The organism is Rhodococcus sp. SBT000017, from assembly GCF_003688915.1.
Lineage (GTDB): Bacteria > Actinomycetota > Actinomycetes > Mycobacteriales > Mycobacteriaceae > Rhodococcoides.
Genome location: NZ_REFU01000001.1, coordinates 4336595 through 4449003, shown reverse-complemented (window position 1 = coordinate 4449003; position 112409 = coordinate 4336595). Strand labels below are relative to the sequence as shown.

121 protein-coding genes, 2 pseudogenes and 1 riboswitch (2 of these 124 running past the window's edge) are annotated in these 112409 nt (G+C 65.2%); of the genes and pseudogenes, 50 read left to right on the top strand and 73 right to left on the bottom strand.

What is annotated here, in order from left to right; genetic code table 11:
• Both AYK61_RS21135 and aspA read right to left on the bottom strand, forming a co-directional pair.
• Nucleotides 1-1077 carry the 5' portion of an amino acid permease gene (locus AYK61_RS21135; RefSeq protein ID WP_121872274.1) on the bottom strand. 363 nt of this gene lie to the left of the window's left edge, so only the first 1077 of its 1440 coding nucleotides appear in the window; it begins with the start codon at nt 1075-1077; its stop codon lies beyond the left edge, outside the window.
• 4 nt (nt 1078-1081) lie between these two features.
• Nucleotides 1082-2521, bottom strand: a complete 1440-nt coding sequence (gene aspA / locus AYK61_RS21130) for an aspartate ammonia-lyase (protein ID WP_121872273.1) — start codon at nt 2519-2521, stop codon at nt 1082-1084.
• Nucleotides 2522-2621: 100 nt separating this feature from the next.
• On the opposite strand from aspA, the gene AYK61_RS21125 reads away from it, so the two are divergent.
• Both AYK61_RS21125 and argG read left to right on the top strand, forming a co-directional pair.
• The gene (locus AYK61_RS21125) at nt 2622-3326 is read left to right on the top strand and encodes a FadR/GntR family transcriptional regulator (protein WP_121872272.1); all 705 of its coding nucleotides are present in this window, start codon (nt 2622-2624) and stop codon (nt 3324-3326) included.
• A gap of 126 nt (nt 3327-3452) precedes the next feature.
• Nucleotides 3453-4868, top strand: coding sequence for an argininosuccinate synthase (gene argG / locus AYK61_RS21120; protein ID WP_121872271.1), 1416 nt, complete (start codon nt 3453-3455; stop codon nt 4866-4868).
• Between the two features lie 63 nt (nt 4869-4931).
• On the opposite strand, the gene ligD is transcribed toward argG, so the two are convergent.
• Nucleotides 4932-5885: a non-homologous end-joining DNA ligase gene (ligD, locus tag AYK61_RS21115; RefSeq protein ID WP_121872270.1), complete on the bottom strand. Its 954-nt coding sequence runs from the start codon at nt 5883-5885 to the stop codon at nt 4932-4934.
• Nucleotides 5886-5976: 91 nt separating this feature from the next.
• On the opposite strand from ligD, the gene AYK61_RS21110 reads away from it, so the two are divergent.
• A complete protein-coding gene (locus tag AYK61_RS21110; RefSeq protein ID WP_121872269.1) occupies nt 5977-6300 on the top strand; it encodes a putative quinol monooxygenase in 324 nt (107 codons plus the stop codon).
• Here the strand turns inward: AYK61_RS21110 and AYK61_RS21105 are convergent.
• Together AYK61_RS21105 and AYK61_RS21100 are read right to left on the bottom strand one after the other, a co-directional pair.
• The gene (locus AYK61_RS21105; RefSeq protein WP_121872268.1) at nt 6297-7199 is read right to left on the bottom strand and encodes an alpha/beta fold hydrolase; all 903 of its coding nucleotides are present in this window, start codon (nt 7197-7199) and stop codon (nt 6297-6299) included. The two genes, AYK61_RS21110 and AYK61_RS21105, sit on opposite strands and share 4 nt — an antisense overlap.
• Before the next feature lie 33 nt (nt 7200-7232).
• Nucleotides 7233-8003, bottom strand: a complete 771-nt coding sequence (locus tag AYK61_RS21100) for an RsiV family protein (RefSeq protein WP_259468143.1) — start codon at nt 8001-8003, stop codon at nt 7233-7235.
• Nucleotides 8004-8134: 131 nt separating this feature from the next.
• Here AYK61_RS21100 and AYK61_RS21095 point away from each other — a divergent pair, with 131 nt between their 5' ends.
• Nucleotides 8135-8488, top strand: a complete 354-nt coding sequence (locus AYK61_RS21095; RefSeq protein ID WP_121872266.1) for a VOC family protein — start codon at nt 8135-8137, stop codon at nt 8486-8488.
• A gap of 77 nt (nt 8489-8565) precedes the next feature.
• Here the strand turns inward: AYK61_RS21095 and groL are convergent, their stop codons facing one another.
• Nucleotides 8566-10191 carry a chaperonin GroEL gene (gene groL, locus AYK61_RS21090; protein ID WP_008713461.1) on the bottom strand — a complete coding sequence of 542 codons (1626 nt, stop codon included), beginning with the start codon at nt 10189-10191 and terminating at the stop codon, nt 8566-8568.
• 267 nt (nt 10192-10458) lie between these two features.
• Here groL and AYK61_RS21085 point away from each other — a divergent pair.
• Nucleotides 10459-11151: pseudogene (locus AYK61_RS21085) on the top strand (amino acid permease); the annotation flags it as partial.
• Nucleotides 11152-11316: 165 nt separating this feature from the next.
• On the opposite strand, the gene AYK61_RS21080 reads toward AYK61_RS21085, so the two are convergent.
• The 3 genes and pseudogenes from AYK61_RS21080 to AYK61_RS21070 all read right to left on the bottom strand — a co-directional run bounded on the left by AYK61_RS21080 (nt 11317) and on the right by AYK61_RS21070 (nt 13002).
• Nucleotides 11317-11670 carry a hypothetical protein gene (locus AYK61_RS21080; RefSeq protein ID WP_121872265.1) on the bottom strand — a complete coding sequence of 118 codons (354 nt, stop codon included), beginning with the start codon at nt 11668-11670 and terminating at the stop codon, nt 11317-11319.
• Complete coding sequence (locus AYK61_RS21075; RefSeq protein WP_121872264.1) at nt 11667-12041, bottom strand: TetR/AcrR family transcriptional regulator; 375 nt, start codon at nt 12039-12041, stop codon at nt 11667-11669. The genes AYK61_RS21080 and AYK61_RS21075 overlap by 4 nt, the downstream gene beginning before the upstream one ends.
• A gap of 46 nt (nt 12042-12087) precedes the next feature.
• Nucleotides 12088-13002: pseudogene (locus tag AYK61_RS21070) on the bottom strand (serine/threonine-protein kinase).
• Nucleotides 13003-13290: 288 nt separating this feature from the next.
• Here AYK61_RS21070 and AYK61_RS21065 point away from each other — a divergent pair.
• A complete protein-coding gene (locus AYK61_RS21065; RefSeq protein WP_183130380.1) occupies nt 13291-15159 on the top strand; it encodes a BCCT family transporter in 1869 nt (622 codons plus the stop codon).
• A 43-nt stretch (nt 15160-15202) separates the two neighbouring features.
• On the opposite strand, the gene AYK61_RS21060 is transcribed toward AYK61_RS21065, so the two are convergent.
• On the bottom strand, nt 15203-15532 hold the full coding sequence (locus tag AYK61_RS21060) for a helix-turn-helix domain-containing protein (protein WP_121872263.1): 330 nt from the start codon (nt 15530-15532) through the stop codon (nt 15203-15205).
• 80 nt (nt 15533-15612) lie between these two features.
• Here AYK61_RS21060 and AYK61_RS21055 point away from each other — a divergent pair, with 80 nt between their 5' ends.
• On the top strand, nt 15613-15960 hold the full coding sequence (locus tag AYK61_RS21055) for a DoxX family protein (RefSeq protein WP_121872970.1): 348 nt from the start codon (nt 15613-15615) through the stop codon (nt 15958-15960).
• Here AYK61_RS21055 and AYK61_RS21050 read toward each other — a convergent pair.
• From AYK61_RS21050 to AYK61_RS27405, 6 genes are all read right to left on the bottom strand, one after another.
• Complete coding sequence (locus tag AYK61_RS21050) at nt 15940-16545, bottom strand: DJ-1/PfpI family protein (RefSeq protein WP_121872262.1); 606 nt, start codon at nt 16543-16545, stop codon at nt 15940-15942. The genes AYK61_RS21055 and AYK61_RS21050 overlap by 21 nt on opposite strands.
• A 6-nt stretch (nt 16546-16551) precedes the next feature.
• Nucleotides 16552-17229 (bottom strand): GPP34 family phosphoprotein, encoded by a 678-nt coding sequence (locus tag AYK61_RS21045; protein ID WP_121872261.1) that lies wholly within the window; start codon nt 17227-17229, stop codon nt 16552-16554.
• 82 nt (nt 17230-17311) lie between these two features.
• Nucleotides 17312-17656 carry a UBP-type zinc finger domain-containing protein gene (locus AYK61_RS21040; RefSeq protein WP_121872260.1) on the bottom strand — a complete coding sequence of 115 codons (345 nt, stop codon included), beginning with the start codon at nt 17654-17656 and terminating at the stop codon, nt 17312-17314.
• A complete protein-coding gene (locus AYK61_RS21035) occupies nt 17653-19074 on the bottom strand; it encodes an ATP-binding protein (RefSeq protein WP_259468141.1) in 1422 nt (473 codons plus the stop codon). Before AYK61_RS21035 ends, AYK61_RS21040 begins: the two co-directional genes overlap by 4 nt.
• Nucleotides 19075-19175: 101 nt before the next feature.
• Entirely contained in the window at nt 19176-20831 is a 1656-nt protein-coding gene (locus tag AYK61_RS21025; protein ID WP_121872259.1) for an FAD-dependent oxidoreductase, read from the bottom strand.
• A gap of 97 nt (nt 20832-20928) precedes the next feature.
• A complete protein-coding gene (locus tag AYK61_RS27405) occupies nt 20929-21066 on the bottom strand; it encodes a hypothetical protein (protein WP_155288428.1) in 138 nt (45 codons plus the stop codon).
• Between the two features lie 198 nt (nt 21067-21264).
• On the opposite strand from AYK61_RS27405, the gene AYK61_RS21020 reads away from it, so the two are divergent.
• The 6 genes from AYK61_RS21020 (at nt 21265) to AYK61_RS20995 (ending at nt 26942) form a co-directional block, all read left to right on the top strand.
• A complete protein-coding gene (locus AYK61_RS21020; protein ID WP_121872258.1) occupies nt 21265-22062 on the top strand; it encodes a DUF1206 domain-containing protein in 798 nt (265 codons plus the stop codon).
• Between the two features lie 129 nt (nt 22063-22191).
• The gene (locus AYK61_RS21015) at nt 22192-22650 is read left to right on the top strand and encodes an SRPBCC family protein (RefSeq protein WP_121872257.1); all 459 of its coding nucleotides are present in this window, start codon (nt 22192-22194) and stop codon (nt 22648-22650) included.
• Nucleotides 22651-22745: 95 nt separating this feature from the next.
• Nucleotides 22746-23006: a GlsB/YeaQ/YmgE family stress response membrane protein gene (locus AYK61_RS21010; RefSeq protein WP_121872256.1), complete on the top strand. Its 261-nt coding sequence runs from the start codon at nt 22746-22748 to the stop codon at nt 23004-23006.
• Between the two features lie 151 nt (nt 23007-23157).
• On the top strand, nt 23158-23874 hold the full coding sequence (locus AYK61_RS21005) for a phosphatidylserine decarboxylase (protein ID WP_121872968.1): 717 nt from the start codon (nt 23158-23160) through the stop codon (nt 23872-23874).
• Nucleotides 23875-23882: 8 nt separating this feature from the next.
• Nucleotides 23883-24737, top strand: a complete 855-nt coding sequence (locus AYK61_RS21000; protein WP_121872255.1) for a phosphatidylcholine/phosphatidylserine synthase — start codon at nt 23883-23885, stop codon at nt 24735-24737.
• 24 nt (nt 24738-24761) lie between these two features.
• Nucleotides 24762-26942, top strand: a complete 2181-nt coding sequence (locus AYK61_RS20995; protein ID WP_121872254.1) for an AAA family ATPase — start codon at nt 24762-24764, stop codon at nt 26940-26942.
• 57 nt (nt 26943-26999) lie between these two features.
• Here the strand turns inward: AYK61_RS20995 and AYK61_RS20990 are convergent, their stop codons facing one another.
• Together AYK61_RS20990 and AYK61_RS20985 are read right to left on the bottom strand one after the other, a co-directional pair.
• Nucleotides 27000-27752: an isocitrate lyase/phosphoenolpyruvate mutase family protein gene (locus tag AYK61_RS20990; protein ID WP_121872253.1), complete on the bottom strand. Its 753-nt coding sequence runs from the start codon at nt 27750-27752 to the stop codon at nt 27000-27002.
• Nucleotides 27753-27814: 62 nt separating this feature from the next.
• A complete protein-coding gene (locus AYK61_RS20985; protein WP_366243109.1) occupies nt 27815-28225 on the bottom strand; it encodes an NUDIX domain-containing protein in 411 nt (136 codons plus the stop codon).
• A gap of 260 nt (nt 28226-28485) precedes the next feature.
• Between AYK61_RS20985 and AYK61_RS20980 the strand changes: the two genes are divergently transcribed.
• Genes AYK61_RS20980 through mnhG form a run of 6 tightly spaced genes read left to right on the top strand, consistent with a single transcriptional unit; the run spans nt 28486 to nt 34851 of the window.
• The gene (locus AYK61_RS20980) at nt 28486-31335 is read left to right on the top strand and encodes a Na+/H+ antiporter subunit A (RefSeq protein WP_121872252.1); all 2850 of its coding nucleotides are present in this window, start codon (nt 28486-28488) and stop codon (nt 31333-31335) included.
• Nucleotides 31332-31952, top strand: coding sequence for a Na(+)/H(+) antiporter subunit C (locus AYK61_RS20975; protein WP_121872251.1), 621 nt, complete (start codon nt 31332-31334; stop codon nt 31950-31952). The genes AYK61_RS20980 and AYK61_RS20975 overlap by 4 nt, the downstream gene beginning before the upstream one ends.
• Nucleotides 31949-33592, top strand: coding sequence for a Na+/H+ antiporter subunit D (locus AYK61_RS20970; protein ID WP_121872250.1), 1644 nt, complete (start codon nt 31949-31951; stop codon nt 33590-33592). Before AYK61_RS20975 ends, AYK61_RS20970 begins: the two co-directional genes overlap by 4 nt.
• Nucleotides 33593-33594: 2 nt before the next feature.
• On the top strand, nt 33595-34236 hold the full coding sequence (locus AYK61_RS20965; protein ID WP_397485505.1) for a Na+/H+ antiporter subunit E: 642 nt from the start codon (nt 33595-33597) through the stop codon (nt 34234-34236).
• Nucleotides 34233-34490, top strand: a complete 258-nt coding sequence (locus AYK61_RS20960; protein ID WP_121872248.1) for a monovalent cation/H+ antiporter complex subunit F — start codon at nt 34233-34235, stop codon at nt 34488-34490. The genes AYK61_RS20965 and AYK61_RS20960 overlap by 4 nt, the downstream gene beginning before the upstream one ends.
• 22 nt (nt 34491-34512) lie before the next feature.
• The gene (mnhG, locus tag AYK61_RS20955; protein ID WP_094613935.1) at nt 34513-34851 is read left to right on the top strand and encodes a monovalent cation/H(+) antiporter subunit G; all 339 of its coding nucleotides are present in this window, start codon (nt 34513-34515) and stop codon (nt 34849-34851) included.
• A 10-nt stretch (nt 34852-34861) separates the two neighbouring features.
• Here the strand turns inward: mnhG and AYK61_RS20950 are convergent, their stop codons facing one another.
• The 4 genes from AYK61_RS20950 to AYK61_RS20935 all read right to left on the bottom strand — a co-directional run bounded on the left by AYK61_RS20950 (nt 34862) and on the right by AYK61_RS20935 (nt 37733).
• Nucleotides 34862-36031 carry a glutamate--cysteine ligase gene (locus AYK61_RS20950; RefSeq protein WP_121872247.1) on the bottom strand — a complete coding sequence of 390 codons (1170 nt, stop codon included), beginning with the start codon at nt 36029-36031 and terminating at the stop codon, nt 34862-34864.
• Nucleotides 35994-36704, bottom strand: coding sequence for a superoxide dismutase[Cu-Zn] (sodC, locus tag AYK61_RS20945; protein WP_121872246.1), 711 nt, complete (start codon nt 36702-36704; stop codon nt 35994-35996). The genes AYK61_RS20950 and sodC overlap by 38 nt, the downstream gene beginning before the upstream one ends.
• Before the next feature lie 113 nt (nt 36705-36817).
• Complete coding sequence (locus AYK61_RS20940) at nt 36818-37336, bottom strand: LytR C-terminal domain-containing protein (protein ID WP_259468139.1); 519 nt, start codon at nt 37334-37336, stop codon at nt 36818-36820.
• A gap of 58 nt (nt 37337-37394) precedes the next feature.
• Nucleotides 37395-37733, bottom strand: coding sequence for a DUF3263 domain-containing protein (locus AYK61_RS20935; RefSeq protein WP_032393769.1), 339 nt, complete (start codon nt 37731-37733; stop codon nt 37395-37397).
• A 262-nt stretch (nt 37734-37995) separates the two neighbouring features.
• Here AYK61_RS20935 and AYK61_RS20930 point away from each other — a divergent pair, with 262 nt between their 5' ends.
• The 3 genes from AYK61_RS20930 to AYK61_RS20920 are packed head-to-tail and all read left to right on the top strand — an operon-like array spanning nt 37996 to nt 40381.
• Complete coding sequence (locus AYK61_RS20930; protein ID WP_121872965.1) at nt 37996-38601, top strand: peptide deformylase; 606 nt, start codon at nt 37996-37998, stop codon at nt 38599-38601.
• A gap of 23 nt (nt 38602-38624) precedes the next feature.
• Nucleotides 38625-39569: a GNAT family N-acetyltransferase gene (locus AYK61_RS20925; protein ID WP_183130474.1), complete on the top strand. Its 945-nt coding sequence runs from the start codon at nt 38625-38627 to the stop codon at nt 39567-39569.
• Nucleotides 39570-39580: 11 nt separating this feature from the next.
• Nucleotides 39581-40381, top strand: coding sequence for an exodeoxyribonuclease III (locus AYK61_RS20920; RefSeq protein WP_121872244.1), 801 nt, complete (start codon nt 39581-39583; stop codon nt 40379-40381).
• On the opposite strand, the gene AYK61_RS20915 is transcribed toward AYK61_RS20920, so the two are convergent.
• The 3 genes from AYK61_RS20915 to AYK61_RS20905 form a co-directional block, all read right to left on the bottom strand.
• On the bottom strand, nt 40351-40947 hold the full coding sequence (locus AYK61_RS20915; RefSeq protein ID WP_121872243.1) for a hypothetical protein: 597 nt from the start codon (nt 40945-40947) through the stop codon (nt 40351-40353). The two genes, AYK61_RS20920 and AYK61_RS20915, sit on opposite strands and share 31 nt — an antisense overlap.
• Before the next feature lie 85 nt (nt 40948-41032).
• Entirely contained in the window at nt 41033-41386 is a 354-nt protein-coding gene (locus AYK61_RS20910) for a GNAT family N-acetyltransferase (RefSeq protein ID WP_121872964.1), read from the bottom strand.
• A 112-nt stretch (nt 41387-41498) separates the two neighbouring features.
• Nucleotides 41499-41825: a GNAT family N-acetyltransferase gene (locus AYK61_RS20905; RefSeq protein WP_037186711.1), complete on the bottom strand. Its 327-nt coding sequence runs from the start codon at nt 41823-41825 to the stop codon at nt 41499-41501.
• Nucleotides 41826-42117: 292 nt separating this feature from the next.
• Between AYK61_RS20905 and thiD the strand changes: the two genes are divergently transcribed.
• Nucleotides 42118-42972, top strand: coding sequence for a bifunctional hydroxymethylpyrimidine kinase/phosphomethylpyrimidine kinase (gene thiD / locus AYK61_RS20900; protein WP_032393765.1), 855 nt, complete (start codon nt 42118-42120; stop codon nt 42970-42972).
• On the opposite strand, the gene AYK61_RS20895 is transcribed toward thiD, so the two are convergent.
• The 7 genes from AYK61_RS20895 to thiO form a co-directional block, all read right to left on the bottom strand.
• On the bottom strand, nt 42934-43755 hold the full coding sequence (locus AYK61_RS20895) for an adenylate/guanylate cyclase domain-containing protein (RefSeq protein WP_121872242.1): 822 nt from the start codon (nt 43753-43755) through the stop codon (nt 42934-42936). The two genes, thiD and AYK61_RS20895, sit on opposite strands and share 39 nt — an antisense overlap.
• A 37-nt stretch (nt 43756-43792) precedes the next feature.
• Nucleotides 43793-45250 carry a M28 family peptidase gene (locus AYK61_RS20890; protein ID WP_121872241.1) on the bottom strand — a complete coding sequence of 486 codons (1458 nt, stop codon included), beginning with the start codon at nt 45248-45250 and terminating at the stop codon, nt 43793-43795.
• Nucleotides 45251-45276: 26 nt separating this feature from the next.
• On the bottom strand, nt 45277-46047 hold the full coding sequence (locus AYK61_RS20885) for an ABC transporter permease (RefSeq protein WP_121872240.1): 771 nt from the start codon (nt 46045-46047) through the stop codon (nt 45277-45279).
• Nucleotides 46047-47009: an ABC transporter ATP-binding protein gene (locus tag AYK61_RS20880; protein ID WP_121872239.1), complete on the bottom strand. Its 963-nt coding sequence runs from the start codon at nt 47007-47009 to the stop codon at nt 46047-46049. The genes AYK61_RS20885 and AYK61_RS20880 overlap by 1 nt, the downstream gene beginning before the upstream one ends.
• A gap of 438 nt (nt 47010-47447) precedes the next feature.
• Nucleotides 47448-48197, bottom strand: coding sequence for a thiazole synthase (locus tag AYK61_RS20875; protein WP_094613925.1), 750 nt, complete (start codon nt 48195-48197; stop codon nt 47448-47450).
• Nucleotides 48198-48201: 4 nt separating this feature from the next.
• Nucleotides 48202-48417 carry a sulfur carrier protein ThiS gene (gene thiS, locus AYK61_RS20870; RefSeq protein WP_121872238.1) on the bottom strand — a complete coding sequence of 72 codons (216 nt, stop codon included), beginning with the start codon at nt 48415-48417 and terminating at the stop codon, nt 48202-48204.
• On the bottom strand, nt 48414-49466 hold the full coding sequence (gene thiO, locus AYK61_RS20865; protein WP_121872963.1) for a glycine oxidase ThiO: 1053 nt from the start codon (nt 49464-49466) through the stop codon (nt 48414-48416). The genes thiS and thiO overlap by 4 nt, the downstream gene beginning before the upstream one ends.
• Nucleotides 49465-49578, bottom strand: a riboswitch (TPP riboswitch). It overlaps the preceding gene by 2 nt.
• Before the next feature lie 35 nt (nt 49579-49613).
• Here thiO and thiE point away from each other — a divergent pair.
• Nucleotides 49614-50306, top strand: coding sequence for a thiamine phosphate synthase (thiE, locus tag AYK61_RS20860; RefSeq protein ID WP_121872237.1), 693 nt, complete (start codon nt 49614-49616; stop codon nt 50304-50306).
• Here the strand turns inward: thiE and AYK61_RS20855 are convergent.
• Both AYK61_RS20855 and AYK61_RS20850 read right to left on the bottom strand, forming a co-directional pair.
• On the bottom strand, nt 50303-51139 hold the full coding sequence (locus AYK61_RS20855) for an NUDIX hydrolase (protein ID WP_121872962.1): 837 nt from the start codon (nt 51137-51139) through the stop codon (nt 50303-50305). The genes thiE and AYK61_RS20855 overlap by 4 nt on opposite strands.
• Nucleotides 51140-51174: 35 nt before the next feature.
• A complete protein-coding gene (locus AYK61_RS20850; protein ID WP_121869940.1) occupies nt 51175-52395 on the bottom strand; it encodes an IS110 family transposase in 1221 nt (406 codons plus the stop codon).
• A 320-nt stretch (nt 52396-52715) separates the two neighbouring features.
• Between AYK61_RS20850 and AYK61_RS20845 the strand changes: the two genes are divergently transcribed.
• Genes AYK61_RS20845 through AYK61_RS20835 form a run of 3 tightly spaced genes read left to right on the top strand, consistent with a single transcriptional unit; the run spans nt 52716 to nt 57408 of the window.
• The gene (locus AYK61_RS20845; RefSeq protein ID WP_259468137.1) at nt 52716-54020 is read left to right on the top strand and encodes a hypothetical protein; all 1305 of its coding nucleotides are present in this window, start codon (nt 52716-52718) and stop codon (nt 54018-54020) included.
• Complete coding sequence (locus AYK61_RS20840; protein ID WP_121872235.1) at nt 54017-54988, top strand: glutamate ABC transporter substrate-binding protein; 972 nt, start codon at nt 54017-54019, stop codon at nt 54986-54988. Before AYK61_RS20845 ends, AYK61_RS20840 begins: the two co-directional genes overlap by 4 nt.
• 11 nt (nt 54989-54999) lie before the next feature.
• Nucleotides 55000-57408, top strand: coding sequence for a serine/threonine-protein kinase (locus AYK61_RS20835; RefSeq protein ID WP_121872234.1), 2409 nt, complete (start codon nt 55000-55002; stop codon nt 57406-57408).
• A 13-nt stretch (nt 57409-57421) separates the two neighbouring features.
• On the opposite strand, the gene AYK61_RS20830 is transcribed toward AYK61_RS20835, so the two are convergent.
• Nucleotides 57422-58609, bottom strand: coding sequence for an acetate kinase (locus tag AYK61_RS20830; RefSeq protein ID WP_121872233.1), 1188 nt, complete (start codon nt 58607-58609; stop codon nt 57422-57424).
• Nucleotides 58606-60729 carry a phosphate acetyltransferase gene (gene pta / locus AYK61_RS20825; protein ID WP_183130379.1) on the bottom strand — a complete coding sequence of 708 codons (2124 nt, stop codon included), beginning with the start codon at nt 60727-60729 and terminating at the stop codon, nt 58606-58608. The genes AYK61_RS20830 and pta overlap by 4 nt, the downstream gene beginning before the upstream one ends.
• Before the next feature lie 130 nt (nt 60730-60859).
• Here pta and AYK61_RS20820 point away from each other — a divergent pair, with 130 nt between their 5' ends.
• Complete coding sequence (locus AYK61_RS20820; protein ID WP_121872232.1) at nt 60860-61372, top strand: nitroreductase/quinone reductase family protein; 513 nt, start codon at nt 60860-60862, stop codon at nt 61370-61372.
• A gap of 12 nt (nt 61373-61384) precedes the next feature.
• On the opposite strand, the gene fgd is transcribed toward AYK61_RS20820, so the two are convergent.
• The 4 genes from fgd to AYK61_RS20800 all read right to left on the bottom strand — a co-directional run bounded on the left by fgd (nt 61385) and on the right by AYK61_RS20800 (nt 63972).
• On the bottom strand, nt 61385-62398 hold the full coding sequence (fgd, locus tag AYK61_RS20815; RefSeq protein WP_121872231.1) for a glucose-6-phosphate dehydrogenase (coenzyme-F420): 1014 nt from the start codon (nt 62396-62398) through the stop codon (nt 61385-61387).
• Between the two features lie 162 nt (nt 62399-62560).
• Nucleotides 62561-62893 (bottom strand): YidH family protein, encoded by a 333-nt coding sequence (locus AYK61_RS20810; RefSeq protein WP_121872230.1) that lies wholly within the window; start codon nt 62891-62893, stop codon nt 62561-62563.
• Nucleotides 62890-63210: a hypothetical protein gene (locus tag AYK61_RS20805; RefSeq protein ID WP_121872229.1), complete on the bottom strand. Its 321-nt coding sequence runs from the start codon at nt 63208-63210 to the stop codon at nt 62890-62892. The genes AYK61_RS20810 and AYK61_RS20805 overlap by 4 nt, the downstream gene beginning before the upstream one ends.
• A 69-nt stretch (nt 63211-63279) precedes the next feature.
• The gene (locus AYK61_RS20800) at nt 63280-63972 is read right to left on the bottom strand and encodes a GNAT family N-acetyltransferase (protein WP_259468136.1); all 693 of its coding nucleotides are present in this window, start codon (nt 63970-63972) and stop codon (nt 63280-63282) included.
• Between the two features lie 104 nt (nt 63973-64076).
• On the opposite strand from AYK61_RS20800, the gene map reads away from it, so the two are divergent.
• A complete protein-coding gene (gene map, locus AYK61_RS20795) occupies nt 64077-64850 on the top strand; it encodes a type I methionyl aminopeptidase (RefSeq protein ID WP_121872227.1) in 774 nt (257 codons plus the stop codon).
• A 159-nt stretch (nt 64851-65009) separates the two neighbouring features.
• Entirely contained in the window at nt 65010-65489 is a 480-nt protein-coding gene (locus AYK61_RS20790) for a winged helix-turn-helix domain-containing protein (RefSeq protein ID WP_121872226.1), read from the top strand.
• Nucleotides 65490-65492: 3 nt separating this feature from the next.
• On the opposite strand, the gene AYK61_RS20785 is transcribed toward AYK61_RS20790, so the two are convergent.
• From AYK61_RS20785 to AYK61_RS20775, 4 genes are all read right to left on the bottom strand, one after another.
• Nucleotides 65493-66017, bottom strand: a complete 525-nt coding sequence (locus tag AYK61_RS20785) for a hypothetical protein (protein ID WP_032393749.1) — start codon at nt 66015-66017, stop codon at nt 65493-65495.
• Nucleotides 66018-66101: 84 nt separating this feature from the next.
• A complete protein-coding gene (locus AYK61_RS27995; RefSeq protein WP_259468135.1) occupies nt 66102-66224 on the bottom strand; it encodes a hypothetical protein in 123 nt (40 codons plus the stop codon).
• A gap of 136 nt (nt 66225-66360) precedes the next feature.
• Entirely contained in the window at nt 66361-67296 is a 936-nt protein-coding gene (locus AYK61_RS20780) for an NADP-dependent oxidoreductase (RefSeq protein WP_121872225.1), read from the bottom strand.
• A gap of 62 nt (nt 67297-67358) precedes the next feature.
• Entirely contained in the window at nt 67359-67913 is a 555-nt protein-coding gene (locus AYK61_RS20775) for a hypothetical protein (protein WP_128645865.1), read from the bottom strand.
• A gap of 325 nt (nt 67914-68238) precedes the next feature.
• On the opposite strand from AYK61_RS20775, the gene AYK61_RS20770 reads away from it, so the two are divergent.
• From AYK61_RS20770 to AYK61_RS20750, 4 genes are all read left to right on the top strand, one after another.
• Complete coding sequence (locus AYK61_RS20770; protein WP_121872223.1) at nt 68239-69909, top strand: HNH endonuclease signature motif containing protein; 1671 nt, start codon at nt 68239-68241, stop codon at nt 69907-69909.
• A gap of 177 nt (nt 69910-70086) precedes the next feature.
• A complete protein-coding gene (locus AYK61_RS20760; protein WP_310886838.1) occupies nt 70087-70407 on the top strand; it encodes a WhiB family transcriptional regulator in 321 nt (106 codons plus the stop codon).
• A 122-nt stretch (nt 70408-70529) separates the two neighbouring features.
• Nucleotides 70530-71288, top strand: a complete 759-nt coding sequence (locus AYK61_RS20755) for an HAD-IIA family hydrolase (RefSeq protein ID WP_068053998.1) — start codon at nt 70530-70532, stop codon at nt 71286-71288.
• The gene (locus AYK61_RS20750; RefSeq protein ID WP_121872220.1) at nt 71288-72361 is read left to right on the top strand and encodes an isochorismate synthase MenF; all 1074 of its coding nucleotides are present in this window, start codon (nt 71288-71290) and stop codon (nt 72359-72361) included. The genes AYK61_RS20755 and AYK61_RS20750 overlap by 1 nt, the downstream gene beginning before the upstream one ends.
• Nucleotides 72362-72466: 105 nt before the next feature.
• Here the strand turns inward: AYK61_RS20750 and AYK61_RS20745 are convergent, their stop codons facing one another.
• The 4 genes from AYK61_RS20745 to AYK61_RS20730 are packed head-to-tail and all read right to left on the bottom strand — an operon-like array spanning nt 72467 to nt 75559.
• Complete coding sequence (locus AYK61_RS20745; protein ID WP_121872960.1) at nt 72467-73690, bottom strand: O-succinylhomoserine sulfhydrylase; 1224 nt, start codon at nt 73688-73690, stop codon at nt 72467-72469.
• On the bottom strand, nt 73687-74100 hold the full coding sequence (locus tag AYK61_RS20740) for a rhodanese-like domain-containing protein (RefSeq protein WP_037190430.1): 414 nt from the start codon (nt 74098-74100) through the stop codon (nt 73687-73689). Before AYK61_RS20740 ends, AYK61_RS20745 begins: the two co-directional genes overlap by 4 nt.
• Nucleotides 74101-74136: 36 nt before the next feature.
• Nucleotides 74137-74664 carry a hypothetical protein gene (locus AYK61_RS20735; protein ID WP_121872219.1) on the bottom strand — a complete coding sequence of 176 codons (528 nt, stop codon included), beginning with the start codon at nt 74662-74664 and terminating at the stop codon, nt 74137-74139.
• A 34-nt stretch (nt 74665-74698) separates the two neighbouring features.
• Nucleotides 74699-75559 carry a TauD/TfdA family dioxygenase gene (locus AYK61_RS20730; protein ID WP_121872218.1) on the bottom strand — a complete coding sequence of 287 codons (861 nt, stop codon included), beginning with the start codon at nt 75557-75559 and terminating at the stop codon, nt 74699-74701.
• A gap of 295 nt (nt 75560-75854) precedes the next feature.
• Between AYK61_RS20730 and AYK61_RS20725 the strand changes: the two genes are divergently transcribed.
• Nucleotides 75855-77240 carry an FAD-dependent oxidoreductase gene (locus AYK61_RS20725; protein ID WP_121872217.1) on the top strand — a complete coding sequence of 462 codons (1386 nt, stop codon included), beginning with the start codon at nt 75855-75857 and terminating at the stop codon, nt 77238-77240.
• Nucleotides 77241-77307: 67 nt separating this feature from the next.
• On the opposite strand, the gene AYK61_RS20720 is transcribed toward AYK61_RS20725, so the two are convergent.
• On the bottom strand, nt 77308-78177 hold the full coding sequence (locus AYK61_RS20720; RefSeq protein WP_183130378.1) for an SMP-30/gluconolactonase/LRE family protein: 870 nt from the start codon (nt 78175-78177) through the stop codon (nt 77308-77310).
• Between the two features lie 67 nt (nt 78178-78244).
• Here AYK61_RS20720 and AYK61_RS20715 point away from each other — a divergent pair, with 67 nt between their 5' ends.
• On the top strand, nt 78245-78979 hold the full coding sequence (locus AYK61_RS20715) for an amidohydrolase (protein ID WP_187298632.1): 735 nt from the start codon (nt 78245-78247) through the stop codon (nt 78977-78979).
• 20 nt (nt 78980-78999) lie between these two features.
• On the opposite strand, the gene AYK61_RS20710 is transcribed toward AYK61_RS20715, so the two are convergent.
• Nucleotides 79000-79482 (bottom strand): DUF456 domain-containing protein, encoded by a 483-nt coding sequence (locus AYK61_RS20710; protein WP_121872214.1) that lies wholly within the window; start codon nt 79480-79482, stop codon nt 79000-79002.
• 24 nt (nt 79483-79506) lie between these two features.
• A complete protein-coding gene (gene purT, locus AYK61_RS20705; RefSeq protein WP_121872213.1) occupies nt 79507-80703 on the bottom strand; it encodes a formate-dependent phosphoribosylglycinamide formyltransferase in 1197 nt (398 codons plus the stop codon).
• A 94-nt stretch (nt 80704-80797) separates the two neighbouring features.
• Between purT and AYK61_RS20700 the strand changes: the two genes are divergently transcribed.
• Nucleotides 80798-81874: a CaiB/BaiF CoA-transferase family protein gene (locus AYK61_RS20700; RefSeq protein WP_121872212.1), complete on the top strand. Its 1077-nt coding sequence runs from the start codon at nt 80798-80800 to the stop codon at nt 81872-81874.
• An 81-nt stretch (nt 81875-81955) separates the two neighbouring features.
• Here the strand turns inward: AYK61_RS20700 and AYK61_RS20695 are convergent, their stop codons facing one another.
• Nucleotides 81956-83437: a PLP-dependent aminotransferase family protein gene (locus AYK61_RS20695; protein WP_121872211.1), complete on the bottom strand. Its 1482-nt coding sequence runs from the start codon at nt 83435-83437 to the stop codon at nt 81956-81958.
• Nucleotides 83438-83528: 91 nt separating this feature from the next.
• Here AYK61_RS20695 and AYK61_RS20690 point away from each other — a divergent pair, with 91 nt between their 5' ends.
• A complete protein-coding gene (locus AYK61_RS20690) occupies nt 83529-84053 on the top strand; it encodes a methylated-DNA--[protein]-cysteine S-methyltransferase (protein ID WP_121872210.1) in 525 nt (174 codons plus the stop codon).
• A 68-nt stretch (nt 84054-84121) separates the two neighbouring features.
• On the opposite strand, the gene AYK61_RS20685 is transcribed toward AYK61_RS20690, so the two are convergent.
• The 8 genes from AYK61_RS20685 to AYK61_RS20650 all read right to left on the bottom strand — a co-directional run bounded on the left by AYK61_RS20685 (nt 84122) and on the right by AYK61_RS20650 (nt 90886).
• Entirely contained in the window at nt 84122-84562 is a 441-nt protein-coding gene (locus tag AYK61_RS20685) for an LGFP repeat-containing protein (protein ID WP_121872209.1), read from the bottom strand.
• Nucleotides 84563-84650: 88 nt separating this feature from the next.
• Nucleotides 84651-86315 carry a signal peptidase I gene (locus AYK61_RS20680; RefSeq protein ID WP_259468134.1) on the bottom strand — a complete coding sequence of 555 codons (1665 nt, stop codon included), beginning with the start codon at nt 86313-86315 and terminating at the stop codon, nt 84651-84653.
• 3 nt (nt 86316-86318) lie between these two features.
• Complete coding sequence (locus AYK61_RS20675) at nt 86319-86951, bottom strand: SipW-dependent-type signal peptide-containing protein (RefSeq protein ID WP_121872207.1); 633 nt, start codon at nt 86949-86951, stop codon at nt 86319-86321.
• Nucleotides 86951-87460, bottom strand: a complete 510-nt coding sequence (locus tag AYK61_RS20670) for a hypothetical protein (RefSeq protein WP_121872206.1) — start codon at nt 87458-87460, stop codon at nt 86951-86953. The genes AYK61_RS20675 and AYK61_RS20670 overlap by 1 nt, the downstream gene beginning before the upstream one ends.
• Nucleotides 87457-88056: a signal peptidase I gene (locus AYK61_RS20665; protein ID WP_121872205.1), complete on the bottom strand. Its 600-nt coding sequence runs from the start codon at nt 88054-88056 to the stop codon at nt 87457-87459. The genes AYK61_RS20670 and AYK61_RS20665 overlap by 4 nt, the downstream gene beginning before the upstream one ends.
• Nucleotides 88053-88613 carry a hypothetical protein gene (locus AYK61_RS20660; RefSeq protein WP_121872204.1) on the bottom strand — a complete coding sequence of 187 codons (561 nt, stop codon included), beginning with the start codon at nt 88611-88613 and terminating at the stop codon, nt 88053-88055. The genes AYK61_RS20665 and AYK61_RS20660 overlap by 4 nt, the downstream gene beginning before the upstream one ends.
• A gap of 9 nt (nt 88614-88622) precedes the next feature.
• Complete coding sequence (locus tag AYK61_RS20655; protein ID WP_121872203.1) at nt 88623-89171, bottom strand: alternate-type signal peptide domain-containing protein; 549 nt, start codon at nt 89169-89171, stop codon at nt 88623-88625.
• A 425-nt stretch (nt 89172-89596) separates the two neighbouring features.
• A complete protein-coding gene (locus AYK61_RS20650) occupies nt 89597-90886 on the bottom strand; it encodes an adenylosuccinate synthase (RefSeq protein WP_032380192.1) in 1290 nt (429 codons plus the stop codon).
• A 202-nt stretch (nt 90887-91088) separates the two neighbouring features.
• Here AYK61_RS20650 and AYK61_RS20645 point away from each other — a divergent pair, with 202 nt between their 5' ends.
• Together AYK61_RS20645 and AYK61_RS20640 are read left to right on the top strand one after the other, a co-directional pair.
• Nucleotides 91089-91751, top strand: a complete 663-nt coding sequence (locus tag AYK61_RS20645) for a hypothetical protein (protein ID WP_121872202.1) — start codon at nt 91089-91091, stop codon at nt 91749-91751.
• Nucleotides 91748-92521, top strand: a complete 774-nt coding sequence (locus AYK61_RS20640) for a site-2 protease family protein (protein WP_121872959.1) — start codon at nt 91748-91750, stop codon at nt 92519-92521. Before AYK61_RS20645 ends, AYK61_RS20640 begins: the two co-directional genes overlap by 4 nt.
• 1 nt (nt 92522) lies before the next feature.
• Here the strand turns inward: AYK61_RS20640 and AYK61_RS20635 are convergent, their stop codons facing one another.
• On the bottom strand, nt 92523-93494 hold the full coding sequence (locus AYK61_RS20635; protein ID WP_121872201.1) for a YafY family protein: 972 nt from the start codon (nt 93492-93494) through the stop codon (nt 92523-92525).
• 53 nt (nt 93495-93547) lie between these two features.
• On the opposite strand from AYK61_RS20635, the gene AYK61_RS20630 reads away from it, so the two are divergent.
• Nucleotides 93548-94015, top strand: coding sequence for a pyridoxamine 5'-phosphate oxidase family protein (locus AYK61_RS20630; RefSeq protein WP_183130377.1), 468 nt, complete (start codon nt 93548-93550; stop codon nt 94013-94015).
• Here AYK61_RS20630 and AYK61_RS20625 read toward each other — a convergent pair.
• From AYK61_RS20625 to AYK61_RS20615, 3 genes are all read right to left on the bottom strand, one after another.
• Entirely contained in the window at nt 94005-94934 is a 930-nt protein-coding gene (locus AYK61_RS20625) for a cation diffusion facilitator family transporter (RefSeq protein WP_121872200.1), read from the bottom strand. The two genes, AYK61_RS20630 and AYK61_RS20625, sit on opposite strands and share 11 nt — an antisense overlap.
• Before the next feature lie 79 nt (nt 94935-95013).
• Nucleotides 95014-96081, bottom strand: a complete 1068-nt coding sequence (locus AYK61_RS20620) for an FUSC family protein (protein WP_183130471.1) — start codon at nt 96079-96081, stop codon at nt 95014-95016.
• 64 nt (nt 96082-96145) lie between these two features.
• Complete coding sequence (locus tag AYK61_RS20615; protein WP_032397398.1) at nt 96146-96562, bottom strand: DUF3151 domain-containing protein; 417 nt, start codon at nt 96560-96562, stop codon at nt 96146-96148.
• Nucleotides 96563-96711: 149 nt separating this feature from the next.
• Between AYK61_RS20615 and AYK61_RS20610 the strand changes: the two genes are divergently transcribed.
• Nucleotides 96712-97503 (top strand): hypothetical protein, encoded by a 792-nt coding sequence (locus AYK61_RS20610; RefSeq protein WP_147458365.1) that lies wholly within the window; start codon nt 96712-96714, stop codon nt 97501-97503.
• 99 nt (nt 97504-97602) lie between these two features.
• On the opposite strand, the gene fbaA is transcribed toward AYK61_RS20610, so the two are convergent.
• Nucleotides 97603-98643: a class II fructose-bisphosphate aldolase gene (gene fbaA / locus AYK61_RS20605; RefSeq protein ID WP_121872198.1), complete on the bottom strand. Its 1041-nt coding sequence runs from the start codon at nt 98641-98643 to the stop codon at nt 97603-97605.
• Nucleotides 98644-98965: 322 nt separating this feature from the next.
• On the opposite strand from fbaA, the gene AYK61_RS20600 reads away from it, so the two are divergent.
• Both AYK61_RS20600 and AYK61_RS20595 read left to right on the top strand, forming a co-directional pair.
• Complete coding sequence (locus AYK61_RS20600) at nt 98966-99670, top strand: VTT domain-containing protein (RefSeq protein ID WP_121872197.1); 705 nt, start codon at nt 98966-98968, stop codon at nt 99668-99670.
• A gap of 28 nt (nt 99671-99698) precedes the next feature.
• Nucleotides 99699-100394 (top strand): DedA family protein, encoded by a 696-nt coding sequence (locus AYK61_RS20595; RefSeq protein ID WP_121872956.1) that lies wholly within the window; start codon nt 99699-99701, stop codon nt 100392-100394.
• A 37-nt stretch (nt 100395-100431) separates the two neighbouring features.
• Here AYK61_RS20595 and AYK61_RS20590 read toward each other — a convergent pair whose 3' ends face one another.
• The 4 genes from AYK61_RS20590 to AYK61_RS20575 form a co-directional block, all read right to left on the bottom strand.
• A complete protein-coding gene (locus AYK61_RS20590) occupies nt 100432-101568 on the bottom strand; it encodes a glycoside hydrolase family 76 protein (RefSeq protein WP_121872196.1) in 1137 nt (378 codons plus the stop codon).
• A gap of 75 nt (nt 101569-101643) precedes the next feature.
• On the bottom strand, nt 101644-102333 hold the full coding sequence (locus AYK61_RS20585) for a TrmH family RNA methyltransferase (protein WP_183130376.1): 690 nt from the start codon (nt 102331-102333) through the stop codon (nt 101644-101646).
• A complete protein-coding gene (locus AYK61_RS20580) occupies nt 102330-102938 on the bottom strand; it encodes a DUF6636 domain-containing protein (protein WP_183130375.1) in 609 nt (202 codons plus the stop codon). The genes AYK61_RS20585 and AYK61_RS20580 overlap by 4 nt, the downstream gene beginning before the upstream one ends.
• Before the next feature lie 122 nt (nt 102939-103060).
• A complete protein-coding gene (locus AYK61_RS20575; RefSeq protein WP_121872953.1) occupies nt 103061-103849 on the bottom strand; it encodes an SDR family oxidoreductase in 789 nt (262 codons plus the stop codon).
• A gap of 89 nt (nt 103850-103938) precedes the next feature.
• Between AYK61_RS20575 and AYK61_RS20570 the strand changes: the two genes are divergently transcribed.
• Nucleotides 103939-104391, top strand: coding sequence for a DUF3592 domain-containing protein (locus AYK61_RS20570; protein WP_121872195.1), 453 nt, complete (start codon nt 103939-103941; stop codon nt 104389-104391).
• Here AYK61_RS20570 and AYK61_RS20565 read toward each other — a convergent pair.
• Nucleotides 104362-104997 carry a lysoplasmalogenase family protein gene (locus AYK61_RS20565; RefSeq protein WP_121872194.1) on the bottom strand — a complete coding sequence of 212 codons (636 nt, stop codon included), beginning with the start codon at nt 104995-104997 and terminating at the stop codon, nt 104362-104364. The two genes, AYK61_RS20570 and AYK61_RS20565, sit on opposite strands and share 30 nt — an antisense overlap.
• 132 nt (nt 104998-105129) lie before the next feature.
• Here AYK61_RS20565 and AYK61_RS20560 point away from each other — a divergent pair, with 132 nt between their 5' ends.
• The 5 genes from AYK61_RS20560 (at nt 105130) to AYK61_RS20540 (ending at nt 110201) form a co-directional block, all read left to right on the top strand.
• The gene (locus tag AYK61_RS20560) at nt 105130-105726 is read left to right on the top strand and encodes a hypothetical protein (RefSeq protein WP_128646251.1); all 597 of its coding nucleotides are present in this window, start codon (nt 105130-105132) and stop codon (nt 105724-105726) included.
• Between the two features lie 75 nt (nt 105727-105801).
• A complete protein-coding gene (locus AYK61_RS20555; RefSeq protein ID WP_121872192.1) occupies nt 105802-106263 on the top strand; it encodes a MarR family winged helix-turn-helix transcriptional regulator in 462 nt (153 codons plus the stop codon).
• Complete coding sequence (locus tag AYK61_RS20550) at nt 106260-107486, top strand: MFS transporter (RefSeq protein WP_121872191.1); 1227 nt, start codon at nt 106260-106262, stop codon at nt 107484-107486. Before AYK61_RS20555 ends, AYK61_RS20550 begins: the two co-directional genes overlap by 4 nt.
• A gap of 275 nt (nt 107487-107761) precedes the next feature.
• Nucleotides 107762-109606 (top strand): hypothetical protein, encoded by a 1845-nt coding sequence (locus tag AYK61_RS20545; RefSeq protein ID WP_121872190.1) that lies wholly within the window; start codon nt 107762-107764, stop codon nt 109604-109606.
• On the top strand, nt 109593-110201 hold the full coding sequence (locus AYK61_RS20540) for a class F sortase (RefSeq protein ID WP_121872189.1): 609 nt from the start codon (nt 109593-109595) through the stop codon (nt 110199-110201). Before AYK61_RS20545 ends, AYK61_RS20540 begins: the two co-directional genes overlap by 14 nt.
• Before the next feature lie 21 nt (nt 110202-110222).
• On the opposite strand, the gene pyrE is transcribed toward AYK61_RS20540, so the two are convergent.
• The 3 genes from pyrE to AYK61_RS20525 all read right to left on the bottom strand — a co-directional run.
• A complete protein-coding gene (pyrE, locus tag AYK61_RS20535; protein WP_121872188.1) occupies nt 110223-110771 on the bottom strand; it encodes an orotate phosphoribosyltransferase in 549 nt (182 codons plus the stop codon).
• Nucleotides 110772-110874: 103 nt separating this feature from the next.
• The gene (locus tag AYK61_RS20530; RefSeq protein WP_259468133.1) at nt 110875-111459 is read right to left on the bottom strand and encodes a LemA family protein; all 585 of its coding nucleotides are present in this window, start codon (nt 111457-111459) and stop codon (nt 110875-110877) included.
• Between the two features lie 58 nt (nt 111460-111517).
• Nucleotides 111518-112409, bottom strand: partial view of a hypothetical protein gene (locus AYK61_RS20525; protein WP_121872186.1) — the 3' portion only. The gene runs 158 nt beyond the window's last position; 892 of the gene's 1050 nt are visible here — the last part of the coding sequence; its start codon lies off the right edge, out of view; it ends in the stop codon at nt 111518-111520.

Below are 112409 nucleotides of genomic sequence, written 5' to 3'. Positions count from 1 at the left end.
CGACGTCAGTGCGATGCCGCCGTAGGGCACACCCGACTTGTTCATCCGCGCAGCGAATGCGGGTGCCGAGCCGGCGACCGCCATCGAGTGCAGGATGCGTCCGGTGGAATACAGACCGGCGTTGAGCGAGGACAGTGCCGCGGTGAGGACGACGAGATTCATGATGGCGTCCGCACCCTCGACGTCGATGGCTCCGAAGAACGTCACGAACGGACTCTCGCCTGCCTGATAACTGGTGTACGGCAACAGCAACGAGAGCAGCAGCACCGAGCCGACGTAGAACACCACGATCCGGATGATGACGGTGTTGATCGCCTTCGGTATCACCTTCTCGGGGTTCTGCGTCTCCCCGGCAGCAGTGCCGACCAGCTCGATCGAGGCGTAGGCGAACACCACACCCTGGATCACGACGATCGCTGGCAACAGCCCGTTGGGGATCAGTCCGCCGTTGTCGGTCAGCACGCTCAGCCCCGGCTCCTGGCCGTCGATGGGCGTTCCGAAGATGACGAAGTAGGTACCGATCAACAGAAACGTCACCAGAGCAACAACTTTGATGAGCGCGAACCAGAACTCCAACTCACCGAACACCTTCACCGACACCAGGTTCAGACCGAGGACGAGCAGCAGGCCCGCGAGTGCGAACACCCACTGGTCGATGTCGCCGAGCGGGGCCCAGTACTTCTTGAAGAAGTTCATGTACAACGCCACGGCCGTCACGTCGACCACCGCCGTCATCGCCCAGTTCATCCAGTACAGCCAACCGGCGGCGAAAGCGACCTTTTCCCCGAAGAATTCGCGCGAGTACGAGACGAACGATCCGGACGTCGGCCGGTGCATCACCAGTTCGCCCAATGCGCGCAGGATCAGGAAGGCGAAGAATCCGCACAGTGCGTACACCAGCACGAGGGCAGGCCCGGCGTCACGCAGTCGCCCGCCCGCACCCATGAACAGCCCGGTGCCGATCGCGCCGCCGATGGCGATCATCTGGATCTGGCGTGGAGCCAACTCTTTTCGATAGCCGGGGTCTTCCTCGGTGAAGGCCTTGCGGGTATCGACACTCCGATTCTCTGTGGTCATCGCATTACCTCGTCGACGTTTCGGGGGCATCTGCATGCTCGACGGGGGCCACCCGCAGGTTCGCGAGATGCTCGGGGCTCAGGAGTCGATCCAACTCGTCCCGGGCCAGCAGCCCCTTCTCGAGGACGAGGTCGACGACATTGCGGCCACTGACCAACGCTTCCTGTGCAATCGCAGTGGATTCCACGTATCCGAGATACGGGCTCAGCGCGGTGATCAGGCCGATGGAGTTCTCGACGCGCTCGCGCAGCAGGTCCACGTTTGCGGTGATGCCGTCGACACACCGATGTGCGACGGTACGGCACGCGGCACTCAGATGCGCCATGCCGTCGGACAGGGATTTGACGATGATCGGCTCGAATGCGTTGAGCTGCAACTGCCCTGCCTCGGCTGCCATCGTGATCGTGACGTCGTGTCCGATCACCTCGTAGGCAACCTGGTTGAGCACCTCGGGGATGACGGGGTTGACCTTGCCGGGCATGATCGACGAACCGGCCTGCATCGGAGGCAGATTGATCTCGTTGAAGCCCGCCCGCGGCCCGGAAGACAGCAGCCGGAGGTCGTTGCAGATCTTCGACAGTTTCACCGCGACACGCTTGAGTACACCGGACAGGTGCACGAACTGACCGACGTCCTGCGTTGCCTCGATCAGGTCCGTCGCAGTCACCAGCGGCAGACCGGTGATGGTCCGCAGATGCGCGACGGCCGATTCTGTGTAGCCGGCGGGAGCGTTGAGCCCGGTACCGATGGCGGTGGCTCCGAGGTTGATCTCGTGCACCAGCAGCGCTGCTTCTTCGAGCCGCGAGCAGTCCTCGTCGATCATGATCGCGTAGGTGCCGAACTCCTGACCGAGGGTCATCGGCACTGCGTCCTGCAGCTGCGTGCGGCCCATCTTGACGACCGTGGCGAATTCGCTTGCTTTGCGGCCGAACGAATCTCGCAACACCTTCATCGAGGCGATCAGCTCGTGGACGGCGAAGATGGTCGCGATGTTGACCGACGTCGGGTACACGTCGTTGGTGGACTGCGACGCATTCACGTGCTCGTTGGGGTGCAGCATGCTGTAGTCGCCGTGCGGGTGGCCGAGGATTTCCAGCGCGCGATTCGCGATGACCTCGTTGGCGTTCATGTTGGTCGAGGTGCCGGCACCGCCCTGGATGACGTCGACGACGAACTCCTCGTGCCACTGGCCGTCGAGAATTTCCTGGCACGCGGTGCGGATCGCTTCCCCGCGGGTGGCGTCGAGAATTCCGAGATCCTGATTGGCCGACGCAGCTGCCCACTTCACCGCCGCGAGTCCGCGAACGAGGTGCGCATTGGTGGAGATCGGACGCCCGGTGATGGGGAAGTTCTCGAGGGCGCGGAGGGTATGGATTCCCCAATACACGCTCGACGGGATTTCACGTTCCCCGAGAAGATCCTTCTCGATGCGGGTATCGGCCACGGTGCGCTCCTAGGTGAGGGTGTCCAGCTGTCCGGCTGTCTGACAGGTAGAGTGTGGCGGAGAACACCTCATCGGTCAACCCCACGCTAGGATCACGTTCATGAACCTGTCGGACAGCTGGGCAGTCAGTGCGCCCACGAATGCCCGAATGAGCGCAGCCGAGGCGGTGTTCGCGGACCTCCGCGCAGCGATCGCGTCGGGCGATCTACCCGTCGGGCAGAAGTTGCCGTCCGAGGCCGCGCTCGCCACCAGGCACAGCGTCAGCCGCTCGGTCATTCGCGAGGCGCTGCGCTCCTGCCACGCCCTCGGCCTGACCGAAACCAAGACGGGCCTCGGCACTTTCGTCATTCGTGACCGCGTCGGAAACGACCTCGACATCGGCAACTACGCGGCCCGCGAACTCATGGAGGCCCGCCCTCACGTGGAGATTCCCGCCGCAGGCTGGGCCGCAGAGCGTCGCACCGACGAGGAGTTGACGGTGCTCGCCGGCCTGGCCGACGAGATGCGTTCGGAGGACGACCACGAGGCCTGGGTAGTGCTGGACGCGCAATTCCACACCGCGATCGCGCGGGCGAGCAAGAACCGCGTGTTCGAGTCGATCATCGTCGACATACGCGACGCGTTGACGCGGCAATCGGAAACCCTCAACCTCGTTGCGCACCGGCAGGAGCAATCCAACGTCGAGCACGACGCGATCGTCGACGGCATCCGATCCGGCGAGTACGACGCGGCAGCACGCGCCATGACCGCGCATCTCGATGCGGTGCGCAATGCCGTGGAGTCGCTCGCCGATCGACCCAGCTGACCGTACGACTAGGCCGGGAGTGGAGCCTGCGGAACGACCCCCGTTAGGCCGGGAGTGGAGCCTGCGGAACGACCCCCGTTAGGCCGGGAGTGGAGCCTGCGAAACGACCCCTACTAGGCTGCTGCCGTGACGAAGGTACTGAACTCTCTCCCGGTCGGCGAACGAATCGGCATCGCATTCTCCGGTGGTCTCGACACCTCGGTGGCTGTCGCCTGGATGCGCGAGCACGGCGCGATCCCGTATGCCTACACCGCCGACATCGGCCAGTACGACGAGCCGGATCTGTCCGATGTGCCCGAGCGCGGTCTCGCCTATGGGGCCGAGCAGGCGCGGCTCATCGACTGCCGTGAACCGCTCGTCGAAGAAGGTTTGGCCGCGCTGACCTGCGGCGCATTCCACATCCGCTCGTCACTGCAGACCTACTTCAACACCACCCCGCTCGGCCGCGCGGTCACCGGCACCATGCTGGTGCGCGCCATGGCCGAGGACGGCGTCTCGATCTGGGGCGACGGATCGACGTACAAGGGCAACGACATCGAGCGGTTCTACCGCTACGGCCTGCTCGCCAACCCGCAGCTGCGGATCTACAAGCCGTGGCTGGACGAGGCGTTCGTCGCCGAGCTCGGCGGCCGACACGAGATGTCGCAGTGGCTCACCCAGCGCACCCTCCCCTACCGTGACTCCGCCGAGAAGGCCTACTCCACCGACGCCAACATCTGGGGCGCAACGCACGAGGCGAAGAAGCTCGAATACCTCGACACCTCCCTCGAGATCGTCAGCCCCATCATGGGCGTGCGGTTCTGGGACCCCGAGGTGGAGATTGCGCCCGAGGAAGTCACCGTCGAGTTCGAGCGCGGCCGCCCCGTCCGCATCAACGGCAAGAGCTTCGACAGCGCCGTCGACCTCGTCATGGAAGCCAACGCCATCGGTGGACGCCACGGCCTCGGCATGAGCGATCAGATCGAGAACCGCATCATCGAAGCCAAGAGCCGCGGCATCTACGAGGCTCCCGGCATGGCACTGCTGCACATCACCTACGAGCGCCTCGTCAACGCCATCCACAACGAGGACACCGTCGCCTCGTACCACAACGAGGGCCGTCGACTCGGCCGTCTGCTGTACGAGGGACGCTGGTTCGATCCGCAGGCGCTGATGCTGCGCGAGGGCCTGCAGCGCTGGGTCGGCAACGTCGTCAGCGGCAGCGTGACGCTGCGACTGCGCCGCGGCCAGGACTTCACGATCGTCGACACCCAGGGCAGCAACTTCAGCTACCACCCCGAGAAGCTGTCCATGGAACGCAGCCAGGGCCAGGCGTTCTTCCCCGGCGACCGCATCGGTCAGCTCACGATGCGCAACCTCGACATCGCCGATTCGCGCAGCAAGCTCGAGCAGTACGCCGCCCAGAATCAACTCACGGCCTGGGGCGAACTGATCGGCGAACTCCCCGCAGGCGGAGCCGACGCCATCGCCGCCAGCGGTCCCGACGGTTCCGTGGACTCCTCGGCACTCGACCACGCCGCCATCGAGTCCGGTACCGACTGACGCTGCCCAACTCGCAGTTATGTACGGATTTCCGCTGATTTCTGTACATAACTGCGAGTTCGGCTACTCCTCGGGCTCCGTCAAACCCTCGTGCTCGTCCCGCTCCGCCCATTCGAGTAGCTCGTCGATCGCGAACACCGCATCGTCGATGCCCGAGTGGAGATCGCCCAACTCGGCAAACCTGGCCGGCACCGTGAACATCGTGAACTCGCGCGGGTCGACGCTCGCAACCTCGTCCCAGGAGATCGGCGTCGACACCGTCGCCTGTTGATTTCCACGCACCGAATACGCGCTGGCGATCGTGTGGTCGCGGGCGTTCTGGTTGTAGTCGACGAACACTTTCGACGGATCGCGGTCCTTGCGCCACCACGTCGTCGTCACGTCGTCCGGGGCTCGTCGCTCGATCTCGCGCGCGAAAGCCAGTGCAGCCCTTCGCAAGTCCTTGAATCCGTGGGCCGGGTCGATGCGTACGTAGATGTGCAGCCCGTGTCCGCCGGAGGTCTTGGGCCAGCCGACGGCACCGAGGTCGTCCAACACTTCCTGGACCACCCCGGCCACGCGTCGTACTCGGTCGAAGGAACAGTCGGGCATCGGGTCGAGGTCGATGCGCCACTCGTCGGGCATCTCTACATCGGCGCGACGGCTGTTCCACGGATGGAATTCGACGGTCGACATCTGGACCGCCCAGGCCACGTGCGCCAACTCCGTCACGCACAGCTCGTCCGCGGTGCGGTTGTAGCGGGGAAACGTCACCTGCACCGTTTCGAGCCACGGCGGCGCTCCGTTGGGCACGCGTTTCTGATGCACCTTGTCGCCGGCGAGGCCCTTCGGGAAGCGGTGCATCATGCACGGTCGTTCCCGCAGCGCCCGCACGATGCCGTCGCCCACGCTCAGGTAGTAGTTCACCAAATCCAGCTTGGTGGCTCCGCTTTCGGGGAAATAGACCCGATCGGGGTTGGAAATGCGGACGCTGCGCTCGCCCACCGGTATCTCGATCGACGGTGAGCTACTGGCCATGAGTCCGAGCGTAGGCGATTCCCCCGACGGCAGGCATGCTCTCCATGCAATCCGGGTACAGCAACAAGGCCATCGACAACAAGGAGCAACGTTGATCTTCATCACCGCCAAGTTCAAGGTCAAGCCCGAGCACGCGGACAACTGGCCCGAGATCTCACGCGACTTCACGCAGGCCTGCCAGGCCGAGGAAGGGTGCCTCTGGTACTTCTGGTCGCGCACGCTCGACGATCCCACCGAGTACGTCCTGGTGGAAGCGTTCAAGGACCCCGATGCCGGTGCGGCTCATGTGAACTCGGATCACTTCAAGCAGGCCCAGAAGGATCTCCCGCCGTACCTGCAGGAGACGCCGAAGATCATCAGCCAAGAGGTCGACGGCACCGACTGGAACGAACTGGGAGAGCTCGCCGTCGACTAGTTCGATTCTCGATCCCGGACCGCCTCGCCCAGCGTGACGACGGCGTCGGCGAACTGGCCGGGCAACTCCTGCGGCGGGTTGTGGCCGCAGTCGATCTGGCGAACGTCGATCAGATCGGTGAAGTGCGCCGGGTGGTCCGGGCGGCCGTACAACGAGGCGACGGTGTCCTCGGTCGGATCGATCACGACCGTGGGCACCGTGATTCTCGGTTGCCGAGTCAGCAACTCCTGCGTCGCTGCGTAGGTAGCATCCCCCGGCTCGATGCCGTATCGGTGCCGGTAGGAATGCACGGACACGTCCACGAAGTCGGGGTTGTCGAACGAGGGTGCCGTAGCCGCGAATTCGGAGTCGCCGAACCGCCAGGTCGGCGACCAATCCGTCCACAGTGTTTGTGCGATCTCCGCGCGGTGGGCCGCGAGCCCGGCCCGGCCTCGCTCGGAATGCAGGTAGTACTGATACCAGTACCGCTTCTCGAGGTGCGGTAGCACTGGTGTGGACACTGCCGCGGTGATGTCCTGGATCAGGTATCCGGACACGCTCACCAGTCCGGATATCAACTCCGGCCACATCGCGGCGACGACGCACGCCGCTCGCCCACCCCAGTCGTAGCCGGCGACGATGGGCTCGTTCAGTTCCAGCGCGATGATCAGCTCGCGAAGATCGTAGCCGATCGCGGCCTGCTCCCCGGAGCGCATCGTGTCGGCGTCGACGAACCGGGTAGGTCCGAAACCTCGCAGGTACGGCACCACCACGTCGTAGCCGGATTCGGCGAGCAGCCTGGCGACGTCGTCGTAACCGCGCGGGTCGTACGGAAACCCGTGCAGCAGTACCACCGAACGACCGGACGGATCACCGAAACGGTCGAACGCCACATCCAGCACGCCTGCGCGAATCATCATCGGTCCATGCTCGCATTGTGCTGCCGCGCCGGCTCAGCTGCTCAGCACATCCTCCATGCCGGGAGCGAGAACATCGGACAGTTCCGTCCACGGCACGGTGATCGTGACGAGGCCGATGCCGTAGGCCCCCACCTGGTAGTCCCCGAAGTGAATGTTCATCCCCTCCGGAGATGCCGTCCAGTTCGCGAAGTTGGCCACCGTCGGCTCGATGCCCGAGCGCTCGAAGCTCTCGCCCGCGCGTGTGGTCGGCAGAATCTCCGCTGCTCGTTCGGACAGCCGCGACAGGCCCGAATCCAGGTCGGTGAAGGCATCGCCGAGAGAGATCGGCTGCGCGGTGTCGGCATCGATCGTCACAGTCGCAATCAGCGAATTGCCGTGCGCTCCGGGCGGCACGGCGATCCAATCCGTGATCTGTTCCGCGCTGATCACTCGCCGCCCGACGTAGGTCGCACCTGTCGAGTAGCCGTCACTGAGGGCGAAGTCGTATCCGTAGTCGCGGTCGATCTGATCTTGGAGCGCAGCACGCATCGACTCGTTGAACTCTGCCGTCACCGCGGGATTTCCACCACTGAGCTGCGGAATTGCGACGTTGAAGGTGGCATGCTCCGTGGATCCGGTGATCCGAGTGCTGCCTACGACGTACGGCTCGGCGGCACTCGAGGTGGTGGTAGGCGTTGTGGTGGTCGGCTCGGCGCTCTCGGTGGTGACCGTGACTTCGGTGGTCGTCGGTGCCGACGCGGGCGTGGCGGTCCCCGAGGTGGAGCAGCCCGCTAGGGCCGCTGCTACGGCAAGTGCGACCGTCATCGAGCGAATTCGAGCCATTACCCACACTAACCACAACGCGACCGCTCACTCAACCACCGAACAGCCGGCAACTGCGCTGTTACCGTCGAACGTCCAGGCTTCCGGCCGTCCACGAATCGGAGGAGAATTCGATGAGAACGAGAAGCATCATCACCAATCTGCGCGTACCGAACGTGGACGCGGCCAAGTCGTTCTACTCCGAGTTTCTCGGGCTGCGTTCGGAGGAGTTCGACATGGGCTGGGTTGCGCGGCTGACGTCACCCGACCGGCCGGTCAGCGTTCAGCTGGTCACCCGCGACGAGAGCGCACCGGAGGATTCTGTGATGTCGGTGCTCACCGACGATGTCGACGGTGCGTACGCCGAAGCGCAAAAGTTGGGCTACGAGATCGTCTACCCGTTGACCACCGAGCCGTGGGGTGTGCGCCGCTTCTTCGTGCGGGCTCCCGACGGCAACGTGGTCAACATCGCGTATCACCGGGACTGAATACTGCGAATCCCCGAAGCACGAAAAAGCCCGACCCCCTCGAAAGGGAGTCGGGCTTTTTCAGTGCAACAAGGGACTCAGAAGTCCATGCCGCCCATGCCACCGGTCGGATCGCCAGCGGGCGCTCCGGCCTTCTCGGGCTTGTCGGCGACGACGGCCTCGGTGGTGAGGAACAGAGCCGCGATGGACGCTGCGTTCTGCAGTGCCGAGCGGGTGACCTTGACCGGGTCGTTGATGCCTGCAGCGAGCAGGTCCTCGTACTCGTTGGTCGCGGCGTTGAGGCCGTGACCGGCGGGCAGGTTGGAGACCTTGTCCGCAACGACGCCGGGCTCGAGGCCTGCGTTGAATGCGATCTGCTTGAGCGGAGCGGACAGTGCGACGCGAACGATGTTCACGCCGGTTGCCTCGTCACCGTCGAGCTTGAGGTTGTCGAGTGCGGGCGCTGCCTGGAGCAGTGCCACGCCGCCACCGGCGACGATGCCTTCTTCGACGGCTGCCTTGGCGTTACGCACGGCATCTTCGATGCGGTGCTTGCGCTCCTTGAGCTCGACCTCGGTTGCCGCTCCGGCCTTGATGACTGCAACGCCACCGGCCAGCTTGGCCAGGCGCTCCTGCAGCTTCTCGCGGTCGTAGTCGGAATCGGAGTTCTCGATCTCGGCGCGGATCTGGTTGACGCGACCGGCGATGGCGTCGGAATCTCCCGAGCCCTCGACGATGGTGGTCTCGTCCTTGGTGATGACGACCTTGCGTGCCTGACCGAGCAGCTCGAGTCCGGCGGTCTCCAGGGAGAGGCCGACCTCTTCGCTGATGACCTCGCCACCGGTGAGGATGGCGATGTCGGCGAGCTGCGCCTTGCGACGGTCACCGAATCCGGGAGCCTTGACGGCGACGGACTTGAAGGTGCCACGGATCTTGTTCACCACGAGGGTGGAGAGAGCTTCGCCCTCGACGTCCTCGGCGATGATGACGAGCGGCTTGCCGGACTGGATGACCTTCTCCAGCAGCGGCAGCAGGTCCTTGACGGTGCTGATCTTGGAGCTGACGAGCAGGATGTACGCGTCTTCGAGGACGGCTTCCTGGCGCTCTGCATCGGTGGCGAAGTACGCCGAGATGTAGCCCTTGTCGAAGCGCATGCCCTCGGTGAGCTCGAGCTGCAGGCCGAAGGTGTTGGACTCCTCGACCGTGATGACGCCTTCCTTGCCGACCTTGTCCATTGCCTCGGCGATGAGCTCGCCGATGGACGGGTCGCCTGCGGAGATACCGGCGGTAGCAGCGATCTGCTCCTTGGTGTCGATCTCCTTGGCGGACGCGAGCAGCGACTCGGTGACGGCTGCAACAGCCTTCTCGATGCCGCGCTTGAGGCCGAGCGGGTTCGCGCCGGCTGCGACGTTGCGCAGGCCTTCACGGACGAGTGCCTGAGCGAGAACGGTAGCGGTGGTGGTGCCGTCGCCTGCGACGTCGTCGGTCTTCTTGGCGACCTCCTTGACGAGCTCGGCACCGATCTTCTCGTAGGGATCTTCGAGCTCGATCTCCTTGGCGATGGAAACACCATCGTTGGTGATCGTGGGAGCTCCCCACTTCTTCTCGAGTACGACGTTGCGACCCTTGGGGCCCAACGTCACCTTTACTGCGTCGGCGAGGGCATTGAGGCCTCGCTCGAGGCCACGGCGTGCCTCTTCGTCGAACGCGATGATCTTGGCCATTGCGAAGTGATCCTCCGGATTGGGGGTGACACATTGCTGGCCGAGCTCGGTGCCCGCGACGGACGACCAGGGGTGTCGTTGATTCCCCGGCCTCACCGTGTCCCGACCTGGCACTCACGTGTCGAGAGTGCCAACTGCATTTCTAGCACTCGACCATGGCGAGTGCAAGGTCGTCCGCCGCGGGCAAACCACCGACACCCCCATGCCCGACGCCACCGCGCGGCGAAAGTCGCGAGCAGATGATCACCTTCGCGAGGGTTCTTCACGCACTCTTCACATCCGGAGCCATTGTTGACATTCGGCATCTTCCTCGCCTACGCCCTGTGCGGCATCTTCGTGTTCTTCATCCTGCGCGCCCTCGGCGAGCTGGTCCTGCACCGCCCGTCCCCGGGCAGCTTCGTCTCCTACGAGCGCGAGTTCTTCGGCGAGAAGGCAGCCTTCGTCGCGGGCTGGATGTACTTCCTCAACTGGGCGATGACGGCCATCGTCGACGTCACGGCCATCGCGACGTACATGCACTACTGGGGCAGCTTCGAGGTGATCCCGCAGTGGGTCATCGCATTGATCGCCGTCGTCATCGTCATGTCCATCAACCTCGTCTCGGTCCGCTGGTTCGGTGAGATGGAGTTCTGGGCGGCGATGATCAAGGTCGTCGCGCTGGTGACCTTCCTGATCGTGGGCATCGTGTTCCTCGCCGGCCGCATTCCGGTGGGCACACAGGTGCCGGGCATCAGCCTGATCACCGACAACGGCGGACTCTTCCCGTCCGGGGCATGGCCACTGGTGATCGTGATCTCGGGCGTCGTGTTCGCTTATACCGCAGTGAAACTGGTGGGTACGGCCGCGGGTGAGACCGAGAACCCGGGGAAGATCATGCCGCGCGCGATCAACTCGGTCATCGCGCGTATCGCACTGTTCTACGTCGGCTCGCTGGTGTTGCTGGCCGTGCTGATGCCGCATCATCCCCGCTCTGATCGGTGGCTGGTTCCTGGTGCGCACCAAGGTGCTCGCCGTCGCCGAGGAACGCCTCGGCGACACCGGCCAGTACCCGGTGGTCGCCAACCGTCCGACCGACCCGGAGGATGTAGCCCTCTCGCGTGACGGGTCTCCTGCACCGGAGGCCCGTCACGCAGCGGCCGCCGCGTTGTTGACCGACTGCACCACCGCTCGCGGATCCGCCACCGTCAGGACGAGGCGCTGGTATTCCTGCTGTTCGAGCTCGATGACGATCGTGTCGGCGCTGCCGGTGACGTTGTAGAACGTCCTCACGCCGTCACGATGAAAGGTGCCCGCGGTCTTTCCGGGCAGCCCGAGACCGGGCGCGCGAATTCCCTTGGGCTCCTTACTCGCTCCCGGGTCGTGGGTGGCACCGCGCACGTGCACGAGAGGGATTTCGAGACGGCGGGTGAACGACCACAGCTTGTCCAGTCCCCTCGGTTCGACGATCAGGGTGGCGTCGACGATGGTCACGGAGTTCATGCGTGTTCTCCTTCGATAGCAAGGTTCGGATCGATGAGTGCCCGCACCAGCAGACGTTCACCGAGCACGTGGGCAATGTTCTCGACGCCACTGTCGAGCAGTGTGGCGGAGCAGATTTCGCGGACGTGGTCGTCGAACGGTGCAAGTTCGAGCAATGCCACCAGCAGTAGATCCACATCCCACTCGGTCCTGGTCAACGCAGCGAGAAACAATCCTCGCTTGCTGCCGAACGCCTGGTAGAGACTGCCGCGATGCAGTCCTGTGGCGCGCAGCAGATCATCCAGGGAGGTTCCTTCGTAGCCGCCCGATCGAAACTGTTCGGCGGCCGACGCGACGACGACGACCTCGTCGAAGCTTCTCGTTCGTCCCATGCATCGAGCATCGCAGATTGATGACCGATCAGTCAAGAACGATCGGTCAAGAAGATTTCAGCCAACGCGATCGCGTGAACGGCGATCGTCGCGGCGGCGGTTCCGGAACTCCGGCTTTCACTGCTACCGCCACCGCGTCGCTGAGCTCGGCGCAGGTTCGGAAGCGATCCGATGGATCCTTCGCCAACGCCCTCGCGACCACCGCGTCGAGCCCCCGCGGCAACGCGCGTCGACGACGCGTCACCGACGGCGGCTCGGCCGTGAGATGTGCGGCGGTGATGGCCAACGGCGTGGCCAGCGGATACGGCGGCCGGCCGGTGGCCAGTTCGACGAGAGTCGCCCCCAGACCGTAGACGTCGGTCTGCGCACTCAGCACTCCCCCGCGAAGCAGTTCCGGTGCCGCGTACGGGATGGATGCCAGCACCGTCCCACCCGCAGCGAGCGGAGTCGAATCCCCCAGTAGGCGAGCAATTCCCCAGTCGGACAACAACACCTGCTCGTAGCCGTCGATTCGCTCGGTGGAGATGAGAATGTTCGCCGGCTTGACGTCCCGATGCACGACGCCCTGCGAGTGGGCGTGGTCGAGTCACTTGGCCACCTCGGCGACGATGCGCGCCACCCGGGACACGTCGAGTGCGATCTGTCCGCGGGCGACCAGCCGCGCGGCGGTGTAGTCGTCCACGTAGTGCATCGACATCCACAGCTGGTGCTCGAACTCCCCGTGCTCGTGCACCGACACGATGTTCGGGTGCACCAGTTGTGCGGCGACGGCCGCTTCCATCCGAAACTTGTTGCGCAACCTCGGCGATCGCGACGCGTCCCGGTCCAGGATCTCGAGAGCCTCGAGCCGGTCGTGGCCGTGCCCGAGAACCAGATACACCTCGCTCATACCGCCCACTCCGAGGCGACGCTGGACCCGAAAGCCCGCGAACTCCGAACCCGGCTGCAATCGACCTGTCACGAAATTGCCTGTCGCACAGGATCACTCGCGACGCAGAAGTCGACGGGCGACACGACCGGACACGTCCGCAGCATCGGCAGAACTGTAGTCCGTTCGACTGTTCGGGGCGACTCGAAAGAAGGCGCATGCGCGCCTGTTCACCAGTTCGGCGGCCCTCGCGAGTTTCGCCACCAGCGCCGATGTCGTTTATGGTGATAGCCGGTACTTGACCGAAACAAGAGAAGAAGAACGGCAAACCGATTGCGGTCAGCCGATTACGGTGACTCGAGTTGTAAGGAAGTCAAGTAAGTGAATGCAATAAAAGAAGCTTGGGGAGGCCTGCTCAAGCCGGTCTTCGTTCCGGCCTCGGTGGTGATCATCGGGATGATCGCCTTTTCGGTCATCTACGCGTCGACCGCTGCCGATGCCTTCGACACGCTCAACGGCATCATCGCCGACGGCGTCGGCTGGTGGTACATCCTCGCTGCCACCGGCTTCGTACTGTTCGCGCTGTACTGCGGCCTCAGCCGCGTCGGCAACATCCGCCTCGGTCGTGACGACGAGAAGCCCGAGTTCGGCGTTCTGTCCTGGTTCGCCATGCTGTTCAGCGCCGGCATGGGCATCGGCCTGGTGTTCTACGGCGTCGCCGAGCCGCTCTCGCACTACGTGACTCCGCCGGAGGCAGGCGGAATTCCCGGGTCCACCGACGCGGCTGCACGTCAAGCGATGGAACTGACGCTGTTCCACTGGGGTCTGCACGCGTGGGCCATCTACGTCGTCGTCGGCCTCGGCATGGCCTACATGACCTACCGCAAGGGTCGCCCACTGACCGTCCGCTGGCTGCTCGAACCTCTGCTCGGCCGCAAGCGCATCGAGGGCGGCATCGGGCACACCATCGACGCCGTCGCGATCGTCGGCACCCTGTTCGGTGTCGCGACCTCGCTCGGATTCGGCGTCCAGCAGATCTCCGCGGGCCTCGAGTACCTGGGCTGGGTGGAGACCAGCAACTGGTTCGTGGTGCTCCTGATCGCGATCATCACCGGCATCGCCACGTTCTCGGTGGTGACCGGAGTGTCCAAGGGTCTCAAGTGGCTCTCGAACATCAACATGGCCATGGCCGGGGCGCTGGCTTTGTTCGTCCTGATTCTGGGACCGACTCTGTTCCTGATGCAGTCCTGGGTACAGAACCTCGGCGGCTACGTGCAGGCCCTGCCCGAGTTGGCGCTGCGCACGTCACCGTTCGCGGACGACGGCTGGGCTGCCGGTTGGACCATCTTCTACTGGGGCTGGTGGATGAGCTGGGCACCCTTCGTGGGCATGTTCATCGCTCGCATCTCCCGCGGCCGCACCATCCGCGAGTTCGTCTTCGGCGTGCTGCTGGCACCGACCATCGTCGGCTCGTTGTGGTTCACCATCTTCGGTGACACCGGCATCCTTCGCCAGCGCAACGACGGGGACCTGCTGGACGCCGAGGGCGCGGTGAACAACAACACCAGCCTCTTCCAGATGCTCGACGGCCTGCCGCTGGCCACGATCACCAGCGTCATCGCCATCGCAGTCATCGTGTTCTTCTTCGTCACGTCCTCGGACTCCGGGTCACTGGTGGTCGACATCCTCTCCACCGGTGGAGAACTGGAAACACCGAAGATCACTCGGGTCTACTGGGCAGTCCTCGAAGGGACGGCCGCAGCCGTACTGCTCCTGGTCGGTGGAACGAGTTCCCTGACTGCGTTGCAGACGATGTCGATAGCCACGGCGGTTCCGTTCTCGGTGGTCTTGGTGCTCGCATGTGTGTCTATGCTCAAGGCGTTCCGCTACGACGTCGCCACCACGCCGCGGTACGTCCGTGTCACCGCTACCCCTGAGACCGAGACCGGGACGGTGCCGGCCGGCAAGGGCGGGGAATCCGAGGCGAAGCGCAAGCGATCGTCCGGAATCTCCTCGACGTTCTCCGGACTGGCCCCCTCACGCGAGGGGCTGTCCACACCTCGCGGCGGCGGCACGGTCGTGCTGGCCGTGCACGAGGTGTCCAACGAGCAACTCGAGGTCCATCCCGAGACGGGGGCCGTCGAGTACTCCAGCGACAACGCTCCGGTCGACCCACTCGGCGGCGAAGTCTTCGACACCCAGGAGTTCGCCGACTCGGCTGAGGGACAGAAGGACAGCAACCCCAGCTGATCGTTATCGACCGACTCTGACCCTCGCGAGCCTCTCGCGGGGGTCAGAGGTTTTTCGAAGCCCAGTCGGTGAGAGCCTCCAACGACGGCAGCAGCGCCTCGCCGGAGGACGTCAGGCTGTACCCCACGGAGATGGGTGGCCCGTCGTCGACGGTGCGCGCCACCAGACCTGCTTTGGCGAGTTCGCCGAGTCGCTCGGACAACACCGAATCACTGATACCACCGACGGCACGGCGAAGGTCCGAGAATCCCATCGGCCCGTTCATCAGCGTCGCAAGAAGAATTCCGTTCCACCTCTTGCCGAGGAAGCCGAAGGCTTTCGTCAGCGCTCCGTCGCAGGCACGCGGATCATCGATCTCTCCATTCGTTGCCATGGCTCCACCCTACCGAGGGTGCTACAGTCCGACTTGCTGCTTCTGAATTACTAGTGCCCTCAGAAATGAAAGCAGGACTCATGTTCATCGCAACCGTCATCGTCTCGGTAATGCTCGCCGTGGCACTCACGTTCTCCGCCATCGGGAAGCTGACGAAGAACCCCTCCGTCATCCCGATGCTCGAGCAGGTCGGCGTTCCCGCCGACAAGATTCCCTGGCTCGCCTACGCGGAACTACTCGGAGCCGTCGGCCTGCTGGTGGGATTGGCCGTCTGGCCCATCGGCGTCGCTGCCGCCGTCGGCGTAATCCTCTACTTCGCCGGAGCCGTTGCCGCACACCTGCGCGCCAAGGACAAGGACTTCGCACCCGCCGCCGGACTGGCCGTGTTCGCCGTCGTTGCACTGGTTCTACGGGTGCTCAGCGCCTGACCAGTCGTAGTCCATCTGGCCCGCGGTGGCGAGAGCGTGATCCGCTCCCGCCCACCGCGCCACCAGATGCAACGCCAGATCGAGACCGGCACTGATACCGGCCGACGTGGCCAGGTCTCCGTGGTCGATGTATCGAACGCCCTCGTGCACGACGAGCGCAGGCCATCGATCGCCCAGTAGCTCCAGATCTTCCCAGTGCGTGGTGACCGGCCGCTCGTCGAGCAGTCCCGCCGCCGCGAGCACGAACACTCCGGTGCACACCGACGCGACGGTTTCAGCGGTGGGCCGAATTCGCTGCAGCCACTGTAGAACCCGGCTGTCCGCCTCCACGGCATCGACGACGCCACCCGGAACCAGGACTACATCGAAACCGCGCGGGTCGTCGATCGTGGTGTCGACGCCGATCCTCATCCCACCTCGCGCGCGCACGGCTCCGTCGTCGATCCCGACGAGTGTCACGTCGAAAAGCGCTGCGGTACCGGCCCGTTCGGCTACCCGATTTGCAACCGAGAACACCTCGAACGGCCCGCACGCGTCGAGCACCTCGACATCGTCGAACAACAGAATCGCAATGCTTCTCCTCATGCCGCCTCAGCTGCTCGTGGTCGAGACGACGATCGGCACCATGACCGCAGCCATCACCGCAGCGTTGACGTCGGAGACTGCCTTGCGCACGGCCGCCCCTGCCCACTCCCCCTCGGCGATCTGCTTCGCGCGCTGCTTCAGGAGCTTCTTGTCCGCGTCCTCGATGACCTTGTGCGTCAGATCGATCGCAGAAACAAGCGAAATCAATGCCGCCGAATGCGGCTCCGGCGTCGTACCGTCGACGAGAGCGCTGCGCAGTGCATCTCGCAGCACCTTCTCGTGCGCGATGTCACGAGCGGGCCACGTCGTTCTCGGGAACAACCCCCACACCTTGTCGTGCTGTTCGGTGACGAAGCCTTGCTCCACCAGACGCGCGGCCAGTTCCTTCGCCAGGTTCTTCTGCGACTTCTCGATCACCTTCTGCGGTTTCATCGGTCGCGATGCCGTCGCGACGAGATCGAACACCCGCCGCAGCAGCACATCTACAGGCGGGTCCCCGGCTACGAGAACGTGATCTTTCTTGACCTGCTCACCGGGGCCCGTGACGCGAAGAGCTCCACCCATCGCCAGCTCGACCACCAGCGCACCTGCCAGTACTCGAGGCAACTTCGTACTGTCGGCCAGCGGCTTGCCCGAGTGGTCGTCGAGCAACAACAGCAGCAGGTCCTCCGCAATCAGGGTCATGTCACGAGATTACCCACAGTGCAGCCTCGAATCGGTGTGTTCATCTCCGCGAAGCCAAGTGTTCCACCGACCTCGGGTGGTGTCAGTTGATCAGACTCTGCCAGTTCGACGGCACCCGCTCACGCGGGCCGGGAACCGTCTGATCGAGTGGATGATGCTGCGGCGGAGCCAGTTCCGGTCCGTCGTACATCTGCTCGTCCGCGTAATCGTAAAACCAGTCCTCGCCGGGCTCGTAGCTCCGGACGAGCTGATGCCGGGTGGACTCGGCATGCTTGCTGGCGTGCTGCGACGGCGAGGAGTCGCAACACCCGATATGACCGCACTGCGCACACCGTCGCAGATGCACCCACCACCCCTGAGTCTGTGTGCACTCCACACACCCGGGACCCGACGGCGGAACCTGTGGGTCGATTCCTTCGATGGTCATGATGTCTCCTCGGTTGCAGGTTGGACGGGCAGGCGCACGACGAAGCGCGTATCCCCGGGTTCGGACACCACCCGCAGATCGCCCTGATGCTTCTTCACCACGATCCGCCACGAGATGTCCAGGCCGAGACCCGTGCCCTCGCCGACGGCCTTGGTGGTGAAGAACGGCTCGAAAATGCGCGATCGAATCTCCTGCGGCACACCGGGCCCGGTGTCACAGATCTCGATCTGGACCTGGTCCTCGTCGAGGCGCGTGCGGACGGTGAGCGTGCCGCGACCGGCCATCGCCTGAACGGCGTTGTCGATCAGATTGGTCCACACCTGATTGAGCTCGGCGGCATATGCCGGAATAGGCGGAACCGCCGGGTCGTATTCCTTGACGACCTTGATGTCGTCACCGATTTTGCGGCCCAACATGATCAGTGTGCTGTCGAGCAACTCCCGCACATCCACGGTCTGGTACGGCGCTCGATCCATTTGCGAATACTGCTTCGCGGCACCGACCAGCGTGGAGATTCGCGTGGTCGAATCCGCGATCTCGTTCATCAACAACTCGGTTTCGACGGTGTAGTTGAGCCACCGAATCGCGCCCTCGAGCATCGCCGGATCATCGACGGTCGCCGAGACTCGATCGAGCCACGGCACATCGAGACCGGCCGAGACGAATGTGGGAGCCAGATCCCAGCCGTCTCGAATATCCTTGTCCTCGAACCATTCTCCGAGCTCGTCCTCGCGGTCCGACGCCTCCATCGCCGTCAACTTCGGGGCCTTGGACACCAGCTCCACGGCCTCGTTCTGCAGTTCGACCAGATGCGCCAGGCTCGAGCGGTCGAGGGTGCCGCCGGCGATCATCGCCAGCTTCTGCCGCATGTGTGCCACGCGATTGCGCAATGCGGACGTCGCCCGCACCGCGGCCGCCGCCGGATTGTTCAGCTCGTGCGTCAACCCGGCCGACAGAGAACCCAACGCCAACAGCCGTTCTCGCTGCTCCACTATCTGCTTGGTGTTCTGATTGCCGAAGAACAGACCCTCGAGCAGGTGCAGCGCCATCGGGAACCACTCCCGCACGATGGACGCGAAGCACTCGGCGTCGAGCACGAAGAACCGGGAACGCTCGGTCACCCGCATCGAACCCTGGTACGTCTGCGGCACCCGATCACCCAGGTACGCCTGCCACGCTCCGGCGTACACCCCGCGCTGCGAGGTCCGGTTGACCACCAGGTCCTCCCCGCCCGAGAGCTTCGAGAGCACCACGGCTCCGTCCATCAGCACGTAGAAGCACGTCGCCGGATCACCCTCGGCATACACCGGACCCGGGTCGATCGTTTCGATACGTCCGTCCCGACACAGCTCCGCCAACTGCGAGTCGGCGAGGTGCTCGAACAGAAACAGCGTCCGCAGTTCCTCCGGATCACACACGAGCCCACTCTGGTCACTCCGCAGGCTCCGCTCCTGCGCATTCTGGTCACTGCCCCGCTCCTGCGTATTCTGGTCACTCCGCAGGCTCCGCTCCTGCGCGCTCACGGGTTCGCCAGATATCTGTGCACCAACATCACGGCCATTGCTCCCTCTCCCACTGCCGACGCGACGCGTTTGGCCGAGTCGGATCGCACGTCACCGGCCGCGAACACGCCGGGCACGCTCGTCTCGAGGTGATGCGGGAGGCGGGCGGGCGTCCACCCGGCAGGCCCACGTCCGTCGACGACGAGATCCGGCCCGGTGACGACGAATCCATGGTCGTCCCTCACGAGCACCCCGTCGAGCCACTCGGTGCGCGGCGCCGCACCGATGAACAGGAACAGATACTGCGCGTCGACCGTCGTCGTCTCGTCGGTGGCTCTGTTGCGCAGCATGATCGACTCGAGGTGACCGTCGCCCGACACTCCCACGACCTCGGTGCACGGCCGAACGCTGATCTTCGGATTCTCTTCGATCTGTTTGATGAGGTAGTACGACATCGACGCTTCGAGGGAAGAGGCCCTGATCAGAATGGTCACCGACTTGGCCCCGCGTGAGAGGTACACCGCCGCCTGACCCGCCGAGTTCGCACCGCCCACGATGTAGACGTCCTGCTCGGCACACCGCGCCGCCTCGGTCATCGCCGATCCGTAGAACACGCCTCGGCCGGTGAAGTCGTCGACCCCTGGTGCGTCCAGCCGGCGATAGGCGACACCGGTGGACAAGATGATCGTCTGCGCACTGATGCTGCGCCCGTCCGCGAACCGCACGGTGCGCGCGGCACCGTTGGTTTCCAGGCCGACGACGTCCTGGGTGGTGACCACCTCGGCACCGAACTTCAACGCCTGCCGCCGCGCCCGCTCGGCGAGCTGCGCACCCGACACACCGTCGGGAAAGCCCAGGTAGTTCTCGATTCGCGAACTCTGACCGGCCTGACCGCCGGTGGCGGTCCTCTCGATCAGGGTGGTTCGCAGGCCCTCCGACGCACCGTAGAGCGCAGCTCCGAGCCCCGCCGGTCCGCCGCCGATGACGACCAGGTCGTAGAACTCCTCCGACGGCGACACCGTCAACCCGAGCCGATCGCCCAGCTCGGCATCCGACGGTTCGATCAACGCATCGCCCTCGGTGGTGATGACCACCGGCAAGCGGCCGCCGTCCACGCCTGCGGCGGCCAGCAGCCGCGCACCCTCGGCCTCGTCGGACATGTACCAGCGATACGGCAGCTGATTGCGAGCGAGGAACTCGCGGATCTCCGACGAGCGCGCAGACCAACGATGGCCGATGATCTTGGTGTCCTCCACGGCCCGGTGGTCGTACGCACACCAGGCCTCGAGCTGGGCGTCGAGCACGGGGTAGAGCTTTTCCTCGGGCGGATCCCACGGCTTGAGCAGGTAGTAGTCGAGATCGATGACGTTGATCGCGTCGATCGCAGCGTCGGTGTCCGCGTACGCGGTCAGAAGAATGCGACGGGCCGTCGGAAAGATGTCCATGGCCTGCTCGAGAAATTCCATGCCGCTCATCTGCGGCATGCGGTAGTCGGCCAACAGAATGGCGACCGGAGTGCCGCGCAGCGCGAGTTCCTTCAGGGCGTCGAGCGCCCCGGCACCGGACTCCGCGCGCACGATGCGGTACTGCTCCCCGTAGCGACGACGCAGATCGCGGGCGACCGATCTCGATACTCCGGGATCGTCGTCGACGCTGAGAATGACCGGTTTCATGACCCTCCAGGACTGGTGCTCGTCAACCTCATGAGCATGCCACCGCCGGGCCCGATATGGGAGGCCAGTGGTGGCGTCGAGCCTGGGAACTGCAGGGTCAGATTCGGCCGCGTCGAATCAGATCGATTTCCTGCGGGGTGAGCAGCCGCTCGAGCTTCTCGGCCGGCCAGGTACGCGGGCTGCCACTCATCCTGGCGGTCTTCAACAGGGGCAGATCACTGCTGGTACGACGCATTATCGACTGTAATTTCACGGTGGATCACTCCGAACAATTTCTTCGTTGGTCCCGACACTCCGCTTGCTACATCGATCAGTGTCCGCCCGGTGTTAACGCCGCGGTGGGATCTCGTGCGGCGTTTCGCAGCTCGAGACAGTTTCCTCCGCCCCCGGTCGGGGTAAACAGCCGCCCAAATCTACTGATCGGGGAACGATAGTGAACACGTCGGGTAAGTCGGTGGCCGATTCGGTACAGGACAACAGCGCATTCGAGAGGGCGGCGCGAGCCGGCCACTTCGTCAGCGGAGTGCTGCACATCCTCATCGGATACATCGCGGTTCGGTTGGCGTTCGGCAAGGCAGGCAACGCCGACCAGTCCGGTGCACTCGCCGAATTGGCCGAGAAGCCCGGCGGAAAGATCGCGCTCTGGGTGGCGGTGGTCGCTTTCGTGGCGCTGGCGCTGTGGCGCATCGTCGAAGCGATCGTCGGCAAGAAGTCCGACGCCGACGCCGGTAGTGCGATGGACCGTCTCAAAGCGGCAGCACTGGCCGTCGTCTACATTGCGTTCGCCTTCTCGACCTACGGCTTCGCTACCGGATCGGGCAAGTCGAGCGGACAGCAGAACGCCGGCTGGTCCGCGCGACTGATGGAATCGGGCGGCGGCAAGCTTGTGCTCATCGCCGTCGCGCTGGTCGTCATCGGAGTCGGCGGCTACCACGTCTACAAGGGCGTCTCGAAGAACTTCCTCGACGATCTCGAAGGGCACCAGAGCGGGGCCGTCGTCAAACTCGGCATCGCCGGATACGCCGCCAAGGGCACCGCCCTCGTCGGAGCCGGACTCCTCGTCGTGGTGGCCGTTCTGCAATCCGATCCGTCGAAGGCCACCGGCATCGACGGCGCGCTCAAGACCCTCGGCTCGCAGCCCTACGGACAGGTTCTGCTGATCCTCGCCGGAGTGGGTATCGCGCTCTACGGGCTCTATGCCTTCGTCTTGGCTCGCTTCGCTCGCATGTGAGCGAAAGTTCGACCCCTGTGCTACGAAGTACTGCTCACCTGCGTAGCCAGCTGTGGCCGCCGACACATAGGATGCTCACGATTGAGTGTGACAGTCAGTTGCATTTACCTCACTACCTGGAGGCCCACGTTGAGCAAGACTCTCGAAGCCACGATCGACATCGCCGCGAGCCCCGAGACCGTCTGGTCGATCGTCTCGGACCTGCAGCGCATGGGTGAGTGGAGCCCGCAGTGCAAGAAGATGAAGGTCTTCGGCGGACCGGTCGGCAAGGGCACCAAGACGCTCAACATCAACCGAAAGGGCTTGCTCGTCTGGCCGACCACGGCCAAAGTCGTCACGTTCGAGCCCAACCGTGAACTCGCTTTCCGCGTCGTCGAGAACAAGACGATCTGGTCCTACACCCTCACTCCCACGGCCACCGGAACCACTGTCGTCGAGAAGCGGCAGGCACCGACCGGCACCACGGCCGTGTCGTCGTTGCTGGTCAGCCGCATCCTCGGAGGCATCGACGAGTTCGACGTCGAACTCGTCGAGGGTATGAACAGCACCCTGCGACGCATCAAAACCGAAAGTGAGAAGTCGAGCTAAAAGAATTTCTCTCAGGAATGTTTCAGGTTTGTTTCTCTCGGGCATCCGTCGTCTCGACAAGCAATAGACACGAACGGAAAGTGGGGGCAACGTAAATGTGGGCATTCCTCGTATACATCGTTATCGGCGGGCTCGCCGGCTGGATCGCTAGCAAGATCATGAAGACCGATGCTCAGATGGGCATCATCCTGAACATTGTCGTCGGCGTTATCGGCGGCCTCTTGGGAGGTTGGATTCTTCGCCTGTTCACCGATGTTGACGGCAGTGGCCTGTGGGCAACGTTCTTCATCTGCCTTCTCGGCGCAGTCATCCTGCTGTTCCTGGTCAAGCTCGTGACGGGTCGCAGTCGCGTCTGATCGCACTTGCACTTCTCGACTGCCGGGGCACCTCACGTACTCTGTGAGTGCCTCGGCAGTCGTGCGTCTGCGCACGATTCGCGTAGAGCACCATGACCTGCCAGCATTCGTTCTTGCCGACAATTACTGTCGCCGACAGTTAGAGGAGACCGTGGCACGCCGTCCCGCCCCGATTGGTCAACCGCCCCGCACCGGAGTGGCTCACATTGTCGATTTGGTTCGTGAAACGGTTCCACCGCTACACCCCGCAGGACTGCCGTTCGTCGGCGGTCCGCTCGCCGTATCAGTTCTCGGCCGCCGGTCCAAGTGGGTCCGAAATGCCGGCCTCGTCGCCGCCGGTGCCTGCGCTACCTTCTTCCGACACCCGTCCCGGGTGCCGCCCAACCGCCCCGGCGTCGTCGTCGCTCCGGCCGACGGACTCGTGACACTCGTCGACACTGCCGTTCCCCCTGGCGAACTCGACCTCGGCTCCGAGCCGGTCCCCCGCGTCAGCATCTTCCTGTCGGTTCTCGACGTGCACGTGCAGCGCGTTCCCGTCGGTGGCCGAGTGATCGAGGTCGTTCATCGCCGCGGCCAGTTCAAGTCCGCCGATCTCGCCGAGGCCAGCAAGGTCAACGAGCGCAACAGCATGCACATCAGGACCGGCTCCGGTCAGGATGTCGCCGTGGTACAGATCGCCGGTCTCATTGCGCGACGCATCATCAACAACGCCAAGGTGGGCGACACCCTCTCGATCGGCGACACGTACGGTCTGATCCGATTCGGCTCGCGCGTGGATACCTACTTCCCAGCGGGCACCACCCTGCTGGTCGAACGCGGCCAACGCGCCGTCGGCGCCGAGACAGTGCTCGCCGAGCTTCCGCAGTAGAAACCGACATGATCACCAGACGCGCCAAGCCGCCTGCTGCCATCCGTCTGCTCCCGTCCGTCGTCACGATTCTCGCGCTGTGCTCCGGCCTGTCCGCGGTCAAGTTCGCCCTCGACGGCCAGCTCGGCACGGCGCTCGCCATGATCGGTGCCGCGGCGATCCTCGACGCACTGGACGGTCGCATCGCCCGATTGCTCGACGCCACCAGCAAGATCGGTGCCGAACTGGATTCGCTGTCCGACGCCATCTCGTTCGGTGTGGCCCCGGCGCTGGTGCTGTACGTGACCCTGCTCGAGGGCAGCAGCGGCGGCTGGATCGTGGCGCTGGTCTACGCCGTGAGCATCGTGCTCCGCCTCGCGCGCTTCAACACTCTGCTCGACGTGGACGACACGCCTGCCTACGCGCGCGAGTACTTCACCGGTGTTCCCGCCCCCGCCGGAGCGCTCATCGCCATGGCACCGATCGCGGGCTTCGAGCAATTCGGCGACGGCTGGTGGGCCTCGTTCTACGTCGTCGCCGGATGGGCGATCGTCACCGCCGGTCTCATCGTCAGCCGCATCCCCACGTTGGCGCTCAAGACGGTCTCGGTGCCGCCGCGGCTGGCCGCGATCCTGCTGGTGCTCGTCGCGCTGCTCGCCGCCGCGCTCATCACCTTCCCGCTGATACTGCTGATGGGCTTGGTGCTGGCCTACCTGGTGCACATCCCGTTCGCGGTGCGCTCGCAGCGTTGGACTGCCGCGCGCCCGTACACCTGGGACGCCAAGCCGGCCGAGCGCCGCGCCGAGCGCCGGGCCATCCGACGCGCACCGGGCAACAATCGGCGGTCGCAGGCACGTCTGGGACTGCGTCGACCTCGCAGCTAGTGCCTCGCCGCTACTGTTGACCGTGTGACCGAATCTCGCTCGACGACGCCTGAGCTCGTTCTCACCGCCCGCCTCAACACCTCGGCGGCCGATGCCCGACGCGGCGTCGTGCGCCTGCATCCGGAAGTCCTCGCAGCTCTGGGTCTGCGAGAGTGGGATGCTGTGTCACTCATCGGTTCTCGTCGCACGGCCGCCGTCGTCGCCGTGGCTCCCGAGGGATCGCCTCAGGGCACCGCATTGCTGGACGACGTCACTCTCTCCAACACCGGCCTTCGCGAAAATGCTTCTGTCGCAGTCGGACCCGCCACCGTCTACGGTGCCAGGACTGTCACGGTGACAGGATCCGCGCTCGCCACCGGTTCCATCTCCGACGCCACCCTGCGCCAAGCGTTGCTCGGCAAGGTGCTGACGGTGGGCGACACGGTCTCACTCCTCCCCCGCGATCTCGGACCCGGCACCTCGACCACATCGGCGACGCAGGCGCTGTCGAGGACATTCGGAGTTGCGTGGACCACCGAGCTGTTGACGGTCTCGGCCGCCGACCCGTCGGGTGGTCCGGTGAGTGTGCAGCCCAATTCGGCGGTCGGGTGGGGCTCGGGCACCGCCACCGCTGCACAGGCGTCGGCGGCGTCGAGTCCCGCGCCGAAGGCCGCGGCCCCGCGGGTGAGCGTGGCCGATCTGGTGGGAGTGAGCGCCCAGCAGTCGAAACTCACCGAGTGGCTGCGGCTGGCGTTGGACGAGTCGGAGTTGCTGGCGACGCTGGGCGCGTCGCCGCATCTGGGGGTGTTGATCACCGGACCCGGCGGGGTCGGCAAGGCGACGTTGGCGCGCGCGGTCATCGGCGAACGCGCGTGCGTCGTGCTGGACGGACCGTCGATCGGGGCTCTGGAGGCATCGGCTCGGGTAGACCGGGTCACCGCGGCCGTGGACGAACTCGCCGGCTCCGGGGTTCTGCTCATCACCGATGTCGACGCGTTGCTGCCCTCCGTCCCCGAACCGGCGTCCACGTTCGTCCTCGATGTCTTGCGCCGGGCCGTCGACACTCCCGGCCTGGCCCTGATCGTGACGACAGCTCATCCGGAGGCAACCGATCCCAGAGTGCGCGGTCAGGACCTGTGCGATCGTGAGCTCACCCTCACCCTGCCCGACGCGGCAGGCCGCAAGGGATTGCTGGAACATCTGCTGCGCAGGGTTCCGCAGGGCGATGTCGACCTCGCTGAGATAGCTTCGCGAACACCGGGTTTCGTGGTCGCCGATCTGGCCGCACTGACGCGGGAGGCGGCGCTGCGGGCGGCGGCTCGCGCATCGAACGATTCGGCCGCGGCCTCGTTGACGCAGGACGATCTGGTGGGCGCTCTCCAGGTGATCCGCCCACTGTCGCGTTCGGGAAGCGAAGAACTGGCCATCGGCAGTCTCACGCTCGACGACGTCGGCGACATGGTGGAGACCAAGCAGGCACTCACCGAGGCGGTGCTGTGGCCGCTGCGTCACCCGGATTCGTTCGCGCGCTTGGGAATCGAGCCGCCGCGAGGAGTCCTGCTCTACGGTCCACCCGGCTGCGGTAAGACGTTCCTCGTACGGGCACTGGCCAGTTCCGGGCAGCTCAGCGTGCACTCGGTCAAGGGCGCGGAATTGATGGACAAGTGGGTCGGATCCTCGGAAAAGGCTGTCCGAGAACTCTTTCAGCGCGCCCGCGATTCCGCTCCCTCGCTGATCTTCCTCGACGAAGTGGATGCGCTCGTGCCCCGACGCGGCCAGAGCTCGGACTCCGGAGTCGGCGACCGCGTGGTCGCGGCGCTGCTGACCGAACTCGACGGCGTCGAACCGTTGCGCGACGTCGTCGTACTCGGGGCAACCAACCGACCCGATCTGATCGATCCCGCGCTGTTGCGCCCCGGCCGCCTCGAGCGCCTTGTATTCGTGCCGCCGCCGGATTCCGATGCCCGCGTGGACATCCTGAAGGCGTCGGGCAAATCCATCCCGCTCGCCGAGGACGTGGATCTGGAGTCGCTGGCGCGCGATCTCGACGGCTACTCCGCCGCGGACTGCGCGGCGTTGCTGCGCGAGGCCGCGTTGACGGCGATGCGTCGGTCGATGGATGCGGCCGACGTCACCGCCGCCGATGTCGCCGCCGCTCTGGCGACGGTGAAGCCGTCACTCGATCCCGAGCAGGTGGCGCATCTGCGGGCCTACGGGAGTGCCTAGCGGCAGTGGTGCGGTTGAGTGCTCTGGGCGGCACTCAACCGCACCACTGCACAGCACTCACTTCCAGCGGGCGAGGACTTCCTCGGCGCGCTTGGCGAGTGTCATCTGGAAGATCGGGCCGAAGCTGATGCGTCCGACACCGAGTGACGCGAAATGCTTCAGGTCGCCTTCGGCCGGGTTGGCGATGGCGTTGATGGGTAGTGGGAGTTCGTCGGCGAGGCGCTTGTAGTCGGCGTCGTTGTGGAATCCGACGGGGTAGAGCGAGTCGGCTCCGGCTGCGGCGCACAGCTTCAGGCGTGCGATGGCGCGCTCGACGCGGTCGCTCTCGTCGCCGATCGCCTTGACGAACAGGTCGGTGCGGGCGTTGATGACGACGTGGACGTCGGTGGCGTCGGACGCTGCACGCAGTGCTCCGACGAAGTCGGCGTGTTCCTGTGCTTCGCGGAGACGTCCGCCTTCGCTGTGCACGGTGTCCTCGATGTTGAGGCCGACAGCTCCGACGGAGATGAGGCCGTCGATCAGTCGCTTCGGATCCTCGCCGTACCCGGCTTCGATGTCGACCGACAGCGGCACGTCGACGGCTGCGGAGATCTGCGAGATGCGGGTGAGCAGTTCGTCGAAGGTCATGCCTTCGTTGTCGGGCTTGCCGATGGAGTCGGCGACGGGGTGACTTCCGACGGTCAGCGCGGTGAAGCCTGCGGACACAGCCAGGTTGGCGGACCAGGCGTCCCACACGGTCGGCAGTACGACCGGGTTTCCGGGCTGGTGCAGCTCGAGCAGGGTGGTGGCTTTCTGGGACAGGTTCGTCATGAGGACTCCTCAACGGTGGCCGGTGGAGAACGTACGTTCTCTCGGTCTCCAACATACCCGCTTCAGTCGATCAAATCGAGTGCTCTCATCCGGTCGAACACCATCAGTGATCCCGGAGCGACGTCGGGCATCGCCGCGTACTCGTCACGGGTGAAATACCTGATCTCGGCGATTTCGCTGGTCGGCGTCGGCTCACTGGCCAGATCGGCGAGGAAACACGTGATCTCGAGCGGCGTGCCCGCAGGGTGCCCCCATGCCTCGCACTCGAACACCCCGAGCAGCCGGGCATCCGTCACCGCCGCATCGAGCTCTTCCCTGATCTCACGATGAAGTGCTTGCTCGGGTGTCTCGCCGGGGTCGATCTTTCCGCCCGCCATGTAGAACGCAGACTTGCCGGCCGATCGCGTCTGGATCATTCGGCGATCCCGGACGTACGCCAGCCCGGCGGTCCGAATCAGCTCCGGCTTGCTCACCGACACTCCCCTCGACTCGAGCGCGCGATCCGGGTCATTCCGCAGGCTCCACTCTCACCGATTTGTACCGCTTGGCACGCGTTCGACCACGCAAAGTAAAGTGGAAAGCGAGAACTCACGGCTGCCGTTCGGCGACCGGTTCGTTACTTCCCAAAGCTTCACATCGAAATTTCACACGGACTTCGCACACCCTACTCATCGCCGCCCTACGACCACCGCTCGGTTTCACCGCCGATGCGACCGAGACGACGGAGTGATTTTTGCTCGCCATTCTTCTTGCGCACGCCGCCGCCGCGCTGCTCGCGCCGCTGTTCGTCCGGTGGTGGGGTCGCAATGCCTTTTTCCCGCTCGCGCTCGTACCCCTGCTCAGCCTGATCTGGGTGTTCGGCAACTGGGGAACCGAACAGAACCTGAACATCGAATGGGTCCCCGGCCTGTCGATGAACATCGACATGCGGTTCGACGCCCTGGCCGCCATCATGTCGCTGCTCGTCCTCGGTATCGGCGCACTGATTCTGCTCTACTGCGCACGCTACTTCGAGGACGACGAGCCCCGGCTCGGGCTGTTCGCCGCCGAAATGGTCGCGTTCTCCGGTGCGATGTTCGGCCTCATCACCAGCGACAACATGCTGGTGCTCTACATCTTCTGGGAAATCACCACGGTCCTGTCGTTCCTGCTCGTCGGCCACTACGCCGAGCGAGCCTCGAGCAGACGCGCAGCCACCCAGGCACTTCTCGTCACCACCGCGGGCGGCCTGGCGATGCTGGTCGGCATCATCATCCTGGGCCAGGTCTCCGGCACCTACAACCTCTCCGAGCTGGTCGCGGACGCGCCGGGCGGCTGGTTGCCCGGTGTCGCGATCGTGCTGGTCCTCATCGGCGCACTGAGCAAGTCGGCCATCGTGCCACTTCACTTCTGGCTCCCCGGAGCCATGGCCGCACCGACGCCGGTCAGCGGCTACCTCCACGCCGCCGCGATGGTCAAGGCAGGCATCTACCTGGTGGCACGTCTGGCCCCGGGGTTCGCCGATTCCGGCCCGTGGCGCGCCACCGTGATCAGCCTCGGTCTGCTGTCGATGATCCTGGCCGGCTGGCGAGCTCTGCGCGCCTTCGACCTCAAGCTGATCCTCGCGTTCGGAACCGTCAGCCAGCTCGGCTTCCTCATGGTCCTGGTCGGCATCGGCTCCGAGAAGGCCATGCTCGCAGGCCTGACGATGGTGATCGCACACGCGATGTTCAAAGCGGCGCTGTTCATGGTCGTGGGCATCATCGATCACACCACCGGCACCCGCGACATCCGCAAACTCGCCCACCTGGGCAAGAAGGCTCCCTGGCTCGCCGCGATAGCCGCGCTGGCCGCGGCCAGCATGGCCGGGCTCCCGCCGATGCTCGGTTTCGTCGGCAAGGAGACGGCGTTGTCGGCCGTGATCAGCACGCCGACGCTCGATCCCACGGTCGCGGCCGTCGTCGTCGCAGGCCTGGTGATCGGCTCGATCCTCACGGTCACCTACAGCATCCGGTTCGTCTGGGGCGCGTTCGCACGCAAGCAGCTCAAGCGGGCGAGTCCGTCGGTCAGGGCGATGCACGCGCCGTCCGTACTGTTCCTGGCCGCACCCGCATTCCTGGCGGTGCTCGGTCTGGTCGCAGGGTTCGCATCCTCGGTCGTCGACCACATCGTCAGTCCCTACGCTGGCACCCTCCCCTCGTACGGCCAGGAGCCCTACCACCTGGCCCTCTGGCACGGATTCAACCTTCCGCTCGCGTTGACGGTCGTCGTCGTCACCGGCGGTGTCGGGCTGTTCATCGCCCACCGGGTCGTCAACCGGCTCAAGTTCGAGCATCCCCCGCTCGGCAACGCAGACCGCATCTACGACAACGTGCTCAAGTACATGGACGCCCTGTCCATCCGCCTGACCGGCACCACTCAGCGTGGTTCGCTCCCCCTCACCCAGGGCACGATCCTGCTGACACTGGTACTGCTGCCGATGATCGTGTTGCTCGTCGGCCAGGACTCCGGCTTGGACTACACCCTGTGGAACACCCCGTTGCAGCTGGTCATCGGGGTGATCATGATCGCCGGTGGCCTCGGAGCCACGGTGATGCGCAACCGCCTGGCCAGCGTCATCCTCGTCGGGCTCACCGGCTACGGCTGCGGCGTCATCTTCGCCATCCACGGCGCACCGGACCTGGCCCTGACCCAGTTCCTCGTCGAGACCCTCACCCTCGTGGTGTTCGTCTTGGTGCTGCGCAAGCTGCCTGCCGAGGTCGACGATCGAGGCTCGGCCGGTTCGCGCGCCCCCCGCGCCGTGCTGGCCGTCGCCGTCGGAGCGACCGTCAGCGTGCTGGGCGCATTCGCGATGAACGCGCGAAACACCGCCCCGGTGTCACTCCTTCTGCCGGACGCCGCGTACAACCTGGGCGACGGAAAGAACGTCATCAACGTCATCCTCGTGGACATCCGCGCCTGGGACACCCTCGGCGAGATCTGCGTTCTGCTCGTCGCGGCAACGGGCGTGGCCAGCCTGGTCTTCCGCAACCGCCGGTTCGGCAGCGCTCCGCGGGTGTCCGACGCCCCCGTCTCGTCCTCGGATGCGAATTTCGCTGCGGAGACGACGTGGCTGCTCGGCGGCGATCTGATCGATCCTCGACATCGCTCGTTGATTCTGGAGGTCACGACGCGGTTGATCTTCCCGACGATCATGGTGCTCTCGATCTACTTCTTCTTCTCCGGCCACAACGCTCCGGGTGGCGGTTTCGCCGGTGGCCTCACCGCGGGATTGGCGCTGGTGCTGCGCTACCTCGCGGGTGGGCGCTACGAGCTCGGCGAGGCAGTACCGATCGATGCCGGGAAGATCCTGGGTCTCGGGTTGATCTTCGCGGCCGGTACGGCGGTGGCGTCGATGTTCCTCGGTGCCCCGGCGTTGTCCTCGGCGACGTTGGAGATGACGTTGCCGATCCTCGGCGACATCAAGTTGGTCACCGCACTGTTCTTCGACCTCGGTGTGTATCTCATCGTGGTCGGGTTGGTACTCGACGTGCTCCGTAGTCTCGGTGCGCGTCTCGACGCACAGGTGGAAATGCAGAGCCAAGGCCGAGTGAGCGCCCCATGACCGCAGATCTCGGAATGCTGATCATCACCGGTGTCCTCGTCGCATCGGGTGTCTACCTGCTGCTCGAACGCAGCATCACCAAGATGCTGCTGGGGCTGCTGCTGTTCGGCAACGGCGTCAACCTGCTGTTGCTCACCGTCGGCGGGCCCGCGGGGGCACCACCGATCGTGGGCCGCGACAACGCCGTCAACCAGGAGATGGCAGATCCTCTGGCCCAGGCGGTGATCCTGACGGCGATCGTCATCACGATGGGTATCGCGGCGTTCGTGCTGGCGCTGGCGTATCGGTCGTTCACTCTCAACACCAAGGACGACGTCGAGAACGACCCCGAGGACACCAAGGTCTCCCGACGTCGCTCGATGGCCGAGGCCCCCGACCGCGACCGCTCGGACGACCCGGTGACGGGCGAGCCGAGCTTCGGCGGCGACGCGTTCGACTCGAAGGGCAACCCGATTCCGATCGAACAGCTCGTCAATCGCGAGGACCTCGAATGCTACGAGGATCTGCACGACGGTGATTTCGACGACGACGACGATCCGCAGGTGCGCGGGCTCGACGGCATCGACACAGCCGAGAAGGACGACAGCAGGCCAGAGAAGAAGGGAGACGACCAGTGACGATCTCCCCAGGAGTGATCGACGTTCTCACTCCGCTGCCGGTACTGATTCCGATGCTCGCGGCAGCGTTGACTCTGGTGCTCGGTCGACGTCCCCGTGCGCAGCGTTTCATCACCCTCGTCGCGCTGACCGCCGTGGTCGCGATCTCGTCGGTGATGCTCTACCTCGCCGACCGCGACGGCACCAGCGCCCTGCAGGTCGGCGGTTGGGACTCCCCGCTCGGCATCTCCCTCGTGGTGGACCGCCTGTCGGCGATGATGCTCGTCGTCTCGTCGATCGTGCTGCTGGCCGTCATGGTCTACTCGATCGGCCAGGGCATCCGCGACGGCAGCGAGAACCAGCCCGTCTCGATCTTCCTGCCGACCTACCTCGCGTTGACCGCAGGTGTCTGCAACGCGTTCCTCGCCGGGGACCTGTTCAATCTGTTCGTCGGCTTCGAGGTGCTGCTCGCGGCGTCGTTCGTGCTGCTGACACTCGGCGCGAGTGCGGACCGCGTACGCGCGGGTGTGTCTTACGTGATGGTCTCGATGGTGTCCTCGCTGATCTTCCTGATCGGCATCGCGTTGGTGTACGGCGCAACCGGGACGCTGAACCTGGCCCACATCGCGGTACGGATGGACGACATAAACCCCGGCACCAGAACCGCGATCTTCGCGGTCCTGCTGGTCGCGTTCGGCATCAAGGCCGCGGTGTTCCCGCTCTCGACGTGGCTGCCCGACTCGTATCCCACCGCCCCGGCACCGGTCACCGCAGTGTTCGCAGGCCTGCTGACGAAAGTCGGTGTGTACGCGATCATCCGCGCCCACACCCTGCTGTTTCCCGACGGCTCGCTCGACAACGTACTGATGGTCTGTGGCCTACTGACGATGCTCGTCGGCATCCTCGGCTCCATCGCACAGAGCGACATCAAGCGACTGTTGTCGTTCACCCTCGTCAGCCACATCGGCTACATGATCTTCGGCGTCGCGCTGTCGACGCAATCGGGACTGTCCGGCTCGATCTACTACGTCGCCCACCACATTCTGGTGCAGACGACGCTGTTCCTCGTCGTCGGTCTCATCGAGCGTCAGGCCGGATCGTCGTCGCTTCGACGCCTCGGCGGTCTGGCTGCGGCCAGCCCGGTGCTGGCGATCGTGTTCCTGGTGCCGGCCCTCAATCTCGGTGGCATTCCGCCGTTCTCGGGCTTCATCGGCAAGGTGGCACTGCTGCAGGCCGGTAGCGAGCAGGGCAGTGTGTTGGCCTGGCTGCTCGTCGCAGGCGGAACTCTCACCAGCCTGTTGACGCTGTACGTCGTCGCCCGTGTCTGGACCAAGGCGTTCTGGCGCGCTCGCGCCGACGCCCCCGAGGGCGACCTGGCGGACAACAGCCCGTCCGCGCTGCTCGACGATTCCTCGGACATCGCGTTCGGTGATCGCGAGGACGTGGGCCGGATGCCGGCCTTCATGCTGATCCCGACGATCGGGCTGGTTGCCGTCGGCTTGGCCATGACGGTGTTCGCCGGCCCCATCATCGACATCAGTGATCGCGCCGCGGCGGACCTTCGCGATCGATCGGTGTACATCGATGCGGTGCGCGGTGCGGAATTCGTCGGAGATCAGGCCGCCGAGCAGGCACGCGGAGAAGCGGAAGGCACTCGATGAAGATGAACCGTTCCTTCCTGCTACGCCTGTGGACCCTGGCGTGGTTGACCGCCATCTGGGTTCTGCTGTGGGGCAACGTCTCTGCGGCCAACATCCTCGGCGGTATCGCGGTGGGGCTGCTCATCATGGTGTTGCTGCCGTTGCCTCGCGTTCCGGTCGAGGGCCGCATCCACGTGTTCTCACTCGTCAAGCTGGCCGTCGTATTTCTCTACTACGCAATGGAATCGAGCTTCAGCGTGGCCTGGTTGGCCATCCGGCCCAAGGCTCCGCCGGTGACCGGGGTGCTGCGCTGCCGTATCGCGGTCAAGTCCGATCTGGTGCTCACCCTGTTCGTCGACGCGATGAACCTCGTGCCCGGCACCATGGTGCTCGAGATCGACCGGACCAGACGCCTGCTCTACGTGCACGTGTTGGACATGGGCACCCAGAAGGCCGTCGACGGTTTCTACGCCTACGTACGGAACCTGGAGAAGCTCTTCATCGCCGCGTTCGAGCGAGACTCCGACTGGAAGCCGAGCCCGCTGCACTACCAGGAGTACGAGCAGTACCACGGAGTGCTCGGCGACGATCCGGCCTCGAAAGACCTCGACGCCCCCAGGGACGACAAGAAGACCGACGACAAGAGGAAGGGGGACTGGTCGTGACCGTCGTACTGGCAATAGCCGGAGCCCTCCTGATCGGTGCCGCGATCCTCACCGCATACCGACTGCTCGACGGACCGAGCACGCTGGACCGTCTCGTGGCGATGGATACGATCCTGGCCCTCTCGATGTGCGGACTCGGCGTGTGGGCCGTCTACAGCCGCGACACCACCCTCGTACCGGCCATCGTCGCGCTGTCACTGGTCAGCTTCGTCGGGTCGGTCAGCATCGCACGATTCAGAGTGAGGGACGAATGATCGACACAGTGAGGGGCGAACGATGACCGCAGCCCAGTGGATAGCCTCCGTCTTCATCCTGTTCGGAGCGCTGCTCGCCTTCACCGCAGCAGTGGGCATCGTCCGCTTTCCCGATACCCTCTCGCGGATGCACGCGGCCACCAAGCCGCAGGTGGTCGGGCTGATCATGGTTCTGATCGGGGCCGTCATCAGCCTGCGCGGCAACGTCGACATCTGGATGCTCGTGCTGGTGGGCATCTTCACCCTGGTCACCGCGCCGGTCATCGCGCACACCGTCGGCCGCGTCGCCTACCGGGAACAACGCGGCCGCGACGGTCTGCTGATCGTCAACGAGATGGAACCGAACGAATCGGATCAGTAGCGCGAGCGGTTCAGGACCGGAGGTCGGTGACCAACGACTCCACGACGGCTCGCAGGTCGCCGCCCGATTTCGCGGCCACCGCCCGCTGACGCTGATACGACGCCCCCAGCCGCGGGATGTCGGCCACCGCTGCCAGCTCGTCGACGCAGTTCAGTCGGACGGCCGTCGGCGTCAGCTTCTCGAGCAGGTCGTTCAGATCGTCGGTGACCAGACGTTCGTTGCTGTCGGAGTCGAGAATGATCTCGGCATCGAGGCCGTACCGGGCGGCCCGCCACTTGTTTTCCTGCACGTGCCACGGCGGTATCGACGGCAGGGTCTCCCCCGCTTCGAGACGTTCGTCGAGATGGACGATGAGGCAGTGCGTCAACGCGACGAGAGCCGCGAGCTCCCGCTTGGTCGACGCCCCGTCGCACACCCGAACCTCGATCGTGCCCCACTTGGGGGCGGGGCGGATGTCCCAGTGCATGCCGCCGAGTTGCTCGATGACACCGGTCTTGAGCTGATCGCGGACGAATCCCTCGAACTGCGACCAGTCCTCGAACTGGAACGGCAGACCGGCCGTCGGCAGCTGCTGGAACATCAGCGCACGATTGCTGGCGTAGCCGGTGTCGTTGCCCGCCCAGATCGGCGAGGACGCCGACAGTGCCAGCAGGTGCGGGTACTGCAGCAGCAGTGAATTGAGAATGGGAAAGACCTTGTCGGGGGACGACACTCCCACGTGCACGTGCACGCCCCAGATCAGCATCTGCCGGCCCCACCACTGCGTCCGAGCGATCAACTCGTCGTAGCTCGGTGAGCTGGTGAGCTGCTGAGTGGACCACTCGGCGAACGGGTGGGTGCCCGCCGAGAACAGATCGATTCCCAGTGGATCCGCGGCACGCTCGACCAACGACAGGGATTCACCGAGGTCCGCCATCGCCTCCCCGACGTTCTCGCACACTCCGGTGACGAGCTCGACGGTGTTGCGCAGTAGTTCCTTCGTCACCCGCGGGGTGTCCCCGGCCAGATCGTGGACTCCGTCCATGACCGCCTCGGCGGAATTGACCAGGTCTCGCGTGTTCTTGTCGACCAGTGCGATCTCCCACTCGACGCCGAGCGTCGGGCGCGGTGAACTCGCGAAGTCGATCCGCGGAGCGCTCAAACTACTGCAGCACCGCGCATGCCGCCCGCGAGCCGGCATCGCCGGTCATCAGAGTCGTCATGTCCGGCACAGCAGCACCGTCGGGCAGGGTGTATCGCGGCGGGATGTTGGCGAAGTTGTCGGCACCCTCGTGCACGATCACGGCCGTTCCGGCACCATCCGCACGCAGATCGTCGAGCGTGAGCGCGTCGGTTGTGGTGGTGAGCATGCCGGTGCCGTCCTCGCCGACCTGAATGGACGTCAGATCTCCGCTGGCCGGGTACTCGGTGCGGCCGTCGACCTGCAGGTGACCGCCCGCGGACAGGAACGCGCCCGGCTCCCCGCCGGTCGGTGCCACGGAGTTCGGCTCGCACGCGGCGACGGTGTGAATGTGGAAGCCGTGGAAGCCGGGGGCCATGTCCTCGACCTCGGCGGTGACGACGACCTTGTCGCCCTCGGACGCGAACGACACCGTGCCCACTTCGGCGCCGGCAGCGTTGCGCAGGGTGCCCTCGATGGTGTCGCCGGAGCCCGACTCGGCCGGACCGTCACCTGCTACGGCTTCTGCCGCCGGGTCGGCCTCGCCGGTCCAGACCGGCGGGACGGTGCCCTGGACGTCGGACGGAACCTCGCCGTTGCTGCAGGCAGAGAGCCCGAGCGCTGCGATCGCGAGGACCGGGGCCACGTAACGCAACGATCGGGTCGCAGCAGTGCGTCGCTTGAACATGTCCATCGGAAATCGCTCCTCTTTCAGGCAGTTTCGCCGGGCTCGAAAATGATAACGTGCCGACCGATCGTGCCGAATCGGGCACGGAGGTCGACGTTGTGGAATTGGTCGCTGTAGGACTACTGAGTCACGATGACGACAACGCCTGCCGTGGATTCGAGCGAGGTCGGCTTGGGCTCGGCCGGGACGCCGAGCTGCGTGGCGATCGTCTGCGCCGCCTGTTCCTCGCCTGCCGTGGTGCCGTAGTACACCGCGGTCTGCGCGAATTGGGCGTCGCTGAAGTTGCCGGTCTCGGCGACGGTCCATCCCTCGGCGGTCAACGTGCTCGCTGTGCCTGCCGCCAGGCCAGAGACGTTGGAATTGTTCAGCACGCGCACCTCGACGTCGGCGGCGGTGCCCGACGCGGTGGTGGTCGGCGCATCGGCTGCCGGTACCGGCACTGCGGGGGCCTGCGCGGTAGGTGCAACCGCAGCCGGTGCACTCGTCGTCTCGGCGGCGGGCTCGGCGGCCGCCTCGTCGGAATCGGAACCCGTCAGCGACAACGCACCGATCGCTGCGAACAGGATCGCGAGCGAGATCAACACCATGGCCAGGGCACGGAGTGGTGGCCCGGTCTGTTCCGGGTTCGGGCTGCTCACGTACTCGACCCTAGCCGACCGTCCACGGCGACTCGGTACACGGAACCCTGGGACCTACTCAGACGTCGAAACCCAGCCGACGTGCCGCACGCGCCTTCTGCCGGCTCGCACGCAACCGACGCAGGCGCTTGACCAACATAGGATCCGCGGCGAGTGCCTCGGGACGATCGACCAACGCGTTCAAAATCTGGTAGTAGCGGGTTGCCGACATGGAGAAGAGTTCCTTGATGGCCTCTTCCTTCGCCCCGGCGTACTTCCACCACTGCCGCTCGAAGGACAGGATGTCGTGCTCTCGTCGACTCAGTCCGTCCGCGCCGACCTCGTTCGGATCCTGAGAGCCGTCCGAACTTCCCGGTTGCTGAGACTGGTTCGAGTCACGCGCTGCTGCGCCGTCCATCCCACTCCTCGACTTCTCGACTTCCTCGGGTCTGCAGGATCACCTACCCGGAGAAATCTGCTTCCCCCAGCACTGCCGGCACCCGTAGGAGCACCGACCGAATTACACAGTTGTACTTCTGGGATCATTCAACCATGCTCGACGGCTCGAGCACGGCTCCCGCGAGGTACCCGCGCGTGGCGTGTTCCACGTGCTCGACCACATGCGCCAGGCACTCGGGTCGTTCCGCAGGCTCCACTCTCGCCCACTATCCTTCACAACCATGGCAATTCTTCCCATCCGGATCGTCGGCGATCCGGTGCTGCACACCGCAACAGCTCCCGTCACCGAGTCACCCGCCGAGCTGGCCGAGCTGATCGCCGACATGTACGAGACCTTGGCCGCCGCGAACGGCGTCGGTCTCGCCGCGAATCAAGTCGGCGTCGGCAAGCGCCTGTTCATCTACGACTGCCCCGATCAAGGCGAGGACGGCAAGATCTTCCGCCGCCGCGGCGAGGTCGTCAACCCGGTGCTCGAGACGTCGGAGATCCCGGAGACGATGCCCGACCCGGACGACGACGACGAGGGCTGCCTGTCCGTCCCCGGCGAGCAGCACCCCACCGGGCGCGCCGAGTGGGCTCGCGTGACCGGCACGGACGCCGAGGGCGATCCCGTCGACATCGAGGGCCGCGGCTTCTTCGCTCGGATGCTCCAACACGAGGTGGGACATCTCGACGGTTTCCTCTACACCGACGTGCTCATCGGTCGGCATGCGCGGGCCGCGAAGAAGGCCATCAAGCGCGCCGGCTGGGGCGTGCCCGGGCTGAGCTGGACGCCCGGCACGGTGGACGACCCGTTCGGCCACGACGACGACGAGGACGACGACTGACCGTCCCGGTGGGTACGCGGGTGATGCTTCGCTACCGGTTGCCACCCGGCCACACCCACCCGATGACGGACGTGATCGGCGAACTGGTGTCCATCGACGCCGGTACGGTCGCGGTGCGCGGCCGGGACGGCACGTTGGTGCAGGTCGCGGCCGAACGAGTCGTAGCGTTGAAACCCCTGGGGCCCAAACCGATTCGAACCTCGGAAATCCGCTCGCTCGAGGCCGCTGCCGCAGACGGCTGGCCGGGCGTGGAGCGGGAATGGATCGACGGCTGGCAGCTGCGGTTCGGTCACGGGTTCACCGGCCGCGCCAACTCGGCGGCACCCCTCGAGCCCGGAGCATCGACGACGGAAGAGACTCTCGCGCAGATCGTCGACCGATACGCCGCGCGCGGACTGCCGCCGACGCTCTCCCTCCCGGACCGTCTCGGCAGCGCGCCGGCCGGGTGGCGGACCTACAACGAGACCGCCGTCATGGCTGCGGACATTTCGAAAATCGTTCTACGAGAGGGCGATTCGGCGATCTCCGTCGCCGCGGAGCCGACACCCGAGTGGTTGACGTCCCTGCGCTACCAGGGCAGCGAGGCACCAGCAGGCGCAGCGGAGGTGGTCGCCGCAGTCCGGGGCGGCACCCTCGGTTTCGGCATGATCGGCGCGCGGTCGCCGTCGGCAGCCGCCGTGGGTCGCGCGGCCGTCACCACCGCCCCGGACGGTCGCTGCTGGGTGGGATTGACCTCGCTCTGGGTCTCCCCCGAACATCGCCGCAACGGGCTCGGCACCCTGATGTGCGGAGAACTGGTGCGCTGGGGACGCGGGCACGGCGCGACGCACGCGTACCTGCAGGTGGCCGTGAACAACATCGAAGCCGTTGCCCTGTACCGAGACCTGGGCTTCGAGGACCATCATCGCTATCGCTATGCCCGGCCCGAGAACGCGATCGGTCCGAACCCTGTCGGGGGCGTTCGATAGGGTTCGTTCCCGTGCGCTTGGCTACTTGGAATGTGAACTCCGTCCGCTCTCGTCAGGATCGAATCGTCGATTGGTTGCAGCGATCCGATGTCGATGTTCTGGCGATGCAGGAAACCAAGTGCAAGGACGCACAGTTTCCGTATCAGCGGTTCACCGACATCGGGTACGAGGTCGCCCACGTCGGGCTGAGCCAGTGGAACGGCGTCGCGATCGCGTCTCGCGTCGGCCTGGACGACGTGCAGGTCGGGTTCGAGGATCAGCCCGGGTTCAGCAAGGATCCCGAGGTCGATCCCGCTCAGGAGGCCCGCGCCATCGGTGCCACGTGCGACGGGGTTCGCGTCTGGAGCCTGTACGTGCCGAACGGCCGCGAACTCGCCGATCCGCACTACACCTACAAGCTCGAGTGGCTCGCTGCGCTGAAGGCCGACGCGCAGGCGTGGGTGGCAGCGGATCCGCAGGCGCAGATCGCGCTCGTGGGCGACTGGAACATCGCACCCACCGACGACGACGTCTGGGATCCCGCACTGTTCGAGGGCAAGACCCACACCTCCCAGGCCGAGCGTGATGCCTTCACCGCGTTCGGCGACGCCGGCTTCACCGAGGTGACGCGGCAGTTCACCCCCGAGCCCAGGACGTACACCTACTGGGACTACACGCAGTTGCGGTTCCCCAAGAAGCAGGGTCTGCGCATCGACATGGCGTTGACCTCCCCGGCCCTGGCGGCTCGGGTGACCGGTGCGTCGATCGACCGCGAAGAACGCAAGGGCAAGGGGGCCAGCGATCACGCTCCGGTGATCGTGGAGATCGGCTGAGCAGAGTCCACCGACCTGTTCGCCGCTGCCCTCGCGGCAAGAATCGCCCCGACGGCGATCAGCACTCCGTGCGCAATCCGCACGGCCGGCGGGGTGTAGAACTGCGGAAGAATGAGCACGAACCCTGCAGCGAGCACCGCGGCGTAGCGGTTGCGTAGAGCGAAGACCACCAGCCCGACGGCGATCAGCACGAGTCCGAGCCCGAACATGACGGACTGCACGAGCGAGTACCGAATCGGGTCGGCCAGATCGATCAGGCCCGGGTTCGCGTTGCGTACGGCATCGACACCCAGGACATGCAGCGCGAAGGTTTCCGCGCCGTAGTACGGCAGCACCAAGCCGACGCCGATCCAGGTGGTCACCACCGCAAGATCTGACCGTCGACCGCCGTAGAGCACGGTCAGCCCGAGCGCGACGAAGCCGAGCATGGCGAAGGTGTGAGAGAGCACCCAGTTCGAGGATGCGAAGGCGTCGGCTCCCGCGCTGCCCACCTCGTCCGAGTAGGGGCGCAGTGCGGGATATGCGGCGAACATGACTCCGACGAACAGATACAGGGCTACACGCATCGGGGAAGGCCATCCTTTCGAGAGCGGCGCTCTCTACAGGAAGCAGTATTCAATCGATGCGCCGATAAAACAAGAGCACTGCTCTCTATTCGGCGATCAGATCCAGGAATTCATCATGCTGCGCCAGATACCGCCGGACGTAGGTGCAGATCGGAACGATGCGCCACTGCCGATCTCGAGCGGTGTTCAGCGACGCTCGGACCAGCACGCCCGCCCACCCACGGTCGCCGTACTCCTCCTTGACGACGGTGTGCATGAGCGCGACGACCGGGCCGCCGCCGCCGTCGTCGCCCTCACCGAAGCGATACCCGAGAATGCCGACGAGTTCGTCGTCGACGAAGAGATCGAACCTGTTGTGATCGACGTCGTCCTCGATACGAACGGCGGGTCGGTCGACCGGAGCCGGCCCGTGAACCCGCCGTGGAAGTATGTGACTCATGTCACTGATGAGACCAGTGTTGTCCATGTGACGCGAAGTAAGTGCATCGATCGTCGCCGAGTCGTGCCCTTAATGTGACCGGCCCCTACCGTAACCGATCGACAGCCAGACGTCAGAGCGCGACGAGCATGTCGTTGTACTCGGGATTGGCCGCGGCGAAGCGCTGCACGTAGGTGCAGACCGGCTTGACCTTCCAGCCGTAGGACCGAGCACTGTCGAGCGCGCGGCGCACCAGAATGCCGGCCAGACCCTGATGACCGAAATCCTCGGTCACGACCGTGTGCATGAAGGACACGACATGGGTACGCGTCGCACGCTTGCCGTTCCCCTCGACCTCGTAGAAGCCGACGATCCCGACGAGATCACCGTTCAGTCGAAGCTCGAACCGGTTCTGGTCTTTGTTGATCGAGACATCAGCGCTAGGAGAACTTGCCAGCATGGGACGCCTCCTTCGCTGTGTGTGGAGTGATGAACGAATGAAATCTTCTGTGACGTGCACCACTATTAAACATGCGCACGGGGGCTCTGTCACCTTTTCTACCAACAAACCTTCGGTTGCGTAGGTTTGTCCATCCAACACGGCACGAATGCTGGTACGGATCATAAGCGACCCTGTTCGGCGTTGTGATACAACAACATTCAAGGTCGGCCCATGAATTCGCCACGTACTCGGCAATCCGATTCGCCTGCCGAGACCGCCGACTCCCCGCCCGCCGGTACTGTCATCTCTCGTGAAGTTCCTACCGCTCACGCCCAACGGCGAGACTCCTGTCCGCGCGCTGACCATCGCCGGAACCGACTCCGGCGGCGGTGCCGGAATCCAAGCGGACAGCCGAACGATGGCACTGCTCGGCGTCCACGCCTGCGTTGCCGTCGCTGCGGTCACGGTCCAGAACACCGTCGGCGTGACGGGCTTCCACGAGATTCCGCCGGACGTCGTCGCCGCACAGGTTCGCTCCGTCGTCTCCGACATCGGCGTCGGCGCAGCGAAGACTGGAATGTTGGCCTCCACCGCCATCATCGAAGCGGTCACGGCCGTCTGCACCGAAGTCGGCATCGGCCGAGATCAGCCGGTTCCCCTGGTCGTCGATCCGGTGTGCGCGTCGATGCACGGCGATCCACTGCTGCACGCCGAAGCCCTCGACGCCATCCGCCACACCCTGTTTCCCATCGCCTCGCTGGTGACTCCCAACCTCGACGAGGTTCGGCTGATCACCGGAATCGATGTGGTCGACGATTCCAGCGCACACCGCGCCGCCGAGGCCCTACACGGATTGGGCGCGCAGTGGGCCCTGGTCAAGGGCGGTCACCTGCGGACGTCCACGCACAGCACCGACCTGCTGTTCGACGGCGACACGTTCCTCGAGTTCACCAGCGAGCGCATCGACACCGGCAACGATCACGGCGGCGGCGACACCCTCGCCGCATCGATCGCCTCGGCCCTCGCGCACGGATACTCCATGCCCGACGCGGTGGCGTTCGGCAAGGAGTGGGTCACCCGCTGCCTGGCCGCGTCCTACGATCTGGGCGCAGGCCACGGACCGGTGTCACCGTTGTGGCGACTGCACGAGTCGGAGGATGCGTAGGTCGTCGGGTGCGCCCTTGATCTTCGGAGCGAAGAAGCTGCGGCGATAGGGCTTGGAGACCACGCGTAAGGCGTCGAGCACCTCCGGCGGGACCGCCTCCAGGGCCGACGCGGAGATCATGACGTTGCCGTTGCCGCCGGTCTGCATGACCCGCGCGGCGACGGTGACGTCGACGCCCAGCCAGTCCGATCCCACCTGACGCGGGCTGCCGGTGTGGATGCCGACGCGCATCGTCGGGGTGTAGCCGTCGACGTCGACGCCCTTCAGGGCCTCGCGGGCCGCGAAGACCGCGTCGACGGCTTTGCCCGCATCGGCGAACACCGCCATGATGCCGTCGCCCAACCTCTTGACGACGTGGCCACCGCGGAATGCGACCTCGGGTTCGACGGCTTTGGAGACCTTGCGCAGCAGCGTCAGGGTGGCGGTGTCGCCGGCCCGCAGCGACCAGGACGAGAAGCCGACGAGGTCCGTGAACACGATGGTGACGTCGTGCTCGCCGCGGCCACGGCCTGCGCGTTCGAGGATCGCCTGCCACAGCTGCAACGCCCCGAGGCCCACTTCGCGGGACGCGCCGGGTTCGTCGTCGAGTCCGTTCGCAGCCAAGAACCTGTCGGCGACGCGGGCGACGGCCAGGGCTCTGCCCGGACCGTCGATCGAGAGAGGATCGCCGAACGTGGGGTCACCCGGTAGTGCGCGGCGCACCCGTCGAACCGCCCCGACCACCGCGGGCGCTCGGTTGGTGGTGCGGACCCACTCCACGACCGAGGAGACGACTGCGTTCACAGCATCGAGCGTAACCCACGGTTACACATACTTTCCCTCACCCTTCGGCGCGCGCGGCCTCGCGCTCGGCACCCACCGGAACCCCGTTGGGGCCCTCGACCGACTGCGCGTAGACACCGATGCCGTAGGCCACGGCCGCACCGTTCTTCGCCAGTGCGGCGCGGTCGACGTTCGCCAGGGTGTCCTGGTCGGTGTGATAGTTCTCGTCGAAGGTCTGATCCGCGGTGCCGCCCCACTTCTCGGCCTGCGCTGCGGTCTTGGTGTCGTCCGCTCCGCTGAACACGCCACCGGCGGGGATGCCGACCTCGATGAACGGGCCGTAGTCCGAGCGACCGTCGAAATCGGTCCCGTCGACGGCTACGCCCTCCTCTGCCAGTCGCTCGACGAAAGTGCGCTCGATGGCGTCGGATCCGGCCGGTCCGGCGGGCTCACCCACCTGGTCGGAGTCGTCTCCGTCGTAGGCGAGGTAGCCGGCGTTGTTCGAGCCGATCATGTCGAAGTTCAAGTACAGCGAGATGTTTCGCTTGTCCTGGTCGGACAGGCCCTCGACGTACTTGGTCGAGCCGACGAGTCCGTTCTCCTCGGCACCCCAGAACGCGAAACGCACCGCGTTGGTGACCTCTGGGGCACTGCCCATCTGGAGTGCGGTCTCGAGGACTGCCGCCGTGCCGGTTCCGTTGTCGTTGATGCCGGGGCCTTCGGGGACGCTGTCGAGATGCGCACCGGTGACCACCACGTTCTCGGTGGAACCGGTGGTGGTCTGCGCAATGATGTTGCGACTGTTGGTCGTTTCGGTTTCGGTGACGAGTGTCAGCGTCACCTCGGGTGCGGCCAGAACGGCCGCGCCGTCCTCCTGGCTGACACCGCCGGTCGGAATCCGGGCGGTGTCGGCGTCGCCGAGCGTGCCCGAATCGAGCGGTCCCGGTTCATTGTTGACGATGATCGCGGCGGCCGCACCCAGTTCTGCTGCGACGGTTTGCTTCACACCGAACGGGCACACTCCGCGCGGCACGACCGCGACGGCTCCGGCCAGGTCGAGGCCGGTGTAATCGGCTGCCTCGCAGCCGTCTGCGCCGGCCGGAGCGCCGACGACGCGTGCGGTGATCCCCTCGGCTGTGGTGGTCGGCGAGTAACTGAGCGCGAACACCGGGATCTCGGTGCCCGCCAGCGAGAGAGTTTGGGTCTGCGCCTCGAAGGTCTCGAACTCGAATTCCGGGGTGGTGACCTCGAACCCGGCCGATTCGAGTTGCGAGACAACATAATCGACACTCGCGTCGTAACCGGCGGTGCCGGCCGCGCGGTTTCCGTCGTTCTCGGCGGCGATGGCTTCCAATTGTTCGAGGTGCCCCACCAACGCCTCCTCGGTGACCGCGGCAGAGAGCCCCGGCCCGTCGGGTGTCGCGAAAACTCTGGCCGGTTCCTCGTCCGAGGTGGACGAGCAACCGGCCAGAATCAAGACAGTGACAGCGCTACCTGCAAGCAAGGAAATCCGCATAGCGGACACCCTACCGGCGAGCAGCGTCAGGCGTCCCGACGATTGACGACGAACACGGCTGCCCCGAAGATCACCGCGGTGAAGACGACGAAGTAGATCAGGCTACCGATCGGACCCCAATGGAAGTCGATTCCGCCGCTGGAGCCGAGGAAGTGATTGGCATTGAGGAACGGCATGAACGGCTGGATCTTCTCGCCCACCTTCGGGATGAGGCCGATCACGTTCTCGATGAGCAGCGGCCACAGCAGCAACACGGCGATGGCACCGGCGGACTGCCGAATGAGCGCACCCACTGCTACTGCCAGAACGATCTGTACGAACGCCAGGATCGCCGCGCCGTAGACGACACGCCACGTACCGTCCACATCGAAGCCGAGGAGCGCCCCGGCCTCCTCGCCTGCAATCGACTTCGCCAGGAACAGCGCACCGAACGCCAGGATGAGAGACAGCACCGCGCCGTACACACCGACGATGAGAGCCTTCGCACCGAGGACCGAAGCCCGATTGGTGACCGACTGGAACGTCGTACGGATCAGACCGAACCGGTATTCGCTGGTGACGGTCAGTGCCGCCAGAATCATCAGCACCATGATGCCCAGCCCGCCCACACCGCTGGCGACGACGTCGTAGGCAGTCGTCGGAGGCAGGCCTTCCGGCGCATCGGGTCCGATGGCGGTCTTGGCCGCCCACCCGAGGATGGCTCCGAAACCGAGGCCGAACACCACCACTATAGCGCTGCACCACCACGGCGACTTGGTCGAGGTGAACTTGATTCTTTCTGCTGCCAAGACGCCCATCAGAGTGAACCGCCCATCGCTTGCTGAGTGTTGGGGTTTTCGGCTCCCGCGCCGTGGTATTGCACTGTGTCTCCGGTGAGTTTCATGAATGCTTCCTCAAGCGAGCCTCGCTGAGAGGCCAACTCGTGCAGGGTGATTCCGGATCGACCGGCGATGTCGCCGATCGCGTCGGTGGTCGAGTTCAGCACCACGAGCGAGGGCTGAAGTTCATCGGTCTTGTCCGGCTCGCGCACGGTGAGTCCGGCGGTGGTCAACGCCTGGCGCAGACCGTCGAGTTGCGGGCTGCGAACGCGCACCGATGCCTCGGAGGCATGGTCGATGAATTCCTGCACCGAGGAATCGGAGATCAGTTTGCCGCGTCCGATGACGATGAGGTGTTCCGCGGTCTGCGCCATCTCCGAGAGCAGGTGGCTCGAGACCAGCACTGTGCGGCCCTCGGCTGCCAAGCGCTGCATGAACTTTCGGATCCAGACGATGCCCTCGGGATCGAGTCCGTTGACCGGCTCGTCGAACAGCAACACCTTGGGGTCGCCGAGCAACGCGCCGGCGAGGCCGAGCCGCTGCGACATACCGAGAGAGAAGCCACCGGCATTCTTCTTGGCCACCTCGGACAGGCCCACCAGACGCAGCACCTCGTCGACGCGCGACTTCGGAATGCCGTTGGAGGCCGCCATCCACTCGAGATGTGCACGCGCCGAACGGTTCGGATGAACCCACTTGGCGTCGAGCAAAGCGCCGACGGTACGCAGTGGCTGCTTGAGATGGCTGTAGCTCTTGCCCTCGATGGTCGCCGTGCCCTTGGTGGGGCGGTCGAGGCCGAGGATCATCCGCATCGTGGTCGACTTGCCTGCGCCGTTGGGGCCCAGGAAGCCGGTCACGATGCCGGGTTTGATGGTGAAGGTGAGGTTGTCGACCGCCGTCACCGCGCCGTATTGCTTGGTCAGTCCTGTCACTTCGATCATGGGTACAACTGTCCCCCATCGACAGCGCCCGCACATCGACCCACAGTCGCCTTCTCCATCATCCTTTCGGATGACACACACCCTGAGACAGTCGGTCGCAGGGGCGGCGAGCGGTCACTTAGGCGCGCCGGTGGCCAACTAGGCGCGGTCGCAAACGCGCGCGCGTTTGCCAGGTGCGCGCGGAATGGTCCTCGTATTCGCCACTATTTCGCGCGCGTATCACGAATGCGCGCGCGTTTGCCGGATGCGGCGACGCAGCGGTCGAACGGGCGGCATGCGGGTCGAGCGGGCGGCATGCGGTCGCAAACGCGCGCGCGTTTGCCAGATGCGCGCGGAATCGCCCTCGTGTCACCACTACTCCGCGCGCGTTTCACGAATGCGCGCGCGTTTGCGAGATGCGCAGCACCACAGGCGACGCTGCGCCGACGACGCAGTCGGTTACATCGGCGAGCTGGCCTGCGCCCAGAATCTTTTCGGGATACGGCCGGCATGTCGGGCCTGGTAGCCCGCCGCCACCGCGTTCCGCATCGCCGACGCCATCAGCGCCGGATCCTTCGCCCGGGTCACCGCGGTGGCGAGCAGCACCGCATCGCAGCCGAGTTCCATCGCGAGGGTGGCGTCGCTGGCGGTGCCGATGCCGGCGTCGAGGATCACCGGAACCGATGCTGCGTCGACGATCATCTCGATGTTGTGGGGGTTGGAGATGCCGAGGCCGGTGCCGATGGGTGACCCGAGCGGCATGACGGCCACACAGCCGATGTCCTCGAGCCGCTTGGCCAGCACCGGGTCGTCGGTGGTGTACGGCAGCACCTGGAAGCCGTCGTCCACGAGTTGTTCTGCGGCCTTGACCAATTCGATGGCGTCGGGCAGGAGGGTTCGCTCGTCGGCGATCACTTCGAGTTTCACCCAGTCGGTCTCGAGCGCCTCACGGCCGAGTTGAGCGGTGAGAACTGCTTCCGCCGCACCGCGGCAGCCTGCGGTGTTCGGCAACGGGGCGATGTTCAACCGGCGCAGCAGATCCAGCACTCCCGTCCCACCTGCGGCGTCGACGCGGCGCATCGCGACGGTGGTCAGTTCGGTTCCCGACGCCACGAGGGCTTCCTCGAGTACCGCGAGATTCGCCGCTCCCCCGGTACCGGTGATGAGCCGGGAGGTGAAGGTGCGGCCTGCGATGGTCAGACCCGTCATGGCCTCAACCACCCTGAACCGCCGTGAGAATGTCGATTTCCCAACCTTTTTCGACGCTGGTGCTGTCCCAGCGACTCTTGGGCAGCACCGCTCCGTCGACTGCGACAGCGATGCCCTTCTCGGGCAGGCCCAGGAATTCGAGCAGCCGACGCATGGTCATGTCCTCGGCGAGCAGGTGATCCTCGCCGTTGACGGTGATACCGATCGCGACCTGTGTCATGGTGTCCTCTCGATCTGTGTGAAGCGTTCGAGTGTGGCGGCTTTCGCCTCGGGCAGCGTCTCGCCGGAGATCAGCGCGGCGACGGCGTCGGCTGTGATGGGCGCGAGCAGGATGCCGTTGCGGCCGTGTCCGGTGGCGGCGATCAACCGGGGAGACAGCCTGCCGATCAGCGGCAGCCCGTCCGGGCTCATCGGCCGCAGTCCGGCAGCGGTTTCGTACAGCTCGTACTCGCCGATGCTGGGCATGAGTCGTTCGGCGTCGGCGATGAGGTCTCGTACCCCGGCGACGGTGACCTGGGTGTCCTGGCCGGATTCGTATTGGGTTGCGCCGACGACCAATCCGTCGCCGCGCGGTACCAGGTAGATCGCCCGGCCGTGCACGGTTCCGCGAACAGTGCGTGACGGCGGCGGTGCGGCGCTCGGCCGCCTCCGCAGACGCAGGATCTCTCCCTTGACCGGCCGAACCGGCAGCGTGGGCCACAACGCGGCCGACTGGGCACCGGCGGCCAGGACCACCTGGTCGGCGTCGGGCATGGTCTCCACCGAGGTGGTCACCAACTCGACTCCCGCGTCGAGGCACCCCTGCTCGAGCGCGGCGATCAGCGCCCGATTGTCCACCGACAGTTCGGTCGGAGCCAGCAGGCCCAGTCGAATGTTCTGTGCCAGAGCAGGTTCGAGCTCACGCAGCTGCGCCCGTCCCAGAATCTCGAGTTCGTGCCCCTGCTCGCCCACCCATTCGGCGATGGTTCGTAGGTCGGCGGCATCGGCAGAGTCGAGGGCAACCGTCACCGATCCGGTCGCGGAGAACACCGAGGGGCCGGGGAGGCGTCGGGCGAAGTCCGGCCACCGCGCCAACGACGCAGCGCCCAGATGCAGCAGTTCGTGTTCGCCGGGCCAGCCCTCGGACAACGGGGCCAGCATTCCGCCTGCGACCCAGGATGCGCCTCGACCGAGCGCGGGATCGTGCACGACCACTCGGTGACCGTCCTCGGCCAAGCGCAGCGCCGTCGACAACCCGATGACGCCTCCGCCGATAACGACGATATGCACGCGATTCACGTCCTCGCTCCCTGCGCCCGCATGATCGGGTTCAGGTATTGACGGTAAGGGCGGCGAACCCACTCTCAGCCCCACGAACCCTGGGACTCCCGCGATCAGTCTTCGTTTTACAGCCACCATGAGAATACAGTTCGCTTTGTGCATCCATCTCAGACCGCCCGCAACCAGACTCCCCGTGAGCGTCTTGCGTCCGCTCGCCTGTACCTGTGTACCGATGCCAGACGCGACAAGGGCGACCTTGCGCAGTTCGCCGAGGCCGCGTTGTCCGGTGGCGTCGACATCATTCAGCTGCGCGACAAGAACTCCGCAGGCGAGCGAGAGTTCGGTCCCCTCGAAGCCAAGGACGAGCTCGCTGCGCTGGCGATTCTGCTCGCTGCGACCAAGCGGCACGGTGCGCTGCTTGCGGTGAACGATCGCGCGGATCTGGCGTTGGCCGCGGGCGCGGACGTGCTGCATCTGGGTCAGGGCGATCTGCCGGTGCACTATGCCCGTCAGATCCTGGGGCCGGACGTGGTGATCGGCCGGTCGACGCAGAACCGCGCTCAGTCCTCGCTCGCCGCGATCGAGGACGGCGTCGACTACTTCGCCGTCGGGCCGGTGTGGCCGACGCCAACCAAGCCCAACCGCAAGGCCGCGGGGCTCGAAGCTCTGCGGGCGACGGCGGACGCGCTACCGGAACGGCCGTGGTTCGCCATCGGCGGCGTCGACGCGACCAACGTGGATCAGGTTCGAGCGGCCGGAGCCGACCGCATCGTGGTGGTCCGGGCGATCACCGAGGCCAGGGACCCACAGGCCGCAGCCCGCGAATTGGTCCAAGCGCTGCAGGCCTAGAGCCAACCCAGTACTGCGGACGGCGTCAGGACCTGCACCGATTCCGGCAGCCGGTCGCGTAGGCCGCGGTCGGCGGTGACGAGCGCGGTCAGGTCTCCGTCGATGTCGGCCTGCTCGGCCAAGGTGTCGTCGCCACTGCCGTCGGCGAGAATCGTCCGGGTGCGGGGGTCTTCGACCACGGCGTCCCGGGCCTGGCCTTCGAGCACGGCTTCGATGCAGGTGAGCCAGCCGTACTGACCGCTGGGCAGTTCGACGGTGCGGGGCAGCGTCTCGGCCAGCGAGGTCAGCAGTGCGCCGGTCGATCCGGCGCGGTCCTTCCACCATCCGTTCGGCCGGGACCCCAGCACGTTGGCGGTGTCGAGCAGCACCCGCAGCGGCACGGTGCGCAGCGACGGCCAGCTGGACGCGAACCCCGGATGCAACGGGAGTTCGTCGACGATCGACTCCGGTACCCAACGCAGCTCGGTGCTCTCCCCGTTGGGCACAGTGGTCAACGGATGATCGGTATCGGCGACGACGGTGGTGTAGGACCAGCCGCTCTCGACGCTCGCGGTGACGCGCTCGCTGCGCACACTGACCTGTTCGGCCGAGATACCGGCTTCTTCGTGGGCCTCGCGCACCGCCGCGTGGGCGGTGCTCTCGTGGGAGTCGCGGGCTCCGCCGGGTAGTGCCCATGTTCCGCCCTGGTGACTCCACAGGGCACGGTGCTGCAGCAACACCACAGGCTCGCCTGCATCGGACGGCGCACGCAGCAACAGTCCGGCGGCACCGTGCTTTCCCCAGTGCCGAGTGCCGTTCTCGCCGATCACCCAGCCGTCACCGTCACCACGCATGCTCACCACCCTAGACATCCCAGGTCCGTAACTTGTCAAGCTGCGGCTGGTTGTTGCCCGGTGCGGTGTGCCCAAGCGGTGTGTTCGTCGTATTCGGTGTGGTGACGTAGGCACCCGTGCAGGAGCCCGACAAGTCTGTTGCCGAGTGCGCGGAGCGCTTGGTGGTGGAGGTCTCCGGCAGCGCGGTGGTGGTCGTAGAACGCGCGTGCGCCCGGACTCTGGTTGAGGGCGCAGAACGCCCACTGGTCGATGGCATCGTAGAGCCGCCGGTTGCGGATATGACGAGCCAGTACGGCCCGCTTCTTGCCCGACGCAACTGTCAGGGGTGACGTACCGGCGTAATTCTTGCGAGACTTGGCGTTGGTGTAGCGGGCGACGTCGTCGCCGAATTCACCGAGCACCCGGGCGCCGAGGATGACACCGATTCCTGGCAGGGAGAGGTAGATAGCGGCGTCCGGGTGTGTTTCAAAATGGCGGGTCAGTTGGGCTTCGAGGTCGACGATCTGACGGTTCAACTCCGCGATCAGCGCCACCGCCGAGCGGGTGGTGGCGGCGAACGCAGCGGCAACAGGAGGTGGTGCCGTGAGATGGTCGGTACGCAATGCAACGCGAATTTCTTCAGCGCGTGATTCGATATTGCGTTGTCTCCCAGCTTTTTTCAGGATCGATCGGATCGTCGCTGCGCTCAGGTGAGATGCTTCGGCGGGCGAGGCGGCACGCGAGAGCACCGCGACGGCGTCGCCGTGATGAAGACTGTCGAAGGCCTCGAGTGCGGCGGGGTAGTACTCGCGCAAGGACGAGCGCAACGCGTTGGTCTGCCGGTTACGGGACCAGATCAGATTCTGATGTCCGCGGGCCAATACTTTGATCGCCTCGGCCGAGGTCGAGTCGCCGGCGATGGTGCGGTGGTTGTGCCTGTCGGTGCGCACGAGGTCGGCCAAGAGTTTGGCGTCGCCGGCGTCGGATTTTGCACCCGAGACATGGTGGCGGTCTCGGTAGCGCGCAGCAGCGAGCGGATTGACCGCGTACACGGTGTATCCGGCCGCGGCCAGAGCAGACACCCACAAGCCGCGATCGGTCTCGATGCCGACGACGACCTCGGCGGGCGCCTGGGCGTACGAGGCAATCACATCGTGAAACCCACTGATACCCGCCAGTCCTTCGGGTAATCGGCGTGAGGTCAACCGTTTCCCGTCGGCGTCCATCACGTGGATGTCGTGGTGATCCTCCGCCCAGTCGTCTCCAACAAAAATCATTCGGTTCTCCTGTTCGCGCTCGATCGGACACTGTCGGCGAGCCTCGAGGGATCCGGACGGCGACCTAATGGATCAGTGCTCTGGTGGCACGACACCCCATCAGCATTCTGGGAACCCTCGCCGACCGGTGGGGACACGATCTAGGGTTAGGAGTCGATCCACACTCCAGGTTGAAATAGTGCTCACCCACCAGCGGCTCGGTGACCAGCGTTGTCCGGTTGCTCCAGTTCCAGCCGGAGACTCGCCGATCAAGTCCCATTAGGTGAATCACCTGCCTGTAGTGGCTGCAGTACCGTCCGCCTACTTATATGCTCGGGTGCGTGATCGCGGCCGGTATTACCCCCTCCGCTGCCGTCCCCCCGACAACGGCTACACACGTCGGTGTCGCTGCAGGTAAGCCACCGGTTCGATACACGATGCGTTCGACGCCTGCGCGGTTGGTCGCGATGGGAACTGCGCTGGTGGTGCTGGCGTTGACGGTCGGAAACCTCGCGTCCACGGCTGTGACCGATCGGGTCGACACCCTGGGCACCCTGTTGGTGCGCACCGAGCCCTTCGCAAACTCGGCACAGAATCTGTACGGGGCGCTGTCGGTCGCCGACGCGGCTGCGGCCACCGCGTTCATTGCCGGTGGTCTCGAACCGCCCGAGGTACGCGAGCGTTACTCGCAGGCGCTCGGCGAGGCGTCGTCCGAGCTGATCGCAGCCTCGGCCGGGGTCACCGAGAACGATGCGGCCACCAGCGCGGTGCTCACCCAGATCGCCGCTGGATTGCCGGTGTACAGCGGTCTGGTCGAGACGGCCAGGGCCAACAACCGCAGCGGAAATCCGGTGGGCGCGGCGTATCTCGGCGAAGCCTCGACGATGATGCAGACGAGTTTGCTGCCGCTGGCCGAGAAGTTGTACACCGAGCAGGCGTCGCGGGTGTCGGCCGATCAGGAACGGTTCACCAGTCCGCCCCTGTTCGCGATCGGTTCGCTGGTGTTCCTGTTGCTGATGACCGGACTGGCTCAGTGGTACCTGTCGCGGACCACTCGCCGCACGTTGAACGTCGGATTCCTCGCTGCGACAGTGGCAGTTGCCGGGCTGCTCGGCTGGATGCTGGTGGTGGGACTGGTGTCCTCGATCGCCACCGATCGCGCGATCGACCGCGGAGTGTCTCCGCTCAAGTCCTACACGACGGGTTTCATTCTGGCGCAACAGGCCAGGGCGGACGAGACTCTCGATCTCGCCCGCCGCGGCGGCGGTCAGGATTACGGACAATCGTTCGACGCCAACGTCTCTCGGCTCACGGAGATGTTTCAGGGCGACACCGCGGTGATCGATGCACTGAACACGTGGTCGGTCTCGCACTCGCGGATCGATTCCGCACTCGAGGTCGGCGATTTCAACGGCGCGGTCTCCATTGCCACCGGGACCGGCGAGTCCGATTCGGCGGCCGCGTTCACCGCGCTGGACAGCGTTCTGGTCGACGGAATCGAGAATGCGCGAAGCGAACTGCGGTCCAACATCGACCGATCGGTGTGGGTGCTGTCCGGACTGTCGAACGGCGCATACGTGCTCACCGTCGTCGCGTCGGTCGCCTTCGGTGTCGGCCTGTTCCCGAGGCTGCGGGAGTACCTGTGAAACGTCTACTCGCCGTCGGCATTCTTGTCACCGCTCTGTTGGTCGGCTGTGCGCCGCCGGAAAACGCTGCGCCGCAGGTCGACACGACGTTCACCGAACCGCCGCTACCGGACGGCGCGTCCGTCGCCGCTCGGCCAACCGAGAGCCCCGCCGACGACGAGTGCGCCCGCCCCACCGCCAGCCTGCGACCACTGCCGGCAGGCACCGATGCTCCGCCGCCGCCACAGCCGACACTCGACGCACTGCGCGCCAAGGGCCGGTTGGTCGTCGGATTGGATACGGGCAGCAACCTTTTCAGCTTCCGCGATCCGATGTCCGGGCAGCTGGTCGGGTTCGATGTCGACATCGCGCGGGAGGTCTCACGAGACCTGTTCGGCGATCCGAACCGGCTGGACTTTCGCATCCTCACCTCTGCGGAGCGGCTCGAAGCTCTGCAGGATTCTTCGGTGGACATGGTGGTCAAGACCATGACCATCACGTGCGCTCGCCGCAAGGACGTCCAGTTCTCCACCGTGTACTTCCAAGCGCAGCACCGCGTTCTGGTGGTGCAGGGATCGGGCATCCGCGGAGTCGAGGACCTGGCGGACAAGCGAGTATGCGCTGTGGAGGGCACCACCTCGCTGCGACGTATCCAACGAGTCCAGCCCGCCGCGACGGTGGTGACGGTACCGATGTGGTCGGATTGCCTTGTGGTGCTCCAACAACGGCAGGTCGACGCCATCAGCACCGACGACGCGATCCTGGCCGGTCTCGCAGCACAGGATCCGTACCTCGAGATCGTCGGTGACAGCCTGAGCCCGGAGCCGTACGGGGTGGGAATCAACAAGAACAACGAGGATCTGGTGCGCTTCGTCAACGGAACGTTGGCACGCATCCGCTCCGACGGAACCTGGAATCGCATCTACAACCGGTGGCTGACGGTGCTCGGCCCCTCCCCCGGTCCGCCCAGCGCGACGTACAGCGATTAGGGGCCTTGGACATGGACGACGACGAACAGCAGCCCACGGCCCCGGCGGAGCGAACGCAGGCGGTCTCGCGCACCGACGACAGCGAGCGCACCCGGGCAGTATCCAGAACGCAAGCAGTCTCGGGAACCGACGGCGTCGAGCGCACCCAGGCCGTCTCGCGGTCACCGGTCGGCGATCGGACCCCGACATCCACTGCGTCGCACACTGCTTCCACCCGCTCCAAGACGGGTAGGTCGAGATCCGGTCGATCGCGCAGCACCGGCATTCGGCGACGACTCGGCGGCGGTCTGGTGGACGTGCCCCGCGTCGAACCGATCGATCCCGCCACTGCAGTGATGTCGGATCCGACGGTACCGCAGCACAAACGGTTCTGTTGGAAGTGCAATGCCAAGGTCGGCCGCAGCGAACCGGGCGAGCCCGACGTGGCGATGGGCATCTGCCCGCACTGCGGCGCAACGTTCGACTTCACTCCGTTGCTGGAACCCGGCGATCGCGTGGTCGGCCAGTACGACGTGCAGGGCTGCATCGCACACGGCGGGCTCGGCTGGATCTACCTCGCCATCGACCGCAACGTCAGCGACCGCTGGGTGGTACTCAAGGGACTGCTGCACTTCGGTGACGAAGAGGCGCACGCCGTCGCGGTCGCGGAGCGGCAGTTCCTCGCCGAGGTAGCCCATCCCGGCGTGGTGAAGATCTACAACTTCGTCGAGCAACCCCGCAGCGACGGGTCGACCGTCGGCTTCATCGTCATGGAATACGTCGGTGGCCGTTCACTGCGCGACATCCTCACCGCCTGCGGCGACGGTGCCCGTCTCCCCGTCGAACAGGCACTGGCCTACGTCCTCGAAGTGCTTCCGGCACTGGGCTATCTGCATTCGATCGGGCTGGTCTACAACGACCTCAAACCGGAGAACATCATGGTCTCCGACGACCAGATCAAACTCATCGACCTCGGCGCGGTCGCGGGTATCGAGGACTACGGCTACCTGTACGGCACGGTGGGCTACCAGGCACCGGAGATCGTGAAGACGGGACCGACGGTGGCATCGGACATCTTCACCGTCGGCCGCACCCTCGCGGTGTTGACGCTGGACATGCCGTCGAAGAACGGCAAGTACCTCGACGGCCTCCCTTCGGCCGAGGCATCCGAAGTACTACAACAGTTTCCGTCGCTGCATCGCCTGTTGCTGCGGGCGACGCACGAGGATCCCACTCGTCGGTTCCGATCCGCGGACGAATTCGCCGGGCAGGCCACCGGTGTGCTGCGTGAGATCCTGGCCATCAGGACAGGTGTCGAGCGGCCCGGATTGTCGACGGTATTCAGCCCGCCACGTACGACTTTCGGCACCGAGCAGTCGGTGGGGCGCACCGACACCTACGTGGACGGCACGGTCCGCCACGAACGAATGACCGCAGCCGAAGTGGTTGCTGCACTGCCGGTTCCGCTGGTGGACCCCAACGACCCGAGCGCGCCACTGCTGGCGGCGGCCGTACACGTCGAACCTCGACAGACCCTGGACTCGCTGCAGCACGCCAAACGCAACGGCATCGAACGCGTCACCGCCGGAGCCGAATCGGGCCGTTCCACCGGCTCCTCGAGTCCTGTGGAACTGAGTCTCGAGATCACCCTCGCCGAGGTCAAGGCCCACCTGGATCTCGGGAACGTCGTCGAAGCAACCGACATTCTGGCCAAGGTGCAGTCGACCGACCACACCGCGGACCCGTGGCGAGTGCAATGGTACGCAGGCCTGATCGCGCTGTTGCATCACGAATACGACTCTGCATTCACCAGTTTCGACAACGTACTCGGTGCGATGCCCGGCGAACTCGCACCCAAGCTCGCCCTCGGAGCCACCTCCGAACTGCTCGGGCATGTGGCCGCAGGCAACGTCGAGGAAGCCGAGAAGTGGCGGGCCCGCGCCGAGGGTCTGTATCGAGCGGTGTGGCGGACCAATCGCGGCATCGTCAGCTCGGCGTTCGGCTTGGCCAGGCAGTTGCAGCGCCGCGGCGATCAGACCGGGGCCATCGCCGCGCTCGATCAGGTGCCGATCAGTTCGCGGCACTACTCCATGGCCCGGATGACCAGCGTGTTGACGTTGCTGATGGACCGCTCGCGAGCCGAGCTGTCCGAGTCCGATTTCCGTTCTGCGGCAAGACGAGTGGCATTGCTACCCAAGGCCGAGAGCCGGGCGCTGCAGATGCGGACGCTGGTGCTGGCGATGGCCCTGGACTGGATCGTCTCCGGCCACGCCGCCACAGCCGAGCGAGAACCCATCCTCAGCGTCCCGTTCACCGAGGACGGATTGCGGCGCGGAACCGAGAAGGGGCTTCGCGCACTGGCCCGCAACGCCACCGATCGCGCCCACCGCTTCTCGCTGGTGGATCTGGCGAACGCGATCAGGCCACGTTCTTTGTTCTGACTGCCGCGTTGTTCTAGCCGCCTTCTCGAACCAGGTCGTCCGCCGCACGAGCGATCGCCAGCTCCTCGTCGGTCGGCACCACCAACACCGTGACGGTGGACGCGTCGGTCGAGATCACCCGAGCCTGCTTGCTGCGCAGCGTATTACGCTCGCCATCGATCTCGATGCCGAAGCCCTCCAGGTTCGCGAGGGCGTCCGCGCGCACCGCTGCGGCGTTCTCACCGACACCGGCGGTGAACGTGATGGCGTCGAGCCGACCCAGCCCGATCATGTACGCGCCGATGTACTTGCGTAGGCGATGAATGTAGACGTCGTACGCCAGACGTGCGGAGGCGTCCCCGTCGTCGATCCGTTCCTGCAGTTGTCTGAAGTCGTTGACCCCGGACAGTCCGATCAGGCCGGAGCGACGGTTGAGCAGGGCGTCGATGTCGTCGACGCTCATGCCTGCACTGCGACGCAGGTGCATGATCACTCCGGGGTCGATATCCCCACTGCGAGTACCCATCACGAGACCTTCGAGAGGAGTCAGTCCCATCGACGTGTCGACCGCCTTGCCACCCGCGACGGCCGAGGCCGAGGCGCCGTTGCCCAGATGCAGTACGATCTGATTCAGGTCCTCGAGGTCGCGGCCCAGGAACTGCGCCACCTGCTCGGACACGTACCGATGCGAGGTGCCGTGAAAGCCGTAGCGCCTGATGTCGTACTCGGCAGCGACGGTCGCGTCGATGGCGTAGGTCGCGGCCGCGTCGGGCAGGGAATGAAAGAAGGCCGTGTCGAACACTGCCACGTGCGGCACATTCGGCAGTTGCTTCCTGGCGACCTCGATGCCCAGCACGTTCGGCGGATTGTGCAGTGGTGCAAGGTTGCTCAGATCGGAGATCTGCTGCACTACGGAGTCGTCGATGATAGTCGGACGGTAGAACACCGTCCCGCCGTGGACCACGCGATGCCCGACGGCGGTGACCGATTCCAGTTCGACGCCTGCGTCGGCGAGCATCTCGAAGGCCAGGGCCAGACCGGCACCGTGGTCGTCGATGTGCTGGATTCGCTCGACACTCTCGCCACGGTGGTCGAGTTCGACTCGGCCGTCGGATTCACCGATGCGCTCCACGAGCCCGCTGGCCACGGATTCCCCCGAGCCGGGGTCGACCAGTTGGAACTTGACCGAGGACGAACCGGAGTTGACGACGAGGATGCTCACTTGCCCTCCTGATCGGCTGCTGCGGCAATGCCCTGTGCCTGAATCGCGGTGATGGCGACGGTGTTGACGATGTCCTCGACCAGCGCACCGCGCGAGAGATCGTTGACGGGCTTGCGCAGGCCCTGCAGAACGGGTCCGACGGCAACCGCACCGGCGCTGCGCTGGACGGCCTTGTAGGTGTTGTTACCGGTGTTGAGGTCCGGGAAGATGAACACCGTCGCACGGCCCGCGACGTCGGAATCGGGCAGCTTCGACGCGGCGACGGACGGTTCGATCGCCGCGTCGTACTGGATCGGACCCTCGACGAGCAATTCCGGATTACGTTCGCGCACAAGCGCTGTGGCCTGCCGAACCTTGTCGACATCGGCTCCGGAACCGGACTCACCGGTGGAGTACGACAGCATGGCCACCCGCGGCTCGATCCCGAACTGGGCCGAGGTCTGCGCCGAGGACACGGCGATGTCGGCGAGCTGCTCGGCCGTCGGGTCGGGTACGACGGCGCAGTCACCGTAGGCGAGAACACGATCGGACAGGCACATCAGGAAGATCGACGACACCGTCGACACGCCCTCGGTCGTCTTGATGATCTCGAACGACGGCTTGATGGTGTGCGCGGTGGTGTGCGCGGCACCGGAGACCATGCCGTCGGCAATTCCCTTGTGCACCATCATCGTTCCGAAGTACGAGATGTCGGCCATGATCTCGCGGGCACGGTCGATCGTCATACCCTTGTGCTTGCGCAGCTCGGTGTACTCGGCCGCGAAGTCCTCGGCGTAGTCGCAGTTCTTGGGGTCGAGAACCGTTGCGCTGTCGAGGTCGACGCCCAGTTCCGATGCGCGTCGCCGAATGGGACCTTCCTCGCCGAGGATCGTCAGGTCCGCGACCTGACGCTGCAGCAGACGCCCGGCAGCCCGGAGGATGCGATCGTCACCGCCCTCGGGGAGCACGATGTGCTTGCGGTCGGCGCGTGCCCGGTGAATCAGCTGGTACTCGAACATCTGCGGGGTCGTGATGGTGGGAATGGCGATGTCGAGCCGACCCAGAAGGGTTTTCGCGTCGACCCGCTGCTCCATCAGGCCGAGTGCGGTGTCCACCTTGCGCTGCGAGCCCACCGCCACGCGGCCGCGCGTCTGCGCTGCAGCAGAGGCGGTATCGAACGTGCCCAGCTCGGTGGTCAGGATCGGCAACCGGGGCCCGAGTCCTGCCACCAATCGGGCGATCGCCGGATGGGGTTCGATGCCGCCGTTCATGATGATGCCGGCGAGGGACGGAAAGCCCTCCGCCTCATGGGCATTGACGAGGGCGAGCAACACGTCGGATCGGTCCGCGGGCGCGATGACGACGACGCCCTCGGTGAGGCGTTCGAGGATGTGCTCGGCCGTCATGCCACCGACCATGACCCGCAACGCTTCTCGCTGCAGCAGCGACGAGTCACCGGAGTACAGTGTGCCGTCCACCGCCTCGAGCAGTTCCGCCATCGTCGGCGCGACGAGGAGCGGAATCTCCGGCAGCGACCATGCAGGCACACCGACCGACGCCAGTGCGTCGGTGACCGCGTCGAGTTCGTCCGGCGCGCAACGGTTCGCCACGATCGCAGCCAGGTGGGCATGGTGCTGACGCAGTTCGCCCTGGCACAGAGTGGCCAACTGCGCGATCTCGTCGGGCGTGCGACCGGACCCGCGCAGCGCAAGCAGCACGGGGGCACCGAGATTGACGGCGATGCGGGCATTGAACCCGAGTTCACTGGGGCTGCCGACATCGGTGTAATCACTGCCCACGATCACCACGGCGTCGCACTGGGACGCCACCTCGTGATACCGGTCGACGATCTTGCTGAGCGCTGCATCCTGATCGGCGTGCACCTGCTCGTACGTGACACCGAGCGACTGCTCGTACGTCAGATCTGCGGTGGTGTGCTCGACGAGCAACTCGAGAATGTAATCGGGCTCGTCGGTGGAACGAGCGATGGGACGGAACACCCCCACCCGGGCCGCCGACGCGGCGAGCATCTGCAGCACACCGAGCGCGATGGTCGACTTCCCGGTGTCCCCTTCCGGTGACGCGATGTAGATGCTCGAGGGATACATGTCCGACGCGTCGGTGCCGCTGGGCTCAGCCATGCACGCCAGCCTAGTAGGGGTCGTTCCGCAGGCTCCACTCCTGCCTAGTAGGGGTCGTTCCGCAGGCTCCACTCCTGTCTAGTAGGCGTGGGGTGTTGACACCGGGCGCGGTCGGGCTGTCCCATGAACCATGGCCGAATCACCGTTCCCGGATGTGCGCTGGGGCAGCGAAACCTCGTTCATCCGCAAGCCCGCCGTGAAGTTCGCGTCGACGAAGCCCGGTTCATGGGTCATCAGGAACCTCGCAGGCGTCGACCGGTGGTTGCTGACCAAGTCGGACGGCCGCTTCACCGTCCTCGGGCCGATCGCGGCCCCGGTGGTGTTGCTGACCACCACCGGCCGCAAGTCCGGCAAACCCAGGACGAGCCCGCTGCTGTACTACCGGGAGGCCGAAAAGATCTACGTCGTCGGATCCAATTTCGGTCAGCAGCACCACCCGGCGTGGACGTCGAACCTGCTCGCGGACCCGAAGGCCGTGGTGGCCATCGGCGGCAAGAAGATTCCGGTGACGGCCACCCGGATCACCGGAGACGAGAAGGCTCGCATCTACCGGCAGTTCGACGCCATGGTCGAGGTGTACGGCGAGTACGAGACCCGGACCGACCGTGACATGCGATTGTTCGCACTCACGGCCGATCTCTAGTCTCGTCGGGAGTCAGCCGAGCTTGCGCAGGCGCGGCGCGAGGTCCTTCTCGAACAGCTCGAGGAATCGCTTCTGATCGTGACCCGGCGCGTGGAACACCAGGTGATTCAGACCGGCATCGGTGTACTGCTTGACCTTCTCCACTGCCTCGTCCGGGTCCGATGCCACGATCCAGCGCTTGGCGACCTGCTCGATCGGCAGCTCGTCGGCGGCCTTCTCCATCTCGATGGGATCGTCGATAGAGTGCTTCTGCTCGGGCGTCAGCGACAGCGGGGCCCAGAAGCGGCAATTCTCCAGCGCCAGTTCGGGATCGGTGTCGTAGCTGATCTTGATCTCGATCATCTTGTCGATCTCACCGGCGTCGCGCTCGGCCTTGCCCGCGCCCTCTTCCACGGCCGGAAGCAGCTTGTCGGTGTAGAGCTCCATGCCCTTGCCCGAGGTACAGATGAATCCGTCGCCCGCGCGGCCTGCGTAACGCGCCACCACGGGACCGCCTGCGGCGATGTAGACCGGGATACCACCCTCGGGAACGTCGTAGATCGACGCGCCCTTGGTTGTGTAGTACTCACCCTCGAAGTCGACGCGGTCGCCGAGCCACAGCTCGCGCATCAACCGCACCGACTCACGCAGGCGCGCGAATCGTTCCTTGAACTCCGGCCATTCGCCGGTGAACCCGGTCGCGATCTCGTTGAGCGCTTCGCCGGTGCCCACACCCAGCATGATGCGTCCGGGATACAGGCAGCCCATCGTCGCGAACGCCTGAGCGATGACCGGCGGGTTGTAGCGGAACGTCGGCGTCAGCACCGAGGTGCCGAGCTGGATCGTGTTCGTACGTTCCCCGACGGCCGTCATCCAGGCCAGTGAGAACGGCGCGTGGCCACCCTCGTGTCGCCACGGCTGGAAGTGGTCGCTGACCGTCGCCGAATCCATACCGTGCTGCTCGGCGAGCACACCGAGTTCGACCAACTCCCGCGGTCCGAACTGCTCCGCCGATGCCTTGTACCCCAGCTTGAGACCCTGCGCCACGCCGAACTCCTGTCGTTGGTCGTCCTAGTTCTTCGATTGTGCACCTTCGGCCGTCGGCGGAGTACCCCAAGGTCGTTCCGCAGGCTCCACTCCTGACCCAAGGGTCGTTCCGCAGGCTCCACTCCTGACCCAAGGGTCGTTCCGCAGGCTCCACTCCTGCTGCTACTGGATCCCCAGAACCGTGACCACTGCAGCCAGCACTGCCACCGCGCCGATACCGACGGCGAAGATCCACAGATCTCGTGACTCGGGCATCGGTGCACCCTTCTCCAGAGCATCTCGAACGCGCATCCACCGTCGTAGACCGATGATCGGTGCCGCCGCGGCGAGACCGATGAGTATCAGCCCGAGTCCCGTGCGGACCCACCCGGTGCTGAAATCGGGAACGAGGTGGACGACCGCGATACCGCCGGCCAGGAGCCCCAGCGACGTCCGCAGCCAGGCGAGAAAAGTGCGTTCACTGGCCAGCGTGAACCGCTCGTCGGGGCGCGTCACTGCTGTGCGGCCATGCGCTCGCGAATCAGATGGGCAATCAGGTCCGGATCGTCGGGGGTGAAGACCGGCGAGATGCGGCGGAGGGTGAGCACCACTGCAGTGTCCTTCTTGGGACGCATCACGTCCAGTGGAAGCCACTGGTCGATCCAGGACGCTCCCCACAGCCTCCACCGCCCGTTCCAATTGCCGAGGACGGCGGTGTCGACGGCGCGAATCCGGTCGTACGGAACGAACTTCTTGGTGGCGAAAGGAAAGTAGTAATACCTCAGCGTGACGCCTGCCTCGTCGAGACGGACCAGTCCATCGTCGTAGATCACTTCGCCGTTTATTCGCATAGGTAACGGTATGTCTTCGAGGTCAGAGCACGCAACAACGGATTTCGAAACCTATCTCGCGTTCGGCGCGGGCGTGCGGACCAGCGTCAGGTGCGAGGTTCGACGCAACTCGAATCCGATGGAGAGATAGAGCTCGATGGCACTCACGTTTGCGGCCGACGCATGCAGGAACGGCTCCTCACCGCGGGCGCGAATGCCGTGGCCGATCGCGCGAACCAGGTCGGTGGCCAGCCCCTGCCCGCGAAACGCCGGGTCGGTGCACACGGCACTGATCTCTGTCCACCCCGTGGGGTGCATACGCTCGCCCGCCATCGCGATCAGAGCGCCATCGCGTCGAACACCGAGGTACGTGCCGAGTTCGATGGTGCGGGGCAGGAACGGTCCGGGCTCGGTGCGGCGAACCAGATCGAGCATCTCCGGGACGTCCGCTGCAGTCAGCTCGACCGCCTCTACGAAGGGCCGCGTCTCGAGGTGCGTGCCGACGAGTTGCACCAGACCGAAGGTCTCGAGGTGCGACCAGCCCTCGGGCAGTGCGCGTTCCGGGCCGGCAAGGGCGACGACGGTTCGCGGGCCGAACAGGGCCGCGATGTCGTCCCAGTCCTCGGACTCGAGGACGTCGGGGTGCACCAGGAACGGAGACACCTCGGGATCGGCACGGATGATCCGCCCGCGCCGGACCGCGAACCGCGAGAGCGAGCCCTCGAGGGAATTACGAACGGGGTCGTCGAGAGGATGAGCAGACACGACAGACAGCGTCGCACGAACCGAGTCACGGCTCTGCGCGCCGTCGGACTCGACACCAATACTTATACCGGTATCGTTGTTCGTCATACGGCGAAAGGCACCACATGATCGAAATTCTTCCCCCCACCAAGATCCCCCTCGCGCGCGAATCCGGCGCCCTGGTAGCTGGGATTCTCCGAACCGTTCGCGAACGCGCCACAGTCGGCACCAATCTGCTCGAGATCGATCAGTGGACCAAAGAGATCATCGAGGGAGCCGGGGCGACGTCCTGCTACGTCGACTACGCGCCGTCCTTCGGTCGCGGTCCGTTCGGTCACTACATCTGCACTTCCGTCAACGATGCTGTGCTGCACGGCCTTCCGTACGACTACGCACTGGCCGACGGCGATCTGCTGACGCTGGACCTGGCCGTGATCCTCGGCGGCGTCGCAGCGGACTCGGCCATCAGTTTCGTCGTGGGTGAGAACAAGCCCGCCAAGAGTCTCGCGATGATCGACGCCACCGAACGTGCCCTGGCCGCGGGAATCGAAGCGGCTCGACCGGGCAACAAAATCGGCGATATCTCCCACGCCATCGGCACGGTGCTCAATGCCGCCGGCTACCCGATCAACATGCAGTTCGGCGGCCACGGCATCGGCTCGACGATGCACCAGGATCCCCACGTCTCCAACTCCGGACGGCCCGGCCGCGGCTACCGTCTACGCCCGGGCTTGATGTTGGCGCTCGAGCCGTGGGTCATGGAGGACACCGACGAACTCGTCACCGACCCGGACGGCTGGACTTTGCGGAGCACGACGGGATGCCTCACCGCACACAGCGAGCACACCGTGATGATCACCGACGACGGTGCGGAAATCATGACGCTCCCCAAATCCTGACCCGACGGCCACGGGGTCAACCGTTGCGATCACGGTGAATGGATCCCTGGCGGAACTGCCGATCGTCGACGACTCTGTGGCTGTGAACGAGAACTGTCGCTGCCCACGCTGACCATCCGTCCCGTATCAGCAGCACCCTTGTCACAGGAGCCACCCGTCATGAGCACCGAAGCGACCGTCGTCGTCCGCATCTCCGATTCCGGCACATCGTCCCTGCAGGGACTGACTCGCCCGCAACTGCACGCACTCGCCGACGCCCTTCGCAGCGCCGCCAAGAGCTATGCCCCGCACGCGAAGATCCTGACGCGCTTCGATGTACGCGTCAGCGAGCTCAACGCTCCCCTGGTGATCGATCTGCCCGCCCGCGATGTGATCCTCGGCGGCAGGAGCGTGCGACTGAGCCACACCGAGTTCGAGATCTTCGCGTACCTGGCGCAGCGCCCACGCGTCGTCGTCGGGAGGTCGGAACTGAGTACCTCCGACGGCGGTCGCAGCGTCGACGTGCACCTGTCCCGGGTGCGAACCAAGCTCGGTCACTTCGGCCGACTGATCACCACCGTCCGCGGTGCCGGTTACCGATTCGACCCGGAGCCGGGCATTCGCGTCGTCACCGAGCCGGCCGTGCTGCGGAGCGCCTGACCGTTACTGCGACAGTGCGACGGACCTGCGACGACGGTTTCGGCGCACGACCACGAAGACCAGCAGAGCCACGAGGACCACGGCGATGATCGCGCCCAATGCCGTCGCGCCGCGGAAGCCCGGTGCGCTGGTGTCGAGGGTGCGTTCGCCGGCATGAGCGGCGTTGCTGGTTCCGAGAACGATGGTGAGCGTCAACAGGTTCGGGATGGCTGTGACGACGGCCAGGATGACCGATCCGATAGCCAATTGCTTTCCTGCCCTGCCCTTGCGGACCGACCATGCGCTCCAGAAGAACACCAGCGGCGCGAAGGTGCAGACGATGCCGAACAGCAGTCCCCACAGAATGCCCTTGGTGAACGTGCGATCGGCCAGTTCCTCGACCCGCAGACTCCACCAGCGCGGCAGGAATGCAGCGAGGATGAAGTATGCGATCAGCAGAAGCACGATGCCCGCGCCGACGAGAATGGCGCGTCGCTTCCAATTGGCCGAACTGGTCGACGGTGCGGGCGTGGTCGGATCGGCAGTCATGCCGACAATCGTAGAGCCTTCACAGCAGTGCCCCGGTCGTGTCGAGACCCGATCGTTAACTGAAAATCTCCGCAGCGACAAAAACTAGCTCCGCCCGGCCGAGACGTCGTCCAACGGGCTCTTCTCGGGCCCGCGTCCCTCGGTGGGAATGCGATACGGCCACAACGCTCGTGCCAGCACTGCGGATGCATCATCGGCCGCGGACACCGAAGTCGACCGAGGATCGCTGCTATTCGTACAGGACGCCCGAGACCTCACACCCCTCGTGCAGACCGATCACCCCTGATCTGACCCGAGTTGGAGTGATCGGTCAGGAAAATGGGTGTGAAGTTGCCCGAACAGGTCAGGGAATCAGGACGAACTTTCCGCGAGGGTGAGCCGTCTGCAGTTCGGTGTGCGCCCTCGCGACGTCGTCGAGTGGGAAGGTCTTGGCGACAGTCACCTCGAACACTCCCGCACCCGCCTGCTCCAACAGTGTCGGCGACGCGAGGCGTCTACGCTCCATACTCGCCGGCCCACCGACGGTGAGGAAACCGTCCGCTTGCGCCCGGCCATGCGCTGCGATCGTCACCAATTTGCTGCGGTCGGTGAGCAATTCGAGGGACACGTCGACGGCTTCGTCCGTGCCGACGGCATCGATGGCTGCGTCGATGCCATTCGATGCAACCGCCCGCACGCGGCCGAGCAAGCCGTCGCCGTATTCGACCGGCTCGGCTCCGAAGGCACGCAGCGCTTCGTGATTCCGAGCGCGGGCAGTTCCGATGACGGTGGCACCACGCTCCTTCGCGAGCTGAGCCACCACAGATCCGACACCGCCCGCAGCGCCGTGCACGAGTACCGTGTCGCCGCTCTTCACCCCGACGGATTCCAGTGCGTCGTAGGCCGTTCCGGCGACGGCCAGCACCCCGGCAGCGACGTCCCAATCCAGATTCGCCGGCTTCGGGAACACGAAGCGCGCGGGCGCGAGAATCTTCTCGGTGTACGTTCCGTTCACGCCGGAGACGATCACCTCGTCGCCGACGGCGATCGGACCGACCGGGCCCTCGACGGTGCCGCCGACTGCCACCACGATTCCCGACGCCTCACTACCCAGGGGGATCGGGAGCTTGGATTCGTCGGTGCCGAACGCACCGCTGTAGCTCTTGAAGTCGAAGGGATTGACGCCGATCGCCTTCACCTCAACCACCACCTCACCCTTGGCGGGTTCGGGTAGCTCTCGTTCGACGATCTCGATGACTTCCGGACCACCGTAGGACGCTGCAACCGCTGCTTTTGTCATGGAACGTACAACGACTGACACGGTGCAAAATGTTCCGGTCCGACTCCGGCGTCGCCGCCGCCTCAGACAGCCACTGAGAGCGGGATCAGTTCGTCTTGGTCGAGGACCGAACCTGCGCGTTGGTGAACAGCACTCGGCTCCGGCAGGTTCGCGCGGTCGACCCAGTAGTCGATTGTTTCCCGATCGGCCTCGAACTGCGCGAGTGTTTCCAGGCAAAGCCATGACACGACCGAGAAGTCCGGTTCTTCACCTTCGAGACCGACCAGTGCCAGTTCGTCTCCCACCGCGAGCACAGCGCGATCCACTTCCGAACTACTGGTCTCCAGCCACTCCATGGCGCGACGGAGCAATCTCCAATCCGACTGGGGCACAGGCTCGGAAGCCGACTGCCTGCACAGTTCCGCTGCAGCGGCGAGCGCATCCACAACCGGCCTCGACACTGCACCGTTCAGTTCGACGAGCAAGCCTCGCTCCGAATCGATCAGGTCTGCCATGTAGTGCCAGCGGACGGGAACTGTTGCGTCGTCAGGCCACAACTCCGTCATGCCGAATTGAAGTCGGGAGATCAGCTCCCTCGGTGAACTGCACGAAGCGGCGAAGCGAAAAGCGTCGTTCATGTCGATCATCCCCACTGGGTCAACACTCAGCCAACGGACACCGGCTCGGAATCGAGCTCCGGAGGTGCTGCAATGCAGTCGCGTCTGTCGCCGAACAAGCAACTCTGCTGTGGTCGTTACGTCTGCCTTGCCCGTTATTGAACGCCGTGACCAGCGACAGCGCGACTCGGCGTTACACCAAACCGACAACGTCACAATTTGTAGTCCGAGTTATCCATCACATAACAGGGCACAGAGAATTGTGAGCGTCACTAAGGCGTACAACTCGAGCGGTCCGGGAACGTCTGTTCGAAAGTGTGTCGGTGGGTCGCGGTAGATTCTGTTCATGCTTTCGGGGGACGGCGGATCAGGGGTGGACGGCATCGAGACGGTGCCGCCCGCCCCTGAGGTGTCCGATCCCGAGCTGTCGATGCTGATCAATCGGGTCGAGTCCGCGGTCGCTGAGTTGGCCGGGCAGGCGTCGGTTGCGTGGACCAATGCCGACCGGCGTGCGGTGATCCAACGCATGGAGATGCTCACCAGGTCCGTCACCGCGCACTCGTACACCTGGCTCAACGAACTGATCACCCAACACGGCCTCGACATCTACCCGGGCTCGGTGCCGTCGTCGGTGGCATGGATGCTGCGGATCACCCCACGAACAGCAGGCGCACGAGTGCGTCTGGCTGCGGATTTGGGGGATCGCACCTCCTTCTCCGGTGAAGTACTGCCGCCGCTGCTGCCGCACACCGCTGCTGCGCTTCGGGCGGGGTTGCTCGACGCCAAGCATGTCCAGATGATCCGCGAATTCTTTCGGCACCTGCCCCGGGACGTCGATCCGCAGACCCGCGAGCTCGCCGAACAGCAGTTGGTGGGCTTCGCATCGACCAGGCGGCCTGACGACTTCGCGCCGTTGGTGGCGAATCTGGACTCGATCCTCAACCCCGACGGCGACTACGACGAAGACGGGAAACCGCCGAAGCCGCCCAAGCGACGGGATGCGTTCTTCTACCTCGGCGAACAAGGTGCAGACGGCATGTCGGAAGGCGAATTCTGCGTCGACCCCGAACTACGGGCCTACCTCGAAGCCTTGTTCTCCAAAGCCGCGAAACCGGGCATGTACAACCCCGCCGACGGAAAACCGATCGTCGACGACGACGAGACCGACGGCACCACTACGCCGCAACCCGACCCGACAGGCCGGGATGCAGGGGCGAGTGATGAAGGTCTGTGGGGTGGGTCGGGCTGCGACGGAGACGGCAACTGCGCAGGTGGCATCGAATGCGGTTGCGGCACAGACTCCGACGACACTGCCGAAGCGAAGAAAAAGGCAGCGGCGCACGACGCTGCCGCAGCTCGTGACATCCGCACCCCACGCGAACGCCAACACGACGCCCTGAAACTGGCACTCCGGCACACCCTCGCCTCCGGCACACTCGGCACCCACCGAGGCCTACCCGTCACCGCCATCGTCACCATGACCCTGCGCGATCTCGAAGCCGGCCGCGGATACGCCAAAACCGCCACCGGATCACGCATCTCCATCCGCGACGCCATCCGCATGGCCTCCCACGCCCACCACTACCTGACCATTTTCGACGACCACGGCAGAGCCCTCTACCTCGGCCGATCCAAACGCATCGCCTCCGCCGATCAACGCATCGTGCTCATCGCCCGCGACCGAGGCTGCAGCTTCCCCTCCTGCACCCGCCCCGCAACCTGGTGCCAAGCCCACCACGTCACCGACTGGATCGACGGCGGCAACACCGACATCGACTCCCTCACCTTCGGCTGCGACATGCACCACGCACTCGTCGGCACCGGACCAGGAAAATGGGCAACCACCAAAACCACAGCAGGACATCGCTACCCGGGCCGCACCCTCTGGCACCCACCAACCGGGATGGACCCCAAACGCCGCGGACTGATCAACCACGCCCACCACCCCGAAGAAGTCCTCTACCCACCCGACAACCACGACGCGTCCGGCGACGAGGAACCACGACAACCCGCCTGACGGTCCGAACCAGTCTCACAGCACAGCCCTGCCTGCAGCACGTGCATCTCTGCCGGCGTCGTCGTTGACACGAGGAACGAACCCAGGCGGTTGCGACCGCAGCGATATCCCATCCATCCTCGAATCACACTGATTCGAATCGTTGTGCGCAGTCGGGAATCCGGTGACGATCGAACGATGTCGAGGAACAGCACGGTTGCCATGATCGAGCGCAGAATCTCCCCTGCCGTCGAATCCTGGGACTGGCAGGTCGACGCACTGTGCCGCGGGCAGGACTCGGAGATCTTCTTCTCTCCGCACGGCGAAGCGCGCTCCGCTCGCCGGGAACGTGAGGACCGAGCGAAGCTGGTGTGCGCCGGGTGCACGGCCATCGAGGCGTGCCGACGATTCGCCCTGGCAGCGAATGAGCCGTTCGGTGTCTGGGGCGGAACGACGGCTCGGGAGCGGCAGCTACTCAGAACCAACTCCCGACGTGCCGCCGAGCGACAGGCGAGTTGACCGCGCGCGGGTGCCTGCGGGGGTGAGAGGACGGGAAAGCGCGAGTGCAGCCTGCGGAATGAGCAAGTAGCTAAAATACGTAGGTGAGTGAAATCGAGAAGCCTCAGCAGTGGACGTACCTGATGGACATGGACGGCGTTCTGGTCCACGAGGATCATCTGATTCCCGGTGCCGACACGTTCCTCGCCGAGCTGCAGGCCAACGAGATTCCGTTCATCGTGCTGACGAACAATTCGATTCGCACCCCTCGTGACCTGCGGGCCCGTCTGGCGTTCACCGGTCTGGACATTCCGGAGAAGTCGATCTGGACCTCCGCTCTCGCCACCGCGACGTTCCTCGGCAATCAGCGGCCGGGCGGCAGCGCTTATGTCGTCGGCGAGTCGGGTCTGACCACCGCATTGCACGACATCGGCTACACGCTCACCGACTCGAGCCCCGATTACGTGGTGCTCGGCGAGACTCGGACGTATTCGTTCGAGGCCATCACCACCGCCATTCGTCTCGTCGAGAAGGGCTCGCGCTTCATCGCAACCAACCCCGACGCCACCGGCCCATCCCGCGAAGGTTCGCTGCCGGCGACCGGTTCGGTGGCCGCGCTGATCACCAAGGCCACCGGCAAGGAGCCGTACTACGTGGGCAAGCCCAACGCGTTGATGATGCGTTCGGCTCTGCGCGCGATCGGCGGGCACTCCGAGAACACGCTCATGATCGGCGATCGGATGGACACCGACGTGCTCTCGGGCCTCGAAGCCGGACTGCAGACCATCCTGGTTCTCACCGGGATCTCGACGGTCCAGTCCGTCGAGCAGTATCCGTACCGGCCGACCAAGGTCCTCGATTCCGTCGCAGACCTGGTGGGCCGCACACAGAACCCCTTCTGATGAAGCTCGAATTCGTTCTCTCCCGCCAGGATCACCACGTCGTCGGGCTGGGCGTCCGGCACGCGTTTCCCGATATCGCCGACGCGGTGGCTGCGGTGAGGGAGGGCCGAAACGTCGTCGGCGCAATCCCTTTCGACATGTCCGACGCCACCGCCCTGATCGAGCCGGAGGAGTTCTACCGCCTCGACGGGCCCTGGATGACAACGGATACCTTGCCACCGCTACCGACTGTCACCGTTGCGCGGCAGATTCCCGATCCGGACGTTCACGTGCAGCGAGTGCGGGATGTCGTCGAGCAAGTGAAAGCCGGTGTGGCCGAGAAGATCGTGCTCGCACGGGCCATCGAAGTGACCGCGGATTCGCCGATCGAACCTGCGTCGGTGTTGAGTGCGCTGGTCACGCGCGATCCGATGGGCAACGGCTTTCTGGCGGACCTGTCGCCCGCAGGCAGGGCAGGCGCGCACATCGTCGGCGCGAGCCCGGAACTGTTGGTTCGCAAGCGCGGCAACATCGTCACCTGCCATCCGTTCGCTGGAACAGCAGCACGCTCGACCGACCCCGACGAGGAAGCGCGCATCTCCGCAGCCTTGGCGGCCAGTGCGAAGGATCAGGCCGAACATCGTTTCGTGGTCGACGAGATCAAGGCTGCGTTGACGCCGTTCTGCGAGACACTCGAGGTGCCCGAGTCGCCACAGTTGAGCAGTACGCCGCAGCTGTGGCACCTGTCGACGCCCATCGTCGGCACCCTGGCCGATACCTCGACCTCCGCGCTCGACCTCGCGCTGGCGCTGCACCCCACCGCCGCCGTCGCCGGGGTGCCCCGAGCTGCGGCGATGAACACGATCGAGAACGTCGAAGGATCCCGCGGCTTCTACGCCGGAGCCGTCGGATGGACCGACGGCAGCGGCGACGGCGAGTGGATGGTCACCATTCGCTGCATCGAGCTCTCGGCGGACGGGCTTTCGGGTACCGCCACTGCCGGCGGCGGCATCGTCGCGGACTCGGATCCCGACGCCGAACTCGACGAAACCACAGCGAAATTCAGAACGGTGCTCAGCGTCTTCGAGCAGTGACGTCGATTCGTCGGCATCACGCAATCGACGCCCCGCGCAGTGATCCACACCCGTCGAACGGGGCGTCGATCTTCGCGCGGGGCGCCGATTCGTACGCTGTGCCGACTACTTCAGCGCCTGGTCCAGGTCTCCGATCAGATCCTCGGTGTCCTCGAGGCCGATCGAGATACGCACGACGCCGTCGGTGATGCCCACTGCCGCACGGCCTTCCGGCCCCATCGCTCGGTGCGTGGTGGTTGCCGGGTGGGTGATCAGTGTCTTGGAGTCCCCGAGGTTGTTGGAGATGTCGACGATGCGCAATGCGTCGAGCACCTCGAAGGCACGCTTCTTGCCCTCACCCTCGGGAGCGTCGAGCTCGAACGTGACCACGGTGCCCCCGCCCGACATCTGCGACTTGGCCAGCTCGTACTGCGGATGCGACTGTAGGAAGGGATATTTCACCCAGCGCACCGACGGATGACCTTCGAGGAACTCGGCGATCTGCAGCGCGGAGTTCACCGAATGCCGCACCCGCACCGGCATCGTCTCGAGCCCCTTGAGCAGCGTCCAGGCGTTGAACGGACTCAACGCCGGACCGGTGTGCCGCATCAGAGTCTGCACAGGACCATCGATGTATTCCTTGGAACCGAGGATTGCACCGCCGAGCACCCGACCCTGGCCGTCGATGTGTTTGGTGCCCGAGTACACGACCACGTCGGCACCGAGTTCCAGGCTGCGCTGCAGCAGCGGCGTCGCGAACACGTTGTCCAGCACCACCGTTGCGCCGGCTGCATGTGCCAGCTCGGAGACGCGTCGAACGTCGACCAACGACTGCATCGGGTTGGACGGGGTCTCGAAGAACACCGCCGTCGTCGGTACCGACAATGCCTGCTCCCACTGCTCGAGGTCCTCGCCGTCGACGAAGACGGTCTCGACACCCCAGCGCGGCAGAATCTCGTTGCAGACCACGAAGCAGGAGCCGAAAAGGCTACGCGCAGCAACCAATCGGTCACCGGCCTTCAGCAGTGCACCCAATGCGGTGAACACTGCGGACATGCCACTGGACGTCCCGAAGCACGCCTCGGCCCCCTCGATCAGGCGCAGCCGCTCCTCGAACATCTTGACCGTCGGGTTGCCGTAACGCGAATACACAAAATGATCGATGTCGCCGGTGAACGCCTGCTCGGCAGCGCCGGCACTCTCGTAGACGAAACCCGAAGAAAGATAGAGGGCTTCGGCATTCTCGTCGAAACCGGATCGCATCAGGCCGCCGCGCACTCCCAGCGTTCCCTGACCCACGCCGTCGGGCAAGGGCTTGTCGAATCCGCCGCCTTTCGGATTTCCGCTCACGACTGCCTCCAGGGCAACCCGACCGCACGCCACCCCGTGGCACCGCGGTGGCCGTCGGCGTCGGTGGCACCTTCGAAACCGTCGAGCACGTTGTAGGACGGGCCGATTCCCGCAGCCGTCGCGGCCTCGGCGGCACCGATGGACCGCTGACCGGAACGGCACAGGAACACCACCGGCCGATCGCCGTCGACGCCTGCTGCTTTCAAGTCGTCGACGAAGTTGGTGTTCCGGGCACCGTCGGGGAAGCTGACCCACTCGATCAGGTGCGTCGGGCGTTCGATGCCCGAGGTGTCGGGAACTCCGACGTACTGCCACTCGGCGCGCGTACGAACGTCCACGAGCACGGCCTCGGGGTTGCTCTGCAACAACTCCCAGGCAGCTTCCGGGGTTATGTCACCTGCATACGTCACTGTTCCAGCCTTCCGCAATTCGTTCCACCGGCAACATCACACATTGCACACCAGCCACTTGTCGTCGACGCGGACGAAGTTCCACACGTCGTCGGTCTGCGCTCCGGATTTCTCTTCCTTCAGCGGGACCGTGACCATTCCGCGGTCGCCGTTGACCTGATACTCGGACGGCACACCGTCGATGGACGTTTCGCCGTTGCGCTCGACCTCGCCGGCCCGATCGGTTCGGTACTGCGCATCGTCACCCGGAATCAGGCGCTCGACCTGATCGAAGCAGGTGTTCTGACGCAGCAGCTCCGCGTCGCCGGTGTTCTGCGCTTCGAGGAACCCGTCGAGGCTGTCGGTGAGCAATTGGGCCTGCGTCACGTTGTCCTCCGCAGGTGCGAGCTTCGAGGCCGCGAAGATGCCGACGAGCAACACCACGACGACGCCGACGGCGAGGATGAACGGCCACGCGTTGGGCGGACGCTGCTCACCGGAGTCCGCAGCCGCCTCGGACGCGTTGTTGCGCGCTTCCTCACGACTGTCGACCCACTGCTGCCTACGCTCACTCCACGACGCCATGCGGCCAATCTTCCTCGATCCGACGGGTCGGGCACTACCGGGGTCCGACGGGGATGTCTCCTCGCAACGTGATGCGGTGCATCTTGCGGTGCTCGGTGCCGTAGTCGCGATTGGCGTAGTGCGAGGTGCTGCGGTTGTCCCACAACACCAGGTCGCCCAGCCGCCAGCGGTGCCGCACGATGTGTTCGGGTTTGGTCAGGTGCGCGTACAGAAGATCCAGGATTCCGCGGCTCTCGGCTTCCGACACACCCACGATGTGGGAGGTGAAACCCGGATTGACGAACAGCCCCTTGCGGCCGGTTTCAGGATGGACTCGCACAACGGGATGTTCGACGGGGACCAGTGCGGTGACTTCCTTGCCGTCCCACACGTTGCCTTTTCCGCCGCGCTTCTGCGCGAGGTAGTAGCCGAATTCGCGGTTGCCGTCGTGCATTGCCGTGAGTCCATCGATCATCGTGCGAACCGGCGCGGACAGTGATTCGTAGGCGAGCTGACTGTCGGCCCAGTTGGTGTCGCCACCGTGCGGTGGCAGGACGACCGGACGCAGGATCGAACCCATCGGCGGGCGTTCCATGAACGTGACGTCGGTGTGCCAGACGTCGGCGAAACCGTTGTCCTGGCTGTCGAGGGCGTAGACCTCGGGGGCGACGTGTCCGCTGTCGTGCACCGGGTGGCCCGCAGTGAGATCACCGAGCCTGCGACCGAATTCGATGTGCCCCGCGTCGTCGAGAGACTGCCCGCGCAGCACGAGGACCTTGTGTTCGACGAGGGCGCGGCCCACGGCGTGTATCTGCGCGTCGGTCGCCGAGGCGACGTCGAGGCCGATGACCTCGGCACCGAACGACGGGCCGAGCTTGTCGATGGTGAGCGTGGCGGTCTGTTCCAGGGTGGTCATGTGTCCTCGAATCCGTGCACGGCCGGGCGCTGATCTTCGGCAGCGTTGCCGTCGAGAGAGGGGTCCCGTCCTACTGGAGGAGGGGAAGGGCGTCGGGTCTTGTCACCGACAACACATGTTGGTGCAGGTACGACAGAAGTCGACGGTGAACCGTCGGACCAGGTATGTCGTCTCCACAGAGCAATTCCTACCGGAAACCGGGAAATCCGGCAAGTTGCCCAGTGCCCCAGCTCAGGTTGTCCTTAATTTATGCTGGGGTGTCCGCACTTCCCTCGAAGAAGGTAGCTCGCTGCACATGACCGATCAGACTCGTCCACTCCGCGTCGCCATCGTCGGTGCCGGACCGGCAGGCATCTATGCCGCCGACGCGCTCATGAAGTCCGACCACAGTGTCAGCGGACCGGGCGTCAGCATCGACCTCTTCGAGCGCATGCCTGCGCCGTTCGGGCTGATCCGCTACGGCGTGGCTCCCGATCATCCGCGTATCAAGGGCATCATCACCGCCCTGCACAAGGTGCTCGACAAGCCGCAGGTTCGCCTGCTCGGCAACATCGACTACGGCACCGACATCACGTTGGACGACCTGCGCCGGTTCTACGACGCCGTCATCTTCTCCACCGGTGCCAACGCGGACCGCGCCCTGAACATCCCCGGAATCGACCTCGAGGGCAGCTACGGCGCCGCCGATTTCGTCTCCTGGTACGACGGCCACCCGGACGTGCCGCGCACCTGGCCGCTCGACGCCGAGAAGGTCGCCGTCCTCGGCGTCGGCAACGTGGCCCTCGACGTCGCACGCGTCCTCGCCAAGACCGGTGACGAACTGCTCCCCACCGAGATCCCGGCCAACGTCTACGAAGGCCTCAAGGCCAACAAGGCCGTCGAGGTGCACGTCTTCGGTCGTCGTGGACCGGCTCAGGCCAAGTTCACCCCGCTCGAGCTACGCGAGCTCGACCATTCACCCAACATCGAGGTCATCGTCGCCCCCGAGGACATCGACTACGACGAGGGCTCCGAGCAGGCCCGCCGCAGCTCCAAGCAGATCGACATGGTCGCCAACACCCTGCAGGACTGGGCCATCCGCGACGTCGGCGCTCGCCCGCACAAGCTGTTCCTGCACTTCTTCGAGTCACCGCACGAGGTACTCGGCGCGGACGGCAAGGTCGTCGGTCTGCGCACCGAGCGCACCGAGCTCGACGGCACCGGCAACGTCAAGGGCACCGGAAAGTACAACGACTGGGACGTCCAAGCCGTCTACCGCGCCGTCGGCTACCTCAGCCAGAACATCAGCCAGCTGCCCTTCGACGAACAAGCAGGCACCATCCCCAACGAGGCCGGCCGCGTCGTCGAGTCCCCGTCGTCCACCACGCCCGTTCCGGCCACGTACGTCACCGGCTGGATCAAACGCGGACCCGTCGGCCTCATCGGCCACACCAAGGGCGACGCCAACGAGACCGTCGCGAATCTGCTCGAGGATGCACCGAGCTTCGTCGGCGCGGCCGAGCCGGATCTCGATGCCGTCACCTCGTTCCTCGAAGGCAAGCAGGTTCCCTTCACCACCTGGGACGGTTGGTACCGCCTCGACGCGCACGAGCGCTCACTCGGTGAGCCCGAGGGCCGCGAGCGCGTGAAGGTCGTCGAGCGCGAGGACATGCTCAAGGCATCCGAGCCCGACAAGGCCTGAGTGCCTGCGGCAGTGGTGTGGTTGAGTGCCCTCTGCGGCACATAACCACACCACTGCGCGGAGCGCACTACACGCGAACCGCCAGCAACTTTCCCTCGGTTTCGATTTTGCGCTGATGCTCGTTGAAATCCGGTGCAGCGCAGACGAACAGCGTGCGGCCGTCGGATCCGCCGAGTCCGCAGGCGAAGACCCCGAGATCGAAATCGAGCTGCTGAAGAATCTCCCCGCCCGGTGCCACGTGCAGCACTCGCTGCCCCAGCGCGTCGGCGATCCACATCGTGCCGTCGGTGTCGATGCAGCATCCGTCGGCGGCAACCTTGACCTCACCGATGGCCGTCGCCATGTCCGTCGACGTCGGTAGGTCGCCGAACTTCGCCCAGTCGCGCCGCTCCCCCAGCGATCCGTCCTCGGCGATGTCGAAGGCACTGACCCGGTTGCCGACCGTCTCGTCGACGAGCAGTTCGCCCGAAGCCGTGAACGCCATCCCGTTGGGGAAGTACAGATCCGACGCCACGACGTGCGCCGAACCGTCCGGGTCGACGCGAATCAGGTCGGCCGTCTCGACGGGCGCGAAGTTCATCAGATCGAAGCCGAAGTTGCCGATGTACGCGCGGCCCTGCGCGTCGACGAGCATGTCGTTGAGATTCGCCCGCACATACGTCGACAGATCGGCGTGCACGGTCAGTGAGCCGTCGTGCTCACGCAGTAGCAACTTGTAGTCGCGCATCGACACGATCAGCAGGCGCCCGTCGGGCAACCATCCCAGGCCCGACGGCTGGTTGGGCACTTCGGCTTCGACTCGGACGTCGGAGCCGTCCTCGAGGGCGGACACGACGCGATGGGAGTAGAAGTCCGATACCCAGATCCTCCCCTCGTGCCATCGCGGACATTCGAAGTAGGTGTATCCATCGAGAACGACTGTGGTCTCCGGTTTCATGTTTCGAATTCAAACACCGCGAACGGTGGCCGCGACGCCGAATGCGTGAGCTGGCATGCTGGGGCCCGTGTTCGACGCCCACCTACACATCATCGACCCGAAGTTTCCGCTGATCGAGAACCACGGTTTCCTGCCCGATCCGTACACCATCTCGAACTACCTCTACGACGTCGACGGGCTCGGTATCACCGGCGGCGCAGTGATCTCGGGATCGTTCCAAGGCACCGATCAGACCTACCTGCTGGCCGCGTTGGAGACCCTGGGACGCGGCTGGGTCGGCGTCACTCAGCTCGATCCGGAATGTTCCGACGAGGACATCGTCGCGCTGCACGACGCGGGCGTGCGAGGAATGCGGTTCAACCTCAAACGCGGCGAAACGGATCTTCAGATGCTCACCACTGCGGCGCGCCGTGTCCACGATCTGGTGGGGTGGCACGCCGAGCTGTACGTCGATGCGTCCCTGCTGCTCTCGCTCGAACCGATACTCGCGAAACTACCGGCCGTGAGCATCGACCACCTGGGCCTCTCGACGCAGGGCCTGCCGTATCTACTCGATCTGGTCGATCGCGGAGTTCGCGTCAAGGCAACGGGATTCGGCCGGGTGGACCTCGACATCATCGACACGCTGCAGAAGATTCATCGTGTGAATCCGGCCGCGTTGATGTTCGGCACCGATCTACCGGGCACCCGCGCCCCGCGTCCGTTCTCCGAGACCGACATCGACATCATTTCTCACGCCGTCGGCGGCGATCTCCCGGCGGTGCTCGACGCCAACGCCCGGGCTTGGTATCGCGTCCCTTGAATCAGCAGGGCCCCTGACCCTTAGACGAACAGAGCTCCGCCGAGCCACACTGCCGAGGCGAGCAGCGCGCCGAACAGCTCCACCAGGATGGACAGCCCGGCAGCCTTGGTGGCGTGCACGGTGGATCTCCATGCCTCGGAATGATTGCGATGCCTGGGCACCTCGGCCACGTAGACGCCGGCGATGAAGCCGATGAACAGTCCGACGACGGGGATGACGAAGAATCCGACGATGCCGAGCAGTCCGCCGATCATCAGCGATCGCATCGGCACACCGGCCTCCCGCATGCGCCGGCCCGGCCAGGTGTACTTCACGACGCCGCTCAGAACCAAGAGCACCGTGGCGATCGCGAACACCGTCCAGGCGGCTGCTCCGCCGGTGACCCACGCCCACACTGCGACGGCCGCGAAGATCAAGATGGTGCCCGGCAGAATCGGGACGACGATACCGACGAGGCCCACCAGAATCACCAGGCCGACCAGGACCTCACCGAACACGCTCATGGGCTCAGTGTGCCCTGTGTCGGTTCAGACGGCGGGGTGAACCTTGCCCGCTGCCTCGCGTGCCCGGCTTCGCGCCGTCTCGATGTCCGAGGCCGTCGACACCGCAACGCCCATCCGACGCCTGACGAAACTCGTCGGCTTACCGAACAGGCGAAGATCGGTCTCGGGGACAGCAAGCGCATCGGCGACACCATCGAAGTGAATGCCCTCGGCATCGACACCGCCGTAGATCACGGCCGACGCACCGGGCGAAAGCAGCGTTGTGTCGATCGGCAGACCCAGAACGGCGCGGGCATGCAGCTCGAACTCCGAGAACCGTTGCGTACGTAGCGTCACCAAGCCCGTATCGTGCGGCCGCGGACTCACCTCGGAGAAGTACACGTTGTCGCCCTGCACGAACAGTTCGACGCCGAACAACCCGCGCCCACCGAGCGCCGTCGTGATGCGCTCGGCAACGTCGCGCGCACCGGCCAGGGCCGCGTCGGACATCGGTTGCGGTTGCCAGGATTCGATGTAGTCGCCCGATTCCTGTAGGTGCCCGATCGGCTCGCAGAACGAGGTTCCGTTGGTCGCCCGGACCGTGAGAAGTGTTATCTCGTAATCGAAATCGACGAATCCCTCGACGATGACGCGACCGAGGTCGACGCGACCACCTTTGAGCGCGTACTCCCATGCTGCCTCGACATCGGCCTCGCTGCGAACGACGGACTGCCCCTTGCCCGAGGACGACATGACGGGCTTGATGACGGCGGGAAAACCGATGGTGGACAGGGCATCTCGCACGTCTTCGAGCGAGTCGGCGAACGCGTACGGTGACGTCGGCAGCCCGAGTTCCTCGGCTGCGAGACGCCTGATGCCCTCACGGTTCATGGTCAACTGCGTCGCGCGAGCCGTCGGGATCACCACGCTCCTGCCGCGCGCTTCGACCTCGGCCAGGGCATCGGTGGCTATGGCCTCGATCTCCGGCACCACGAAATCCGGCTGCTGCGAATCGATCAGCGCCAGTAGTTCTTCGGGGTTGCTCATGTCGATCGTGAACGCGTGATGGGCCACCTGATGACCGGGGGCGTTGTCGTAGCGATCGACGGCGATCACCTCGACGCCGAGGCGCTGGAACGCGATGATCACCTCTTTGCCCAGCTCACCCGAGCCGAGCAGCATCACCCGGGTGGCCCCGGGAGTGAGCGGAGTACCGATACGGACGGGATCTGGGGCAGTCACAGCCCTATTATCCACACCCCGATCGATTGGACGACCTAGTACAAGTTAGTCTCCATTCACATTCGCAGGTGACGAGTCGGAACGAGGCAATAACGTGTCGAACACTGGTGGACCACTCGCAGGGCTCCGCGTAGTCGAACTCGCAGGCATCGGGCCCGGCCCACACGCCGCACTGCTGCTGGCAGACCTCGGCGCAGACGTCGTACGCGTGCAGCGTGCCGGGCAGATCTCTCCCCACGACCACCAGCTGCGCAGCCGCACCATCGTCGAGGCCAACCTCAAGGACCCGGCCGACATCGAGAAGGTGCTGGGACTCGTCGAACGCGCCGACGTGCTGATCGAGGGCTTCCGCCCCGGCGTCACCGAACGCCTCGGCCTCGGACCCGACGCCGCCCTCGCCCGCAACCCGCGCCTGGTCTACGGCCGCATGACGGGCTGGGGTCAGGAAGGCCCCTGGGCGCAGACCGCAGGCCACGACATCAACTACATCTCCGTCACCGGCGTACTGAACGCCATCGGCCGCGAGGGCGAGCGGCCCGTCCCACCGATGAACATGGTCGGCGACTTCGGCGGCGGCTCGATGTTCCTGGTCTTCGGCATCATGGCGGCCCTCTACGAGCGACAGAACTCCGGACAGGGACAGGTGGTCGACGCGGCCATGGTCGACGGCACCGCCGCACTCTCGCACATGATCTGGGCCTGGCGTGGCGTCGGAGCCTGGAGCGACGACCGCGGCACCAACCTGCTCGATACCGGCGCACCGTTCTACGACACCTACGAGACTTCCGACGGCCAGTACATGGCAGTCGGCTCGCTCGAGCCACAGTTCTACGCTCAGTTGCTCACCGGATTGGGCCTCGCCGACGCGGACCTGCCGCCGCAGATGGACAAGTCGCGCTGGCCCGAGCTGCGCGAGAAGTTCACCGAGACGTTCCTGTCCAAGACCCGCGACGACTGGGCCGCGATCTTCGACGGCACCGACGCCTGCGTATCGCCGGTCCTCACCTTCGCCGAGGCCCCGAACCACCCGCACATGAAGGATCGCGACTCCCTCATCGACATCGGTGGCGTCACCCAGCACCGCCCGGCACCGCGGTTCTCCCGCACCGAAAACGGAGTCCCGACGCCACCGCCCGCCGCAGCAACCGATATCGCCTCGGTCTGGAGCTGACTGGTGCCGAACTCGAAGTTATGGACGCTTTTCGGCTGATCTCCGTCCACAACTTCGAGTTCGCGGTCGGAACACCGCTGCTCAGAACACCAGGGCCGGCTGTTCCGATTCGGCGCTGGGCGCGAGGGCACGGTACGCAGCAGCCGTGGCCATCACCGCGGCCCGAAGCTCCTGCGGCTCACGGGTGTACGGCAACCTGATATGACGCTCGAACGCACCCTCGACGCCGAATCGCGGGCCTGCCGCCAGCACTGCGCCGAATGCGGGCGCGGTGGCGGCGAGCGCACTCGACACCGGCGCGGGTAGCTGCAACCACAGCGACATGCCGCCCTCGGAGCGTCGGTAGCGCCAGTCCGGAAGGTGTTCGGCCAGAGCATCTTCGAGGACGTGGCGGCGCTCACGTAGCTGCGATCGACGGAGCTCGAGCGCGGATTCGGCGTCCTGCAGCAGGAACGAGGACGCCAACTGATCCATGATCGAGGTGCCGAGGTCGTGCGCTGCCCGCGAGCCTGCCAACTGCGAGACGAGCGACGGATGCGCCCTGATCCAGCCGATGCGCAGGCCGCCCCAGAACGACTTGGATGCCGAGCCGATCGTGACGATGTCCGACCCCGAGACCCGCCCGAACGACGCGACCGGCGGCGGCGGCGGGGCGTCGAGCCACAGGTCCACCATCGTTTCGTCGACGATGAGCGTCATACGAGTGTCGCGGGTGATGCGTGCGAGTTCGGCCCGCCCCTCGGCACCGAGCACCTGCCCGGTGGGATTGTGGAAGTCCGGAATCAGATACGCGACCTTGGCGGCCGTTTGCCGTGCTGCACTGCGAATCCCGTCGAGATCCCAGTCGCCGTCGGCCGGACGTACCGGCACCGGAACGGGACGCGCACCGACCCGCCTGATGGCCTCGAGGGCGTTGGGGTAGGTCGGGTGATCGATCAGCACCCGGTCGCCGGGCGAGGTCAAGGTGCCCAGTAGTAGCCGAACTGCTTGCTGTGCACCGGAAGTCACCATGATCTGATCGGCCGTCGTCGGCAGGCCACGCTCGACGAAGCGTTGCGCAATGGCCTCCCGCAGCACCGCCAGACCGATGGGCTCCATGCCGTGCGTCGGAAGATACGTCGGAAGTGCTTGCAGCGCAGACTCGTACGCGGCGGTCATGGTGCCGTCCGCCGCTGCCATCGCAGCGTGGGACATGTCCACGACCGGACCCGAGGGCGAAGTCGACTGAATCAACATTCCATTGGGAGTGGGTGCAGCGGGGAGGGCGACGGTACTGCGCGATCCCTGCTTGCTGATCAGATAACCCTCGTCTCGCAGTACCGAGTACGAGGACGTGATGGTGGTGCGACTGAGATCGAGGGCCGCCGACAGATCACGCTCACTGGGCAGACCGACGCCGAGCGGGATGCGACCGTCGTGAATCAGTAGTCGAACGCCGTCGGCCAACGCGCGATACGTCGGACGCGACGCCTTGCGCCTACCGGATCCGTCCGAGGACGCGTCGCCGCGCCAGCTGCCGAGATCGCGGGCCAGTGACGTTGCGTTGAGGACTCTCGAAGCCATGCCCACCAGTATTCGCCCACTGGCCTCGAACATTCAAGTCCATTGCGCATTCCACTGGACTGCCGCTCGGGGCCAGGTGGATAATGGACCGATGCCGAGCAGCACGCTCTTCGACACCGCCATCGGCCGTTGCGGCATCGCGTGGACCGACGACGGAGTGGTCGCCGTCGCCCTGCCCGAACCGTCGGATGAGGCGCTGTTGGACTACCTGACCGGCTTCGGCGCAGCGGAAGGGCCTGTCGACGCGCTCGCGGCCGACGCGATCGGGCGAATCGTCGCCCTGCTCGATGGACGGACCGTCGACATGAGCCCGATTCCGCTGCTGCTCCAAGTCTCGGAGTTCGACGCCTCGGTGTACACCGTATGTAGCGGGATTCCCCGGGGCGCGACACTCACCTACGGCCACATCGCCCGCAGGCTCGGCCACCCCGGTGCAGCCCAGGCCGTGGGTGGCGCGTTGGGACGTAACCCCGTGCCGATCATCGTCCCGTGCCATCGGGTGCTCGGCGCAGGCACGGAAGTCGGCGGCTTCTCGGCACCGGGTGGTACGAATACCAAACAAAAGATTCTCGGTATCGAAGGGGTCCCGGGATTCGACGAGCCGACGTTGTTCTGAATTACTACCTCAACGATTGAAACTGCTCGACCGAATAAACCGCCCGAAACGGGGAAGAAGAATGGATTTCAGGCAGATATACCGAGAGCCGCGATAGGAGCGTCGACTGCTGACACCAATACGGCTTCCGGCCCCGGGGTGACATCGGATTCTTCGCGCCGACCACCGATGGTGAATGCACCCACATCCGGAAGCCACCCGATAGCACCGCGTTGAAAGAGGTTGTACCGACCTGATCCGGTGGGCGTCGGACGCTCGTTGCTGATCGGATAACCAAGTGCGCCATAGGGTCCCCCGTGACCGAGGTACCAGTCCAGGATCGGACCGTGCACTTCGTGGGCGCCACCTTCGGGAAGAGCGAACACGGTAGCGTGCGTGAATTCGAGCATTCCCCCGCCCTCGGGGCCGAGCATGAATTCACCGGCCTGAGCGCCGATCCAGGGATGTTCGTATGCGAAGCGATCGAATTGGTAGCTGAAAACTTCCAATCCGTTGTAATTTTCAGTCATCGCTCGACCTTCCGTCGCTATACCTGGTCGCAATTATCCACGCCGGTGAGCATATGCGCAGTTCGATTCGGACATATATGTGACGGCGCTAATTCAGCAACGCGAGAATATCCGCCGGAATCCGATCCACATCTGCCGGATCGATCACCGACCGCGACCACGAACCGCCGGTGCCGTCGAGACGAACGAGCTCATCGGGACCGAGTAGCCACAGCTGATCACCGGCCGACCAGTTGACGCCGTAGCCGTAGGCCTCACTGGACGTGGCGGGGGCGCTGTACTGGACTGCTCCGGTGGCGTCGACGATCTGCAGAGTCGGAGCGCCGTCGATGTCGACGACCCGGGCAGTCGACGCACCCGACGGCGAAGCCACCGGGGCGGACAGAGCCGCGGGAGCAGGCGGGGTGGTGACCTCCTCCGGTAGGGCAGCAGCGGGCGTGTCGGTGGTGGACGACGGGGTGGTCGTGGTCGGCGGAACCTCGACCGGTGGCGGAGCCGGAGACTCCTCGGTGAGCGACGGATCCGTCGTGGTCGGGGCCGGTGCGAGCGTCGAGTCCGGAACAAGCGGAGACGTCGCCGTGGGGGCCTGTGTCGTGGTCTCCGGAACGATCGCTCGTGGGGCGCTGCGAGCGGCAGCCGGGGTGCCTCCGCAACGAGCACTGGCAGCCAGGCCGATGAGAAGACCGTTGTTCATCGTTATGTTCGCAGTGGGGCTCGGCTGCGAGAACCTCGTGCCCGATTTGGTTCGAATGGATGCGGTGTAGACGCCGTCGAGCACCGGGGCCAGCGGCAGCGGTAGCAATTGCAGGAGTGCTCCGTTCTCCACTGCTTGAGTGATGACCACCCCGGTAGCAGCAGTCCCGGCTACCGCGAACTCACGGTCGTTTTCACCAGCCTTTTTCAATGTCAACTGGTAGGTGTACTGCGCCCCCCGTGATGGGAAGGTGAGATTCACGAAGCGAATCGCACCGAGAAGCCCCCGCTCTGCATTCGTACAAGTCAGCGACAGCGGTGCTGGAATCGGCAGGGCCGTGGTGAAGGTGCCGCTGAGGGCCGTTGCCGTATCTTGTCCCGCAGCAAGGGTTGTCGGAGTGTTCGAGGCACTGATGCCCACTGCCGAGATGGCCGCCAGCGCGAGCACCACACCGAGGGTGGACGTCCCGCGTCCCTGGGCGCTGTGCCGCCCACTGGGCGGTTCCTGCAGTCGATCGTCGTCGTCGGGCTGCGCAGGGGACTCCACCGTCGGCCTACGAAATCCGAACGCGGTCATGAGAAGTACGCCGACGGCGATGCCACCGATGAACACTGCGACCGGGCCGCTGAGCCAGGTGACCGCGTAGCCGAGTTTCCCGACGCTGAAGAACACACGATCGGCCTCGGACACCACGTAGCTCTCGGCATCGGGCTCAGCGTTCGCGTCACCCTTGAGGAACAGCTGTGCACTATCGGTTCCGACCGCCCCGATCTCGACCACGCGGTGGGTGATTCCTGTTCCCGACGCGTTGGTCACCTTGACGATGTCGCCGACCTCGATGTCCGCGACCGGAGTCGTCTTGCTCAGCGCCAGAGCGCCGGTGTCGATAGCCGGGGCCATGGACCCGGAACGGAAGATCAAGGGGGTGATGCCGAAGAACACGGCCGCGAGTGCGAACAGCACACAGACGAGCCCGGCGACAGCGCCGACGGTCAGAGCGATCTCGCGAAGCAGACGCGGGCGAGATCGCATGGGGGTGGCTGCGTGGGTATCGGACATGATCTACGTCGACGTCGCGGTGATGGTGTACGTGATAGTGCCGGTGGCAACGGGATTGGGCTGAGCTGTCCCTGCCGGCATGGTCACGCTGATGCACAGTTGATCGGTCTGCCCAGCGATGATGGCGGCTGTTGGCCGCGCAATCAGTGACCGATTCAGACCGGGGAAGACCTTCGATGTTCCGAGTCCCGTCACCGTGCTGATCGGGCTTCCACCACATGCGCCGGACACAGGCGCACCGGAGTGCACCGAAGAGTTGAGAAGATTCCCGAGAGTGGCATTGCTGGCCAGAACAGAAATAGTGTAGGAATTGGCGACCGAACCGACGTCGTTGGTCACCAGAAGCCCGGCCGCGACGGTATCTCCCGGCCAGATCGCAGGATTGGCCAGCGTCGTGGTGAACGCCGGCGGGTTGTTGTCGATGGCAGGGTCGCCGACCTTGATATCGAGCCTGCCCGTCGTGAACACACCCGACGTCGCCGTCGCCGTATCCGACCACGCAGCAAGGGTTCCCACCGCACCGAGGCCGAGCACGATGCCGATCGACATGATGGCCCGGGCGCGTGCGCTGATGAGCGCGGAGCCTGTTCGGCGGAGAACCGCCCTCGGACCGGCGGTGTCACTGTGACGCGACATCAGGGCTGCGCCCCTTCCATATCCGTCCGCGCACCCGATGACACCGGGCACTCGGCGCTGTTGCTGTTGTCCCACTGCACAACGAGATCGACTGCAGCAGAGGAGGAACGGGTGTCGTTTCCGGCAGCTTCGGCCATCGTGATCGTGGCGTCGATGCGCTTCTTCTGCCCGGCCGCGAGGTCGATCCACGCGCACGATTCGGCCAGCTCGCCGCCGCCGATCGAGACGCTCAGGGATCGGAGGAACGCCGGGTTGTCGCTGTCGAAGGTCAGCCAGAGCCGTCCGTCCCGGTCGGTGTCGTTGAACACGTGGAACTGCGATTCACGCGCGTCTCCGGGAACCCACCGAATATCGTTGTCGAAGAATGCGCTTCGAAGGGTCGACGCCCACTCCCTCCCGTCGTCGCTGTACTTGACGGTCTGCGCGCGGGTCGATCCGGCACCGAGGAACAACACGACTGCGACGCCCGCGAAGACGGCCGTGCAGGCGACAAAGGCGCTGTGTCTCAAGGCGACTGCTCCTTCCGGCTCCGGTGGCGATCGACACCGGCCCCGACGAACATGAACAGTGCATACCCGACCAATCCGATGACGATGACGGTCACTGTGATCTTTCGCTGTTCACCGTTGAGCCAGTTGTTGACGTAGCCCATGTACGGCACCGAGTACCAGACTTTTCCGCGAATCTGCCCGATCTGCACCGGGTTCTCGTCGTCGGATCCGTTGTTGTCCCCGCGTGTGACATAGGTGGTGATACCTCGTCCGCTCTGCTGGGTCGCCACGATGCGGTGAGTCACCACTTCGGGCTCGCCCGAACGGATTTGATAGGTGATCGCAGTACCTACCTCGAGTTCGTCTGCAGCTGCGGGCTTGACCACAACCAGACTTCCCGGTGGGTACGACGGCTTCATCGAGCCGGTGAGAATCGTGTACGGCGTCGAACCGGTGACTTTCGGAACGACGACGGTCACCCCGAGAACGAACAACATCGCCGCCAGGAGCGTGTACGACGCGATCCGGCTCACCCACCACCAGACACCGGTCCGGTTCTCCTCGGACACGTCTGTCACGGTGTCGATCACGTCCGTGTCGTCGTCGGCATTCATGTCTGGTCCGCCCGGAACGAGAACGTCACCGTCGACGACGCGCTCTGCGGTGGAGTGGCACCGACGGCGAGCCGAAAGCACCACACTTCGCGGGCACCTGCGGCCAACAGTCTGGCCGCCGGTGGCACCGGAGCTTGCGCGCCACTGGCACTTCCGCTGTACAACTGTGTCGTCGGACCCGTCGGTGTACCTGACGCCGGGCAATTCGTCTCGGCCGCAACAATTGTCGCAGTCAAGACAAGAGGGACTGTTCCGGTCGACGTGGTTCCCTGCAGCCGAAAGTCGAACGGTACGTTGCCGGAGTTCCGAATCGACAGCGGTGCCTGCGAGAAACCGTTCGGTCCGAGATTGGCCGAACCGAGTGCAGCGAGAACGTAATCGTTCACTTCCGCTCCGTTCGGGCCGACCTCGATGTCCAAGGTGCCGGAGTTGATGGTCCCGCCGGCAACGATCTGCTCGTCACGCCACAGCGCGCCCGTCGACTGTGCTGATCCGAAGACCACCACAGCGACGGACGCGGCTGCGAGCGCCCAATAACGACCGTGCTTGTTCGTCACCGCAACAGATCAGGGACGAACCTGGTCGAGCGTCAGGGTGAAGGCATTGAGGTCGACGCTCTCGTTCTGGGCGATCAGACCGGCCGTGTCTTCGTCGAACGTGATGGTCACCTCGACGGAGATGGTCTGCGGAGACGTCGTCAACGGAAGGTCGACGGCGGATCCGTTGGGCAACGATGTACCACCGTTCACCGACACCTCGGTGTCCAGCGCGGCCGCCAATGCCGTGTCGCCACCGACCGCGGTGAAGTCCGCCGTGATGGAGGCTCGCAGATTGTCTCCTGCCCAATCGACCGTGTACTGAGTCGAGTACTCGAGAACGTCGCCCGGCACGATGAGGAAGCCGGAAGGGTCGGCTCCGAGATCCGCGTTGGGCGTGACCGAGGTTTCGGTCCAGGCCGCCGTTCCGGGGACCGGGGCGAAGTTCAGTTCGCCGGAGTTGATCTCACCTCCGGTTACGGTCTCGGTGTCCTGCCACAGTGCGTAGGATCCCAAACCGCCGAGCAGCAGTACAGCTGCCGCCCCCGCAGCTACGGCGCCCTTGGTTGCCTTGTTCATTCGTTGTCGCTTTCTTCGGTGGCCTTGTTCGTGAGGCCGAGGGGGAGGTGACCCGATGTGGGTCGGTCGGCCGGAATGTGGGCCTCCGCAACTGGGTGCGATATCCATTGTTTCGCAACGACCGTCCGGTCCGTTACCCAAGCGATGGTAAAAGTCCAGGAGTCTTTTTGACTGCATATTTCGAACTCCAGGATTACACATGAACATTTGATGTAAAGCAGTAGTGGACACGAAATGTCTTGACTACCAGAAGATCACCGCTGGTGTGCCGCTTTTGAACGGCGGTGGCGACACCTTTTCAAAGCTTTTTCCGGCCACTGTCGCTGTTTCGACGCCGCTGTCCAAGCAGGCTGCCACGGCACGGTTCGAGGTACGAAAAAGCCCCGAGGCCGTGGGCCTCGGGGCGTGAAATTTCGCAGAGCTGTCTACCGCAGAATGTCCCGCCGAACGATGGTTTCGTCGCGGCCCGGTCCGACTCCGATGCACGACATGTACGCACCCGAGAGCTCCTCGAGACGCAGGACGTAGTTCTGCGCGTTGATCGGCAGTTCCTCGAACGTGCGGGCACCGGAGATGTCTTCCCACCAACCGGGCATCTCTTCGTAGATCGGCTTCGCGTGGTGAAAACCGGTCTGTGTCATCGGCATCTCGTCGTGCCGGACGCCGTCGACGTCGTAGGCGACACAGATGGGCACCGTGTCCAGGCTCGAGAGCACGTCGAGCTTGGTCAGGAAGTAGTCGGTGATGCCGTTGACGCGGGTGGCGTAGCGCGCGATGACGGCGTCGAACCAGCCGGTGCGTCGAGCACGACCGGTGGTGACACCCACCTCGCCACCTTGCTTGGCCAGGTATTCACCGTGATTGTCGAACAGCTCCGTCGGGAACGGACCCGAGCCGACACGCGTCGTGTAGGCCTTCAGGATGCCGAGGACGGTCCCGATCTTGTTGGGGCCGATACCGGAACCGACCGACGCGCCGCCCGCAGTCGGATTCGAGGACGTGACGTACGGGTACGTGCCGTGATCGACGTCGAGCAGGGTGCCCTGCGATCCCTCGAGCAGAATCGTCTCGCCGCGTTCCAGTGCCAGGTTCAACTGCAGCCTGGTGTCGGTGATGCGGTGCTTGAAGCCCTCGGCCTGCTCGAGCACCTCGTCGACGACCTGCTGCGAGTCGAGAGCCCGCCGGTTGTAGATCTTCGAGAGCACCTGGTTCTTGAATTCCAGTGCAGCCTCGACCTTTTGGGTCAGGATCTTCTCGTCGAGCACATCGGCTGCGCGGACGCCGACGCGAGCGATCTTGTCCTGATAGCACGGCCCGATGCCCCGGCCGGTGGTTCCGATCTTCTTGGCTCCGAGGAAGCGCTCGGTCACCTTGTCGATGGCCACGTGGTACGGCATGATCAGGTGCGCATCGGCGCTGAGCAGCAGGTTCGACGTATCGACGTCGCGCTTTTCGAGACCGTCGAGCTCGGTGAGCAGCACACCCGGGTCTACGACGACGCCGTTGCCGATGACGTTCTTCACGCCGGGCGTGAGAATTCCCGACGGGATCAGGTGCAGCGCGAACTTGTCACCGTTCGGAAGGACCACGGTGTGGCCGGCGTTGTTGCCGCCCTGGTAACGAACGACCCACTGGAGGCGTTCGCCGAAAAGGTCGGTGGCTTTGCCTTTGCCCTCGTCGCCCCACTGGGCGCCGATCAGGACTATCGCCGGCATGTGCTCTCCTACGTTGCTTTCGTGCGAGGACGTGCTGCAAATATTGCTCGATCGAACGCAGCCGTCACCATTTGTCGCAGGCGCGACAGTGGCCGGGAGAACAGTCTAGCCGAGGCGGTGAGCTGGCCCGCATGCCGCTACGGTCGAGCCGAAACGAGGGCACTATGGTCGTTCGAGGGTTCACCGAAGATCTAGGAGCGCCGTGACACCGTTCGTTCTGCAGTGCGGAAACCCGCCGTTGCCGATCACGCTGACCGACGTCCCACTGCGCAACGCCGATGCCGTACCGACCGACGACGACTGCAGCGCGCTGTTCGCAGACATCGAATCCGCCCCCGCACCACGCATCATCGTGTTGGGCGACGATGCCTCGCTGGCCGCCGTTCTCACCAGGTTGATGCGCACCGACCGTCTGCACGTCGAAGTCGCGTTCGTACCGGAGACCGCCACCAACGCCGCCCACATCTACAAACTCGGGACCGGGTCCCGTGCCGCCAAAGTCGCACTGACAGGAAAAGCGTCGAGCACGCCCCTCATTCGCGACGACGCGGGCAAGGCGGTCGTCGGTCGGGCGCTGCTCGGCGGCGGCGGCGCGGAACTCGAGGGTGAGGCCTACGTCGACGACACTCGGTTGTTCTCCGGAGTGGTACCCGGCGTCGAGGTGGCACCGACCCCGGAGTTGCCGGGTCTGCGCGCGCGAGTGATCAGCCGTCGACGGTTGCTGCCTCGCCGCTGGGTGAGCGGACGCGCGATGCAGCTCGGCTCCCCCGCCGCAGACCTGATGCGCGACGGCATCGCAGGCGACAGAACGGTGAAGAGATCGACGTTCTACCGTCACCACGAAGAGTGGTTGCTGGTCCGATGACCGTTCCGCTGCGCCGCAGTCCCGTCCTGCCGAGCCCGGTGTTCGTGGCCGTTCTCGCGGTCGCCGGCGTAGGCGGCGCGCTGGCGTGGACGGCCGAGGACGTCACGTCCGTCGCCGCGCGCCTCGGAGTGTTCGTACTGGTTCTCGCCGGATGGATCGCCTCGGTGTGCCTGCACGAATTCGGGCACGCGTACACCGCTTTTCGGGCCGGCGACCGGGAAGTGGAACTTCGCGGTTACCTGACGCTCAACCCGCTGAAGTACACCCACCCGTTGCTCTCGATCGTCCTGCCGGTGATGTTCATCGCGATCGGCGGAATCGGACTGCCCGGCGGTGCCGTGTATCTGCGCACCGGCCAATTCTCGGCGTCCACGCAGCGGCGCATCGCCCTCGCCGGACCGTTCGCCAACGCCGTTGTCGCCGTGATACTCCTGATCGTCATTCGCATGTTCGGCACCGACGGCACCCATCAGGCCTTCTGGTACGGGCTCAGTTTCCTGGCGTTCCTGCAGATCATGGCCACGATCCTGAACCTGATTCCGGTACCGGGACTCGATGGATACGCCGCACTCGAGCCCTCGCTCTCGCCCGCCACCCGTGCGTCGCTGAACCAATTCAAGGGCTACGGAATCCTCGTTCTCGTCGCGTTGTTGTTCGTGCCCGCAGTCAACTCCGCATTCTTCGGGGCGATCTACACCCTGTTCGGGCTGTCCGGTGTTCCCGAGTTCTTCGCCGGCAACGGCAACTACCTGATGCGATTCTGGCTGTGACTCAACTGTTCTCACGCACGATGCTCGACGCGACATCACGCAGCGATCGACGCAACGATGCGGGATCCAACACGCTGACTCCCCCGCCGAGCGCGATCAGCTGAGCGAGAGCGACATCCTCGCTCTCGAGCATCAACTCCACCTCGGTCCATCCGTCGCTGTCGGGCGGACCGAGTTCTGGAGTGGCCGCGACGCCGATCACCCGAGGCAGAGCACGCACCGCGTTGTCGAACAATCGAACTCGACAGGGGAACCTCAGCAGCGACCGATCGAACTCCGCCATCGACGCACCCCACCACTGCGCGAGGTCGAACCCGGCCGGCCGAAGCACCTCGATCGCCAATTCCGCCACGCTCTCGATCCGATCGACCCGAAACGACAGAATGCGCTCACCGCGAGCATCCGGGTCGTTCCGCAGGCTCCACTCCTGGGCCACCAGATACCAGACCGAGGCCTTCACCACGAGTCCGAGCGGCCCGAGAACCCGACTCCTGCCGCGGTAACCGATCTCGATCTGTCGCCCGCCGAGCACCGCACGCGCCAACACCGGGACCAACTCGTTCGCCGCGGGCGCGGTGAACCACCCGGGAACATCCACGTGCACACGCTCACGCCACAACTGCGCGCTCGCCCGTAGCGACACCGGCAGCGCGCCGAGGAGCTTGCTCTCGGCAGCGGCGGTGGCGTCGGACAATCCGAGGTCGGCCGCAACCGACGGCATACCGAGCAGCATCAGCGCCGACGTTTCGGTACCGGTCATGCCGGTCAGTTTCGACTGCCACCCGTCGAGCAGTCGGATACCGCCGCCGGGGCCCGGTTCGGTCCACAGCGGCACACCTGCGGCCCCGAGCGCGCCGATGTCGCGGTAGATGGTGCGCACCGATACCTCCACCTCGTCCGCGAGAGACTGCGCGGTCGCCTGCCGCCCCTCTTGGAGCAACAACATGATCCGAAGCAATCGTGCGGAACGCATCTGTCCGATATTACTGACACACGATGTCAGTGATGGGCGTCGATACTCGACACATGACGACGTGGAACGACTTCTCGACAGCCGCCCCGAACCTGGCCTCGGCGGTGCAGGCCAGATTCACCGCCCACAAGCATCACGTACTCGCGACGCTCCGGGCGGACGGCTCACCGCGCGTCAGCGGAACCGAGGTCGAGTTCGACGACAGCGGTGTGCTGCGACTCGGTTCGATGCTCGGTGCCGTAAAAGCGCGAGATCTGCAGCGCGACGGGCGGTTCGCGCTGCACAGCAATCCGGGTCACCATTCGATGGAGGGCGGGGACGCGAAGATCGGTGGGCGTGCCGTCGAAATCACCGATCCTGCTGTGCTGCAACCGATATTCGACGCGTCACCGAGCGAGCTGGTGCCGCACCACGTGTTCGATCTCGACATCGACGAGGTCGTCCTGACCTCACTGGTGGACGATCACATGCAGATCGACGTGTGGCGTCCCGGCTCCGACGTGCGCACCGTCACCAGGTGAGCTCTTCCTTGCAGGTTCGGCCGTGCGCGGCGGGCTCGACCTGCACCGTGGCGTGGTCGAGGCCGTAGGCGGACAGCAAGGACCGGGCCCTGTCGAGCACCATCGACGACGAGCCCTCGCATTCGAGATGCACGGTGGCCACATCCATTCCGGTGGTCAGCGTCCACACGTGCAGGTCGTGAACCCCCGTCACGCCCGGTAGCGCGCTCAGATCGCCGGTCAGCGCGTCGACGTCGACGTGTCCGGGACTGGCCTGGGTGAGAATGCGCAATGCCGAGCCGGCTAGCTTGATCGCACGCGGGATAACCCACAGGGAGATCAGGACGCCGACGACGATGTCTGCCCAGGTCCACCCGAACACGACCATCAGCACGCCGGCCACGAGCACGCCGACACTGCCGACCGCATCGGCCAGAACTTCCATGTAGGCACCGCGGACGGCCAGGGAATCCTTGGCGTCGCCGCGAATGAGCAGCATGACGACGATATTGGCCGCGAGGCCCGCAGTCGCGGTGAGAATGAGTGGCACGCCGGGGATTTCAGGTGCATCGCCGATGCGCGAGATCGCCTCGTACATGATGAAGGCCGCAACACCGAGCAGCAGAACGGCATTCGCGATGGCGGTCAACACTTCGGCCCGATGCCAGCCGAATGTCCTTGCCGCTACGGCACTTCCCTTACGGGCGAGCAACAGCGCGATCAGACCCATGGACATGCCGAGAACATCGGTGAGCATGTGACCCGCGTCGGCGAGCAGGCCGAGCGACCCGATCGCCAAGGCCACGGTCGCCTCGACGACGAGGAACACCACCAGAATGGCCAGCGCGACGATCATCTTGCGCACGCGAGACCGGGGCGGCCCCGCACCTGCCGGCGTGTGACCGCCCACGCCGTGACTGTGCCCGTGACCCGCGCCCATGACTCCCCCTGGTGACCGATGTCTACTTCCGGAAGTCACCATATGCGTACATACGCATATATGCAATGGTGTGCTCGGGTCACAACTCGGGCGGGACGTGCGGGTGCTCCACCGTCGGCGGAAGCGTCGCCAACGCGGAGATACGCTTGAGCCCGGCGACCTGCAGCAGGTCGACGATGATCGACCGCAACTGCGCCAACACCACCGTCGCCGACAGACCGGCGTTCGAGATCAACTCAGGCTTGGCACCGGCTGCGACCGACCGCAACACCCGCGCCGCCTCGGCCGCGTCCGGCTTCTGCCCCGGATCGGCGAGAATCATCTGCCGCAACACCTCGACCGCATGCGCCAACTTCTCCACCTCGTCGACAACCCGCGGATCGAGGATCTCGTCGTCGCGCACCAGCGTCAGCGACCGACGCGCGAGCACCCGGATGTTGCGGACGGCGTTGTCGATGGGATCGGCCGTGGCCGCGAGCGTCGCAAGACGATTACGGTGATTCCAGTACATCGGAGAAATTCGCGCGATCTCCCGGCCGCCCTTGAGATCGGTCCGCAGAGCATCGATACCCGACTGCGTCGCACGCGCCTTCCGCAACGCCTCCTCGATCGGTTTGGGATCGTTCGCCACCAAACCGTCGGCCACCTTCTGCAACACACTCGCAGCCGTCGCCAACACGCTCGCCGCATCCTTACGGGCTCGCCACACCGGATGCGTCGGAATCAACGCCACGATCGCGATGCCCACCAGACCACCGACCAACGCGTCGACCATGCGGTTGGGGCCACCCATGTTGCCTGGCGGGATGAGCGTCGCCACCAGCACGGCGGACGACCCGGCCTGCATCGCGATGATCGGGCCGCCGTCGAGGAACACCGCAGCCGACATCGCCAACACCACGACCAGAGCGATCTGCCACGGCCCACTGCCGATCAGTGAGATAAGCAGATCTCCGACGCCGATGCCCACCGTCACTCCGACGACGAGCTCGGCCGATCGGCGCAGGCGAGCACCGAGCGAGACGCCGAGCGAGACGACGGCGGCGATCGGTGCGAAGAACGGGCTCTCGTGACCGACGATGTCCGTCGCGACGAACCACGCCACACCTGCCGCCAACGCGCATTGAATGATCGGAAGTAGCGACAACTTCAGCCGAGCACTGCCCGACTTCAGCCGGGTTCGGCCTCGCGCCCGGCTGGCGCGGGCCCGATCAGCCCAGGCCGAGCGCTTCTGCTGCCTTGGGGTCACAGTCTTCGAGGAGGTCGAGGCAGCGGGCGTACTCGTCGTGCTCGTTGATGTCGCGGGCCGCCTTGGCGAGGACTGCGACGCATCGGAGGAATCCTCGGTTGGGCTCATGGCTGTACGGGACCGGCCCGAATCCCTTCCATCCGTTACGACGCAACTGGTCCAGACCTCGGTGGTAGCCGGTACGAGCGTAGGCGTACGCCGTGATGGTGGCACCCGACTCGAGCGCGGCCTCGGCGAGGTAGGCCCACGCGATGGACGCCGTCGGATGCGCCGCCGCAACGGTCTCGGGTGCCTCGTGGTTCAGCAGCGCGGATTCGGCCTCGTCGTCTCCGGGCAACAGTGTGGGTTGGGGTCCGAGCAGATCACCGAAAGAAGTCATGGCGCTCATTGTGCCCCTACGTCACCGAATCGTGTCCGAACACCCCCGGTGGCGCTCGTGCTGAGCGGCCGACACGGTCGATAGGCTGCCAGCTGACGAAATTCGATACATACCGCTCTTGCAAGAATTCGGTGAACGAGGGAGAACGCATGCCGGACGCGAAGAAGAATGCACCCTCCGAGGCCGACGCAGCCACCGAGAAGATCGACCTGGGCAAGAAGAAGCAGGTCGACGAGCCCGCCGACACTCCGACCGAGCAGATCGCCACTGCCCCAGCCGAGAAACCGGCCGTGGCAGAAGCGAAGCCGGTCGCGAAGCCCTCCGCAGCCCCGCGTCGCATCCCGCCGCGCAACCCATCCGAAGCTGCAGCGAAAGATGTTGCGGCCGAGAAGAAATCACCCGCCGCTGTGCCGCAACCAGTCGGGCCGAGGAAGATCGAACCGCAGCGACCAGCACCGAAGCAGGTCGGCCCCAAGCGCGTCGGGCCGTCGCCGACAGAACCCGGCACACCGAGTCGGAAGAAGTGGTGGGCGGCACTGGTGGCCGCGGTTGTCGTGATCGCGGCAGTGACCGCCGGTGCGTACCTGCTGATCGACCGCACGAGCGTCGACGACTCCCCGGAGGCCCGGATCAGAACGACCGTGGAGTCCTTCACCCGAGCGTTGGCCGGCGGCGACCTGGCCACGCTGCGCAGTACCTCGTGCGGTGACCTGGCGACGTTCTACCGAGACATCCCGGATGCGGAATTCGCCGAGGTGCATCGCGTATCGCTCGAGCAGGGCAACATACCGACCCTCGACAGCATCGACGCCATCCAGGTCGGCGACGACACCACCGCGATCGCTCAGGTCATCGCGCACACCGATGCCAACCCGAACGATCGATCGCCGCGCACCTTCGACCTACGCCTCGAAGGCGATCAGTGGAAGGTGTGCAGCTGACGCTGCATGTGCGCGGCGGAGCCTGCGGGTCGTTCCGCAGGCTCCACTCCTACCTCGTAGCCTGCTACGAGGTTCCGCGCACGTGCGGGCTTCCCCGCTCTAGCCTGCGGATACGCTGCGGCCGGCGGACTTGAGGTCGTTGCACGCCTCGACGACACGGGCCGTCATGCCGGCTTCGGCCTTCTTGAGGTAGCTGCGCGGGTCGTAGGCCTTCTTGTTGCCGACCTCCCCGTCGATCTTGAGCACACCGTCGTAGTTGGAGAAGAAGTGTCCGGCGATGGGACGGCTGAATGCGTACTGGGTATCGGTGTCGACGTTCATCTTCACCGTTCCGTACTCGAGAGCCTCTTCGATCTCGCTCTTCGCCGAACCCGATCCGCCGTGGAAGACGAAGTCGAAGGGCTTGGAGCCGGAGGCCAGGCCGAGCTTCTCGCTGGCCACACGCTGACCGTCGGCGAGCACGGACGGCTTCAGCTTGACGTTGCCCGGCTTGTAGACGCCGTGCACGTTGCCGAACGTAGCCGCCAGCAGGTAGCGCGAGCCTGCGTCGCCTGCACCGAGAGCCTCGACGGTCTTGAGGAAATCCTCGTTCGACGTGTAGAGCTTGTCGTTGATCTCGGCCTCGACGCCGTCTTCCTCGCCGCCGACGACACCGATTTCGATCTCCAGAATGATCTTTGCGGCCGCTGCGCGGGTCAGCAGATCCTTGGCGATCTCCAGATTCTCGTCGATCGGAACGGCCGAGCCGTCCCACATGTGCGACTGGAACAGCGGGTTCTTGCCTGCGTCGACGCGCTCCTGCGAGATCGCAAGCAGCGGACGCACGTAGGTGTCCAGCTTGTCCTTGGGGCAGTGGTCGGTGTGCAGAGCGATGGTGACGTCGTACTCGGCGGCTACGACGTGCGCGAACTCGGCGAGTGCGACAGCGCCCGTGACCATGCTCTTGATACCGAGTCCGGATCCGAATTCGGCTCCGCCGGTCGAGAACTGAATGATGCCGTCGCTACCCGCGTCGGCGAAGCCCTTGATGGCGGCGTTGATGGACTCGGAACCCACACAGTTGATTGCCGGAAAGGCGAACTTGTGTTCCTTCGCCCGGCCCAGCATCTCGGCGTAGACCTCGGGAGTTGCGATAGGCACGGCGTCATTCCTCCATTGAAAAGTTCGGTTGTGTCCTCTGCAGTATGGCAACCTCCGGGCCCGGTGTCGTGCTTACCCGCGCCCTCTGGTCATCCCGCAGGCTCCACTCCCGCGCCCCTCTGGTCATTCCGCAGGCTCCACTCCCGCGCCCCTCTGGTCATTCCGCAGGCTCCACTCCCGCTGACGTCGGCCGGGAGCGACGGCCCGTCGACGGTGCCGAACAGGCCATGACGTTCACAGCGGGGCGACACCTTCTGTTCAGGACTTACCAGTTTCGGCCGGTAGTGTGGGCGCGGTGAGTCTCCTAGCTGCCTCGGAAACGATGACGACGAACCTGGCCCTGTTGCCCGGATTCCTCGACCCGGTGAACCTGCTCAACTCCTTCGGTCACTGGGTGCTCATCGGGCTGCTGCTGGTGGTCTTCATCGAGTCGGGGCTGCTGTTTCCGCTGCTCCCAGGCGATTCCCTCCTCTTCACAGCCGGGTTGATCGCGGCTTCGAAGTCCACCGAGATCGAGCCGTTCGCGTCCATCTGGACCCTGGTCATCCTGATCCCGATCGCGGCCATCCTCGGCGATCAGGTCGGCTATCTCATCGGCACGAAGGGTGGTGCGGCCCTCTTCAAGAGCAACGATTCGCGATTCTTCAAGAAGAAGTACATCGACGAATCGCACATCTTCTTCGAGAAGCACGGTCCGATCACCATCATCCTGGCGCGCTTCGTGCCGATCGTGCGTACGTTCGCACCGGTCGTCGCCGGTGCGTCGCACATGAAGTACTCACTGTTTCTCACCTACAACGTCGTCGGCGGCATCCTCTGGGGCGCCGGCGTGACCGTGCTGGGGTACCTGCTCGGGCAGATCGCGTTCATTCGTGACCACGTCGACATCATCTTTCTCCTCATCGTCGCCGTCTCCGTCCTCCCCATCGTCATCGAGGTCGGCAAGCGAATGATCAAGGCCCGCAAGACTCCGCTCGGGGAGGCCACCGACGTGATCGAGGCCGTCGCCCCGGACACCAAGTCCTGATCGAGATCTGCCGAAAGTGATCGAGTCCATGTCGTCGATTACCACTGCGCTGCCGACCGCGTCCGTTCAGGCGGTCGGCAGTTTCGGTCCGCTGGAGACGGCAGGCCCCCTCGTCGTGTGGATCGTCGTGATGACCTTCGTGTTCATCGAATGCGCGGTGATCATCGGGTTGTTCCTGCCCGGAGATTCGATGCTGATCACGGCAGGAATCGTGATGGCGACCCATGCGTCGGGCACCGGTCACATCTGGGCGCTCTCGCTCGGTGCGATGGTCGCCGCCATCGCAGGCAACCAGGTGGGGTACTCGATCGGTCACCGAACCGGCTCGACGCTGGTGGCCCGCAAGAACGGCAAGTACCTCAACACCAAGAACCTGCACAAGGTCAATCTCCTGCTCGAGAAGCACGGATTCTGGGCGGTACTGGTCGCGCGGTGGATCCCCTGGGTGCGCACCCTGTGCCCGCTGGTCGCAGGTGCCGCGAAGATGGATCACCGCAAATACACGATCGCCAGCACCCTCGGAGCCATCATCTGGGCTCCGGTACTGCTGCTGATCGGGTTCTACTTCGGCTCGTTCATCGACGGCATCCCGTGGCTGATGCCCGCCGTCCTCATCGGCATGATCGTGCTGCTCGTCGTCGGAACCGGGCTCGGCATCTGGCAGTACCGCAAGGAAATGGCCCGCCCCGAGGAGACCATCGAGGTCGAAGAGGTCGTCGAGTAACGACTAGAAACCGGCAGGAGTGGAGCCCGCGGAACGACTAGAAACCTGCAGCTGCGACGCGGTATGCGGCTTCCATGAGCATCCAGCCGCCGAGTTGCACCGAGAGGTCCCGTTCGGGCACATCTGACGGTCGGACCGTTCCTTCGGTGAAGGTGGCGATGTGCAGGCCTTGCCCCGGGAAACGGGCTTCGCGGGTCCAGTCGGCTCCGAACAGTGGATTGTCTTCCACTTCGAGGCGGTTCTCCCACGCCGACTCGGCCGAGTTCAGCACGATCGCTGCTGCGAGTTCGCGGGCTCGGTCGTCGGCGTCCGAGTCTCCGGGTAGCTCCAACGCAACGATCGCCAGGTAGCGCGCGAGGATCGGGTTGAACAGGCCGCCGTCTCCCCCACCGCCGCCGGTGATGACGAGGTTGCGGGTCAGGTGGTTGTCTATGGCGTCGACCAGGGCATGGACTCGCTGGGCGTGCCTGGGTTCGCCGAGCCGAACGGCGAGTTCGGTCTCGAGGCCCAACGTGACGCCTTGGCAGTAGCTGTACACGGCGCGTTCCATCTCACCGGGCTTTCCGGCATCGACGAGTGCGCGGGTGGAGTGCATCCCGTCCAGAATCAGCCCCGTGCGCGGGTCTTTGAGGGTGCGGTCCATCCAGTCGGCCATCTCCTGGGCACGCCACAGCCGACCGGTGCGCGCCAGCATGATCGCGGCCGGACCGTTGGCTGGTGCGTTGTAGAAATCCGACTTCTTGCGCCACGGAATGCCACCACCCTCGGCCGGGGACCAGGCGTCGAACAACTCCATCTCGATCTGCTGGATGCCGCCGCGATTGCCGACGAAGTGCTGCCGCTGCGCGCGTTCGAGCGCCAACCCGAGCCACGCCATGTCGTCGTAGTAGTTGTTGGTCCACCCGCTGACGTTGCGGGTTCGGTGCGCTCGGGTGATCTTGTTCAGTCGCCGACGGCGCTTGGCCGTGAGGTCGCGATCTGCGGCGTCGACCGCACAGTCGAGCAGGTGGGCCTGCCACCAGTAGTGCCAGCGCAGGAACATCCGTTCCTTGCGCGCCGGTGGCCAGGCGACGACTCCCAACGTCGTGCCCGGGAGCCCCCACAGCCGACGCATGTGCCGCGCGACGACGGCCCCCTCCGCAGCGTCCGCACGCTGCGACCACAACTCCTGCATACCCGCAATCCTGCCACTACCGTTGCTGATTCGTTACATCCCGCCCCGGAAAGCACACCCGGAAACGCTGAGTTTTCACCACGCAGTATCGAGATCGGCATGCCGCCGAATCCAGGAGTGCATGGCAATCCCGGCGGCAACACCTGCATTGATGCTGCGGGTGGAACCGAATTGGGCGATCGATACCGTCATCGAGGCCGATTCGCGGGCACTGGCGGTGACCCCCGGTCCCTCCTGCCCGAAGAGCAGCAGGCAGTGACGCGGCAACTCCGCCGTCTCGATCGGCACCGACCCCGGGGTGTTGTCCACGGCCACGACGACGAGGCGCTGCTCCGCGGCGAACGCCATCAGCGCCTCCACCGAGTCGTGGTGATGGATGTGCTGGTAGCGGTCGGTGACCATGGCACCGCGACGGTTCCACCGACGACGCCCGACGATGTGGACCGCCTGAGCCGCGAAGGCGTTCGCGGTACGCACCACCGTCCCGATGTTGGCGTCGTTGGTGAAGTTCTCGATGGCGACGTGCAGCGAAAGGCGTCGGGTGTCGATGTCGGCGACGATCGCCTCGCGTCGCCAGTAGCGGTAGGCGTCGACGACGTTGCGGCGGTCACCGCCGGCGAGCAGTTCCGGGTCCAATCGTGGATCGTCGGGCGGCGGTTCGGTGTGCGTGTCGGACCACGGTCCGACGCCGTTGGGGTTCTCACCCCACTCGGTGGGGCCGGCGTCGTCCGACGACGGCTCGCTGCCGATCGTGTTCTCGCTCAATAGACTTCGTTGCTGTCCGGTGCGATGCGGAAACCGTGTCCGGTCGCATCGTCGACACACGAGATGCCGTTCTCGGCGGACGTGCAGGTGAATCCGTTCTCGGCGATGGTCGCGCCGACCGCGAGCGGTGGATCGATCGTGTCCCCACCCGAGGTGTAGACCACGCCGCCGGAGCACATGAATGCCGCAGGCCCTTCGTTGGTGACTCGAATACCGTTGCCCCAGTTGATCATGCAGTCCTCGGGCCGCGGCGGCACCGGAGTGGTGGAGCCCTGGCACCCGGCCTCGGTACGGCTCGACAGCGGCACGATTCCGCACTGGAACAAACCGTCGGGGGAACTGAAGTAGTACGCACCACCGATGGCGGCGTACGTCGTCTGCGGTTCCTCGGTGGGCGGCGGCTCGGCCGGAGGCGGAGGCGGCGGGAGTGGTATCTCCGTGGTCGTCACGGGCGCAGGGGTGGTGGTTGCCGTCGTGGTTGTCGGCGCAAGGGTGGTGGTCGACGCAGGCGGCGGAGCCTGGGCAGCGGACTCACTGCTGCAACCGGTGAGAACAAGCGCCGTACCGGCCCCGACTACCACCAACCAGGCTCGCACCCAACCCATTTGCCGTACTCTGCTCGAACCCCACGTACTCAGCATGAAGAAACCCCGACCCACCTTTCGACACCGATTGCTCGAAAGACCGACGATACCGGCGCAGTGCCGGCATCGTCCGGCGACGAGTTCTAGGTGTGGCTCAGGCGCCGGTTGACCTCGCGAGTGAGCCATGCGGGCGAGAAGCGTGACCCGAGCGAGAGCGCCTTGGAAGGCAAGCCGACCGGGAAATGCACCTTGTGCAACCGACGCTTCACTGGACGGGTCGCGTCGAAAATCGCGTCGGACACATCTTTCACGGTGAGCTTGATTCCCAACGAGCTCGTGGTGCCCGTCGACACACCCTGGGTCATCGCCGTCTGGACGAACAGCGGCCACATGGCCTTGACGGCGATGTCGTACTTGCTCCACTCGAGATCCAGTGCCTCGGTGATGCCGCGCACCGCGAACTTGGACGCGCCGTAGGTCACCAACTCGGGCTGACCGTAGATGGCCGATGCCGAGCACAGGTTGACGACCTGAGCGCCGGCCGTGTCCCTCAGATACGGGAAGGCGGCGTGAGTGCCGTAGATGACCCCGTTGAAGTTGATGTCGATCTGCCGACGGTGCACCGACAGCGGCATGTCCTCGAAGGCACCCGCGGCCAGAATTCCGGCATTGTTGATCAGAATGTCGAGTCGACCGTCACCCTCCCCGACGAACTCCTTCAACCGGGTTTCCCACTGGTCCGAGTTGGTTACATCCAAGATGCCGGTGACCACGCGGCCGCTGAGCGAAGCAGCTTCCTTGCCGAGCGATGCCAAGCCGGTCTCGTCGATGTCGTACGCACCGACGAGGTAGCCATTGGCCGCGAACTTGAGAGCCGTCGCGCGGCCGATGCCGGCTGCAGCGCCTGAGATGAAGACAGTTGGTCGAGTCACATCGATCACCGTACATGTAACCCTACTTACCGGTAACCCCCTATCGTCGAATATCGATCAGTCGCTTCCAGCGACCCAGGAGCACCGAAGTGAACAACACGAGAATCGTCCGATCCGTCGTCTTCGTGACGACCGTTTACGCAATCGTGCTGGCGATCTGGATCGGTTGGCTGATGAAGCGAACTCCCCCCGGGACGCTTCCCTACCAGCTGGCGGCCCTGGTCGCCGGATTCGGCGCAGCGCTCGGCCTGGCCATGATGATCGCCGGACGACCGACGCGTGAGCAGAAGGAACTGATCGAACACGGCGTCGAAGGGTGGGCGACGGTGGACGCCATTCGCCGCATCGACGACGACACCGCCGAGTTGGACCTCGAATTCACCGTGCCCGGCTCGGGCAGCTACTTCGGCAAGATCGTGTACGACATCCCGCAGTCGGACACCTCGCGATTCGAGCCCGGCACCGTCATCGCCGTTCGCGTCGACCCTGCCCACCGCGAGCGAGTACTGCTGCTACCCCGCAGCCAGGGCCTCGACGAGTAGGACCTGCGCCGCGACGTACGTCGACAGAATGATCGCCTCCGCGGTCCGCCGCTGACGGTCCTCGGTCAGAAACAGTCGTCTGAACACGATCAGCGCATCGGAGACGGTGAACAGAACTCCGCCGATCATCAGCCGCCGATCGCCACCGCGTGAAACGGAACGAGCAGACAGGGTCGACGTGGTCGCGAGCACCGCACCGTAGGCGATCAGGGTCGACGCCACCGCGGGCTGACGCTTGGCAAGTAGCGTCGCCGCGACCGCCCATCCGGTGTACCGCGGAACGGCGTCGACCAGCGACGGACGCGCGCCCCTCCGAAACAGCAGATACGTGTAACTGCCCTGCATCACGGCGAACGCACGCGCGCCCCATTCCAGAGCGGAATCGTCGTCGGGGTCGATCAACAGCGCATCGCCGACCGTGGCGGCCGCAAGACCCGCCAACAGCACCCGATCTCGCACCGGATCGAGCCCGCTCGCCAGTGCCGGAACAATCAGCGGCTTGGCCATCCGCTGCACGGGCATCGACCCCGCCCACGCACCGACCACGGTCACCGCACCCGCTACCAGCGCGGCCGTGCGAGCCCGCCGAATCCGACCGACAACCATATGCAGACCTCCACAGAAATCTCGTCACAGTGAGCGTCACATGTGACGCTGACCCCTATCGCTTGATACTCGCAGGTCGCGTCGCCATCGTGGAAAGGTCGGTCGGATCATTTCGAGGCAGTGGGGACCATCATGCGCCGCAAACTCACCGGGCAGGACAGTTCGGGACGCTCCGCCTTCGACGGCCACCCCAACCCGTTGCTCCGCGACTGCGACGTACGCCAGGCACGCATCAAGCACTGGGTGACCGCACTGCTGATACTCATGGTTCCGGTGTCGCTGTGGATCGGTGCCACCGCCCACACCGATCAACAACAACGACTAGAGGACCAGAAGAGTTCGATCCACCAGGTCACCGCGACCACGACGGCCGTCGCCGAATCCACACCCGTGGCATCGACCGAGTTCGGCGCGACCGGCGCAGCGGCGACCGCCGTCGACTCACGTTGGGTCTACCGAGGCGTCGAGCACACCGGACGCGTCAGCGTCGACACCGGATCGCCTGCCGGTACCACCACGCAGATCTGGGTCGACAACAGCGGAGATCTGAGCATGCGACCACTGACCTCGTCGGACGTCGTCGCTGCGTCGATCTTCAACACCATCGGTAGCTGGGTGCTCGTGGCATCCGTTCTCATCGGCTTCTATCACCTGATGCGCTTCCGCTACGACGGTCGGCGGGACGCCCAGTGGGACCGCGACATCGCCGATCTCCTGCGCCAGTACTGACTCGTCGCCGTCGATGCCAGGCGGCGATACAGTGCGCTTTTCGTATAGATAGTTAGCGTATGTAATATTAATCCGGTGAGTCACTCCGACGCAGACATCCGGGACCTCCTGTCGCAATTGGTCACCAGCTCGTCACGGTTCGTCCGCTTGGCCGCACGGTTCGGCAGCGACGAATGGCCCAGAGCGTGGATGCGAGCGCTGTCGTTGCTGGAGGAATACCAGCCACTGCGTATCAGCACGTTCGCCGAGCTGGACCGCTGCTCCCAACCGTCGGCGACGGCATTGCTCACCAAGCTGAGCAAGAGCGGCCTCGTCACCCGGACCGCCGATCCCGACGATTCCCGTGCCGTCCTCATCGAGATGACCGACGACGGCCACCGGTGGCTCGCCGCGGGTCGACGCCACATCGTCGACGGACTGGTGCCGTACCTGTCCGACCGCGACCCGGAACAGATACAGAAACTGACCGACGGACTGAGCGAGCTTCGCAGCATCCTCGAGCCCGTCGATCGCGGAACGAGAGGAACTTCTTCGTGACCACCAGCACTTCCTCCGACAGCCTGCTGAAGCAACCGCGAGCGGTGTGGGCCGTCGCGTTCGCCAGCGTCATCGCCTTCATGGGCATCGGCCTCGTCGATCCCATCCTCAAACCCATCGGCGAACAACTCGACGCCTCGCCGTCTCAGGTGTCGTTGCTGTTCACCAGCTACATGCTCGTGACCGGCGTCGCGATGCTGATCACCGGAGTGGTGTCGAGCCGCTTCGGACCCAAGCGCACCCTGCTGGTGGGACTGGCGATCATCGTCGTCTTCGCCGCCCTGGCAGGCACATCCGGATCGGTCGGCGAGATCATCGGTTTCCGCGCAGGCTGGGGACTGGGCAACGCCCTGTTCATCGCGACGGCACTCTCGACCATCGTCGGTGCCGCATCGGGAGGTGTCGCCCGCGCGATCATCCTCTACGAGGCCGCACTGGGTATCGGTATCGCCACCGGGCCCCTCGTCGGTGGAGTTCTCGGCGGATTCAGCTGGCGCGGACCGTTCTTCGGAGTTGCCGCACTGATGGCCATCGCGTTCATCCTGCTCATCGTCATGCTCCCGGACACCCCGAAGCCAGCGCACACCACGTCGATACTCGATCCGTTCCGCGCGCTTCGGCACCGCGGCCTGCTCACCGTCGGCATCACCGCGCTGCTCTACAACTACGGATTCTTCACCCTCCTCGCCTACACCCCGTTCCCGTTGGACATGGGCACGTACTCGATCGGCTTCATCTTCTTCGGCTGGGGCCTGTGCCTGGCGGTCGCGTCGGTGTTCATCGCACCGAAGCTGCAGCGGGCCTTCGGAACGCTGAACATGATGATGCTCGCACTGCTGCTGTTCGCCCTCGATCTGGGCGTCATGGCGATGTTCACCGAGAACAAGACCGTCCTCATCGTGGGAACCGTCGTGGCCGGGTTGTTCCTCGGCGTCAACAACACGCTGATCACCGAGACCGTGATGATCTCGGCACCGGTCGAGCGCTCGACGGCATCGGCGGCCTACAGCTTCGTTCGCTTCACCGGCGGGGCCGCGGCTCCCTACCTGGCCGGAAAACTGGGCGAGTCGAACATGCACGTCCCGTTCTGGGTGGGTGCCGCCTGCACCGCTCTCGCCATCGTGGTCCTGGCAACCGGCCGGAAGGTGCTCGCTCACGTCGACGACCACGAACCTGCACCTCACAGCATCGACGAGGCCCGGGCCGTGACGGTCGGCGACTGAAATACCTTCATCCGAACGGCTTTTCGCGGCGGTCGAGACGTACACGCCTCGACCGCCGTTGCATGTCGAGAATCTCTCTCGTCACATGCGTCCCATCAGTAACACTTTCATAACCAATTCTCAGGTAAAGCCGTTAACGGTTCCCGAGACCGGCCGGTTGGTTTACGGTCACGTCAACACGGTTGTTCGTGTGACTCACCAACAACACCCGTTCCGCGTGGGAGGGCGGGTGCGCGCAGCACGATGCTGCCACTGACCGAAGGGCCACAATCTCCATGTCGCAGAAGTCGATCGCCAGGTCCAAGAAGGCGCGCCTCGCCGCTGCCGGGGCCGCCATGGCACTGTCCCTCTCCCTCGCCGCACCGGGAATCGCCAGTGCGCAGGAACCGACCACACCGGACAGCTCCGTCGTCGAGCAGCCCGCCACCGAAGGCGGCACCGAATCCGGAGCCCCCACCGCCGAGGAGGGCGCAGCCGTCGAAGGATCGGCCACCGTCGACGGGGAACTTCAGACACCCGCTGTGACCTCGGAGGATGCCGCTGCCGCCGCTGCCGACGCTGCGGCTGCCGCCGCCGTCCCGGCCCCCGAAGCACCGTCGAGCATCCGCCCCCTGCCCCAGATCGTCCCCGGCATCGTCATGAACGACGACGGAACCGCGACGGTCAACCTCGACATCATCCCGCAGCTCTCCGACGCCGAGAAGAAGGCAATCGCCGACGCCGAAGCGGCCAGCAAGCTTGCCGCTGAAGCATCTGCCGCCGCTCAGGTGCGCCTCGACACAGCCATGGCCGCCGACACCGCCGCGAGTAGCGACGCCACCAAAGCCGAGGTAGCCGCAGCCGAGGCCGACGTCAAGGCAAAGGCAGCCGTCACGGCCGCCGCATCGGCCAAAGTCCAGAGCGAGGCCGCGAGTGCTGCAGTCACCGCAGCCAAGAACACCGCAGCCGAGCTGCAGACCGCGGCAGATGAGTCCAAGGCCGCCGCCGACAGTGCGGCAGCAGCCGCTGCGGAGGCAGACGCAAAGGCAAAGGAACTCGAAGCCGCAGCCGTCTCGGGCGATCCCGAAGCCACTGCCGAAGCCGAGGCGGCCCGCGCGGACGCCGACGCGAAGGCCGAACTTGCCGCCACTGCCAAGGTCGAGGCCGACGCGTCGAACAAGGCCCTCGCGGATTCCGTTACCGCCGTTCAGGATTCGTTCAAGAACTTCAACCTCGCCAAGGTGACCGCTGCAGTTCGCGCTGCTGCTGCCACGGCCGCGAAATCGCTGGCACTCAACATCGAGGCTCAGACTGCAGCCGCAGTAGCCGCAATGGCCGAGCAGAATGCCGTGAACCTCGAAGCTGCAGCCGAGGCCGCCGCAGGCGAGGAAACCGAATCCGAGAAGGCCGCAGCCGACGCCCGAACCGCAGCCGATGCGGCCAAGGCCGACGCCGAGGCCAAGGCAGAGGCGGCAACCGCAGCGCAGGCTGCACTCGACGCCGCCCCGTCGGATGCCGATATCACAGACCTCGAGCAGGCCGCAGCCGACGCCGCACAGGCAGTCGTGGACGCCGACGCCGCAGTGGTAGCCGCCGATGCAGATCTGGCAACCAAGACCGACGCAGCCGCTGCAGCCAAGGAGAAGGCCACCGCAGCAGCAGCCGCAATGAAGACCGCTCAGGATGAAGCAACTGCTGCGAAGGCCACCGCCGACGAGAAGGCCAAGGCCGAAGCCGACCTGAAGGCCGCAGCAGCCGAACTGGCCGCCAGCGGACCGAAGTTCAGCTGGACCATCAACCTCGGAGATGTTGTCCGCGAGGATGTTCCGGTCACCGAGGTCGACGAGAACACCGTCGTCGTCGACAAGACCGGCGTCTCCCTGGTCGGTGTCAGGAACGAGGACGGATCGTTCACCGTCGCGGACTACTTCACCACCGACGAGAACGGTGTCGTCAGCGTTGCCGGCGATCTGCCGCCGGTCGATCTCGCTCTCGGCGATTCCTCCGACGAGGCGTCGGGCGGGTCGGACAGCTCGTCCAACACCCCGGTGATCCTGGCCGGAGTCGGCGTGGTCGTGGTCGCGGCAGCAGGCGGAGCGTTCTACCTGCGTCGCCGCAGCTCCACCGATGCCACCTCGTAGTACCCGCTGGCTGTGGACGGCGATCCTGACCCTCGTTCTACTCGTATCAGGTTGTGCGAGTGACGAAGTCGGGATCGCCGCGCCCGATCGCTCGCCGGTGCAGTCACAGATCTCGGTGGCTGCACCGGCGAGCGACGTCGCTCCCGCTCAGCCGGAATACATCGAACTCCGGTCCTCGGACGGCACGACCTATCTGAGCAGCCCCATCCATCCCGACCCGCTCTACCGCGGCGGCGACAGTGGCCAGGTGCTGAATCCGGTCGACGAACTGCCCGCGTGGTGGGCCGAGAGCGGCATGCCGGGAACCTCCACCGAACAAACGGTAGTGGTTGCGGGACATAACTATTCGAAGCGTGATGCCCCGTTCAAGGCACTGCGAGTGGTGACACCGGGCGACACCGTCGTGTTGCGCACACCGACCGGCACCCTGCAGTACGCGGTCGAATCGGTCGGCCCACTACCGAAGGGATCCCTGCTGGCGGACAACGAACTCCGACGCTCGGTGCCGGGTCGATTGATCCTCGCCAACTGCGACGTCCAAGGCGGAGAACCAACCGACGACAACTTCGTCGTCGTCGCGCAACTCGTTCGCTGACAAGCCCTTTCGCGATCGGGACTACAGGCCGAGGTCCACCAGGCCGAGGAGCGATCGATATTCGAGCCCCTCGGCGGCGATGACCTCGTCCGCCCCGGTCGCCCGATCGACCACCGTGGCCACTCCGACGACCGTCGCGCCCGCGTCACGCAGAGCCTGCACGGCAGTGAGCGGAGAGTTTCCGGTGGTCGTCGTATCCTCCACCACCAGAACACGTTTGCCGACGATGTCCGGACCCTCGATCTGACGCTGCATGCCGTGCGCCTTCGCGGCCTTGCGCACCACGAACGCGTCGATCGGACGCCCCTGCGCATGCATGATCGACATCGCCACCGGATCTGCACCCATCGTCAGACCGCCGACCGACACGAAATCCCAGTCGGCCACCAGATCGCGCATCAACGAACCGATCAGCGCACCCGCCCGATGATGCAGAGTCGCGCGACGCAGATCCACGTAGTAGTCGGCTTCCTTGCCCGACGACAACGTGACCTTCCCATGCACGACGGCAAGCTCTTTCACCAAATCGGCCAGTTCCTGCCGGTCCGAATTTGCGGCACTCTCGGCCATGTTCGGGTTCCTCTCGTCGCACCACGGATCTTCGATAGGTCGGTACGAACTTACCCACCGAACCGCGCATGTGCTCCCGCCGGATCCGCTGATCGTTCTGCTTCTAGGCAGCGATCTCGGCCGATTGCTGCTCGTCGAGCAGTTCCTTGGTCTCCACGAACGGTTCCGGTGCGGTCAACGAGCGAGACCTCGCGACGAGCGAGGACGGGAACGTGCCGATCGCCTGCGACAACCGGTACGCATTGTCGTTGTACACGCGCACCGCGCCTGCGATACGACGCTCGGTGACGTCGAGTTCTCCGGCCGGGCCTCGAAACGCCCAATTGCCCAACGCATTCTGACGCGCATCGGCATCGGCGAGCACGGCATGGAACGCAGCGGACAGCGCATTCTCGGCAGCCGCCTGTGCCTGCAGCCCCAGGCGGCGATCGCGTACGGCCTTGGACCACGAACGCGCACCGCCGAGCTGACGCAGCAGATCACCGGACAGCCCGGTGGCTTCCGCGGCGGCGAGGAACGGGCCCAACTGCTCGTGACGCCGATCGAGCTCGACATCGACAAGCCGCAGACTCTGCTCCGTCTGCTCGCTGTACCGACCGAGTCGACGCAGCGCGATCACCACATAACCGACCACGACGAACAGGACCAGCACCAGGACTGCCACCACAACACTCGAAGAAACCGTCACAGGGTACGAATTTAGCCGCGTAAGCGCGTCTGCGCCCGTAAACACGCCCGAAGTTTCATCAGGGCTGATTGCGTCGGCGGTCCGAGTCGAACGGAATCGGACGCGACGCGGGCGGACGCGGCACCGGACGCGACGGATTCGCCGAACGCGCAGCCTGCGGACCGGCCGCATCGGGCCTCGGTGGACGAGGCCTACGTCCCGGCTCCTGCGGACGCGGATCCTGGGTGCGGGGTTCCTGGGTGCGGGGTTCCTGAGTGCGCGGCTCAGCTACCCGGGGTGGCCGAACCCGTGGCTCGGGCGTCTTGGGCGCAGAGGTTCTCGGCTCGGCAACACGCGGCTCCGGGCTTCGAACCGCCTGAATACGAGGTTCCGCCACGCGAGGCTGGGGATTCTGCGGCGTGCGCGCCTGCTGAGTGTGTGTCTCCTGGACCAGTGGCCTACCGGGATCGCTTCGATCACGGCCGGGATCGCCGGGGCGAGAGCCGTAGACCGCGCTTCCGCGAACCGGGGGAAGCACATGCAACATGCCCGACAGTCGCGCGACCGCGTCGATCGCGGCATCCCAATCGCGACCGGCACTGCTGAGCGGCAGAGATCCCAGCGTCCAGTCCTTCTCGCTCCACAACAGCTGCAGATTCGCCGGGATGGACTCGGTGAAAGCAGCCATCCGCTGGTCGCAGACACGGCGAGCGATATCGACGTCGGTGGCGAACACCACACGCGGGCCGATGGAGCCGAGCAGTTCCATGTCCTCGTCGCGCGGTGGTGGCGTCGAGCGGGGCCGAAGGTCGATGTCGACATCGGAACCGACCGAGCGCTGCACGGCCACGATCGTGCCCGTCTCCTCGACGTCGAAGAGAACGAACTCCTCACCGCGCCGAACGCCGGTCACAACTCCGAGAGCCACGTCGAACTCGGGCTTGGACAGGGCAGCGCGAGAGAACCGAGTG

Excerpts from the sequence above, each read along its gene's own strand:
- AYK61_RS21125 (WP_121872272.1), top strand. The coding sequence starts at position 2,622 with ATGAACCTGTCGGACAGCTGGGCAGTCAGTGCGCCCACGAATGCCCGA.
- ligD (WP_121872270.1), bottom strand. The coding sequence starts at position 5,885 with ATGGCCAGTAGCTCACCGTCGATCGAGATACCGGTGGGCGAGCGCAGC.
- AYK61_RS21105 (WP_121872268.1), bottom strand. The coding sequence starts at position 7,199 with ATGATGATTCGCGCAGGCGTGCTGGATGTGGCGTTCGACCGTTTCGGT.
- AYK61_RS21100 (WP_259468143.1), bottom strand. The coding sequence starts at position 8,003 with ATGACGGTCGCACTTGCCGTAGCAGCGGCCCTAGCGGGCTGCTCCACC.
- AYK61_RS21095 (WP_121872266.1), top strand. The coding sequence starts at position 8,135 with ATGAGAACGAGAAGCATCATCACCAATCTGCGCGTACCGAACGTGGAC.
- groL (WP_008713461.1), bottom strand. The coding sequence starts at position 10,191 with ATGGCCAAGATCATCGCGTTCGACGAAGAGGCACGCCGTGGCCTCGAG.
- AYK61_RS21080 (WP_121872265.1), bottom strand. The coding sequence starts at position 11,670 with ATGAACTCCGTGACCATCGTCGACGCCACCCTGATCGTCGAACCGAGG.
- AYK61_RS21075 (WP_121872264.1), bottom strand. The coding sequence starts at position 12,041 with ATGGGACGAACGAGAAGCTTCGACGAGGTCGTCGTCGTCGCGTCGGCC.
- AYK61_RS21060 (WP_121872263.1), bottom strand. The coding sequence starts at position 15,532 with ATGGCAACGAATGGAGAGATCGATGATCCGCGTGCCTGCGACGGAGCG.
- AYK61_RS21055 (WP_121872970.1), top strand. The coding sequence starts at position 15,613 with ATGTTCATCGCAACCGTCATCGTCTCGGTAATGCTCGCCGTGGCACTC.
- AYK61_RS21050 (WP_121872262.1), bottom strand. The coding sequence starts at position 16,545 with ATGAGGAGAAGCATTGCGATTCTGTTGTTCGACGATGTCGAGGTGCTC.
- AYK61_RS21045 (WP_121872261.1), bottom strand. The coding sequence starts at position 17,229 with ATGACCCTGATTGCGGAGGACCTGCTGCTGTTGTTGCTCGACGACCAC.
- AYK61_RS21040 (WP_121872260.1), bottom strand. The coding sequence starts at position 17,656 with ATGACCATCGAAGGAATCGACCCACAGGTTCCGCCGTCGGGTCCCGGG.
- AYK61_RS21025 (WP_121872259.1), bottom strand. The coding sequence starts at position 20,831 with ATGAAACCGGTCATTCTCAGCGTCGACGACGATCCCGGAGTATCGAGA.
- AYK61_RS27405 (WP_155288428.1), bottom strand. The coding sequence starts at position 21,066 with ATGCGTCGTACCAGCAGTGATCTGCCCCTGTTGAAGACCGCCAGGATG.
- AYK61_RS21010 (WP_121872256.1), top strand. The coding sequence starts at position 22,746 with ATGTGGGCATTCCTCGTATACATCGTTATCGGCGGGCTCGCCGGCTGG.
- AYK61_RS21000 (WP_121872255.1), top strand. The coding sequence starts at position 23,883 with ATGATCACCAGACGCGCCAAGCCGCCTGCTGCCATCCGTCTGCTCCCG.
- AYK61_RS20990 (WP_121872253.1), bottom strand. The coding sequence starts at position 27,752 with ATGACGAACCTGTCCCAGAAAGCCACCACCCTGCTCGAGCTGCACCAG.
- AYK61_RS20975 (WP_121872251.1), top strand. The coding sequence starts at position 31,332 with ATGACCGCAGATCTCGGAATGCTGATCATCACCGGTGTCCTCGTCGCA.
- AYK61_RS20965 (WP_397485505.1), top strand. The coding sequence starts at position 33,595 with ATGAACCGTTCCTTCCTGCTACGCCTGTGGACCCTGGCGTGGTTGACC.
- mnhG (WP_094613935.1), top strand. The coding sequence starts at position 34,513 with ATGACCGCAGCCCAGTGGATAGCCTCCGTCTTCATCCTGTTCGGAGCG.
- AYK61_RS20950 (WP_121872247.1), bottom strand. The coding sequence starts at position 36,031 with ATGCCGGCTCGCGGGCGGCATGCGCGGTGCTGCAGTAGTTTGAGCGCT.
- sodC (WP_121872246.1), bottom strand. The coding sequence starts at position 36,704 with ATGGACATGTTCAAGCGACGCACTGCTGCGACCCGATCGTTGCGTTAC.
- AYK61_RS20935 (WP_032393769.1), bottom strand. The coding sequence starts at position 37,733 with ATGGACGGCGCAGCAGCGCGTGACTCGAACCAGTCTCAGCAACCGGGA.
- AYK61_RS20930 (WP_121872965.1), top strand. The coding sequence starts at position 37,996 with ATGGCAATTCTTCCCATCCGGATCGTCGGCGATCCGGTGCTGCACACC.
- AYK61_RS20925 (WP_183130474.1), top strand. The coding sequence starts at position 38,625 with ATGCTTCGCTACCGGTTGCCACCCGGCCACACCCACCCGATGACGGAC.
- AYK61_RS20915 (WP_121872243.1), bottom strand. The coding sequence starts at position 40,947 with ATGCGTGTAGCCCTGTATCTGTTCGTCGGAGTCATGTTCGCCGCATAT.
- AYK61_RS20910 (WP_121872964.1), bottom strand. The coding sequence starts at position 41,386 with ATGAGTCACATACTTCCACGGCGGGTTCACGGGCCGGCTCCGGTCGAC.
- AYK61_RS20905 (WP_037186711.1), bottom strand. The coding sequence starts at position 41,825 with ATGCTGGCAAGTTCTCCTAGCGCTGATGTCTCGATCAACAAAGACCAG.
- AYK61_RS20890 (WP_121872241.1), bottom strand. The coding sequence starts at position 45,250 with ATGCGGATTTCCTTGCTTGCAGGTAGCGCTGTCACTGTCTTGATTCTG.
- AYK61_RS20885 (WP_121872240.1), bottom strand. The coding sequence starts at position 46,047 with ATGGGCGTCTTGGCAGCAGAAAGAATCAAGTTCACCTCGACCAAGTCG.
- AYK61_RS20880 (WP_121872239.1), bottom strand. The coding sequence starts at position 47,009 with ATGATCGAAGTGACAGGACTGACCAAGCAATACGGCGCGGTGACGGCG.
- AYK61_RS20875 (WP_094613925.1), bottom strand. The coding sequence starts at position 48,197 with ATGACGGGTCTGACCATCGCAGGCCGCACCTTCACCTCCCGGCTCATC.
- thiS (WP_121872238.1), bottom strand. The coding sequence starts at position 48,417 with ATGACACAGGTCGCGATCGGTATCACCGTCAACGGCGAGGATCACCTG.
- AYK61_RS20855 (WP_121872962.1), bottom strand. The coding sequence starts at position 51,139 with ATGCGTGGTGACGGTGACGGCTGGGTGATCGGCGAGAACGGCACTCGG.
- AYK61_RS20850 (WP_121869940.1), bottom strand. The coding sequence starts at position 52,395 with ATGATTTTTGTTGGAGACGACTGGGCGGAGGATCACCACGACATCCAC.
- AYK61_RS20835 (WP_121872234.1), top strand. The coding sequence starts at position 55,000 with ATGGACGACGACGAACAGCAGCCCACGGCCCCGGCGGAGCGAACGCAG.
- pta (WP_183130379.1), bottom strand. The coding sequence starts at position 60,729 with ATGGCTGAGCCCAGCGGCACCGACGCGTCGGACATGTATCCCTCGAGC.
- AYK61_RS20820 (WP_121872232.1), top strand. The coding sequence starts at position 60,860 with ATGGCCGAATCACCGTTCCCGGATGTGCGCTGGGGCAGCGAAACCTCG.
- map (WP_121872227.1), top strand. The coding sequence starts at position 64,077 with ATGATCGAAATTCTTCCCCCCACCAAGATCCCCCTCGCGCGCGAATCC.
- AYK61_RS20790 (WP_121872226.1), top strand. The coding sequence starts at position 65,010 with ATGAGCACCGAAGCGACCGTCGTCGTCCGCATCTCCGATTCCGGCACA.
- AYK61_RS20785 (WP_032393749.1), bottom strand. The coding sequence starts at position 66,017 with ATGACTGCCGATCCGACCACGCCCGCACCGTCGACCAGTTCGGCCAAT.
- AYK61_RS20780 (WP_121872225.1), bottom strand. The coding sequence starts at position 67,296 with ATGACAAAAGCAGCGGTTGCAGCGTCCTACGGTGGTCCGGAAGTCATC.
- AYK61_RS20775 (WP_128645865.1), bottom strand. The coding sequence starts at position 67,913 with ATGAACGACGCTTTTCGCTTCGCCGCTTCGTGCAGTTCACCGAGGGAG.
- AYK61_RS20770 (WP_121872223.1), top strand. The coding sequence starts at position 68,239 with ATGCTTTCGGGGGACGGCGGATCAGGGGTGGACGGCATCGAGACGGTG.
- AYK61_RS20760 (WP_310886838.1), top strand. The coding sequence starts at position 70,087 with ATGTCGAGGAACAGCACGGTTGCCATGATCGAGCGCAGAATCTCCCCT.
- AYK61_RS20755 (WP_068053998.1), top strand. The coding sequence starts at position 70,530 with ATGGACATGGACGGCGTTCTGGTCCACGAGGATCATCTGATTCCCGGT.
- AYK61_RS20750 (WP_121872220.1), top strand. The coding sequence starts at position 71,288 with ATGAAGCTCGAATTCGTTCTCTCCCGCCAGGATCACCACGTCGTCGGG.
- AYK61_RS20735 (WP_121872219.1), bottom strand. The coding sequence starts at position 74,664 with ATGGCGTCGTGGAGTGAGCGTAGGCAGCAGTGGGTCGACAGTCGTGAG.
- AYK61_RS20730 (WP_121872218.1), bottom strand. The coding sequence starts at position 75,559 with ATGACCACCCTGGAACAGACCGCCACGCTCACCATCGACAAGCTCGGC.
- AYK61_RS20725 (WP_121872217.1), top strand. The coding sequence starts at position 75,855 with ATGACCGATCAGACTCGTCCACTCCGCGTCGCCATCGTCGGTGCCGGA.
- AYK61_RS20720 (WP_183130378.1), bottom strand. The coding sequence starts at position 78,177 with ATGAAACCGGAGACCACAGTCGTTCTCGATGGATACACCTACTTCGAA.
- AYK61_RS20710 (WP_121872214.1), bottom strand. The coding sequence starts at position 79,482 with ATGAGCGTGTTCGGTGAGGTCCTGGTCGGCCTGGTGATTCTGGTGGGC.
- AYK61_RS20695 (WP_121872211.1), bottom strand. The coding sequence starts at position 83,437 with ATGGCTTCGAGAGTCCTCAACGCAACGTCACTGGCCCGCGATCTCGGC.
- AYK61_RS20690 (WP_121872210.1), top strand. The coding sequence starts at position 83,529 with ATGCCGAGCAGCACGCTCTTCGACACCGCCATCGGCCGTTGCGGCATC.
- AYK61_RS20685 (WP_121872209.1), bottom strand. The coding sequence starts at position 84,562 with ATGACTGAAAATTACAACGGATTGGAAGTTTTCAGCTACCAATTCGAT.
- AYK61_RS20680 (WP_259468134.1), bottom strand. The coding sequence starts at position 86,315 with ATGTCCGATACCCACGCAGCCACCCCCATGCGATCTCGCCCGCGTCTG.
- AYK61_RS20675 (WP_121872207.1), bottom strand. The coding sequence starts at position 86,951 with ATGTCGCGTCACAGTGACACCGCCGGTCCGAGGGCGGTTCTCCGCCGA.
- AYK61_RS20665 (WP_121872205.1), bottom strand. The coding sequence starts at position 88,056 with ATGAATGCCGACGACGACACGGACGTGATCGACACCGTGACAGACGTG.
- AYK61_RS20655 (WP_121872203.1), bottom strand. The coding sequence starts at position 89,171 with ATGAACAAGGCAACCAAGGGCGCCGTAGCTGCGGGGGCGGCAGCTGTA.
- AYK61_RS20650 (WP_032380192.1), bottom strand. The coding sequence starts at position 90,886 with ATGCCGGCGATAGTCCTGATCGGCGCCCAGTGGGGCGACGAGGGCAAA.
- AYK61_RS20640 (WP_121872959.1), top strand. The coding sequence starts at position 91,748 with ATGACCGTTCCGCTGCGCCGCAGTCCCGTCCTGCCGAGCCCGGTGTTC.
- AYK61_RS20635 (WP_121872201.1), bottom strand. The coding sequence starts at position 93,494 with ATGCGTTCCGCACGATTGCTTCGGATCATGTTGTTGCTCCAAGAGGGG.
- AYK61_RS20630 (WP_183130377.1), top strand. The coding sequence starts at position 93,548 with ATGACGACGTGGAACGACTTCTCGACAGCCGCCCCGAACCTGGCCTCG.
- AYK61_RS20625 (WP_121872200.1), bottom strand. The coding sequence starts at position 94,934 with ATGGGCGCGGGTCACGGGCACAGTCACGGCGTGGGCGGTCACACGCCG.
- AYK61_RS20615 (WP_032397398.1), bottom strand. The coding sequence starts at position 96,562 with ATGACTTCTTTCGGTGATCTGCTCGGACCCCAACCCACACTGTTGCCC.
- AYK61_RS20610 (WP_147458365.1), top strand. The coding sequence starts at position 96,712 with ATGCCGGACGCGAAGAAGAATGCACCCTCCGAGGCCGACGCAGCCACC.
- AYK61_RS20600 (WP_121872197.1), top strand. The coding sequence starts at position 98,966 with ATGACGACGAACCTGGCCCTGTTGCCCGGATTCCTCGACCCGGTGAAC.
- AYK61_RS20595 (WP_121872956.1), top strand. The coding sequence starts at position 99,699 with ATGTCGTCGATTACCACTGCGCTGCCGACCGCGTCCGTTCAGGCGGTC.
- AYK61_RS20590 (WP_121872196.1), bottom strand. The coding sequence starts at position 101,568 with ATGCAGGAGTTGTGGTCGCAGCGTGCGGACGCTGCGGAGGGGGCCGTC.
- AYK61_RS20580 (WP_183130375.1), bottom strand. The coding sequence starts at position 102,938 with ATGGGTTGGGTGCGAGCCTGGTTGGTGGTAGTCGGGGCCGGTACGGCG.
- AYK61_RS20565 (WP_121872194.1), bottom strand. The coding sequence starts at position 104,997 with ATGGTTGTCGGTCGGATTCGGCGGGCTCGCACGGCCGCGCTGGTAGCG.
- AYK61_RS20560 (WP_128646251.1), top strand. The coding sequence starts at position 105,130 with ATGCGCCGCAAACTCACCGGGCAGGACAGTTCGGGACGCTCCGCCTTC.
- AYK61_RS20545 (WP_121872190.1), top strand. The coding sequence starts at position 107,762 with ATGTCGCAGAAGTCGATCGCCAGGTCCAAGAAGGCGCGCCTCGCCGCT.
- AYK61_RS20540 (WP_121872189.1), top strand. The coding sequence starts at position 109,593 with ATGCCACCTCGTAGTACCCGCTGGCTGTGGACGGCGATCCTGACCCTC.
- pyrE (WP_121872188.1), bottom strand. The coding sequence starts at position 110,771 with ATGGCCGAGAGTGCCGCAAATTCGGACCGGCAGGAACTGGCCGATTTG.